Origin of the sequence: Micromonospora sp. CPCC 205561 (assembly GCF_036906775.1) — a bacterium.
Taxonomy (GTDB): Bacteria; Actinomycetota; Actinomycetes; order Mycobacteriales; family Micromonosporaceae; genus Micromonospora.
In genome coordinates this window covers 1-102,013 of the sequence record NZ_JBAKHV010000014.1, presented here as the reverse complement: position 1 = coordinate 102,013, position 102,013 = coordinate 1, and the positions used below count along the sequence as shown (strand labels likewise).

Here is a 102,013-nt window from a genome sequence, read left to right as displayed (position 1 = left end):
GGAGGCCGGCGGCCCGGCGGCGGGCGGCCAGGGCGTGCAGGGCGCCGACGGCGGCGGCGGCCCGCTCCCGGCCGGCGGCGCCCAGCAGCAGGGCGGACGGGGCGAGGACGGTGAACGCGGCGGTCGGGAGCCGGGCCACCGCGTCGAGCGTCGCGGCGAGGCCGAGTAGTCGGGCCGCGCCCTCGTCGTCGGCCAGGTCGTCCTCCGACGGGCAGAGGAAGACACCGGCGGGCGGCTCGTCGCCCGCCCGGTCGGCGGGCAGCGCGACGGCGTCGGCTCCGGCGGCGGTGAGTTCGGCGGCCAGGTCCGTCAGGGCGGGCCCGGCCGTGGCGCCGATGTGGAGCAGCCGCAGCCGGCGGGCGCGGTGCGCGGCGACGAGGTGTCGGGTCAGGGCCGCGCCGGCCGGTCCGTCGGCGCCGGTGACCAGGATCGGGCCGTCCGGGTCGGCCACGGTCACCGGCCGCGCCGGCACGGCCGCGGGGGCCGGCACGAGGACCGCGTGCCGGGCGGCTCCGTGCCGCAGCGCGACCTGCGCGGCGCCGGCATCCACCACGGCGGGCAGCAGGGCGGTCGAACGGTGTCCGGCGTCGTGGTCGACCAGCACGATCCGGTCCGGGTACGCGGCCTGCAGGCTGCGCCCGATCGCCGGGACGGCGCCGGCCGCCGGATCGGGCCCGGCCCACCCGGCGGCGGCAGCTCCCGCGCCGGGGCCCGTGGCCGCGTCGCCGGTCACGCCGGTCACGCCGGGCGCGTCGCCCGCGGCGGCGTCGCCGGCCGGGCCGGTCAGCAGCACCAGCCGGGTGCCGGCGAACCGGTCGTCGTCGAGCCAGCCGCGCAGCCGGTCGGCGAGGTCCGCCGCGGCGGCGTCGGTCGACCCGGCCAGCAGTACCGTCACGTCGGGCACGTCCGGGGCGTCGCGCAGGGCGGCCAGGTCCCGGTGGGACCGGAACCGGTCCCCCGGCGACGCCGCGCGCAGCGGCGCCACCAGCGCCTCGCTGCCGGGACCGACGAGCGCCCAGCGGCGGGCCGGGGCGACGGCGGCCTGCGCGGCCGTCGGGACGGGCGCTTCGACCGGCGGTACGGCGTTCAGGTCCAGTGGCCGCCAGGCGAGCAGGCTCAGCGCCTCGTGGTGGCTGCCGTTGACGGCCCGCAGCCGCGCCGGCCGGTCGAGCAGGAGTCGCCGGGTGACCTTTCCGGAGGCGGTACGGGGCACCTGCCCGATCTCGTACAGCTCCTCCGGAACCTTGTGGTAGGACAGCTTCTCCCGGCAGGCGACGTACCCGGCGCGGGGGTCGAAGCCCTCCGGCCCGGGCACCACGAAGGCCACCGGCACCTCGCCGAGGACGTCGTGCGGGCGGCCGGTCACCGCCACGTCGGCGACGCCGGGCACGGCGCGCAGCGCCTCCTCCACCTCGGCCGGGTGGATCTTCTCGCCACCCCGGATGATCAGTTCCTGGTGCCGGCCGGTGACGAAGATGTTGCCCTCGGCGTCGCGGCGGGCCAGGTCACCGGTGCGGTACCAGCCGTCGCGCAGGGCGGCGGCGGTGACCTCCGGCAGGCCGTGGTAGCCGAGCATGACGCTCGGCCCGCTGACCCACACCTCGCCCTCCACGCCGGTCGGCACGTCCAGGCCGGTCTGCGGGCTGACCAGTCGGACCTCGACGCCGGGCACCGCGCGCCCGCAGGAGCCCTCGACCCGGGGCTGGTCCGGCCGGGTGACGGCGATCGAGCCGCAGGTCTCCGTGCTGCCGTACGCGTCGAGCAGCGGCGCGTCGAAGACCTCGTCGAACGCCCGGCGCAGCGCGCCGGTGGTGATCGCCCCGCCGACCAGGCAGACCCGCAGGGCCGGGGCGCGGAAGCCGGCCTCCCGGGCGGCGGTCACCAGGTGGTGGTACATGGCCGGCACGCCGGCCAGCACGGTGGCCTCGTCCTCGTCGACCGCGCGCAGCACGTCGTCGGCGGAGAAGCCGTCGATGAGCCGGGCCGTGGCACCGACCGCGGTCACGCTGAGTACGCATCCGATGTGCGACAGGCTGTGGAACAGCGGCAGCGGCCAGACCACCCGGTCGGCGGCGGTGAGCCCGGGGATCGGCACGTAGCAGGCGGCGACGGACCAGAGGCAGGTGCGCTGGGTGGAGAGGACGCCCTTGGGCCGGCCGGTGGTGCCGGAGGTGTAGAGCATCCAGGCGACCTCGTCGAGGCCCAGGTCGTCACGGGCGTCCACGCCCGCCTCGGTGTCGACCAGGTCGCGCCACGCGGTCACCCCGGCGGGCACCGGGCCGTCCCCCGTGACCACGAGCCGCAGGGCCGGCCGGGCGGCACGCAGCCGCAGCAGTTGGTCGAGGTGCCGCTCGTCGGTGACCACCAGCACGGCACCGGAGTCGTCCAGCAGGTGGGCCAGTTCGGCGTCGGTGCTGTGCGGGTTCACCGGTACGCCGACCGCGGCGGCCCGCGTCACGGCGAGCCAGGCCTCGACCGTCTCCACCCGGTTTCCGAGGCAGAAGGCGACCCGGTCGCCCCGCCCGACCCCCGACGCCGCCAGGTGACCGGCCAGCCGGCGGGTCCGCGCCGCCAGGTCGGCGTACCCGACCGCCCGACGGTCGTCGCGGAACGCGACCTTGTTCCCCAACCTGGCGGCGTGCGCCTCGATCAGATCGGACAACGGCTGGATCAGGTCGCTCCGAAGCAATGTCACCACATCCGTCCGTCGGCGAGACTCCTCATCCGCGGCGTAGACCTCGCTCGCCGTAGCGGCCCAAGTCTTCCGAGCACCCTGCCGACGTCCTACCCCTGTCACCCCCTAAGTCGTCCCCAGATCGGACCGCTGATCCGTTGGTGGAACGGGCCGCAGGTCGATGATGGTGCGACCCCCGCAGACCGTCGAATCCCGTGCTCCACCCGCCCGTCAGCCGAGGTGCCGTCGTTGGAACGCTGCTGGTTGTTCGCCCGCTCGGCCATGTCGGCCGAGGGACGCCCGGACACGCGGGTGGTCGAGCTGGTCGGAACCGTCCTCATCGACCTGGTCGCCGCCACGCGCCGGGCCGATCCGGGCATGGAGTGGTTCTTCGACCCGGAAGCTTCGCCGACCGGGTCGCACGTGAGCCTCGGCTTCCACGCCACCCCGGCGGCGCTCGCCGCGGTACGGGCCCGGCTGCTCGCGTACGACCCGGGGGTGTCCTTCCCCGCCGGCCGCTGCGTGGTGCGCGACGCCGCCCGGGGCGGCCCACTCGCATCCGCGGGCAGTGACCTGGCCCTGGCCCTGCTCGGCGGCGACGCCCCCTGGCTGGCCGGCGTCGAGCTGCCGCTGGCCGTGGCGCACCTGCGGCACCTGACGGCGCTGGTGCCGGCGGCCAACCGGCTGGCTTTCCTCTTCCTGCACTGGCAGGAGCGCGGCCAGCGACTCACCGCCGCGCAGCGGCGTGACCTGGCGGCGCAGGCGGACGCCCGGGCGGAGAAGATCGTCCTGTCGGCCGGCGACCTGCCGCTGGGCGGGGCCGTCGCGGTGGCGTGGAGGCATTACCTGGACCGGGTGGCCGACGTGGTCGGCCGGGAGCACCCGGCGACGCCGTCCGGCTTCCTGCTGGCGCACCACGCGCAGCTCACCCACGACCGGTGGGGCATCGGGCCGGAGGTGGACTCGCTGGCCGCGCTGGCGCTGCGCCTGTCGATGGTCCGGGACCGCCCGGTCGTCGCCGCGCCCGTACCCGTCGCGCAGAGGAGGCAGCAGCCACATGCACGTGTCCGCACCTGACCGTCGCGGCCCCGCCGAGCCGGCCCGGATCGAGGTGGCGCTCGGGGAGCGCGCGTACCCGGTGCTGATCGGCCCCGGCGTGCGCCACCGGCTCCCGGCGGAGGTGGCGCGGATCGGCGCGCGGCGGGTCGTGGTGGTCTCGGCCCGGCCGCCGGAGTGGACGCCCGACCCGGGCGTGCCGCACCGGGTGGTGCCGGCCCGCGACGGCGAGCACGACAAGAACCTGGCCACGGTGGAGCAGCTCTGCCGGGCGTTCGCCGGGTTCGGGCTGACCCGCGCCGACGCGGTCGTCTCGTGCGGCGGCGGCACCACCACGGACGTGGTCGGGCTGGCCGCCGGCCTCTACCACCGGGGCATCGCGGTGATCCACCTGCCGACCTCGCTGCTCGCCCAGGTGGACGCCAGCGTCGGCGGGAAGACCGCGGTCAACCTGCCGGAGGGCAAGAACCTCGTCGGGGTGTACTGGCAGCCCAGGGCGGTGCTCTGCGACACCGAGCAGCTGGGCACGCTGCCGGGGCGGGAGTGGCGCAACGGGTACGGCGAGATCGCCCGGGCGCACTTCATCGGCGCGGGCGAGTTGCGCGACCGGCCGGTGGCCGAGCAGATCGCCGCCTGCGTGGCGCTCAAGGCCCGGGTGGTGGCCGCCGACGAGCGGGACTCCGGCCTACGGCACATCCTCAACTACGGCCACACCCTGGGGCACGCGTTGGAGCGGGCCACCGACTTCGGGCTGCGGCACGGCGAGGCGGTCGGCGTCGGCACGGTCTTCGCGGGCCGCCTGGCCGGCGTCCTCGGCCGTGTCCCGGCCGAGCGGGTGGCCGAGCACCACGACGTGGTGGCGGGCTACGGCCTCGACACCGCGCTGCCCGCCGACGTCGACCACGACGAGCTGATCGCGCTGATGCGCCGGGACAAGAAGGCCACCTCGGGCCTGTCCTTCGTCCTGGACGGCCCGGCCGGGCCCGAACTTGTCGCCGACGTCCCCGAGCACGCCGTCCGGGCCGCCCTCACGGACATGTGACGGTCTGGACCTCCACCGCCGTCGGGCCGCCGACCGAGCCGGGTCACCGGTCGATCGGGGCACGCAGGATCGGCTCGGCACGGGTCCACCGCACCGCGCCGACGATCTGCGGCACGAGGGCACCAGCGAGCGGGGCGGCCAGCGTCGCTCCGTTGCCGGGTGAGTGGCGGGTGTCCTGCTCGCCGTACCGGACGTCGACCGGGACAGCGATCTCCGCGAGGTCGGAGGGCCAGCGCCCCACGGCCAGGACGGTGTCCCGGGCGTAGCCCGCCGGGCCTCGGGTGAACCCCTCGGCCCTCCCCCGGACCGCGACCACGGCCCGGGGGACGACGCGTCACCTGCCCAGCGCCCGCTGGATCTGCGCGATCAGCACGCCGCAGGCGTAACGGTCCGAGGCACCGACCATGCCGACGATGGTCGCCGGCAGCGGGCCGTTGTCCGTCTCCGCCGGATCGTGGTGCATGAACACGACGAACTGCTCCCGGTCGATGAACGGCGCGAGGATCGGCTCGGCGTCGACGCCGGGGGCCAGCGAGAAGAACGTGGTCATGGCACAGGGGTGCCGGCCCAGCAGCGAGCTGCGGTGCAGCAGCGACGTGGTGGCTCCGCTGACGCGGAAGTTGGGGTCGATGACCCGCAGCTCGTCGTCGCGACCGATTCCGGCGTCGAAGGAGCAGTACCCCCGGTACCCGAGTTCACTGGCCTTTCGGACCCCTACGGTCAGCGCTTCGACCAGCTCCGCCGGCGGCTGGTCGTCGTCCATGACACAACCGACCCACGTCGAGGTGGGCTGCGGCAGGTGTACGGACGCACCGAAGTACTGCACCGCTCCGCTCTCGGTCACGCCGAACTGGAGGCCCCAGATCGTCCGGAAGGGCACCTCCTCCTCGACGATCCACCGGTCGCTCACCTGTTCGAGCTGGTTGAACAATGCCCGGTTCCGCCGATCCTGCAGGCGCCTGGTGAAGATCGCAATTCCGCTGTACACCTCGACACCGGCCGGTTTGATCACCGCCGGCCGGCGGTCCTGCCGCACCATGCGGCGTACCTCCTCGGGGGTGGCGACCTGACGCCGGGGCAGGTATTCCGGTGCCACCAGTGTTTCCAGCACGGTCTTGTTGTTGAGGCGGGCCAGCAGGTCCGGGGACACCCGGGCCCGAGCGGCCCGCAGCTGCGGATCGTGCGGGGGGAACTGGAACTCCAGCGTCTCGCCCCGCTCGGCGGCGTCCCGGGCGAACTGCACCGCCTGCGCACCGGAGCGGAACTCGCGCAGATCGCTCGGCGTCTTGAGACCACACCGGCTGATCAGCCGCAGCGACTTGTCCGCGCTGGACCCGGTGCTGCAGATGGCCGCCGACTGGTGCGGAAGGGTCAGGTGGAGGCCCGTGATCATGTCCAGCCCGTTGTGCAGGGCGGCGCCCGCACCGGCGAGATAGCGGCTGTCAGCGGTCGCCACCGGATCGGGTGGTCGGGCGAGGACCACCCCGTCGTGGGCGAACACCTGTACCTGGATAGGAACGTGCACTGGATCTCCTGACATGCCGGCCCACGGAGGGCCTCGGGGTGGCACGAAGTCGGGTTCGCCACGACGACCGGCGGAGAACGTGGCCGGAGGTGTGGGCTCCCGGTCCTGATGGGGCCGCTCGGCCACGAGAGTCGGGCGTGCCGCGTGCACCGACCGGACGGTCTCAGGCTGGACCGGCCAGGTAGCGGGCTGGCTTGTGGTCAGCGCTGCGTAGGCGAGGTGCACACCAGCAGTCGGTGCCAGATTCGCCGGCCGCCGACTGGGTCATGATCACCAAAGCATAGCCAGTCCTCATTGCCCGGGGATGGGCCGGTCAGCCGAGGACGGGCACCCTTTTCGCGACCGAAACCGCCAATTCTCCGAACCCGACCCCTCGACTCGGGTTGACCGAAAAGATGTTTTCGAAAGGACCGCGCCGGACCGTTCGCCATCGAACCGGGACAATCCTGCACCGCCCCTCTCGGAGGGTACCTACCGGCCGCTATAGAAAAGATATAGCGCCATGCGCTTTCGCAGGGAAGTTGGCGTATCCGGCCGAGATCAGGATCAGCGTTCCGGGCTGGACACCGCCCTGGGCAGCACACACGGGCGATCCGCCGCCGACGATGCGGGACGGGACCCGGGCCGGCCGATGCTCCGGGCGGGCCCTCGGCCGCCCGCGGCCCGGGATCTCCGCCTGACGCAATAGGGGTCGACGTGCGTTTCTCTAGGGGTGTACGCCACTCCGCCGGGCTTCGTAGGGTCGGGCCCCATCGGTTCGTCGTTCCCTTCAATCGCACCGGATCGGGGACGGTTGTGGGTGTGCGGCGCACGGATGGACGGGAGGTGCCGGTGATCGGGTCGGGCACCGGCCTGCTCTTTTCGATCAACGACGAGGCCGCGACCCGGGATCCGGACGGTGACCCCGTCCTGGTCGCACGGCGGTTCCCGCGCACCGGCCACACGACAGGGCCGCGCGCCCGGCGAACCGCCCCTGCGAACCGACCGGAATTCGCCCGGTGGCACCGTACCGGGTCCACGACGGGCCGGCGGGGCCGCTCGGCAACCGCCCTCCGTCGCCACCCGCACGGCCCACGAACCGCGTGCGGCACGACGGGGTGCGCCTCGCGGAGACAGCGGCCCGTGATCCACGTGGACGATGTCGGGGCTCCGCGCCCGCCACACCCCCCGTCACAGCGAGCCGTCCGGCGGACGGCACCGCGGCCGACCGGCCGTTGCGGCCGCGTGCCTTCCGGTCGCCCCCTTTCGATCGGAGGTTGAGCTGATGTCTGTCGGGTTCGATGGTGCCCGGAGCGTGGACGGTGCGGTTGACGCCGGGACCCTGGACCTGGTGGGCGACCTGCGCCGGCCGACGGTGTGGCCGGCCCGGGCCGCCTCGGTGCACCGGGTGCTGCCCTCCTGGCTGCCGGCCGGCGGTCCGGCCGGCGACGTCGTGGTGGCGGGGCTCGTGGCGGTCCTGGCCCGCTGGACGGCCCAGCAGGAGGTGGTGGTGGGCCTGCCGTCGGGTGGCGGCGGTTCGGCGCTGCGGGTGGAGGTGACGGGAGATCCGGGTTTCGCCGAGTTGGTGGCGCGGGTGGGTTCGGCGCTGAGGGCGCCGGTGGCGGTGGGCCGGGAGCCGGTGGGCCCGGTGGCGCTGGGGCTGGTGGACGCTTCGGTGGCCGACGCGGGGCCGGCGATGGTGGACGTCGACCTGGCGGTGAGTGTGGCCTCGGACGGGTCGGCGGTACGAGTGGACTACGCGGCGGAGGCGTTCTCGGCCCAGTGGGTGCGGAGCCTGCTGGCTCAGATCGTGGTGCTGGTCTCCGCCGGCCTGGCGGAGCCGGGGGTTGGCCTGTCGGGGTTGCCGTTGGTGGGGGATGCGGAGCGGGAGCGGTTGTTGGGGTGGGGTCGCGGCCCGGTGCGTGAGGTGTCGGGTCAGCCGATCCACGAGTTGGTGCTTCGGTGGGCGCGGCGCACGCCGGAGGCCGTGGCGGGTGTCGCCGACGGTGAGGTGCTGACGTACGGGGAGCTGGATCGTCGGTCGGGTGCGCTGGCGGTGTATCTGCGGTCGCTGGGTGTGCGGCCCGGTGACGTGGTGTCGCTGGCGTTGGAGCGTGGGTTGTGGTCGTTGATCGCCACGATGGGCGTGCTGCGGTCGGGCGCGGCGTATACACCGATGGACGTGTCGTGGCCGGCGGAGCGGATGCGGGTGCTGTTGGCCGACCACGGCGCGCGGGTGGTGTTGACCGTCGGTGCGGTGGCGCCCCGGATTCCGGCTGGAGACGGGGTACCGGTGGTGGCGTTGGATGACGACTGGTCGGCGGTGCGGGCGTGCGAGCCGGTGGGCCTCCCGGTGGTGCCGGCTGACGCGCCGGCGTTCGTGATCTACACGTCGGGCTCGACGGGTACGCCGAAGGGTGTCGTGCTGACGCACGAGAAATTGACGAACTTCCTGGTGTGGATGACCGACGAGTGCGCCATCGGGCCCGACAGTCGCATGCTGCACTGCTGCGCGCCGGTGTTCGATGTGGCGTTGGGTGAAATCTTCACCGCCCTCACCAGCGGCGCCCGGGTCGTGGTGTGTTCCCGCGACGACCTGCTCGACGCCCGCCGGCTCTCCGACCTGATCGCCAAGGAACAGGTGACCCACGCCTTCTGCCCACCCACCAACCTCGCCGCGGTCGACCCCGCCGACTGCCCGAGCATGTCGTGCGTGACCCTCGCCGGGGAGCCGGTCCCGCCCCACCTGGCGCACCGGTGGCTGACCGCCGGCACCCGGCTGGTCAACGCGTACGGGCCGGCGGAGGCCGCGGTGGCGTGCACCTGGTTCGACGCGTCGGTCGGCTGGAACGGCCCGTACGTGCCGATCGGGTGGCCCATGCCGAACCGGCAGATCCGCGTCGTCGACCCGGCCCTCAACCTCGTGCCCATGGGTCTGCCGGGCGAAATCCTCATCACCGGCTTCGGCGTCGCCGACGGCTACCTCAACCGCCCCGACCTGACCGCACGACGATTCGTCACCGATCCGTACGGCGGCGGGCTCGCCTACCGCACCGGCGACATCGGGCGGTGGAACGCCGCCGGAGCCCTGGAGATCCTGGGCCGCATGGACCACCAGGTCAAGGTCAACGGCATCCGCATCGAACTCGGCGAGGTCGAAAGCGTCCTCACCCGGCACCCCGACGTGAGCGCCGCGGTCGTCGTCCGCCGCGAGCACCGGGGCGCCGCCCGCCTCGTCGGCTACGTCACGGGCCGCGACGGCCGCACCCCCGCCGCCGCTGAGCTGCGGGAATACGCCGCAGCCGTGCTCCCGTCCTACATGGTGCCCGCCGTCATCATGACCCTCGACCGGTTCCCCACCGGAGGCACCGGAAAGCTCGATCGCCGAGCGCTACCCGAGCCCGGCTCACAGCGTCCCGAACTCGGCGTGGAGTTCGTCGAGCCGGCGACGAACTCCGAACGCCTGGTCGCCGGAGTGTTCGCGACCGTCCTCGGCGTCGACCGGGTCGGCACGCGCGACAGCTTCTTCGCCCTGGGTGGCACGTCGTTGCAGTCGGCGACCGTCGCCACGCGCATCGACGAGGCCACGGACGTGGTCGTGCCCGTGTCGCAGATCCACCGCACCCCCACCCCGCGCGAACTGGCCCACTGGCTCACCACCGCGCCCCGCCGCACCGGGACCGGGTCGACCGCCGGTCGGACCGGCCAGCGTCCCGGCCCAATTCCGCTCGCGCAGCAGGTGGCGAAGTGCCTGATGTCGCCGCTGGAGGTCGTCAACCCGGTCACCTGGTGGGTGGAGGGTGAGCTGGACCTGCGAGCGTTGATGGCCGCCCTGGGCGACGTGCACCGCCGACACGAGGCGCTGCACGCCCGCTACCGTCGCGTCAACCCCCCAGTCGCCATCATCCCGCCGAAGCCCGGCCTTCCCCAGCTGCGACTGCTCACCGACGCCACCAGCGAACAGCAGGCGCTGGACCAACTCGCCGAAGCCGTCCAGCAACCGCTCGACTACACCCAGGGCCACAACTGGCGCGCCGCCCTCATCCGCGAGAAGTCCAGCAACCGGATCCTGTTCGGCGTCGGCATCCACCACATCGCCTTCGACGGATGGTCACACTCGCTTCTCGTCCGCGACCTCAGCCACGCCTACACCGCCCGGCTCCGCGGCGCCGCCCCCGTCTGGGAACGGCCGGCGACGACGCTGCGGCAGTCGTACGACGAACACACCCGGCTGCGCGACGCCGCCGACCTGGCGAGCCAGCGGGCATACTGGCGCGACCAGCTACGCGGGCTGCCCCGTCAGGGTCACGGCCAGCCCACGGCGTCGCTCGAGCAGGCGCTGGCGTGGGGACCGAAGGCCGGTCACATCGTCACCGTCGGCCCCGAGACCATGCACCGCTGGGACGACGCGGCGAGGGAGCAGCGGTTCAGCCGGTCCAGTTGCTTCGTCGCCGCATTCGCCGCCGCGCTGCGCGCCGTGCACCAGCAGGACGACATCGGCCTGCTGATGGTCGTGGCGAAACGGGGCAGCCGCGTCCTCGACTGCGCCTTCACCACCCGGCTCAACCTCAACTGCGTCCGGGTCCGGTTCGACGGACCCGAGGACGGCGGGCTCGTCCTCCGGGTCAACGAGACCGTCAGCGACCTCATGCGGGCCCAGGACGTCCCCTTCGCCGAGATCGCCGACGACCCCACCGCCGGGATCCCCAGCGAGGTGGTCGCCAGCCTGCCGACCTTCGTCTACCAGGACAACGTCGTCCTTCCGCTGGAACTGCCCGGCTGCCGGACCGAGGAGGTCGTCGAGCCGTACGCCCGCGAGGTCCCCAACGGCCTCACGGTCGAGGTGCTGCCCCGCGCCGACCATGCTCTGCTGCGTGTCACCATCCGTACCGACTACCTGCCGTACAGCTTCGCGGAGGAGCTGAACGGCCACATGCTGCGGTTCCTCGAGGCCGGACCCGCGGTGGCCGCCACCGTTGGTTGAACCCTGGGTTCCCCCTGCCGTGCGCGCGGACGGTCGCGTCCACGGAGTTCCTGTTTTGCTGACCGGCCGTACCCGTACAGGTGACGCCGGCCCTGATCGGAGGTTCGCTGATGTCTTCCGGGATCGTTGATCGTGAGTCCGGGGCCGTGGGTGTCGCCGGGTCCGGCACCGACATCGAGGCCCTCGACCTGATGGCGGACCTGCGGCGACCGTTGGTGTGGCCGGCCCGGGCGGCGTCGCAGTCGCGGACGCTGGAGCTACCCGACCCGACGGGCCTGGAGCCGGCCGGTGTGGTGCTGCTGGCCGGCCTCGTCGGAGTGCTGGCCCGGTACACCGGTCAGGCCGAGGTGGCGCTGAGCCTGTCGGGGGGCGGGTCGGTGGTCCGCGTGGGTGTCCTGGACGATCCGGCGTTCGGTGAGCTGGTCAGCCGGGTGGGTGCGGCGTGGACCACGCCGGTGGTGGGAACGGGTCTGCCGGGGCCGGTCGTGGTGGGCATCGCGGACGGCCCGGTCGCCGAGGTGGGCCCGGAGTTGGTGGACGTCGACCTGGTGTTGACCGTGGCCTCGGACGGGTCCGGGCTGCGGGTGGACTACGCGGCGGAGGCCTTCTCCGCGGACTGGGTGCGCGGTCTGCTGAACCAGACCGAGCTGCTGGCGTCGGCCGGGGCGCGGGAGCCCGAGATCCCGCTGTCGGGGTTGCCGTTGCTGGGTGCGGCCGATCGCGACCGGCTGCTCGCGTGGGGACGGGGCCCGGTCCGGCCGGTGCCGGACGCGCCGATCCACGACCTGGTGCTGGCGTGGGCACGCCGGACACCGGAAGCGGTCGCGGGCGTCGCCGGCGGCGAGGTCGTCACGTACGGGCAACTGGCACGGCGGTCGGAACTGCTGGCCCGACACCTTCGCTCGGCCGGCGTCGGCATCGGGGACGTGGTGTCGCTGGCGCTGGACCGCAGCGTGTGGACCCTCGTCGCCACCCTGGCGGTGCTGCGGGCGGGGGCGGCGTACACACCGATGGACGTGTCGTGGCCGGCGGAGCGGATGCGGATGCTCCTGGCCGACCACGGCGCCCGGGTCGTGCTCACCGTCGGCGAGGTCGCCGCACGCGTCCCCCGGCCCGACGGCGTACGGGTGATCGCCCTGGACGACGAGTGGTCCACGGTGGAGGCGACCGGACCGGTCGACCTGCCGGTGGTGGACGCCTCCGGGCCGGCGTTCGTGATCTACACGTCGGGATCGACGGGCAAGCCGAAGGGCGTGGTGTTGACCCACGCGATGTTGACGAACTTCCTGAGCTGGATGCGCGAGGAGTGCGAGGTCGGTCCGGACAGCCGGATGCTGCACTGCTGCGCCCCCGTCTTCGACGTGGCCCTGGGCGAGATCTACACCGCGCTGACCTCGGGCGCCCGCGTCGTGATCTGTTCCCGCGACGACCTGCTCGACGCCCGCCGGTTGACGGAGCTGATCGCCCAGGAGCAGACCAGCCACGCGTTCTGCCCGCCCACCAACCTCGCGGCGGTCGACCCCGCCGACTGCCCGAGCATGTCGTGCGTGACCCTCGCCGGGGAACCCATCCCGCCCCGCATGGCCCAACGCTGGCTGGCCGCCGGTGCCCGGCTGATCAACGCCTACGGCCCGGCCGAGGCGTCCGTCGCCTGCACCTGGTACGACGCCAGAGCCGGCTGGGGCGGCGCGTACGTGCCGATCGGTTGGCCCATGCCCAACCGGCAGATCCTCGTCGTCGACGCGCAGTTGAATCTCGTCCCCATGGGGGTCCCCGGCGAGATCCTCATCACCGGCAAGGGCGTCGCCGACAGCTACCTGCGCCGACCCGAGCTGACCGCAGAACGGTTCGTCACCGACCCCTACGCCGGCGGGATCGCCTACCGCACCGGCGACCTGGGCCGGTGGAACGCCACCGGGGCCCTGGAGATCCTCGCCCGCATGGACCACCAGGTCAAGATCAACGGTATCCGCATCGAACTCGGCGAGATCGAAGCCGTCCTCGAACAGCACCCCGACGTCGGCACGGCCGTGGTCGTCCGCCGGGAAGACCAGGGTGTCGCCCGGTTGGCGGGCTATGTGACCGGCCGGGACGGCCGGACACCGACCGTGAGCGAACTACGGGCACACGCCGCGACCGCCCTGCCCTCGTACATGGTCCCGGCCGTGATCATGGTCCTCGACAGGTTCCCGGTCGGCGGCACCGGGAAGATCGACCGCCGGGCGTTACCGGAACCCGGTAACCGGCGCCCCGACCTCGACGTGGACCACGTCGCACCCGCAACCGACGAGGAACGACTGGTCACGGGCGTGTTCGCCACCGTGCTGGGTATCGAGGGCATCGGCACCCGCGACAGCTTCTTCGACCTCGGCGGCACCTCCCTACAGTCCGCCGCGGTCGCCGCCGCCATCGACGAAGCCGCCGACGTCGTCGTACCCGTCTCGCAGATCCACCGCACGCCCACGCCGCACGGCCTGGCCCACTGGCTCACCACCGCGCCCCGCCGCCCCACGGCCGAACCGGAACCGCCCGTCACCGGACGCCCCGGCCCGGCCAGGCCCGTCCCGCTGACCCTGTCGGTCGGCAAGTTCGTCTGGCTCCCCTTCGACCTGGTCTGCCCGACCACCTGGTGGATCGAGGGCGAACTGGACCTCCGCGCGCTGATGGCGGCGCTCGGCGACGTGCACCGGCGGCACGAGGCGTTGTACGCCCGCTACCGGCGGGTGGACCCGCCCGTGGCCATCGTCCCGCCGAACCCGGGCATGCCCACACTCCGGCTGCTCACCGATGCCACGAGCGAACAGGAGGCGCTCGACCAACTCGCCGATGCGGTGCAGCAGCCGCTGGACTACACCCAGGGCCGCAACTGGCGGGCCGCCCTGATCCGTGACAAGTCCACGAAGCGGGTCCTGTTCGGCGTCGGCATCCACCACATCGCCTTCGACGGATGGTCACACGCGCTGCTCGTGCGCGACCTCAGCCACGCCTACACCGCCCGCCTGGCCGGCCAGGCACCCGGGTGGGACCGCTCCGCACCCACGCTGCGCCAGTTCCATGACGAGCACACCCGCCTGCGGGATGCCGCCGACCTCGACGCGCAGCGGGCCTACTGGCGCGAGCAGCTACGCGGACTCGCCCGCCAGGGCGAGGGCCGGCCCCAGTCGCTCCTGGAGCAGACCCCGACCTGGGGCCCGAAGACCGGGCACGCCGTCACCGTCTCCGCCGACGTGCTGGACCGCTGGGACCGGGCCGCCCGTGAACACCGGTTCAGCCGCTCCACCTACTTCGCCGCCGCCTACGCCTCCGCGTTGCGCACCATCCACCGGCAGGACGACATCGCGATGCTGATGATCGTCGCCCAGCGTGGCAGCCGGATCCTCGACTCCACCTTCACGAGCAGGATCAGCTCCAACTGTCTGCGGGTCCGGTTCGACGGGCCGGAGAAGAACCTGATCCGAGCGGTCCAGCACACGGTGGACGGGCTGATGGCCGCCCAGGACGTCTCCTTCCTGGAGATGACCACCGACCCGGTCCTCGGCATGTCCCGCGAGGTGGCCAACAGCCTGCCCTCCTTCGCCTACCAGGACAACCTCGTCCTGCCACTCGAACTGCCCGGCTGCCGGACCGAAGAGGTCGTCGAGCCGTACGCCCGGGAGTGGTCGGGTGCCTGTCTCGCCGAGGTGCTGCCCGGTGACGGGGGCGCGCTCCTGCGCGTCACCGTCCGCACCGACCTGGTCCCGGCCCCCGTCGCCGAGATGCTGGCCACCGGCATGCTCCGCTTCCTGGAAGCCGGACCCGAGGCCGCCGACGAGGCGCGCTGAGAGGGAGCGATCGGCCTGCCGCATCCTCCGCCCGTTCCACGAGTCCGGTGGTGGCCAGGGGCAGGTCCGGCCCCTGCGAGATGATCCGTAGCGGCGGGTCCGGACGCTCGGTGCGAGACGCCCGGGTGACCGCCGCGAGGTCGAGGGCACCCAGCGCGGCGTGCTCGCTGTCGAAGACGACCGGCTCCGGGCCGTGCGTGTCCGGGCGACAGCGGGCGGGGCGGTGCGGTGCGGGTCTCGGACGGCCGGTGCGGGTCAGTGGACGAGGGCTGCGGGGCAGTGCGCGAGCAGGTCCGTCGGGGCGTGCAGGACCAGGTCGGGCCCGGCGGCGAGCAGCGCGGCGACGTCCCCGCCGTGCCAGGTGGTGGCGACGGCGGTCGCCCCGGCGTCCCGGCCGCTGAGCAGGTCGATGACCGCGTCGCCGACCATCATCGCCTGTCCCGGCGGCACGTCGAGGTGCCCGAGCGCCTGGAGCACGATGTCCGGGGCGGGCTTCGGGCGGGTCACCTCGTCGGAGCCGATCACCTGGTCGAAGAGGCCCAGCACGCCGAGCGTGTCCAGCAGGGAGCGGGCCCGGGGGCCGCTCTTGCCGGTGGCGATCGCCATCCGGATCCCCCGGGAGTGCAGCGTCTCCAGGGTCTCCCGGACGCCGGGGAAGAGCGGCACCAGGTGCGCCATCCGGTAGCTCTCCCGGACGAACGGCTCCTCCATCTCCAGCGGCAGCCCCATCAGGCGCATGATGTCCGGGAAGTACCGGCCCATGTGCCGGTTGTACTCCTCGAACGGCGCCGGCCCGTCGCCCACCACCTCGGCGTACGCGATGCTGAACGCCTCCCGCATGACGGCCGAGCTGTCGACGATGACGCCGTCGAGGTCGAACACGACCGCGCGGATCGGGCCGCGGGCCGGCGACGGCGCGGTCACGTCGACCGTGGACGATGGATGGCTCATGGCTGCTCCCGGAAGCGAGTGGGGCCGACGGTGGTTCTCACCGGTCGCGATGGCCCGCCAGCGCGTGCTGCCGCTCCGGCCGGGTGGGCCGGGCGGACTGGTAGATCCGTTCGATGATGTCGATGGTCCGGCGGGCCTCGGCGACGGCCGCGCCCCGGCCGGCCGGGTCGGCGAGCAACCCCGGCAGGGCGTCGAGCTGGCGGTCGTACTCGGCGCCGACCGGCTCCTCGGGCAGCGGGAGCCGGACGGTCTCGCCGTCGCGGGTGCGGGTCAGCACCGGCGTGGGCTCCCGGTTGGGGCTGAAGCCGAACGTGCAGCGCAGCGTCGCCGACCCGGCGGCGCCGTGCACGGTCACGGTGGTGCGGTCCAGCGACTCGTGCGAGGCCCAGCAGGCGTGCAGGGCGACCGAGGCCCCGTCGGCGGTGAGCAGGAAGCCCCGCGCGGTGTCCTCGACGTCACCGCGGTCACGGCCACCGGCACCGGCGTCGCTGCGCCAGGCGGCGTGGGCGGCGCTGTCGTTGACGAAGTCGTCGGAGACGCTGCCGATGGCGTGGGTGACCCCGGTCGGGCCGAGCATCGGCAGCACCGTGTCGAGCAGGTGCCAGCCGAGGTCCACCAGCGCTCCCCCGCCGGAGAGGTCACGGCGGGTGAACCAGCCGCCCGCGTCGGGCACCCCCCGGGCGCGGACCCAGGCCACGTCGACGTGCCGGATCGGGCCCAGCTCGCCGGCCACCGCGGCCAGCGCCCGGACGTCGGCCCGGTAGCGGGCGGCGCTGCCGGCGAGCAGCACCGCGCCACCGTCGCGTTCGGCGTCGGCCAGCAGGGTCGCCTCGGCGGAGGTCAGGCAGACCGGCTTCTCCAGGAACACCGGTACGCTCCGGCGCAGCAGCCGGACGGCGACGTCGGCGTGCAGGTGGTTCGGTACGGCGACCACCACCAGGTCGACCGCTCCGCCCGGCAGGTCGTCGACGTCGGCGTACGCGGACGCGACGTGGTGGGCCCCGCGGGCCCGGTCGCGGACGCCGGGCTCCGGGTCGACCACGGCGGTCACCTCGAAGCGCGGATGCGCGGCGAGGCGGGGCAGCCAGATCTCCCGTCCGGCCCACCCGAGGCCGGCCACCGCGACCCGCACCGGGCGGTCGGGCGCGGCGGCCGGGGGCAGGGCCGTCATCCGGCGAGGACGTCGGCGAGCACGGCGGCGATGTCGTGCATCTGCTGCTCCGTGCCGAGCAGGGTGCGGTGGTGCAGCCAGACGCAGTCGGAGTGGATCTGCTCGACGTTGGGGCAGCGGGCAGCGATCGCCTCGACCGACTCGTCGGGGGCACCGGCCTTCCAGAAGCCCTCGCACCGGTAGATCGCGCGGAACGCCACGAAGGCCGGGACGCCCCGGGCGATGAGCGCGTCCACCACTTCGCGGCGGCGCTCGATGGTGATCCCGGGAACGCGGAACATCGCCATGTAGTGCGGGTTGCGGTCGGTGCGGGGGTCGGTGGCCTGCGGAACCACGCCGGGGATCTCGGCGAGCAGGCTCGACAGCAGCGGCCAGCGCTGCTCGCGTAGCGCGATCTGGGCGTCCAGCCGGGACAGCTGGGCGCGCAGCACGGCGGCGGTGAACTCGCCCATCCGGTAGTTCGAGCCGGTGGTGCCGTGCAGGTAGTCCCGGTCGGTGCGGGGCCGCCCGCAGCTGTGCACGAGGAACGCCCGCTCGCGCAGCTCCTCGTCGGGGAAGACGACCGCCCCGCCCTCGCCGGCGGTCATCAGCTTGCCGTTCTGGAAGCTGAACGCGGCCACCGAGCCGAGCGCGCCGGCCCGCCTGCCCTGCCACTGCGCGCCGTGGGCGTGCGCCGCGTCCTGCAGCAGCGCCACGCCGGCGTCGGCGGTGAGCTTGTCCAGCGCGTCCATGTCGGCGAACTGACCGGCCATGTGCACCGGCATGACGACCTTGGTGCGGGGGGTGATCGCGGCCTCGACGGCGGCCGGGTCGATGCAGTAGGTGCCCGGGTCGACGTCGACCGGCACGGCGACCGCGCCGAGGCGCTGGGCGGCCAGCGAGGAGGAGATGAACGTGAAGGCCGGTACGATCACCTCGGTGCCCGGCCCGACGCCGAGCACCTCCAGCGCGACCTCCAGGGCGTGGGTGCCGTTGGTGACGGCGAGCGCGTGGGGCGTGCCGTGGTAGTCGCCGAACTCCCGCTCGAAGGTGTCAACCTCGCTGCCGCCCATCCGCCACCACTGGCCCTGTTCGAGCGCGCGGATCAGTCCGGTCCGCTCCTCGTCGCCGAACTGCGGCCACTCGGGGAACTCCGACACCGTCGAGGGCTGACCACTCATGACTTCCCACTTCCCAACTCGGGCAGACCAGGGGCTTCGCCGGACCATCGGCCGGGACGGCCCGGGACCGCCGGTACGCGGTCCGGGCACACCGGGGCGCCGGATGGCCGGTTCGAGGTAGGTGACACTCCCGTTGGAGCCGGCAGCGTCGTTTCAGCAGGGAGGACGGTAACCGACCCGGACGCACGGTCACCGCCCCTAACAGCCCCTAGGCACCCCTTAGTCCGCCCGTGCCGCGGCCGCCGCCGGTTCGCCCGGCGCCGCGGGCGTAGTAAGACTGCGTGGACCAGTCATCGGGCCTTGTCGGGACAGGGCCGCGCCCAGCGAGGTGAAGCGTGTCGGACGTGCTGCTGCTGAACGGCCCGAACCTGGGCATCCTCGGCCGACGGGAGCCGGAGATCTACGGCACCGACACGCTGGAGGACATCGAACGCGCGGTCGACGAGGAGATCGCGGGGCGGGGCTGGCGGGTGGTGGCCGAGCAACACGACTGCGAGGGCGCCCTGATCCGCGCGATCCAGGAGAACTACGACACGGTGGGCGCCATCGTCAACCCGGGCGCCCTGATGATCGCGGGCTGGAGCCTGCGCGACGCGCTGGCCAACTACCCGCGCCCCTTCATCGAGGTGCACCTGTCCAACGTCTGGGCCCGGGAGAGCTTCCGGCACGACTCGGTGATCGCCCCGCTGGCCAGCGGCCTCATCGTCGGGCTCGGGTCGCTGGGTTACCGGCTGGCCGCCCGCGCCCTCGTCGCGACCGTCCGGTGACGACCGGAGACCTCGCCGTCCGGCGCGCCCGGCGCCGCCGCGGCAGCGGTACGGTCGTCCGCACGTCCCGCCTCTTCCCGAAGGACCTCACGTGCACATTCCGATCCTCGTCCTGACCCTCGTCCTCGCCGCGGTCTTCCTGGGCACCGCCGTGCCGAAGCTCACCGGGCAGGCCCAGATGCGCGAGCGGATGGACCATCTCGGCGTCTCGCCCGGGCTGACGCGCCTGCTCGGCGTGCTCGAACTCGCCGCGGTCGCCGGCCTGCTGCTCGGCCTGCTCTGGCCGCCGCTGGGCATCGCGGCGGCGATCGGTGTCGCCCTGCAGATGGTGGGCGCGGTGGTCTACCACGCCCGGGCGAAGGACCCGGTCGGGGTGACCCTGACGCCGGTGATCTTCGCCGTGGCCGCCCTCGCGCTCGTGGTCCTGCACGTGCGGCAGGGCTGAGGCCGGGCGTGTCCGGTCCACAGCACGGCGACGGCGTGCTGGGTGTCGACATCGGCGGCACCAAGGTGGCGCTGCGCGCGGAGGCGCCCGGGCGACCGGCGTACGACCGGACCTTCCGCTGGCCGCGCGACGCGGACCCGGCCGCGGACCTGGCCGCGCTGGCCACCGAGGTGGACCGGCTGCGCGACGCGTGGGGGCCGGTGGGCGCGGTCGGCGTGGCGATGCCGGCGACCACGGACCCGGCGGGCACCGTCACCACCTGGCCCGGGCGGCCCGGCTGGGCGGGGCTGGACCTCGCCGGCTCGTTGCGCCGGCTCTTCCCGGACGCGGCGACCGCCGTCGCCGACGACGGTGACCTCGCCGCGCTGGCCGAGGCCCGGCGCGCCGGCGCGGCCGACGTGGTCTACCTGGGCGTCGGTACCGGGATCGGCGGCGGGGTGGTGTTGTCCGGGCGGTCGGTGCCCGGCCGGTCCTCCGCCGAGATCGGTCACATGGTCGTCGCCCTCGACGGCGAACGCTGCGACTGCGGCCGGCTCGGCTGTCTCCAGTCGATCGCTTCCGGCCCCGCCACCCTGCGCCGCGCCGCCGCCGGTCGCGACGGCGGGAAGGTAAGCTTCGACGACCTGCGGGCAGGGCTCGACGAGAGCCGGCCCTGGGCGGTGGCGGCGGTCGACGCGAGCTGCCGGGCGCTGGCGGCGGCGGTGGTGAGCCTCGGCGAACTGCTGGACCCGGCGGTGGCGATCGTGGGCGGCGGGTTCGCTGCCAACCTGCCCGGCTTCGTGCCGCTCGTCGCCGAGCGGGCCCGGTCCGCCGGCCGTCCCGGGCGGCCGGCGCCGCCGGTGCGCGCCGCCGCCCTCGGCGCGTCGTCGTCCCTGCACGGCGCGGTGGAGCTGGCCCGTGGCCTGACCGACGCGTCGCCGCCCGGTCGTTCCGTCCCACCCCTCGAAGGAGATCAACCATGGTCAGGATCGGTGTCATCGCCGGAAGCACGCGGCCCGGCCGCAAGGCCGACGCCGTGGCCCGCTGGGTGACCGACGTCGCCGCCAAGCGGGGCGACGTCTCCGCCGAACTGGTCGACATCGCCGGCTACGACCTGCCGCACTTCGACGAGGTGATGCCGCCGTCGATGGCCCCGTCGAGGCGCCCCGCCGTACGCCGGTGGGCGGCGACCGTCGCCGGATTCGACGGCTTCGTCTTCGTCACCCCGGAGTACAACCACTCGATCCCGGGCGCGCTCAAAGACGCCGTCGACTTCCTCTTCGAGGAGTGGCGCAACAAGTCCGCCGGCCTGGTCAGCTACGGCGTACACGGCGGGACGCGGGCCGCGGAGCACCTGCGGCTGGTACTCGGTCAGGTCGGCGTCGCCGACGTACGCTCGCAGGTCGCGCTCTCGCTGGTGACCGACTTCGCCAACTTCCGCGACTTCCGCCCGGCGCCCCAGCACGAGCAGGCCGTCGGGACCATGCTGGACGAGGTGGTCGCCTGGGCCGGCGCGCTGCGGGCGCTGCGCCGGGCCTGACGCCGGTCGGTCGGCGCCGAAGTCCCCTCCGTCCAGGACCATCCCCGAGAAGCCGGGGTCGTGGCCCGCGCCAGGTGCGCGGGTGGTCGTCGGGCAGTGGAGGCTGTCGCGGATGAGCCGGATGACGGTGTGCCCGAGTTGGCGTTCCTGCCTGGCACCCGCACCGCCCGGCTCACCTGCGACCCCTCACGCACCACGGCATCGTGACCGGGCGACGCCACCGTCCACAATTCACGGTCGGTGGCACGGGCGGCGGGTGCCACCGGGCGCGAGCGCGCCAGACGGCGTCGTCCCCGACAACCGTCAGCGCAGGTCGGACGGTCCGGCCTCAGCCGGCTCGCTCGGCGCGCAGCAGCAGCGCGGCGGCGACGCAGCCGCCCGCGAAGACGGCCACCGCGCCGAACGTCTGGCCGGTCTCCAGCGCGGCGCGGAACGCCGCGGAGACGGCCGCGCGCTCCGGCTCGCCGCGCGCGGCGGCCAGCGCGGCGGGGAACGACCCGGCGCCGGCCACCGCGGTGGGCAGCAGGGCGGCGAAGCGGGCGTTGAGGATCGCGCCCAGCACGGCGACGCCGAGGCTGCTGCCGACCTCCGTCATGGTGCCGTCCACGCCGGCCCCGGCCCCGGCCTTCTCCGGCGGGATCGCGCTCATCACGGCCTCGACGATGGCCGGGTTGGCCACGGCGCAGCCGGCGCCCATCACCAGCAGACCCGGCAGCAGCACCCCGTAGCTGTCCGACGGGGCGTGGGTGATCAGGGCGAGGCCGCCGGCGAGCAGCGTCATGCCGAGGGCGATCGACCAGGGCAGGCCGATCCGGCGGATCACCCGCGCGGCGACGCCGCCCACGTTGAGCAGGACGATGGAGAGCGCGAACGGCATCATCCGCAGCCCCGCCTCCCAGGCCGAGTAGCCGCGCACGAACTGCAGGTGCTGGGTCAGCAGGAAGAGCGCGCCGGTCGCGCCGAAAGTGATCAGGACGACCCCGGACACCGCGCCCACGAAGCGGGGGTTGCGGAAGAAGTGCATGTCGAGCATGGGGTCGGCGACCCGCCGCTCCCAGGCCACGAAGGCGGCGAGCAGGAGCACCCCGGCGACCGCCGCGCCGAGCACGGGGGTGGAGCCCCAGCCCCGCTCCGGCCCGGCGATGATCGCGTAGACGACCGCGGTGAGGCCACCGGTGGAGAGCAGCACCCCGCCCAGGTCGAGGCGCCCGCCGGCCGGCCGGCGCGACTCCGGCACCAGCGCCCACGCCGCCGCCAGGCAGGCCAGCACGATCGGGACGTTGACCAGGAAGATCGCCCCCCACGGAAGGTGGGCGAGGACGAGCCCGCCGAAGGGCGGCCCGGCCGCGAAGCCCAGCGCGCTCGCCGCGGCCCAGAGGCCGATCGCACGCGACCGCTCGGCGTCGTCGAAGATCTGCATCGCCACCGCGAGGGTGGCGGTGACCAGGAACGCGCCGCCGATCCCCATGCCGGCCCGTGCCGCGATCAGCTGGCCGCTGGACTGGGCGAGCCCCGCCGCCAGCGATCCGAGCCCGAACAGCACGAGTCCCGCCAGCAGCATCCGCCGGCGGCCGTACCGGTCGGCCGCGCTGCCCGCGGTGAGCAGCAGTCCGCACTGCACCAGCGCGTACGCGTTGATCATCCACTGGACGTCGGCGGTGCTGGCGGATAGCTCGGTCGTGAGCACCGGGATCGCGACCGTCAGCACCGTGTTGTCGAGCACCACGGTGACCTGGGCGAGGCAGAGCACCGCGAGGATCAGCCACCGGCCCCGTAGCCGGGCGTCGACGCCGCCGGCCGGTGCCCCGGCGGCCGGCGTGACCGTCGTGGCCGTCATCGGGCCGGGGCGAAGCGGGCGAGGGGGTTGGTCAGGGTGCCGACCAGTTGCAGCGCGGCCGACGGGTCGGCGAGGTCGACCATCTGCTGGTTGTTGCGCAGCTGGAGCCGGTTCAGGCAGGAGAGCGCGAACTCGGGGGCGAACAGGTCGTAGCGCCGCAGCCGCTCGGCCAGGTGCGGGACGCTGTCGGCGTAGTCGGCCGCGCACTCGGCGACCGTCCGCCAGAAGGCGTCCTCGTCCAGGACGTCCTCGGTGACGAGGAGGGCGCTGAGGTAGCGCAGGAAGCCGTCGAAGACGTCGGTGAAGATTGACAGCAGCTTCATGTCCTCCGGCACCTCGGCCCTGATCCGCCGGACCTGCGGCGGCAGGTCCGCGTCCGGGTCCATCACCACGATCTCCTCGGCGATGTCCTTGAAGACCGCCCGCTCCACCGTCGCGCCGTCCAGCACGAGGATGACGTTCTCGCCGTGCGGCATGAAGGCCAGGTCGTAAGCGTAGAAGCTGTGCAGCAGCGGGGTCAGGTAGGCGTCGAGGTAGCGGCGCAGCCACACCCGCGGCGCCAGCCCCGACTGCGCGATCAGCGCGGCGGCCAACGAGCGGCCCTCCCGGTCGGTGTGCAGCAGCGACGCCATGGTGGCCAGCCGCCGCCCCGGCTCCAGCGCCGGCACCGGGCTCTCCCGCCAGAGGGCGGCCAGCATCTTGCGGTACGGGGAGTACCGGTCGGTCGCCGCCTCGTACTCCAGGTGCCGGTACCCGACGGCGGCCCGCTCACGGATGATCGTGAGCCCGGTGCGCTTCAGCACGTCGTCGCCGTCGATCAGCTCGGCGAGCCACTCGTTGATGGCCGGGGTGGCCTCCATGTACGCGGCCGACAACCCCCGCATGAAGCCCATGTTCAGCACGGACAGCGCCGTCTTGACGTAGTGCCGGGACGGGTCGGTGACGTTGAAGAAGGTGCGGATCGACTGCTGGGCGAGATACTCGTCGGGGCCGGGGCCGAGGCAGACCAGCCGGCGCTGCGCCACCTCGGCGGCGAACGTGACGGAGATCCTGTTCCACCACTGCCACGGGTGCACCGGGATGAGCAGGTAGTCGGCCGGGTCGAGGCCCAGCCCGGTCAGGGTGTCCGTGAAGCCGGCGAGCGTGTCGGCGCCGAGCTCCGCGCGGATCAGGGTGTCGTAGTCGAGGTCGTCGGCGCAGGTGAAGGTCGTCCGGTCGCGGTGCCCCGCCACCCAGACCAGCCGCACCGGCTGGCCGGTCTCCGGAGCGTACGCGCGGTACTCGTCGATGCCGAAGCCGATGCGGCCGTTGTTGGCGACGAAGCCCGGGTGGCCCTCGGTCATCTGGGTCTCGATGGTCTGGAAGTCCGCCCGCGCGAGCTCGGCGGCGCTCGGCGCCGGCCGGTCCAGCTTGTACGCGGTGCTGGCCAGGGTGGAGCTGATCTCCTCCAGGTAGACGGGGAGGATCTGGTCGGTGAGCCCGAGTGCGCCCCGCAGGTCCAGGCAGAACTCCAGGGCGTCCAGCGGCAGTTCGGTGTCGCCGCGGTGGCGGGTGACGCTGTCGGCGTCGATCCGCCAGTGGTCCAGGGCCAGCAGGCTCGCGGTGAACCGGTAGACGACCTCGCCGTCGTCGCCGCGGACCTGGTACCGCCGCGGCCCCGTCGCGGGCGCCGCCGGGTCGGCGTCGAGCGGCTCGGGCGTGAGCAGGCGTTCGTGGGCGAACTCGGCCAGCGCCTTGCGGACCAGCAGCCGGTTGGCGTGGGCCCAGTTCGCGGGCGTCAGGTGGGCCACGGATGCGAGCGGGTTCACGCGGGCACGTCTCCTCGGGTTGCGGCGGCGAACTGGTCACGGGTGCAGACGCTGAGCAGCGCGTCCTTCTCGGGCTTGCGGATCGGACCGACGACGGTGAAGCCGACGGCCGCGTTCAGGGCGTGCACCGCCGTGTTGCGTACGTCGGGCTCCACCACGACCCGCCGGGTGGCCGGGTCGGCGAAGAGCCACGCCATCACGGTGGTGATCACCGCCCGGGTGAAGCCGTGCACCGGTGCGTCCGCGGGCGCGCAGAGGAAGTGCATGCCGACGTCGCCCTCGGCCGCGTCGTGGAGGCCGACGAGCTCGACGTGGGCGGGGTCGTACCGCTCGGCGAGGAACGCCGGCCGGCCGGCGTGCAGGCCCAGGAACGCGTCGTGGTGCGGGTGCGCGGCGATCCGCCGGTACTCCTCGGCGACCCGCTCCACGTCGGCGTCCTGCATGAGCCAGAACGCCGCCTTCGGGTGGGTCACCCAGCGGTGCAGCAGCGCGGCGTCGCCGTCCGGGTCGAGGGTACGCAGGGCGAACTCCCCGAGCCGGTCGTCGACCCGGCGGTGGACCACCTCGGTCACGACGCGGCCCCGGCCGGGACGCCGAACTCCTGGAAGGCGATGCGCTTCTCGATCGGGTAGTGCTCGCGGCCCAGCAGCTCGCGGATGATCCACGAGTTGCGGTACGGGCCCATGCCCAGGTCCGGCGAGGTGATGCTGTGCGTGTGGGTGCCGGCGTTCTGCAGGAAGATGCCCCGGCCGGTGTGGTCGATGCTGTAGTTGCGGGCCACGTCGAAGCGGCCGTGCTCGTCCCAGCGGATCCGGTCGCGTACCGGCTCCAGGAACTCCGGGACCTGGTAGTGGTAGCCGGTGGCCAGCACGAGCCCCTCGGTGTCCAGGGTGAAGTCGCGCTCCTGCTCGACGTTGCGCAGCCCCAGCGTGTACGTGCCGCTCGCCTCGTCGTGGGCGGCGCTGGTCAGGGCGGTGTTGGTCAGCAGGCGGGTGTCCACCGGCCCGCCGATGCTCTTGGCGTAGAGCAGGTCGTAGATGTCGTTGATCAGATCGGCGTTGATGCCCTTGAAGAGCCCTTTCTGCTCGGACTCCAGCCGGTAGCGGGTGGTCTCCGGCAGGGCGTGGAAGTAGTCCACGTAGTCCGGCGAGGTGATCTCGAGGGTGAGCTTGGTGTACTCGAGCGGGAAGAAGCGGGGCGAGCGGGTGACCCAGTTCAGCTGGTAGCCGCAGGTGTCGACGTCGCCGAGCAGGTCGTGGTAGATCTCGGCCGCGCTCTGCCCGCTGCCGACCACCGTGATGCTCCGCTTCGCGCGCAGCGCGGCCCGGTTGGCGAGGTACTGGGAGTTGTGGATGGCGTCGCCGCCGAGGCCCCGGCAGGCGGGGGGCAGGTGCGGCGGGGTGCCGGTGCCGAGCACGAGGTGCCGGGCCCGGTAGGTGACCGACTCCCCCGTGGCCGTCAGCGTCGCCCGCACCGTGTAGTGCTCGTCGGCCGGGTCGAACCCGACGGCGGTGACCCGCTGGCCGAAGCGGACACCGCGCAGCCTGCCGGCGGCCCAGCGGCAGTAGTCGTCGTACTCGCTGCGCAGCGGGAAGAAGCTCTCCCGGATGTAGAACGGGTAGAGCCGTCCGGACTCCTTCAGGTAGCTGAGGAAGGAGTACGGGGAGGTGGGGTCGGCGAGGGTGACCAGGTCGGCGATGAACGGGGTCTGCAACCGGGTCGACTCCAGCAGCATCCCGGGATGCCAGCTGAAGCTGTCCCGCGCCTCGAGGAAGAGGCCGTCGAGGTCGTCGATCGGCTCGGTCAGGCACGCGAGGCCCAGGTTGTACGGGCCCAGCCCGACGGCGATGAAGTCGTGCGTCGACATGTGGTTCTCCAGAGCGAGGGGCGGATCGTCAGCCGACGGGGCAGGACAACTCGGCGGTGGCCCTGGTCTGCGCGTACCACGCGGCGTGTTCGGCGATGAGGTCGAGCACGTGGGCGATGTCGTCCAGCGTGGTCTCGGGGTTGAGCAGGGTGAACTTGAGGTAGTGCGCGCCGTCGACCTTGGTCCCGGCGACGAGCCCGGCGCCGGACGCCGCCAGCGCCTCCCGGGCGTAAAGGTTGGCGTCGTCGACGACGCCCCGGCCGGCGCCGGGCGGCAGGTAGCGGAAGACCACGGTGCTCAGCTGCGAGCGGGTCACCACCTCGAAACGCGGGTCGTCGGTGAGCAGCTTCCAGGCTTCGGCGGCGCGGTCCACCACCTCGTCGAAGAGCGCGCCGATCGCGTCCGGCCCCATGATGCGCAGGGTCAGCCAGAGCTTCAGCGCGTCGAAGCGGCGGGTGGTCTGGATGCTCTTGTCGACCTGGTTGGGGATGCGCTGCTCGACCATCCGGGCCGGGTTGAGGTAGTCGGCGTGCCAGGTGGCGTGCCGCAGCGACCGCCGGTCGCGCACCAGCAGGGCGCTGGAGCTGACCGGCTGGAAGAAGGACTTGTGGTAGTCGACGGTGACCGAGTCGGCCCGTTCGATGCCGTGGAGCAGGTGCCGGCGGGTCGGCGACACCAGCAGCCCGCAGCCGTACGCCGCGTCCACGTGCAGCCAGACGCCGGCGGCGGTGCAGATGTCGGCGATCTGCGGCAGCGGGTCGATCGTGCCGAAGTCGGTGGTGCCGGCGGTGGCGACCACCGCCATCACCACCAGTCCCTCCGCCCGGCACCGGTCGATCTCCCGGGCCAGCTCGGTGGTCCGCATCCGCCGCTCGGCGTCGGTGGGCACGGTGACCACGGCGTCCGCGCCGAGTCCGAGCAGCTTGGCCGCCTTCTGCACGCTGAAGTGCCCGGCCGCCGAGGTGATGATGCGCAACCGGGAGAACAGCTCCGGGCGTGACGGCCGCTCGGTCGCCCGGCCGACCAGGCTCGCGCAGGTCTCCTCGCGGGCCAGCAGCATCGCCTGGAGGTTGGACTGGGTGCCGCCGCTGGTGAAGACGCCGTCGGCGGCCGGACCGAGGCCGATCCGGTCGGTGGTCCAGTCGATCAGCCGGCGCTCGATCAGCGTGCCCCCGGCGCTCTGGTCCCAGGTGTCCAGCGACGAGTTGACGGCGCTGAGCACCGCCTCGCCGAGCAACGCCGGGATCACCACCGGGCAGTTGAGGTGCGCCAGGTAGCGGGGGTGGTGGAAGTAGACGGCGTCGCGCAGGTAGACGTCGTGCAGCTCGTCGAGCGCCGCGCCGGCCTCCCCCAGCGGCCGGTCCAGGTCGATGCCCGCGATCCGCGGCGCCAGCTCGTCCGGCGTCACACCCGTGAACGGCCGGTCCGCGCTCAAGACCCGGGCGGCCACCCGGTCGATGCCGTCGGCCAGCACGCGCCGATAGTCCTCGATCGAACCGGCGTTGAACAGGTGGGCGCGGGCGCCGTCGGACCCGGGGGTCACCCCGGTCGAAGGCGCCTGGACGGTGGATCCGGGCAGGCTCATACGGGTCCTCAACGTTCGGGGATGGACGGTGGGCGGCGACGGGACGTCGGACGTCACTCTCCGCCCGCAATCCGGTTCTGTGCGCAAGTTAGGGTACCCTAACCTAAGCTTGTGTCAAAGTTGTTGCGCGTTTCGCGGGTGCCGCTCAGCCCGGCACCGGCGCCAGCGGCCGCCCCTCGGGCGCCACTTCGGACGGGCGGCGGAACCGCCGCTGGTGCCCGACGCCCAGCGCCACGCCGGCCGCCACCAGGACCACGGAGGCCACCGCGACCGCCGGGTAGCCGACCAGGTCGGCGGCGGCCAGCGCGATGGAGGCGGCGACGAAGGAGCAGACCAGGCCGAACGACGACAGCACCGTGAAGTCCGTGCCGCCGGTGCCGGGGCGCGAGTAGTCCATGTTGACCGTGTAGAGCACGACGTTGGCGACGGTGTACGCGGCCATGAAGCAGCAGAGCGCCGCGACCGTCCCGCCCAGCGGGGCCCGGCCGTTCATCAGCGGCAGCAGCATCGCCGTGGACAGCCCGAGGGCCACGCCGCCGGCGACGAGCACGCCGCCGCGCCCGAAGCGGCCGACCGCGGCGCCGCCGACCAGGCCGGCCACGATCGCCGGCAGGCTGGTCACCACGCCGGTCACCACGCCGACGCGTCCCAGCGACCAGCCCGCGTCGACCAGGGCCGGCGTCACCAGGGCGTACGTCGCCCCGGCTCCGATGTAGACCAGCGGCACCACCCCGAAGGTCCATCGGCGGCAGCCGGGCTGGCCGAGCACGGAGAGCAGCGCCCGGTACGCCTGGCCGGCGCTGACGACGCGGTCCGTGCGGGCGGGCTCCCGGAACCGCCACACGACCAGCAGGCCGACGGCGGTCAGCCCGGCGAGCAGCAGGACGGCCGGCACCCAGCCGAACCGGTCGTAGACCACGACGCAGGCGCCGCCGCCGAGCAGGTTGCCGACGTAGCTCGCGGCGACCTGGATACCGTTGCCGGTCCCCCGGGACCGCTCGGAGAGCAGCCGGACGGCGACGGCGTCGACGGCGATGTCCTGCGTCGCCGAGAGGAAGACGTACGCGACGCAGATCGCGACGACCGGGCCGAGCTGCGCGGCCGGGCGGTCGAACGGCAGCAGCGCCAGCAGGGCCAGCACCAGCCCGCCCTGGAGCACCAGCAGCCAGGACCGGTAGTGGCCCCGGCGGCGCGAGCCGTACCGGTCGAGGATCGGCGCCCAGAGGAACTTGATCGGCCAGACCAGGCCGACGAACTGCAGCAGCGCGAGCGTGTCCAGGGAGGTGCCGCCGTCGCGCAGGATGGCGGTCAGCCCGACGGTGATGAAGCCGATGCCGAGGTACTGGGTGACGTAGAGCGCGGCGAGCGTGCCCAGCCGACCCCTCACCGGGCGCTCCAGTAGGCCAGCGAGGTGAGCTGGTGCTTGCCGACGCCCAGGTTCCGCCGCACGTGCTTGGTGATGCCCCGGGTGCTGGCCGCCTCGCAGGCCACCCAGTAGTGGGCGTCCCTGGCGGCGGGCAGGGCCGCGCAGACGGTCTCGACCAGGTGCCTGCCGTCGTCGCGGCGCGGCACCCAGTTCACGTCGTGCGGCCCCTGGGTGCGCGGCGCCAGCGCCTTCTCGCCCTCGTGGGCGTACTCCAGCCAGACCGTCGCCGGGACGTCGGGAGCCGAGGCGAGCAGGCTGTTCACCGCCGGGAGCGAGGCCGCGTCGCCGACCAGGTAGAGGTGGCGCGGAGCGGGGTCGGGCAGGCTGAACGCGGTGCCCTGCACGGTGGCCTCGATGGTGTCGCCGACCTGCGCGGCGGCGGCCCAGCGGGCGGCGCACCCGTCGTGGATGGCGAACTCCAGGTCGAACCGGCCGGTCGCCGGGTCGGGGTCGACCAGGGTGTACGCGCGCTGGTGCGGCTTGCCGTCGTTGTCGAACCAGAGCCGCGCCCACATGGTCGGGTGCACGCCGCACGCCTCCAGCAGCCCGCCGCCGTCCATGCGCAGCCGGCGGTAGTGCTCGCCGACGGACTCGGTGCCGAGCACGGTGAGCCGGAACTCGCGGCCGCCCATCGCCTTCAGCACCAGCGCTTCCCAGTTTCGCTTCACGCACCCCTCCAGGTAAGGTCTGCCTCAGTTAGGGGAGGGTAGCCTAAGTTGACATTCCTGTGGCAGTGGGGCCGTCCGTCTCTGCACCGGGGCACGCGATGACCGGCGTCTATCGCGACCGGTGGGGCATTCCGCACCTGCGCGCCGACAGCGTCGACGGGCTCGCCCGGTTGCAGGGACGCGTCGCCGCCGTCGACCGGGCCTGGCAGATCGAGGTCGAGCGGTGGCGTTCGGAGGGCCGGCTGGCCGAGCACGTCGGCCCCGCCGAGCTGGGCTGGGACCGGTTCGCCCGTCGGGCCCGGCTCGACGACACCGCCCGGCGCTGCTTCGAGCGGCTCGCCCCCGCCACCCGGCGCTGGGTCGGCTCCTACGTGGACGGCGTCAACGAGGGGCTCGCCGGGGGCGCCGCCGCGGCGCCCGAGTTCGCGGCCGCCGGCTGCGCCCCGGGCCGCTGGCGGCCGTGGTCGCCCCTGGGCGTCTTCCTCGTCCAGCACGTGCTCTTCTCCACCTTTCCCAACAAGCTGTGGCACGCCCACGTCGCGGCCACCCTCGGCCCGGCGGCGACCGACCTGTTCGCCGTCGAGGGCCCGGGCGGATCGGGCAGCAACGCCTGGGCGACGCCCGGCGACCCGGCCGCCGGTCGGCCACCGGTCGTCGCCGGCGACCCGCACCGCATCCTCGAACTGCCCGGCATCTACCACCAGGTGCGCCTGGCCTGCCCGGAGTTCGACGTGCTCGGCTTCGCGTTTCCCGGGGTCCCCGGCCTCCCCCACTTCGGGCACGCGGGCGAGGTGGCCTGGGCGGTCACCAACGCGATGGCCGACTACCAGGACCTCTACCGCGAGCAGCTGCGCCGCGACGGCGACCGGGTGCTGGTCCGCGACGCGGACGGTTGGACACCGGCGCACCGGCACGTCGAGCGGATCGAGGTCCGCGGCGGCGAGCCGGAGTCCGTCGAGGTGATCGAGACGCCGCGCGGCCCCGTCGTCGACCACGACCGCGGCACCGGCGAGGCGATAGCCCTGCGCACCCCCAGCCGGGTGGAGGGGCGCCTCGGCTTCGACGCGCTGCTGCCGCTGCTGCGCGCCAGGAGCGCCGACGACGTCGCCGACGCGCTGCGGGACTGGGTCGAGCCGGTCAACAGCGTCCTCGTCGCCGACCGGCACGGCGGGGCGCACCAGCTGGTCGCCGGGCTCGTCCCGCTCCGCGACGACCGGTGCCGGCGGGAACCGGTGCCCGGCTGGGAGCCACGATACGGGTGGCACGGCTACGCCGCACCGCGCCGCACCGCCGTCGACGGGCCCGCGGTCTGCGCCAACGACCGCCGCCCCGACGTGGCGGACCTCGGCGTCGACTTCGCCCCGCCGCACCGCGCCCGCCGCATCCGTGCCCTGCTCGCCGACGGCGCCGAGGCGGAGACCGTACACATGGACACCCGGCTGGAGGCCGGCGCCCTGCGCGCGGTGCTCGACCGGCTCGACCCCGACGGCCTCAGCGCACCGGCCCGGCGCCTGCGCGACCGGCTGACCGCGTGGGACGGACGGATGGCCGCCGAGAGCGCGGACGCCGGCGCCTACGCCGCCTGGCGGGCGGCCCTCGCCCGCCGGCTGCACGAGCACCCGGCCCTGCGCCCACTGCGCGCCCCGGGCGCGTTCGACGAGCTGTTCGCGCCGTGGACCAACCCGACGGCGCGTGTCGGGCACGCCCTGGACGGGGTGGCCACCGGCCTGCACCGCCTCGGCGGGGAGATCGCCCCGGTGGCCGTCGGCGCCCTGGAGGACGTCGCGGCCGGCGACCCGCCCGGGCCGTGGGGACGGCGGCACGTGCTGCACCCGGTCCATCTTCCGGTGGCACCGGAGGTCGCCGAGGCGGTACGGGCCATGCGGTCGCGGGTCGCGCTGGCCGGTGACACCGACTGCGTGCTGGCCACGTCGAGCGTCCCGGGGGTCTCCGACGCCTGCTGGCGCGGCCCGGTGGCCCGCTACGTGTGGCACCTCGGTGACCGCGCGAGGAGCCGGTGGATCGTCCCCTTCGGCGCCTCCGGGCGCCCCGGCGACCCGCACTTCGACGACCAACTGCCACTGTGGGCCCGCGGCGAGCTGATCCCGGTGGTCACCGACTGGCGAGAACTGAACCGAGAACCAGGAGACGAGACACCGTGACATACCAGGAGAAGATTTCCGACCTCGGCGAGCTCTCGCTCGTCGTGCTCGACCCGGAGGCGCACGCGGAACTGGTGCACGGCTGGGTGACCGAGCCGCGCGCGGCGTTCTGGGGCATGGGCTCGTACTCCGTGCAGGAGGTGCGGGACATCTACCGCTTCGTCGACGGGCTGGCCACCCACCACGCCTACCTGATCCTGCTCGACGACGCGCCCATCGGGCTGTTCCAGACCTACCAGCCGGAGGCGGACCCGGTCGGCGAGTGCTACGTCGTCCAGCCCGGTGACGTCGGGATGCACCTGCTGCTCTCCCCCGGCAGGAACCCGCCCCGGAACCTGACCACCACCATCGGTCCCACCCTCGCCCGTTTCCTGTTCAGCGACCCCACCCGGCAGCGGATCGTCGTCGAACCGGACGTCCGCAACCAGCGCGCGCTGCAACGGCTGGAGCGGGAGGGCTTCACCTTCGGCGACGAGATCGACCTGCCCGACAAGCGGGCCCGGCTGGCGTTCCTGACCCGGGACCGGTTCGAGTCCGACCACCGCGTGCCGGCGTGACGACCGCGCTCGCCGGTGCGGGACCGGGCCGGCACGCGACGAGGCCCCGCCGGACGCCGGCGGGGCCTCGCGCGGTCGGTCAGGAGGTGGGGAAGTTGTCCGGGGTACGGATGCGCTCCCGCATGAAGGCGCCCGACTGGGTGAGCACGGCCGGGCCGGCGTAGGTGCTGCCGGCGCAGGTGCCCGGCCGCAGCGCGGCGCTGCCCTCGGCCTTGTCGGAGAACGTCCAGTTCGCGTAGCTGATCTTCAGGCGGTCCAGCAGGTCGAGCCAGGCGGCGCTGCTGGCGAGGTCGACCCCGCCGTCGCCGGTGTAGTCCACGGTGCCGAACTCGGTGACGAACAGCGGCAGCCGGGCGGCCGCCCGCTCCACCTCGGCCCGGTAGTTGTCCCGGTGGGACGCGGCGTAGAAGTGGAACGTGTACATGACGTTCGTCGCGTTCACCGGGTTGTTGATGATTTCGTTGGCGTTGGAGCCTTCGGAGACCCCCAGCGAGGACCAGCCGCGGGTGCCGACCACGACCACCGCGTCCGGGTCGTTGGCGCGGATGACCGGGATGACCTGCTCCGCGTAGCTCTTGATGGTCGCCCAGCCGACGCCGTTGGGCTCGTTGGCGATCTCGTAGATGACGTTCTTCTTGGCGGCGTTGCGGGCGGAGACCGCCGCGAAGAAGGTCTTGGCCCGCTCGAGGTTGTACATCGGGTCACCCGGGGTCAGGGTGTGGAAGTCGATCAGCGCGTACATGCCCCGCTGCTCGGCCTCGTCGACCAGCGCGTTGACCCGGTTGGTGAAGCCGGCCGGGTCGGTCTCGTAGCCGTCCTCCTGCACGTACATCGCGATGCGCAGCAGGTCGGCCCGCCAGTCGTCGGCGAGCGCGTCGAGGGACGCGTCGTTGTAGCACCGGGCGAACCACTGGATGCCGTGGGTGCTCATGCCGCGCAGCTGGATCGGCCGGCCGTACTGGTTGCACAGGTTGGCCCCGCACACCCGCAGCTGACCGTTGATTGCGACCGGCGTCTGGCCGCCCGGCGGCGGGGTGGTCGGCGGCGGGGTCGTGGGGGGCGGCGTGGTCGGGGGCGGGGTCGTGGGGGGCGCGGTGGTGGGGGGCGGCGCGGTGGTCGGCGTGGTCGCGCCGGTGCAGGCGGTGCCGTTGAGGGTGAACGCCGTCGGGGCCGGGTTGGCGCCGGTCCAGGTGCCGTTGAACCCGATGCTGGTCGACGCGCCGGTGGCCAGCGCGCCGTTCCAGCTCACGTTGCGGGCGGTGACGGCGGCGCCGCTCTGGCTCCAGGTCGCCGACCAGCCCTGGCCGACCCGCTGGCCGGCGTCGGGGAAGGTGAAGCCGAGCGTCCACCCGTCGACGGCGTCGCCCAGATTCTTGATCGTCACGTTGGCCGTGAAGCCACCCGACCAGGTGCTGGTGGTGTAGGTGACGGCGCAACCGGTGGCGGCCTGGGCGTCGGCGGCGGGGACCGCGGCCGACGCCGCGACGGTCAGCGCGCCGACCGCGCCGGCCATCACGAGGTTGCGCCGGGACAGGCGCGGTAGCAGTTTCATGCGGGTGCCTTCGCTTCCGATCGGTGGTGGGGGTGGTGCCGCCCGGCCGGGAGGTGGCGGGGGACGCCGGTCCCGCCGGACGGACGGTGGTGTCCGGCCGGGAGGGGCGGCGCTCACGCGCAGCCGCCGACGCCGCAGCGGGCCGGCCGGAAAGCCCTTCGCGGGAAACGCCCTGCCCAGACACCCGGGAGCGCTCCCATGACCGGCAGCTTAGGCGGATCGGAACGTCCCCGCAACATGGAGACACGTCGAAGCCTGCCGTCGCGGTCGCGCCACGACGGGCACCGGCCCCGAGGCGGTGTACGCCTCGGGGCCGGTGCGACGGACGCGGTCGGTCAGAAGGTGGGGGCGAGGTAGAGCAGGCGGTTCGGCGAGCCGGTGCCGGGGTTGGTGATCACGTTCGGCGTGGCCTGGCCGACCAGGTACGAGTGCACCTGGGCCGGCGTCCAGCCCGGGTTGACGCTGAGCACCCGGGCGGCAGCGCCCGCCACGTGCGGCGAGGCCATCGAGGTGCCGCTGATGGAGCTGGTCGCGGTGTCGCTGGTGGACCAGGCCGAGAGCACACCCACGCCGGGCGCGAAGATGTCGGTGCAGGTGCCCCAGTTGGAGAACGACGCCCTGGCGTCGTTGCTCTGCGACGCGTTGACGGTCAGCGCGGTCGGGACGGAGGCCGGCGAGAAGTTGCAGGCGTTGGCGTTCGAGTTGCCGGAGGCCACGGCGTAGCTGATGCCGTCGGCGATCGAGTTCGCCACGGCGCTGTTCAGGGCGCTGTTGGTGGAACCGCCGAGGCTCATGTTGGCCACGGCCGGCTGGCCCGCCTGGTGGTTGGAGGTCACCCAGTTGATGCCGGCGATGACCTGCGCCCAGCTGCCGCTGCCCTGGCAGTTCAGCACGCGGACGGCCACCAGCCGGACGTCCTTCGCGACACCGTAGGTGTTGCCGCCGACGGTGCCCGCGACGTGGGTGCCGTGGCCGTTGCAGTCGGCAGCCGGCAGGGCGTTGTCGATCGCGTCGTAGCCGTCGACGGCCTGGCCGGCGAAGTCCACGTGCGTGGTCCGGATGCCGGTGTCGATGATGTACGCCGTCACGCCGGCGCCGGTGCTGGTGTAGCTGTAGGTGCGGCTGAGCGGGAGGGCGCGCTGGTCGATGCGGTCGAGGCCCCACGGCGGGTTGTTCTGGGTGGCCATGGTCGACACGGTGTGGTTCTGCTCCACGTAGTCGACGTCGGGGTGGGCGGCGAGCCGCTTGGCGGCCTGCTGCGACAGCTTCACCTCGAAGCCGTTGAGCGCGTCGCCGTAGACGTGACCCACGGCCCCGCCGTAGCGCGCGGCGAGGAAGCCGGCGGCGTTCCTCACCGCGGCCTGCCGGGTGCCGGCACGGCCGCCGACGCTGCTGTCCTTGAGTACCACGATGTAGCTGTCGGCCAGGGCGGTCGCGCCACCGGCGCTGCGGATCTCGCCGGTGGCCGGGGCAGCCGCCGCCGGTGCGCCGATCATGGTGGTGACCATGGCTGCGCTGGCGAACACGCTGGCCGCGGCGGCGAGGGTACGCCGGCGAGTGCGAGGGAGCGTCATCTCCCGGTCCTCCTACTGTGGTGGCCTGCGGGCGGCTCGTGGCCCACCCCGCGGGCGGTCTGGACGATGAGGAAACCTTAGCCGTCACATTCACACTCGTAAATTTTGTTGATGTTCACGATGTGAGGAAGATGTTGGGGATCGGGGCCGTGAATGCCTTGCGTGAACGGGCATTCCATTGAGATACGCCATCGTCTCTGGTTGACTGCCGGGGGAGCACCGGGCCGTCACACCACACACCTCGACCTGTGACAGGAGTTCCTCCACCATGCTCCGAAGGCCCCTGCTGCACGCCCTGCTCGCCGCGCTGGCGGCGATTCCCGTCGCCCTCGTCGCCGGGCCCGCCGCGCCCTCCCCCGCCCTGCCGGCCCTGCCGGCCGCCGCCGTGCGGGTCATGCCGCTGGGCGACTCGATCACCGGCTCGCCCGGCTGCTGGCGGTCCGTACTGTGGAACCGCCTCCAGTCCAGCGGGCACACCGACGTCGACTTCGTCGGCACCCTCGGCCCGCAGGGTTGCGGCCAGCCGCACGACGGCGACAACGAGGGACACGGCGGCTACCTGGTGACCAACGTGGCCAACCAGAACCTGCTGCCGGGCTGGCTCGCCGCCACCCGGCCCGACATCGTCCTGATGCACTTCGGCACCAACGACGTGTGGAGCAACATCGCGCCCGCGACCATCCTCGCCGCGTACGGCCGGCTGGTGGAGCAGATGCGGGCCGCCAACCCGGCGACGAAGGTGCTCGTCGCGAAGATCATCCCGATGGCGCCGGCCACCTGCGCCGAGTGCGGCCAGCGGGTGGTCGCGCTGAACGCCGCGATCGACGGCTGGGCGGCGGCCATCGGCACCGCCGCCTCGCCCGTGGTGGTGGTCGACCAGTGGACCGGCTTCAGCACGGCCACCGACACCTATGACGGGGTGCACCCGAACGCCTCCGGCGACCGGAAGATGGCCGACCGGTGGTACCCGGCGCTGACCGCCGCGCTCGGGGGCGTCACCCCCACCCCCACCGGCGGCCCCACGCCGCCACCGACCGGCACCCCCACGCCCACCGCCAGCGCCACGCCGCCTACCGCCGGCTGCACGGCCAGCTACCGGGTGGTGGGCCGGTGGCAGGGCGGCTTTCAGGGCGAGGTGACGGTCCGCAACCCCGGCACCGCCCCGATCGCCGGGTGGACCGTCCGCTTCGCCCTCCCCGACGGCCAGCGGATCAGCCAGTCCTGGAACGCCCGGCTCACCCAGAGCGGGGCGGAGGCGGTTGCGCGCAACACGGACTGGAACGGGTCCCTGGCACCCGGCGCCCAGGCCGCCTTCGGCTTCCTGGCCAACACCGCCGGCACCCCCGCCGAGCCGCCGGCGGGCTGCACGACCGACTGACCCACGCCACCCACCCCCGGCCGCCGGAACGCCCCGCAGGGCCGCGTCCCGAAGATGCGGGGCGGCCGGAGGACGCGGACGACGACCGGCGCCGCGAAGCGGCCACCGGCGGCGCGCGGCCGGACCCTGGACGCCTCACGGCGGCGTCCGGGCCCGGCCGGCGGCGAGCATGCGAGGGCGCCGGAGCGCCCCTTCCCCCGCCGGTGTCGCCCACGTCTCCGCCGGAACATGCATGATATTCGTCACAGTCGACCGCCCGCGACGTGTCGGCGGGTTCCCGGGGGCCCGACAACGGAATTCCCTTCCGGCGGCCCGGATTACGGCCCCCCGGCCGACCCGGAGCGCGGCACGGCCGGACACGTACGGACCCGTAACCTGCACCCGTTGTCACCGAAGCGCAGGCCCGCGCGCGGCGGCGGGCCGGAGCGGGACCGCCGCTCACCATCACGGTTTGCGGCGCTCACTACCCTGTTCGATGACCCCGTGCCTGGGCACACGTCGACAGCGATAGGGCTACACATGAGCGACAGTTACCCTCCGTACGGAGGGCAGCAGCCGGACCCGAACGTCACCCCTTGGAGCGGGCCGCCGGCCCCACAGCAGGGCGGGTACCCGGGATACGGGCCGCCGCAGGCGCCGCAGTTCGGCGCCCCTCTTCCCCCGCAGAAGAAGTCGAACAAGGGCCTGATCATCGGGCTGGCCGCCGGCGCGGTCGTCCTCGTGCTCGCCATCTGCGGCGCCGGCATCGGCTTCGTGCTCGTCAACGGTGACGACGAGCCGGACCCGGTCGCGTCCTCCAGCCCCAGCACCGACCCGGGCGGCGCCACCGGCACGCCGGGCACGGACACCTCCCCCACGCCCGGGCAGCAGCAGACGCAGGAGCCGAGCAACAACGCGGTGACGGCCCGCTACTCCAGCGACCTGTCCAACGTCTGCGAGGGTGGCCAGATCCTGAACGCGGCGCCCTACAACGGCCCGTCCGGTGCCAAGGCCTACACGTTCTCGAACAACCCCGACCGGCCGACCTACTGGTCCTCGAAGTCCGTCTCCTCGGACAAGCCCTACTACGCCAAGAGCGCCGACTTCACGACGGTGTCGGTGGTCGGCTGCCTGAAGTTCGTGGAGGGCAGCGAGGGCGCCCCGAAGAAGTGCCAGTACAAGGACAGCTCGCAGAAGCAGGTCGTCATCGACTACATCTCGTCGCGCTACACCCTGACCTTCTACGCCGCGAAGACCGCGGAGAAGATCGGCGACGGCGGCACCGTGAGCGCCCCGGCGGCCCGGTGCCCGAGCTTCATCTCGTACAACAAGACCACCATGAAGTCGTACGCGGCGCCGGACTCCGGCAGCATCGAGGCGGCCCTGGACAAGTTCCTGTCCTGAGCGGCACCGTCGACGGCGGGGAGGGACGGAGCTCCGTCCCTCCCCGCCGTCGTACCCGGGCGACGAGCGGGACGGCTCAGCACTCGCCGAAGTACTCGACGTACTGCGGCTCCCGGTAGCCCGGCAGCGATCCGAGCAGCTCCCGCGCCTCGCTCTCCAGTCTCGACGCGGCGCTCCGGTCGCCCGCCGCGCGGGTGGCGTGGCCGCGGGCCTGCCGCGCGACGGCCAGCAGGTAGCGGTCGCCGATCCGGGCGGCCGCCGTCTCCGCCTCGTCGGCGTCGCGGGCGGCGGCGGCGTGGTCGCCGAGCCGGAGGTGCGTCGCCGCGCGGGAGAGCAGGGCCTCGCAGCGCGACGGCAGGTCGCCGGAGCGGTCGGTGGCGACCAGCGCCTCGTCGAGGCAGTCGCGGGCCTCGGCCCACCGGCCGGTGCGGCAGAGCAGTTGGCCGCGCATGCTGAGCGCGGCGCCCTCCAGACCGACCGCCTCGATGTCGCGCGCGATCCGCAGCGCCTCCGCCACGTCCGCGAAGGCCTCCTTGTCGGCCCCCGCCGACAGGCGCGCCTGTGCGGAGTTGCTCAGGGTGGCGCCGATCATGAGGGGTCGCCCCGACTCGCGGCGCAGCGCGAGCGCCTCGTCGAGGTAGGCGAGCGCGCGCGGCACGTCGCCCATCCGGTGGCGCAGGTTGCCCAGCGCCTCCAGGCAGGTGGAGACCCGTTCGCGGTCCCCGAGGGACTCGAGCAGTTCGAGACAGCGCAGCAGGTCCGACTCGACGACCGACGGGGGCGCGGTGCCCTTGTTGAACGCCGCCCGGTAGAACAGCGCGGCGGTGTGTTCGAGCGTGAGGCCGAGCCGCTCGGTGGTGGCGGCGGCGCCGTCGACGAGGGTGAGGGCCTCCTGCAGGTAGCCGTGCCGGCGCAACGAGGCGAGACTCCCCCAGGCCAGCTCGGCGGCGAGCTTCGCGGTGCCGGCGGACGCGGTCGACGCCTGCTGGAAGACGGCCAGGATGTTCAGGTGCTCCTCGGCCAGCCACCGGACGGCCTGCGCGGGGGTCCGCGGCGGGTCCTGCCAGACGGGCCGCTCCCGGTTGTCGACGCCGGTCGGCGACCAGCCGGCGTTGGTCATCCGTTCGAGTTCCCGGGCGCCCTGTACGTACGTCTCCAGCAGCCGGCGCAGCGCGGCCTCCCGGTCGTCCGCCGACTCGTCCTCGGACCGTTCGACGGCGTAGAGCCGGACCAGGTCGTGGATGCCGTAGACGCCCGGCTCACGGGGCTCCACCAACCGCTCGTCGGCGAGCCGTTCCAGCACGCTCTCGGCACGGGCGGGCGACTCGCCCAGCAGCGCGGCGACGGCGCGGGCGGTGACGGCGGGCAACCGGCCGCTGCCGATCAGGCGGAAGGCGCGGGCGCAGAGCCGTCCCCGGGCGTCGCCGTCGCAGAGCGCGGCGTAGGTGAGCGCGATGGAGGGCCGGACGCTGAGGTCGTCGAACTCCAGCTCGCTCAGGCGCAGCCCGGGGTCGGCCAGCCGCTCGGCCAGGCGGGCGATCGGCCACTCCGGCCGGCTGGCCAGGCGGGCACCGACGATCCGGATCGCCAACGGCAGCAGGCCGCAGAGTTCCACCAGGCGGAGCGCCGCGTCCGGCTCGGCCGCCACCCGTGCGGTGCCGCACTCGCCCGCGAGCAGTCCGACCGCCTCCGCGCGGGACAGCAGTCCCACGGCGAGGTGCCGGCCGTTGGGCAGCGTCGCGAGCATCCGCCGGCTGGTGACCACGACCCCGCACGAGGGGTCGGCCGGTAGCAGGCCGCGGACCTGGGCGGCGTCCCGGGCGTTGTCGAGGACGACGAGTACGCCGCGCCCCGCGATCTGCGAGCGGTAGGCGACGGTGGCCTCGCCCGTGTCGGACGGCACGGCGTTGCCGGGCACCCCGAGCGCGCGCAGGAAGCGGCCGAGGACGTCCAGGGGCCGCAGCGGCGGCAGGTCGGCGTCCGCGCCCTGCAGGTCCACGTAGAGGGTGCCGCCGGGGTACCGGTCGGCGAGCTGGTGGGCCAGCCGCACGGCCAGCGCCGACTTGCCGGCCCCACCCGGGCCGTGCAACGCCACGACCGGGCTCGTCGTGGACTGGTCGAGCCAGCCGCGTACGGCATCGATCTCGGCCCGGCGGCCGACGAAGGTGTCGACGGCCGGCGGCAGCCCGCGCACCACGATTCGCGCGGGTGGCGGTCGCTGCGGCTCGCCCGCGAGGTGCGGGCTGTGGTCGAGGATGTCGCGGTAGAGCGCCTCCAGCCAGGGGCTGGGATCGATGCCGAGCTGCTCGGCGAGCACCCGCCGGGCGCGCAGGTACGCCTCCACCGCGCCGGCGACGTCACCGGTGCGGTAGAGCGCGGTCATCAGCTGACCCCAGCCGCGCTGCCGCAGCGGGTGGTTCTCGACGTGCTCGCGCAGCCGCCCGACCAGGTCGGCGGAGGCACCCAGGTCGAGCCTGGCCTGGACGTGCTCCTCCTCGATCATCAGCCGCTGCTCGTGCAGGCGGGTCAGGCGCACGGCGATCGTGCGGGGCAGCGGCAGTCCGGCCAGCGGCGAGTCGCGCCAGAGGGTGAGCGCGTGGGCGAGGCTCGCCTCGGCCTGCCGCAGCTCGCCCCGGGCACGCGCGTCGCGGCCCTGCTGGGCGGCCTCCTCGAACTCGTCGAGGTCGCGCTCGCCCGGGTGCACCTCCAGCAGGTAGCCGCCGGTGCCCGTGTGCAGCCGGCTCGCGCCGCCCGACGGGTCGCGCAGGGCCTGACGCAGCCCGTGGGCGTACGTCCTGAGATTCGCCGCCGCGGACGCCGGCCGGGGCTCGTCCCAGAGCATCTCGGCGAGGTGTTCGGTGGGCAGCACCTCGTTCGGGTGCAGCAGCAGGGTGGCGCAGAGCAGTCGTTGCTTCACCGTGCCGAGCGACACGGGCCGGCCGTCGACCCACACCTCGAGCGGCCCCAGGAGCTGGAAACGCATGGCGGCCACCCGGGCTTTCTACCACAGCTGCGCGGGCGTACCCATCGTCGCGTCGCTGCTTCCCGACAGGCGACGCCGGCGCCCTCCCCTACGTCACCACGCGTGACGTCTGCGCCGCGGTGACCGCGCCCCCGCGGCCCGCCGGGAGGCCGCCCGACCGACCGCGCGACAGCCATCGACCGCTTTCAGCACAGCTCGGGCGGTGTGACCGGCTCGTGACGGGGACGGTATTGACCAGGCCCCCCGGCTCGATCACGCTCGCATCCGACAGACAACCCAGGGAGGTCACATGCGGACGGTAGTCGACGGTCGCCCCGGCACGCGGCTCCTCGTATCGGGCGCGCTGCTGCTCCTCGCGTTCGGCGCGCCGGCACTCGGCGGCTCTTCCGCCGGCGGCTCCGGCGACCGCGTCGCGGCCGGGATCTCGCCCGTCGAGGGCGGCCTCGTCCTGCCGCCCCTGTCGGGCTGCCGCCAGAGTCAGAAGCCGCAGCTGTGGGACAACATCTTCCCCGCCTGCAACGAGTGACCACGGGCGGCGGCGCCGGCTGAGCCGACTCTCGCCACCGGTGTCGTCGACGGCGTGGCGCCGCCGCCGGAGGCGCCGGACGACCGGGGCCGCCGGACGACGGTGGCGGCCCCGGTCCCGTGGACGGGGTGTCAGCGGCGGGCCGGCGTCTGCTCCGCCGCGTCGACGCCGACCTGGTCGGGGGCGGGAGCACCGTCGACGGCGTCGGCCGCCACGGCCGCCGAACCGGCCGGGTCGGGCAGGTCCAGGCTGGTGCGCAGGGCGACCGGCTTCAGCAGGACCGCGGCGATGACGCCGACCACGGCGATCGCGGCGGAGATCAGGAAGATGTGCCCGGTGGCGTCGCCGTACGCCGCACGCACGATCTGCCGCACCACGGCGGGCATGGCGTCGATGTTGAGGCTGCCGGATCCGCCGCCGGAGGCGGGGATGCCGGCGGCCGTGAGGTCCGTGGTGATCTGGTCGGTGACCCGCCGGGCGAGCACCGCGCCGAGTACCGAGACGCCGATCGTGCCGCCGAGCGAGCGGAAGAACGCGACGGTGGAGCTGGCCGCGCCGATGTCCCTGAGCGAGACGGTGTTCTGCACGGCGAGGACCAGGTTCTGCATGGTCATGCCCACTCCGACGCCGACGATGAACATCGCCACGCCCACCAGCACCAGTGAGGTCTGGTGGTCGATCGTGCCGAGCATCGCGAACCCGATCACCAGCACGACGGCGCCGAAGACGATGTACGGCTTGATCTTTCCGGTCCTGGTGATCAGCCGGCCGGCGATGATCGACGAGCCGAGGACGCCGGCCATCATCGGAATGGTGAGCAGCCCGGCCTCCGTGGGGCTGTAGCCGCGGCCGATCTGGAAGTACTGGCCGAGGAAGACCGCGCCGCCGAACATCGCCATCCCGACCGCCAGGCTGCCCAGGATGGCCAGGGCGGTGGTGCGCTGGCGGACCAGGCCGAGCGGGACGACCGGCTCCTCTGCCCGGGACTCGACCCGGACGGCCAGGGCGAGCAGCGCGACCGAGGCGCCCACCATGGCGGCGGTCTGCCAGGAGGCCCAGGCGAACGCGTCGTCGACGAAGGAGATCCAGATGAGCAGCACGCTGACCCCGGCCGCGATCAGGGCCGCGCCCAGGTAGTCGATCTTCACGTTCTCCCGACGGACGGTCGGCAGGCGCAGGGTGGCCTGGAGCAGGATCAGCGCGACCACCGCGACGGGGACGCCGACGAAGAAGCACCAGCGCCAGCCGAGCCAGGACGTGTCCACGATGAGACCGCCCAGCAGCGGGCCGCCGACCGTCGCCACGGCCATGACGCCGCCCAGGTAGCCGTTGTACCGACCACGCTCGCGGGGCGGGATCATCGCGGCGATGGCGACCTGGACGAGGGCCTGCAGGCCGCCGACGCCGATGCCCTGGAACGCGCGGGCGGCGATGAGCTGACCGGCGCTCTGGGCGAAACCGGCGACGACCGAGCCGACCAGGAAGACCACGATGGCGATCTGCACCAGCAGCTTCTTGTTGAACAGGTCGGCGAGCTTGCCCCAGATCGGGGTGGTCGCGGTCGCGGTGAGCAGGGTGGCGGTGACCACCCAGGTGTACTGGGTCTGCGACCCGTTCAGCGCCCCGATGATCTGCGGCAGCGCCGTCGAGACGACGGTGCCGCTCAGCATCGCGACGAAGAGCACCAGCAGCAGGCCGCTGAGGGCCTCCAGCGTCTGCCGGTGTGTCATCGGCGTGGCGCCGGCCGTGGTGGTGGGTGCGCTCATCGCGCGGCCTCCAGGTTGTCGTGGTGGTCTGCGAGGGCGGTCTCGACGTCGCGGGTGAACCGGTCGAGCGCGGCGGCCAGGGCGGCCACCTCCCCGGTGGTCCAGTCGGCGAGGGCGGCGTCGAGGATCCGCCCGTACCAGGCATGGGTGTCGGCCAGGGCCGCGCGCCCGGCCGGGGTGACGGTCAGCAGGCTCGCCCGCTTGTCGGCGGGGTCGGCGTGCCGCTCGACCAGGCCGTGGCCGACGAGCGAGGACACGGCGCGGCTGACGGTCGACGGGTCGAGGCCGCTGCGCGCGGCCAACTCGCGGGCGTGACAGTCCGCCGGAAGCTGCTCGATCTGCATGAGCAGGCCGGCCAGGCCGATCGGCACGGCCGGCCGGGCGTCGGCCCGGCCCCGCCTGATCAGTCGCACGCTCCTGACGAGCGCGTACAACCTCGCACCGAGCTCACGACCGGCGTTCTCCATCCCGTCCCCCTGGTCTCAGATGGTTGCCGCACACAAGCATCTTCCGATCTTGCCCAAAGAGCAAGTTTGCCCGATGAGAACTGTGTCACCGGCCCGTAGGCTGTGGGCCATGGAGGAGACCATCGGGCTGCGGGAGCGGAAGAAGGCGGCCACGCGCCTCGCCCTGCACGAGGCGGCCCTGCGCCTCGCCACGGAACACGGGCTCGACGGGGTCACGGTGGAGGCCATCGCCGACGCCGCCAACGTCTCCCGCCGGACGTTCTCCAACTACTTCTCCAGCAAGGAGGAGGCGATCTTCCACGGTGACGCCGTCCGGCTGCGCCGACTGCTGGAGTTGGTCCGCCGGCAGCCGACCGACGCGCCGCCCTGGTCCGCGCTGCGCGGGGCGGCCGAACGGCTCGCCGTCGAGGCGTACGGCAACGCCCCGCCCTCCTGGCTGGTGCACCGCCGGCAGCTACGCGGGCACACGGGTCTCGCCGCGCACCAGATCGCCGCCTACACCGCCATCGAACGCGAACTCGCCGAGGAGCTCGCCCACCGGCTGACCGGCCCGGACCGGACACTGCGCTCCCGGGTCCTGGCGGCCACCCTCCTGTCCACCCTGCGCGTCGCCGTCCAGCACTGGATCGACCACCCCGACGGACCGCTGCTCGACGTCCTGCACACCGCGCTCGCGGAGGCGGCCCGCGCGCCGGGCGTCGACGCCACCGACCTGCCGGCGGTCCGACGCTAGGCCGATAACCGCCATTTCCGAATGCGCCCACCTCCGCGCGACCCGGCGGAGGCCGCCACCTTTCCGTGCCGGACGGGCAGACACGGGATTGACGGGAGCCGACACGCGCGCGATTGCCGGCACGACCAGCCGAGGGGCGAAAACCCGGGCGCCGGCGACGGTCGTCCGTACGGGCGGAAAGAGCGGTCACCCGGCGCTTGATCAATTATCGGGGCGCCCCGCCGGGGCGGCGAAATCACTTAGGACAGCACGCGAGGAGTAGCCCGGCGCCGACCGCATCGACCATCGGGCGCAAGCGCAGGAATTTCGTCCCATCGGCCATTCCTGACAAACCATCGGTCAGCCGGGATCGTGATGGAACGCAACATGCACCAGAATTAACAAAGATCCACGTCACTGTCTAAGACTGGAGCATGTGTGTCTTCGATGAACAGAAGGAACCTGATCGCGCTCGGCGCCGGCGCGGTCGCCGCGACGGCGACGGGCACCGCGGCCCAGGCCGCTCCGTCCACTGACGGCGCCCCGGCCGCCCCGTCCGCCGCCGCCCTCGCGGCCAGCCTGCCGGGCGGATTCGCGAGCAGGTACGCGGAGGTCAACGGAGTCCGGCTGCACTACGTCGCCGGCGGTCGCGGCGAGCCGCTGTTCCTGCTGCACGGCTGGCCGGAGACCTGGTGGGAATACCACAAGGTGATGCCCGCGCTGGCCACCCGGTACCGCGTCATCGCCGTGGACCTGCGCGGCGCCGGCGGCTCCAGCAAGCCGGCCTCCGGATACGACAAGAAGACCATGGCGGGCGACATCGCGGCGCTGGCCGCCAAGCTGGGCTACGCCCAGGTGAACGTCGCCGGCCACGACATGGGGGCGATGGTCGCCTACAGCCTGGCGGCGAACCACCCCGGCGTCGTCAAGAAGATCGCGTTGCTCGACGTCGCCCACCCCAACAGCGGTTACTACGAGTTCCGGATGCTGCCGGTGCCCGGTGCCCCGTTCCACCCCTGGTGGTTCGCCTTCAACCAGGTGGCGCAGCTGCCGGAGCAGCTCGTCACGGGCCGGTCCCGGTTCCTCATCGACTGGATGTTCGACAACCTCCTGGTCAACCAGGGCGCCGTCAACGAACTCGACCGGTCGATTTACGCCCTGGCCTACTCCACGCCGGACGCCATCCGGGGCGGCAACGGCTGGTACAAGGCGCTGGGCCAGGACATCGCCGACAACGAGACGTACGCGCCGGTGACCCTCCCGGTCCTGGGCATCGCCCACGACGTCTTCTATCCCAGCTTCGCCGCCACGCTCTCCGCGCAGGCCACCAACGTGCAGCTGGTGCAGATCGCCAACACCGGGCACTACTTCGTGGAGGAGCAGCCCCAGGTCGTCATCCAGCACCTGACGTCCTTCTTCGGCTGACGGTCCCGGGACGGCCCGCCGGGCGTCGGCCGGGCGGGCACCGCGGCCGGTCCGTACCTCCCGGACGACGGGGCACCTCCCAGACGACGCCGCCGCACCGCGCGGCGAGGGGCCGTCTCGGTCTTCGAGACGGCCCCTCGCCCGTGTCCCCGCGCCGGAGCCGCGCCGCGCGGGCAGCCACCGGGCAGACCCACCGGTCGAACCCGTCCCGGCACCCGGGATGTCAGGCCGGCACCGGCTGATCGAACTGGGTGCGGTACAACTCGGCGTACCGGCCACCGCGGGCCAGCAGGTCGGGGTGCCGGCCGCGTTCCACGATCCGGCCGTCCTCCAGCACCAGGATCTGGTCGGCCGAGCGGATGGTGGACAGCCGGTGCGCGATGACCACGCTGGTCCGGCCGGTCAGCGCCTCCCCGAGCGCCGCCTGCACCGCCGCCTCCGACGTCGAGTCGAGGTGCGCGGTGGCCTCGTCGAGGATCACCACCCGGGGCCGCGAGAGCAGCAGCCGGGCGATGGTGAGCCGCTGGCGTTCGCCGCCGGAGAGGCGGTACCCCCGCTCGCCGACCACCGTCTCCAAGCCGTCGGGCAGTGCCTGCACCAGGTCGGCCAGCCGAGCCCGGCGCAGCACGTCCCACAGGTCGTCCTCGGTCGCGTCCGGGCGGGCATACAGCAGGTTGGCGCGGATCGTGTCGTGCAGCAGGTGGCCGTCCTGGGTGACCACGCCCACGGCGTCCCGGATCGAGTCGCCGGTCAGGTCGCGGACGTCGCTGTCGGAGAGCCGCACGGCCCCCTCCTCCACGTCGTAGAGCCGCGGCAGGAGCTGGGCGATGGTGGACTTGCCCGCGCCCGACGAGCCGACCAGGGCGACCATCTGCCCGGGCTCGGCGCGGAACGAGACGCCGTGCAGCACCTCCTCGCCGCCGCGGCTGTCGAGCTTCGCCACGTCCTCCAGGGAGGCCAGGGAGACCTTCTCCGCGGCGGGATAGCCGAAGCGGACGTCGTCGAACTCGACCGCCACCGGCCCGTCGGGCAGCGCCCGCGCGGTCGGGCTGTCCTCGATCATCGGCTTCAGATCCAGGATCTCGAAGACCCGCTCGAAGCTGACCAGGGCGCTCATGACCTCCACCCGGGCGCTGGCGAGCGAGGTCAACGGCGCGTAGAGGCGGGACAGCAGCAGGGCGAGCGCGACGACGGCGCCCGCGTCGAGCTGCCCGCGCACCGCGTACACGCCGCCCAGGCCGTACACCAGGGCCAGCGCCAGCGATCCGACCACGGTGAGGGCCGTGATGAAGACCATCTGCAACATGGCCGTGCGGACGCCGATGTCGCGGACGCGCCACGCGCGGGCGGCGAACTCGGCGGACTCCTCCGCCGGCCGCCCGTAGAGCTTGACCAGGGTGGCGCCGGGCGCGGAGAACTTCTCGGTCATCCGGGTGCTCATCGCGGCGTTGATCTCGGCGGCCTCCCGTTCGAGGCGGGCCAGTTTGCGGCCCATCCGCCGCGCGGGCAGCACGAAGACGGGCAGCAGCAGCAGCGCCAGCAGGGTGATCTGCCAGGAGAAGGTCAGCATCACCGCGAGCGTGAGGACCAGCGTCACCACGTTGCCGACCACGCCGGAGAGGGTGTCGCTGAACGCCTGCTGCGCCCCGATGACGTCGTTGTTGAGCCGGGAGACCAGCGCGCCGGTGCGGGTCCGGGTGAAGAACGCGACCGGCATCCGCTGCACGTGATCGAAGACGGCGGTCCGCAGGTCGACGATCAGGCCCTCGCCGATCCGGGCGGACTGGTAGCGGGTGAGCAGGCCCAGCCCGGCCTCGGCGAGCGCGATCAGGGCGATCGCCGAGGCCAGCCACACCACCGTGGAGACGTCGGCGCCGGAGACCATCGCGTCCACCACCCGCCCGGCCAGCACCGGCGCGGCCACGGTCAGCACGGCCACCACGACGCTGCCCGCCAGGAACCCCGCGAGCAGACGGCGGTGCGGGCGCGCGAAGCCGGCGATCCGCTTGAGGGTGGCCTTCGAGAACGGGCGCTCGTCGCGCTGGTTCACGGCGTGGTGCAGGGACATCCAGGCGGTGACTTCCATACTCATACCCGCGAACCTAGAACCTGGACGAAGGTTCAGGTCAAGCGAAACCGCCGGCGGGACAGCGGCGACCCGTCACCGGCCCGCCGCGCCTTTCGGTTCGGCGGGCGTCCCGCCGGCCGCCTTCCGTTCCCGCCCGGCGCGCGCGGCGTACGCCCGGCGCATCTTGACGTAGTTGCCGCAGCCGGCCATGGAGCACCAGCGGCGCGCCTGGTTGCGGGAGGCGTCGTAGTAGGCCCAGCGGCAGGTGTCCCGGGCGCACGCCTTCAACCTGGCCCAGCTCTGCTCCTCACCGCACTGCCGGACCGCGTCCAGCAGCGCCGCCAGGGCGTGGTCGAGGGCGCGGTCGCGGGCCGCGACGAGGCGGTGCCCGTCGACCGTGAAGGCCATCCGCACGGGCACCCCGGCCAGGACCCCGTCGAGCCGGCGCAGCGCCGCGGGCTCGGCCGGATGGCCGGCGTGGCCGAGCAGCACCGCGCGCAGGCCCTCGCGGACGGTCACGGCGGCGGCCAGGTCGGCCGACCGCAGCCGGGCGTCGGGCGGCAGCAGCCCCCGCTCGGCGAACCAGTCGCGCAGCCGGTCGGGCGCGGTGAGCGACTCCTCGTCGACCTGCGGCTCGTAGGTGTTGACGAAGTCCCGCAGCAGACGGGCGGCGGGCGGGATCACCTGCTCCTCGCTCATCGCACCCCCTCGGTCCACACCAGCGTAACGGCTTGACAGGTGTCACCGAGTCTTACACCATCGAAGCGGTTTCGCTGGTGTAGCAGGGACATGACGAGGACGGGGAAGGCGCGATGCCCACCACGCTCCGCGACGTGGCGCGGTTGGCCCAGGTGTCGGTGAAGACCGTCTCCAACGTGGTCAACGGGCGTCCACACGTCAGCGCCGAGGTGCGCGGCCGCGTCGAGGCCGCCGTCGACGCGCTGGGCTACCGGCCGAACCGCTTCGCGCGCACCCTGCGGACCGGGCGCAGCGGGGCGCTCGCCCTGGTCGTGTCCGAGGTCGACCTGCCCGGCCTCGGCGGGCTCACCCGGGCCCTCGCGGGCGCCGCGGCGCGGCGCGGCTACCGCCTCGTCATCGACCCGGTGGACGCCGACCGTGCCGCCGGGCACCCCCCGCCGGTCGACGGCTGCCTCCTGCTCACCGACCTCCCGGCCGGGCCGGGCGTCGACGCGCTCCCCCTCGTGCGGCTCGGCCGGGTCCCCGGCGACGGCACCGCCGACCGGGTCGGCATCGACCACCTGGGCGCCGGCCGGGACGCCACCGCGCACCTCCTGGCCACCGGCTGCCGGCGCATCGCCGCCATCGACGCGGGACCGGACGACGCGGCCCCGCCTCCGCCGGTCCTGCGGGGTTACGCCGAGGCCGTCCGCACCGCGGGCCTCCCCCGGCTACCCGGCCACGTCCAGCGGGCCGCCGCCCACCGACGCGCCGACGGCTACCGGGCCGCCCGCGCGGTGCTGGCCCGGCCCGATCACCCGGACGCCTTCGTCTGCGCCTCCGACGCCCTGGCGATCGGCGCCATGTGCGCCGCGTTCGACGCCGGCCTACGGGTCCCGGAGGACCTCGCGGTCATCGGCGTGGGAGGCAGCGAAGAGGGCCACTGGATGCGCCCGGCGCTCAGCACGGTCGCCGCCGACACCGGCTTCATCGCCCGCCAGGCCGTGGCCCGCCTGCTCGCCCGCATCGCCCGGCCGGACGCCGCCCCGGTCGACGTGGTCGCACCGCACGCCCTGCTGTCCCGCGCGAGTACGCGAGGAGCGGACCGGCCCGGGACGGTCCGCGTCGGTTGCTGAGCGGCGCGGTGCTCCGGGCCGGGCCGCGCGGGACGCCCCGACGCGCTCTCGGCCTATGCTCTGGCGCGTGGACGAGAAACGGTGGAGCAGCGTGAACCTGGGCAACATGCTGCGCGCCGTCGAGGACGCCGCCCCCGTCGACGCGGTGGAGGCCGTGACCCGGGGCATCGGCGTCGACCTCGGGGCGTTGTGGGTGTCGTTCCTCGTCGCGGACATGAGTGGCCGGGCGCTCGTCCGGTTGGCCCACGACGTCCCCTTCGGCGACCGGCCCGACCGGCGCCGGCAGGACGAGGACGTGGCCACCGTGCTGCCGTTCGATGGCGGGCCGCAGGAGCAGGCGCTACGCTCCCAGCGCGTGCAGGTCCGTTCCGACGGCGACGGACACGTCGTGATGGCGCCGGTCACGCAACGGGGCGAGGCGATCGGGCTGCTGGAGGTCTCCCTGCCGGACGAGCCGGACGAGGACGCCCTGACCGGGATCTCCCGGGCCGCGCACGCCCTGGCGTTCGTGGTGATCGCCGCCCGGCGCCACACCGACCTCTTCGAATGGGGCCAGCGGACCACTCCGTTCGCCCTCGCCGCCGAGATCCAGCGTCGGCTCCTGCCCTCCGCGTTCACCTGCGAGGCCGACTCCTTCACCCTGTCGGCGTGGCTGGAGCCGGCGGCCAGCATCGGCGGGGACACCTTCGACTACAGCCTCGCGCGCAACCTGCTGCACCTGAGCATCACCGACGCCGTGGGCCACGGCGTGCACAGCGCCCTGACCGCGACGCTCTGCGTCGGCAGCCTGCGCCACACCCGCCGCCTCGGCCAGACGCTGCTCGACCAGGCCGGGGCGGCGAACTCGGCGCTGATCGAGAACCCGCCCGGCGGGTTCACCTTCGCCACCGGGCTTCTCGGCCGGCTCGACCTGCGCACGGGGGTGCTGGCGATGGTCAACGCCGGCCACCCCGCACCGCTGCTGGTGCGCGACGGCACCGTCCGGCCCCTCGCGCTGCCGGTCGACCCGCCGTTCGGTGTGCTGCGCCACCGCACCTTCCGCACGACGGACGTCCCGCTGCGTCCGGACGACCGGCTCATCCTGCTCACCGACGGCATGCTCGAACGCGGCGCCGCCCGGCTGGACCTGCCCGCCCGGCTGCCCGGCCTCGCCGACCTGCACCCCAGGGAGGTCGTCCGGGTACTCGGCGACGCCATCCTGGACGTCGCCGGGCCGACCCTGGCCGACGACGCCTGCATGCTCGTGCTCGACTGGCACGGCCAGCACGGCGACGACCGCCTCACCACGGCCGGCGCCGATCCCCGCCGGGCGAGCGCCTTTCGTACGGACTGAGAGCGGTTCCGGGACGAGCGGGCGGGTCGGCGGGGCGTCGTCGACCGGCCGGGGGTCCGCCCCGCCGGTCGGGTGCGTCACGCGGCGGCCGGGTGGAGCCCGGTGATCAGGGCGGCCAGCAGCTCGGTGCGGGCCGCGATGCCGGCGGCCGAGACCCACTCGTGCCGGGCGTGCGCGCCGCCACCCGGTGGGGCCAGCCCGTCGACGGTGGGCCGGTCCAGCGCTCCCGTCGTGTTGGTGTCGGCGGCGCCGTCGGCCGGCCGGCCGGTGAGGCGCTGCCCCAGGCCGGCCGCGATCCGGACGACCCGGTCGAGCAGCTCCACGTCGGATCCGCCCGTACGCCAGGTGGGGCGGTGCGAGAGCAGGCGGGCGCCGACGCGGGCGCCCTCGCGGACGGGGCGCGGGGACCGCAGGGCGGCGAGCACCGCCTCCTCGTCCCGCGGATCGGTGAAGCGCAGCCCGAGGTCGGCGTGGGCGGCCGCGGCGACCACGTTGGTCCGCCCCCCGCCCGCGATGGTGCCGGTGTTGAGCAGGATCGGGCGGCCCGCGACCAGGCCACGGAGCCGGACGAGCTGGTCGACGAGCTCGTCGATGGCGTTGGTGCCGGCGTCGGGGTCGAGCGCGGCGTGTGCCTCGACACCGGTGACCTCCACACGGACGCGGGTGCTGCCGCGCCGGCCGGTCTTGAGGTCGCCGCCGGGATGCGGCGGCTCCAGGCCGAGCACCGCACGGGCGCGCACGGCCTCGGCCCGGACCAGCTCGGTGGCGGTGGGCGAGCCGATCTCCTCGTCCGCGGCGACGACGACCCGGAGCTCCGGATGCGGGGCGCCCCGCATCCGCACCCGGGCCACCGCAGCGAGCAGCGCGACGATGCCGGCCTTGGTGTCGTACACCCCGGGACCGCGGACGGTGTCCCCGTCGACCGACCACGGCATGCCGGACAGCGTGCCGACCGGCCAGACGGTGTCGTAGTGGGTGAGGAACAGGACCGGCCCACCCGGGACGTCGCGCGCCGCCAGGGTCCAGACCAGGTGGTCGCCCGTGGGATGCGACACCCGCGCGGTGTCGAAGCCGGCGCGGGCGGCGTCCGCGTCGAGCACGTCGGCCAGCGCGTCGAGCGCCCGCCGGTCGCCGGTGGGCGACTCGTGCAGCGTGTAGCGGCGCAGCGTGTCGAGCGCGGCCTCGGACGTCGGCGGCAACATATGCGGACCATATGATCGGCCCTACAGCTTGTCAACGCAGGATTCTCGCGGCAGCATGAGCGACATACGGTCGCTATCTTTCGGAGGTTCGATGACGGACGACGCCGGCGGGATCGTCGCGCGGAACCTCGCCGGCCTCGCCGAGTGGACCGCCGCCTCCGCGCTCTACCGGTCCGTCTTCGGCTACTCGGGCCCCGAACACGCCGTGAGCCCCCGCCTGCTGGCGGCGCTGGCGGCGAACTCCGGGACGGTGCTCGGCGCGTTCGACGAGGCGGGCTGCCTGGTCGGCTTCTGCTACGGCTTCACCGCCGTGCAGGACGGCGATCTCTACCACTACTCGCAGGCGGCCGTCGTCGACGCCCGGTCGCAGGGGCGCGGCGTCGGCCGGCTGCTCAAGCACGCCCAGGCCGAGGCCGCCCGTCGCACCGGCGCGGGCACGATGCGCTGGACCTTCAGCCCGTACGGGCTGCGCAACGCCCACTTCAACCTGCGCGTGCTGGGCGCCACCGGAATCGGCTTCCTGCCCGACTTCTACGACGACGGCGACAGCGACCGGATCCTGGTCAGGTGGGACCTCACCGGTCCCGGCCGCCCCGACGGGGTGCCCGGAACCGGGCTGGTGGCGGTCGGCGCGCCCGCCGACGAGGGCACCGCCGCGCGGGAACCCGCCGACCGGGCCCGGCTGCGCCAGGAGCTCTCCGACCGGTTCGCCGCTGGCGGGCGGCTCGTCGGCGTGACGCGTCCGGCCGGCGGCCGCGTCGACTACCTGTTCGAGCGGGACGACGCATGAGCACGAAGAAATCGACACCTTCGGAACGCTTCGATCGCCACGTGCAGCGCAGGTCGGCCCAGGTGCTCAAGCACCGCGTCCTGGAGCGGCAGCGCACCGAGTTCGACAGGGCCCTGGCGCGGGCCGCCGAGCAGGACGCGATCGAGCGGGCCGCGGCGCTCATCGTCTCCGCCCGGCGACGGTACCTGCTCGGCTACGGCAAGTCGCTCGGCTTCGCCGCCCTGCTCGCCGCCGACCTCAGCGCCGGGCTCTCCGGCGTCCACCTCGTCGACGGCGCGGCACTGCGACCGCTCGACGTGCTCGGCGACATCCGCCAGGGCGACCTGCTCGTCGCCGTCTCGCTGGCGCGCTACCGCCGGGAGACCGTCGAGATCGCCGCCGCCTACGTCCGGCACGGCGGTCAACTGGTCCTGGTCACCGACGCCGAGGACGCGCCGCTGGCCGGGCTCGCGACCGCCCGCATCGTCACCGGCACCGACAGCGCCTCCTACGCCAACTCCCCCACCCCGGTGGTGCTCGCGCTGCACCTGCTCGCCACCCTCACCATCGCCAGCTCGAAGAGGGCCGGGCGTCGGCTGCGCGAGCGCGACGCCCTCGCCGCCGAGCTCGACCTGTACGCGGAGGAGCCGTGAGCGTCGCGCAGCGGGGCGAAGGGGCCGACCACGGCCGGGCGCCCTCGCCGGGGTGGCTCCCGGCGCCGGCAGCCGGCGGCGTGCGGCGGATCGGGACGGTCGAGCTGCGTCGCGTCCGGCTGCCCCTGGTACGCCGCTTCCGGACGAGTTCCCACGCCAAGGCCGAGCTGGAGCACATCCTGGTCGTGCTCACCGACACCGACGGCGCCGTCGGCTGGGGCGAGATCGCGTCGCCGAGCGGGCCGTTCTACTCGGCCGAGACCGTCGAGAGCTGCTGGGCCGTCGCCCGCGACCACCTCGCGCCGCTGGCCCTGCGGACGGACTGGAAGCACCCGGCGGAGCTGGCCGCGGCGCTGGGCAAGGTGCGGGGCAACGCCTTCGCCCGCGCCGGGTTCGACATCGCCGCCTGGGCGCTCTGGTCGGCCGCGGCCGGCGTTCCCCTCGCGTACGCGCTGGGGGGCCGGCGCGACCACGTCGAAGCGGGCGTGTCGCTGGGGATCGAGCCCACCGTGGACGACCTCCTCGCGCAGGTGGGGCTGCGCGTCGAGGAGGGCTACCGCCGGGTGAAGCTGAAGATCGCGCCCGGCTGGGACGTCGAGCCGGTACGCGCCGTCCGCGCGGCGCACCCCGACGTGCCGCTGCACGTCGACGCCAACGGCGCCTACGAGGACATCCCGGCGCACCGCGCGGTGCTGGAGCAGCTCGACGAGCTGGGCCTGCTCATGATCGAGCAGCCGTTCGCGCCCCGGGCGCTGGTCGCGCACGCCGCCCTGCAGGAGCGGATCGCCACCCCCGTCTGTCTCGACGAGTCCGTCGAGGAGGTGGACGACCTGGTCACCGCGCTGCGCCTCGGCGCGGGACGGATCCTGAACATCAAGGTCTCGCGGATGGGCGGGCTGACCCACGCCGTCCGTGCCCACGACCTCGCGTACGAGCACGGCGTCCCGGTCTGGTGCGGCGGCATGCACGAGTTCGGGATCGGGCGGGCCGCGAACGTCGCGCTGAGCGCGCTCGCCGGCTTCACCCTGCCCTCGGACGTCTCCGGCTCCGACAGGTACTACGCCCGCGACGTGACCACCCGCCCGATCGCGAGCGCCGAGGGGCTGGTCGAGGTGCCCACCGCCCCCGGCCTCGGCTGGGAGGCCGACCTGCCGTACGTCGAGCAGCGGACCACCGACCGACTGGTGCTGGGCGCGGGCGACGGGGCCTGACGGCCGGCGGCAGGGCCGCGGCGGATAGCCGACAGACCCTTTTGGACGCTGAGCGGAGGCGATACTCTCGGTGACCGCATCGGTCACCACGCCTCGGAGGGACCCGTGCCCGAACGGGAGTCGTTCGGCAGGACGCTGTCCCGCCTCCGTCTGCAACGCGGCCTCTCGCTCGCGCGGCTGGCCGAGCGGGTCAACTACAGCCGCGGGCACCTGGGCAACGTGGAGAACGGCACCCGTCGTCCGAACCTGGAGCTGGCCCGCCTGTGCGACGCCGAACTGCAGGCCGACGGGGCACTCGTCCGGCTCGTGACGAGGGCGCCCGCCCGGCCCCCCGTCCCGGGCACCGCCGGGGCCGTCGGAGAGGCCGCGCCGGCCCTGCCCGCCCAGGTGCCGCACCCGGCGGGGCCGATCGACGAGCCGGTGTTGGCGGCGATGCGCGCGGTGTTCGACAACGTACGGGTGTTGGGGCAGGCGCTCGGCGCCTCGGTGGTGCTCGGCATGGTGGTCGACCACGCGAGCACGATGCGCTCGTTGGCCGACGTCGCCGGCGGCGCCGACCGGCCGCGGGCGCAACGGCTCGCGGCGCGCTTCGCCGAGTACGCCGGCTGGATGGCGCAGGAGGCGGGCGCCCCGGACCTGGCGCTGCGGTGGACCGAGACCGCCGCCCGGCTGGCGCGCGCCGGCGGAGACCCGGCCCTGGTGTCGTACACCCACGTCCGCAAGGCCCTGCTCGCGCTCTACGACGACGACGCGCTCGGCACGATCGCGCTGGCCGGACGGGCCTACGCGGCAACCGGCGTCGCGCCGCGGGTCCGCGGCCTGGCGGCGCTGCGCCTGGCCCAGGGGCACGCGCTCGCCGGGGACGAGCGGGCCTGTCTGCCGCTGCTCGACGAAGCCCGCGAGCTGCTCGCCGCCGACCCGGGCGACGCCTCCGCGGAGCTTCCCCCGCTGGGTGCCCAGCACGTGCCGGACGTCGTCGCGACGACGACGGCATGGGCCCTCTACGACCTGGGCCGGCCGGCGGCGGCGGCGGAGATCCTGGACCGGGAGGTGGCCAGGATCGCGCCCACCGCGCGCCGGTCCCAGGTCCGCTACGGCACCCGAAGGGCGATGGCGCACCTGGCCGCCGGCGAACTCGACCACGCCTGCGACCTGATCGTGCCGCTGCTCGACGAGGCGGACACCGTCCGCTCCGCGACGGTGGCCGTCGATCTCGTCAGGCTCCGCCGGGAGCTGATCCGCCGGCTGCGGCACCCGCCCGTGCGGGCGCTGTACCCCCGGTTGTTGGAGAGCATCAACCAGGTGCGGAGCGGGACCCGGCCGGTATGAGCGAGATCTTCGTCAACTACCGCAGCGGTGAGCACAAGTCGCTCGTGGAGAGCGTGCACACCCGGCTGGCCGACCACTTCGGGCCGCACCGCGTCTTCCTCGACAAGGCCTCCATCGTGGCCGGCGAGACGTACGGCAACCAGTTGCGCGCCGGGCTGGCCGACGCGAAGGTCCTGCTGGTCATGATGGACCGCAACTGGCTGCCCGCGCTGCGGCGTCGGGTGGCCGACGCGGAGGCCCGGCGCGAGCTCGACCCGCGGGCGCGGGTGCCGAAGGACTGGGTCCAGTGGGAGATCGGCGAGGCGCTGCGCCGGAAGCTGGTGGTGATCCCCGTCATCCTCGACGGCTCGACGTTCGTACGTCACGACGAACTCCCGGCGGGCATCCGCGGCCTCGCCGACCAGCAGCGCTGGTTCATCCGCTCCGGTCACTGGCGGGACGACGTCGACGCGCTCATCGCCAAGCTAGAGCGACACGTCGACGACGAGTGGACCCCGCCGGCCCCGGTGCGGCCGCCCCCGCCGCGGCCCCGCCGGCAGCGGCTGGCCGCGCTCGCCGCCGCGGGCACACTGCTCGTCGCGCCGGCGGCGGCCGCCGCGACGGGCGGTACGGCCCTGCGCGACCGCCTGCTCACCGCTGCGCTCTGGTCGATGCTGCTGATGTGTGCGCCGCCGCTGGTGCTCGCCGCGGGAATGGCGGGCCGGCACCGGGTGGCTGCCTCCGAACGGCTGCTGCACCGGGCCCCGCCCCTGGTCTACAACGCCTTCGTCGCCCTGCCGGCGCTGCTGGCCTTCCTGATGCTCGGCGGGTTCGTGGTCAGCTCCGTTCCCGGCTGGACGTACGCCACGCCGGTCGTCATGGTGGCCGTCGCGCTGCTGGTCGGTGCGTTCGGCTTCGCCGCGCTGCGCGAGCACGAACGCGAGACGTCCTGGCCGGTGACCCTGTCACTGCGCCCGGCCGTGCTGCGCAGGGCGACGGTCACGTTCGCCGAGAGGCTGGAGGCCTGGCGGCGGCAGGGGCGGCCGCTGAGCCGCGGCACCCGGGCGCGGGCGCTCTGGCACCTCGACCAGCTCGGCGAGGCGGCCCGGCTGGTACGCGTCGCCGCCGGGCGGCCGCCGCTGACCTGGGCCGCGTCCGAGCATCCGCTCGCCGCGGCCGGCCATCTCCTGTGGTCGGCCGGCACGGTGGGCGCGATGCTGGCGGTGCTGACTCCGGCCGCGCTGGACGGGCGGCTCACCGTCGGCAACCTACTCGCCGCGGTCACCACCGTGACCGTGGTGGCCGGCTCGACGCTGGCCACCACGTGGCTCGCTCACCGGCTGCACGCCTGGCGCCGCGGACGGCTCGCCGCGGAACTCGAGGCGACGGTCGCGCGGTATGTCAGAGCCCTGGCGGAGTTGCCCTGAGCGCACACCGGCGGGGCGTTCACAGCCGGGTGCCGACCTGCCGGACGGAGCGGGCGGCGGCCCGCGTCTGCCCGGCGGCGTCCCGCACGACGACCGCCGCGCCCAGGAGCAGGGCCGAGATCCGGGGCGGCTCCGCGCGGCTCGTGCCGTCGCCGGCCCGGGCGAGATCCAGTCGGGCGTCCTGCACCCGCTTGACCGCCTCGGTCATCTCACCGGCGGCCCGGTCGAGGCCGTCCGCGGCGCGTAGCAGTGCGGCACGCACCTCGCCGACGGAGACCGCCACCATCGCCGGTGCGGTCCGCGCGGTGGCGGGGGCGCGCGACGGCTGCCCCCGGTCCGGGTCGCGGCGCCGACCGCCGCGGCGCGCCGGCGCGGCCGAAGAACGACGGTGGGCGTGCCGCCGGCGACCGGCGCCGCCGGCTGCTCGTGGGACACCGGCGGCGACGCGCCGCTCGACGGCGCGCCGGCCGACCGCCGCGACCGCCACGGCCAGCAGCACCGGCGATCCCATGACCACGCTTGCCGCGAGGGCCAGGGCGAGCGTGCCCACCAGCTGCGGCGTCGACGGCTTCCCGCGGGGACGCCACCGGCCCTGCCGCCCCACCGCCGGCTGGCGGGCGGCGGCGGGACGTGCCGGGCGTCCGCCCGCCGGCACCACCGTCGCGAACAGGCCGCTGCTCCCGGTCCCTTCCCGCGCGCGCCGGCCCGGCGCGGGCCGCCGCGGGTGCCCGGGCCGGACGACGGTCCCCCAGATGCCGGCCGTCCCGAGCCCCGGCGGCGCCGCCGGATGCCCGACGCGCGGTGGCGGGTCAGCCCCCCGGACGGGGCGCGGTCCTTGCCGCATCGGCCGGCGGGGGCCGTCGTGGCCGTCCCACGGACCGTGCGGGCCGCGCCGCCTCACAGCGACGAGGCGAAGTTCTTTGCCCCCTGTACCGCGTTCGCCAGTGCGGTGTTCGCGTCCTGCAACTGCTGGTTCACCCGCAGCAGGCGGCCCTTGATCTCGGCCGGCTCGGGCCGGTCGGTGCCGTCCATCGCCAGGCCCAGCGCGGCGACGGCGGTGGTCACCTGGGCGTTGGCGGCGGCGAGCATGGCTCCCGCCGACTCGGCGGACTGGGCGCTGTTCTGCACCGCGATCTTCACGTCCCGGATGCTCATGACGATCTCCTCTCGACAGGTACGGGTCGGCCGGCGCGCAGAGGCGACCGGCCCGCGGCGGCGTTCACCCGAACGCCGCCGCGTAGCCGCCACACAGCAGCCACGGCACGAGAAGACTGACGACCAGACCCAGCACCGGTGTCCGCTCCACCGGGCCGCCCCGGCGGGGCACGAAGAGCCCGCCGCACAGCAGCCAGCCGAGGCCGGTGGCGAGGAGCGGCAGCCCGCAGCAGGGCACGGAGACAAGGGTCAGCGGGCTCCACCGGAAGTCCGTGGCGGCGGTGGCCCCGATGGTGAACACCGCGAAGACGCCCAGCAGCGCGACGGAGACGACCGTGTAGACCAGCCCGTTGCGCAGCCAGAGCGGCCAGCCGTCGAGGCGGGCCACCCCGCCGGCGTCGTCGGCGCGTTGCAGCGCCTCGTCCGCGAGACGCCCGGCCTGCTCCGCCGCCACCAGTGCCTCGGCCCAGTCGGCGACCTCCACCGGCGGGGGCTCCGGCCAGGAGGGCGTCAGCCGCAGCTCGCGGCCGACCCGGTCGAGGTCGTGTCGCTGCCCCTCCAGCCGGTGCAGCAGGTTGTTCTGCTCGCGCAGGCCGATCGCGCGCCGGGCGTCGTCGCCGGCACGCTCTCCGGCGTCCTCGACGGCGGCCGTCTCCAGCTCGCGCAGCCGCTGCGCGTACGCATCCCAGTTGGGCTCGGTCGGGCTCACGCGGTCCTCCCCGCCCCGGTGCCGGCGGGCGCGACCGGCGCCGCGGCGGCCGGCCGCACGGCCGTGAACGGCACGATGCTCCGTGGCGGGTGGCCCGCCGTGTCGACCAGCAGCGCCCGGTTCTCCCGCGGTGTCCAGGGCGGTGGGAGCCCGCCGAAGATCCGGCCGAGGCGGTCACCCGCGATGTTCGTGATCACGAAACCGCCCACCAGCTCGTGCAGAGCCGTCCCCCAGCCCATCTCGCCCTGGACGTCCTCGGCGAGCCGGTCGAGGCCGGACCACCAGCCCAGCACGTGGGTGCCCCGGAACGGGCCCTCCCGGATCACCCGGCGCAGCTCTTCGGCCGTGGTCCGGCCGGTCTCGCCCGGGTCCGCCAGCGCCGGGCCGAGGGCGTCCAACCCGCTCAGCACGAAGTATGTGCGCTGCCCGGAGTCGCGCTGCGCGCTGTCGGCCAGCGCGGACCGCAGCCCCGCCGGATCGAGTTGCCGTACGTCGTGCCCGGCGTCCCTGGCCAGGGCGACGGCTTCGGCGAGGGCCGGCGTCTCGACGAACGCCGCGACGTGGAAGGCGGCCGTGCCGGGGGCGTGTTGCAGGGCGAGCCCGGCGAAGGCGGCGGCCACGATCGCCCCGCCGTCCGGGCCGTTGCCCAGCACCGCGAGGTGCCGGCCGGCGGTGGCCCGCAGCGGGAACCCGGCCAGCGGCAGCCGGGCGTCCACCACCCGCCCGACCCAGGCCATCGGCACGTCGCCGTGCGGTCCGAGCTCCGTCGCCGTCGGCAGCGCCTGCCGGTCGGAGCCGTTGAACACGACGGGCGGTACGACGCCGCCCGCCCGCCGCCAGAGCTCGTGCCGCACCCGGGCCAGCAGTTCCTTGGCCGCGTCGGCGTTCGGGAAGCGCAGGCGCTCGTCCTGACCGGCGGCGCCGCCGTGGGAGTTGACGATGACCACGCCGCGCTCGATGGACCTGGCGCTGTCGTCGTCCTCGAGGATCCGGTGTGCGCCGGGCAACGCGATCCGCATGCCGAACTGCCCCAGCAGCGACCGTTGCCGCTCGACGAGCGCGAGGATCCCGTCGGTGCTCTGGCTGGCGAGCACCACGTGCAGTCCGTACGACCGGGCCTGCCGGGCGAGCCGGTCGAGGGTGTCCGCGGCCTGCCGGGCCACCGCGTCGTCGGCCTCGAAGAGCACCTGGAACTCGTCGACGAGCAGCAGGATCCGGGGCAGTGGCGTGCCGCCGGCGCGCAGGTCGGCGTACGTGGCTGCCTCGTGCTGCTTGAACAGCGCCGAACGGCGATCCATCTCCTCGTCCAGGTGCCGGAGCACGGCGGCGGCGAACTCCCGGTCCGACTCCACGCCGACGAGGGCGGCCTGCGGCAGGAAGCTGGGATCCTTGGCGGTCGGCCGCAGGGTGTTGAACGAGACGCCCTTCTTGAGGTCGAGCAGGTACATCTGCAGCTGCTCCCGATCGAACCGGGTCGCCAGCGCGTACAGCAGGTTGAGCAGGAAGACCGTCTTGCCCTGGCCCGTCCGGCCACCGACGAGCCAGTGCGGGGTGTGGTCGTCGAAGGCGAGGGTGCGCAGCTCCGCCCCCGCGCGGCCGACCGGCACCCGCAGCCCCGGTGCGGACGACTCGGTCCAGTACGACTCGGGGAGCAGGTCCGCCACGGTGACGCCGGTCGCCGCGACGAATCCCTCGGCGGCGGTCCGGCACGCCACGGTGATCGCTTCGACAGCCGGGGCCGGATCGACCGCCACGGGCAACGTCAGGCGTCCCCCGGCGGCCCCGGTGAGCCCGAAGTCCGGGGCGTACAGCCGGACCCGCGCACCGTTGACGAGCAGGTGCGTGGCGAGCGCGAGTGGCTCCGGAGGGCGGCGGTCGAAGCCGCGCGGCGGCGGGTGACCCGCGATGACGAGGTGCAGTCCGCCCTCGGGTCCCGCGTGCGCCAACGCCTGCAACTCGGCGAGGAGTTGCGGCACCGCGCCGTGGTCGAGCAGGAGCGGCAGGACCAGCAACGGCGGTCGGCGGCCCGGCCCGGCGGCCCGGACGGCCGCGAGGTGGCGGTGCGCTTCCTGCAACGTCTGCGTGAGCCGGTCGCGGACGGTCACCGGAGGAGACATGACCCGGACCGGCCACAGCGGGTGGAACGGCGCGAAGAGCCGGCCTCCGCCGGCCAGGTCCACCGGGAGGATCCGCAGGTCCGGCCGGGTCGCGGCGGCGGCGACGACCTGCCGCAGCACGCCGGCGACCACCGCCTCGGTCACCGGTGAGCGGGAGTCGCTCTGCAGCACCAGGTGTCCCCGACCGAGCAGCGGCACCCAGAGCGGGGCCGGCTCGCCGAGCGGGGTCGCCACGGTGCCGATCCGTACGAACGATCCGGGGTCGTCGGACGGTGCGACCGGCGGGACGATCGGGGCGGCCGGACCGCCGGCGTGATCCGCCCGACGGCCGCTGCCCGGGCCGGTGTGACGCAGGGCCTCCAGGGCGGCCCGCGCGTAGGCCTGTGCCCGCCCGTGGTGGGCGACGGCCTCGGCGAAGTGCCGTTCGAGATTCCTCATCGTCGCGACCGCCGCCTCACCACAGGTCCCACCCGTCCGCCCCGGCGGCCGGCTCCGGCGGCAGCGGCACGCCGGTCGGCGCCTGGAGCCGGGGGACGAAGCGCAGTTGCCGCCGCAGGTTCCGCGACAGCAGGCCCACGGCGATGCGGCCGTCCCGACCCCGGTCGAGCAGCAGGCCCAGGCGGCCCCGCTGGCTGCTCAGCTCGGTGACTGCGGCCCGGAAGCGCTGGATCACGACGGCGGGATCGACGGGGACGGGCTCCCCCGGCAGCAGCGGGCCGCGGGTCGCCCAGGCCGCGAGAAGGCCGTACCACCACTGCGGGGGCGTCGCGACGGGGCGACAGCCGTACACGGCGTGCAGCTCACCCACCATCCGCAGCTCGATCGCGACGTGCCCCAACGCCTTCGCCAACGCCACGCCCGGCAGCGGCGCGAGGTGCCCGACCGCGGCCGAGGCCCAGAGCACCTGGGCGGCGTTCTCGGCCGTCTCCTCCACCCGGTCGGCCAGCGGTTCCCCGAGGACCTCGAAGCGCCGGTACAGGGCGTGCTGGTCCCGGACGAGCTGCGGCGCCGAGGACCGCAGCAGCTCGAACATCCACCGGCCGCGATCGCCACCGACCGCCGTGCCCACCAGATCGCGCGCCAGGCCGGCGAGGGCGAGCGCCCGGTCGCCGGCCGGTACGCCGTCACCGACCAGGCGGGCCAGCGCCGACTGCGACGGTGGGTCGTCCCATCCGTTGGAGGTGAGCGGTCCGGTCGTCATGCCTCGTCCCCTGCGGCTCGGGATCGTGATGCCTCCCATGCTGCGCCACCGCGGGCCGCCCCGGCGCTGTCGTCAGTCGTCACCGTCGACTGACGACAGCGCGCCCACCGTCGAGACAGGACGGCGACGCAACCGTGCCGGGTCGAACCGCCCGTGGGTGGCTGGAGCGGCCCCCGAGTCGTCGGGCGGGACCGGCCACCCGGGCCTCCGGCGCCGGTCGACCGGGGCCGCGGCCGGTGGCCGGGCGTCGATGGTCGACGGACGCGGTGGACGCGCGGCGGGGCCGGGGTCGGCGGTCAGATCCGCCCGGACGGGAAGCGGATCAGCCTGACGTAGCGCTTCTGCCAGGGGGTCTCGACGGCGTGCGGGTCGTAGTGCCGGCGTACGTAGGCCACCGCCTCGTGCGCGGGCACCCCGTCGAGGACGGCGACGCAGGCCAGCGCGGTGCCGGTGCGCCCCCGGCCGCCGCCGCAGCACACCTCCACCCGTTCCGTCGCGGCGCGCTCCCACACCTCGCGCAGCGCGGCGATCGCGTCGGCCCGGTCGCCGGGCAGGCGGAAGTCGGGCCACCGCAGCCAGCGCGCCTCCCAGTCGACCGCCGGCGGCGGCTTGCCGAGCAGGTAGAGCCCGAAGGTCGGTCGCTGCCCCGACGGCAGCGGGTGGCGGAGGCCACGCCCCCGGATCAGCCGCCCGGAGGGAAGCCGCAGGACGCCGGCCGTCGTGGGCTCCCAGGGCCCGCCCGCGATCTCCGACATGAGGGCCATCCCCGCTGGCGCCGACGACATGGACAGGGCTGTCATCCTAGCCGCCCCCTGACGACGGCCGGCCCCACCGGCCGGGCCACCGATCGACAATACATCGACGTGCTTGCATGTCTCGTCCCGTCTCGTGTAAGAAGGCTGCAAGCACGCCGGGTGCTGGTTCCTGGGAGGAGCGACAATGAAACTTGCCCTACGCCGCCTACGGACGGCGGCGGTCGCACTCAGCGCCTGCGCACTCGGGCTGAGCCTGCTGCCGGCGTCCGCCGCCGCCGAGGCGCCCTCGATCCGGCCGCTCGCGCCACAGTCCGAGCGGGCACCCGAATCGGAGCAGTTCTCGGCGGAGGGCGTCACCACCGTCGGTGAGCTCCGCACCGTCGACGGCTCGCTCTCCTACGCCGGCGACGGCCGGACACAGGTCATCCGTCACCCCGGCGCGACGTACGTCAAGGTGCACTTCAGCGCGCTGCGACTGGCCGACGGCGACTACGTCACCGTGTCGAGCCCGGACGGCCGGGAGAGCTACCGCTACGACCGCCACCTGAACCGGGCCAGCGGCTCCGACTACACCACCGACGGGCGGCCGGGCTTCTGGGCGATGTCCGTGGAGGGTGACACCGCCGTGGTGACGGTGCACAGCAACCGCCCCTCGCGCGGCAGCGCCGCGACCATCGACCGGTTCTGGCGGGGCTACGACCGCGCGGAGATCGCGCAGCACAACTTCTCCACGCAGTCCGTCTGCAGCACCGACGCCCGCCGCGACGTGGTCTGCTACCAGAACAGCCACCCCAACGAGTACGCCCGCGGCCGGGCCGTCGCCCGGCTGCTGATCAGCGGCGGCGGGCTCTGCACCACCTGGCGGGTCGGCAACACCAACCGGATGCTGACCAACAAGCACTGCTTCTCGACGCAGGCCGCCGTCAGCGGCAGCGAGATGCAGTTCAACTACCAGTGCGCCACCTGCGGCGGCGGCAACCCCGGCGCCGGCACCAAGGTCAGCGGCGCCACCCTCTACAGGGTGAGCAGCGGTGGCTCCGGCGAACTGGACTACGCCCTGTTCTCGGTGAACAACTTCGCCAGCATCCAGGGATTCGGCACGCTGTACCTGGCGACGACCGCCACCACCACCGGCACCCGGATGTACGTCCCCGGCCACGGCGACGGCAGCCCGAAGCGCCTGTCGATCTACGAGGACGCCCAGAACGGCGCGACCTGCACCGTGCGGAACGCGAACTACAACACCTGGAACATCAGCTACAGCTGCGACACCTCCGGTGGCAACTCGGGCTCGCCGGTGCTGAACGGCAGCCACCGGGTCATCGCCCTGCACCACCTCGGCGGCTGCCCGTCGAACCAGGGCGCGAAGGCCCACCTGATCTACAACGAGATCGCCAGCCTGATCGACAACGGCTGACGACGACCGCCCGGCCACGGGCCGCCGGGGCGCGACACGCGCCTCGGCGGCCCGTCGGCCCGGGAGCGGCGGCCCCCACCCGTCGCCGGCCGCTCCGACCGGGGCGGTCCCTGGCGGTCAGGGAGGCCGCGCGCTCAGCGCGCGCCTCCCGGGGCGCCGGGGTGCGCGTGCCGCGCCGGGCCCGGCGGGCCGGGATCGGCGAGGTCGACGCGCCAGTCGTTGCTGCGCATCACCGAGCCGCTGCCCGGCGGGTACTCGAAGTCGCAGGCGCCGAGCAGGGTGAAGCCGAGGCGACGACACAGCGCGTTCGAGGGGGCGTTCTCGACGGCGGGGAACGCGTGCAGGAAGCGAGGGGTGCCGGGCTGACGGGCGGCCTCGCGGACGACGGCGATCAGGGCGGCGCCGGCCGCGGTGGCGATGCCGTGGCCCTGGAAGGGCGGTAGGACGTTCCAGCCGGTCTCGTAGACCTGCTCGCCCCGCCAGTCGCGCCGATGGTAGGCGATGCTGCCGACCAGCTCGTCGCCGAGCAGCACGGCGAACATGCGGCCACGCCCCGTCGCCGGCATGGCGAGGTACCGGCGGTGCCGGGCGAGCATCTGCTCCTCCGTCTCGGGACCGCCGACGTGTCGACGCATCCGCGGGGTGTTGATCCGGCGCAGCAGGTCGAGCGCGGATTCCGACCAGGGCTGAAGGCGTACGTCCATGCCGTGCAGCCTGACAGGCCACGCCGTCGTCGAGCCCTCCGCTCCGCCCGCTCCGGCTCTCGCCCGGGCCGGGCCCGCGTCCCGTCCGAGGGAGCGGCGGCAGGTCCGCCACGCCGCGCCCCGGACGAGGGCGAACCGCCGTCAGGACGTCGCGACGGCCGGAAAGCCGGCGGTCACCGCCGCCACCGCGCGGCGGATGCGGGCCTCCGCCACCGGGCCGGCCTCGCCGGAGAGTACGACGTGGTGCAGCGCCCCGACCGCCGCCAGGGCCAGGCCCTGGGCGTCGGCCCCGGCGGGCACCCGGCCGAGTTCCCGCTCGGCGTCCAGATAGCCGGCTATCGCGCGCTCGATCACCTGTAGTCCGGCGGCCCCGTCCCCCAGCACCGCCTGGACGTTCGCCGCCAGGTCCGGCCAGGAGGCCGTCAGCCGGGTCAGCGCCAGCAGCGTACGCGGCGGCGTCGCCAGCAGCGCCTCGCTCAGGTTTCCGGCGACCGTGCCCGAGCCCGCCCGGCCCGGCAGGCCGGCCACCTCGCCGGCGAGCTGGAAGGTCCGGTCGACCGCGTAGCCGGCCAGGAAGTCGTCGAAGTTCGCGAAGTGCGCGTAGAGCAGCCCGGTCGCGACGCCGGCCTCGCGGGTCACGGCCCGGCCCGTCAGCCGGGTCGGCCCCTCCCCGGCGAGGACGCGCTCGAGGGCGGCGAAGAGCTGCTGCCTGGGCTCCGGGATGGCGACTCCGCGTGGCATGCCAGAAGTCTAGAGGCCGACACTGACGGCGTTGCCAAAGAATGAGCGATCGCTCAAACTAGTATGAACAAATGCTCATTCACGGTTGCGGGAGTGTGGGTTGAAACGTGCAGTGATCGTCGGCGCGGGCATAGCCGGTCTGGCCGCCGCCCTCCGGCTCCAACGGGACGGGTGGCGCACGGTCGTGGTGGAACGCGCCCCGGCCCGGCGCAGCAGCGGCTACCTGGTGAACCTGATCGGGCCGGGCTACGACGCCGCCGAGCGCCTCGGCCTGCTCCCCGCGCTCCGCGCCCACGACCTCGGACTGTTCACCACCGTGCTGGTCCGCGCGGACGGGCGGGCCAAGTTCACCGTGCCGTCCGCCGTCGCCGAGGCGGCCCTCGGCGAGCGGACCCTGTCGGTGTTCCGGGGCGACCTGGAGTCCACGCTGTACGAGGCGCTCGCCGACCCCACCGCGATCCGCTTCGGCACCACCGTCGCCTCCGTCGAGCAGGACACCGACCGGGTACGGGTGGCGCTGAGCGACGGCCCACGGAGCACGCGGACCTGCTGGTCGCCGCCGACGGGGTGCGCTCCGCCACCCGCCGGGCGGTGTTCGGCGCCGGCCTCGAGGTCGACCTCCCGTACGTCGTGGGCGCCTTCGCCCTGCCCCACCCGGTGGCGGGCGTGCCGGAGTCGTCCGCGACCACCTTCATCGGCCCCGGACGCACGGCGGCGATCGTCAACCTGGGCCCCGGGCGCTCGTCGGCGTTCTTCACCTACCGGTGCGCGGACCCGGCGGCCGAGCTGGGACGCGGGCCGGTGAACGCGCTCGGCGCGGCGTTCGGGGACCTGGGCGGTGGCGTGCCCGACGCGATCCGCCACCTCGAGAAGGACCCGGGCGGGGCCTACCTCGACGCGGTGAGCCAGGTGGTCGCGCCGCGCTGGAGCACCGGCCGGGTGGTGCTGCTCGGAGACGCGGCCTGGTGCGTCACGCTCTTCGCCGGCCACGGCGCCGCCCTCGCGCTCGCCGGAGCCGACCAGCTCGGCGCCGCCCTGCGGCGGCACGACGACGTCGCGACGGCGCTGACCGAGTGGGAGACGGGGCTGCGTCCCGAGGCCACCAGACGCCAGGCGCTCGCCCGCCGGGGCATGCTCCAGTACGCGCCGCCCAGCCGGTTCCACGTCTGGATGAGCGACCTGACCATCCGGGCGATCACCCTGCCGGGCCTCCGCGGCCTCGTCCGGCGCGGCATCGAACGCGCGAATCGCTGATCCCTCGCCCCTGGTGACGCCGCTTTCCAGGATTCCGGAGCCGTGCCGCGCCGGATCTCACCCAGCGCATACGGCGTCGACACCGTAAGCTATCGACTGGCACGAATTCGTCGACGAGGGGATACGAAGGATGCGTAAGGGAATCGCCATGCTCGGGTTCGCCGGAGTCCTCACGGGGCTGCTGGCGGTCGCCACCCCCGCCAGCGCCGCCCCGACCGGGGTCGACGCGGAGCAGCGGAGCGGCTTCCGGGCCGCGGCCACCTGCGAGTGGGTGGTCACCTGGCCGTCGGCGGGCGTGTACGAGCAGCCGACCCGGATGGACCCGGCCCTGAAGGTCAAGAACGCCGGTGACCGGGTCGGTGGCGGTTACTGCATGGAGCACTACAACACCAGCGAGCTGGAGTGGTACGTGTCGGTGAGTTGCAGCTGCGCCAGCGACGGCATCGGCTGGATGCGGCGCAACGCCCTGCGCGCGGCGTGAGCCACGCGGCGGCCCGGCCCGTCGGCCCCTGCGGGGACCGCGGGTCGGGCCGCCGCGCACGTCGGGTCGGGGCCGTCCGGTGCCGTCCGGCGGGAGCACCAGGACGGCACCCCGGCCGGGCACGTCCCGAGCCACGCCTCCGGGCGGCGGCGAGCGGTCCTGGCGTACGTCGGGCGCGTCGACCTCGCTCCCCGGCAACGCCGCGCCCGACCCCGGGCCTCGCGGGCCGCGACGGCGGTCATCGGCTCGCCGACAGCAGCAGGGTGACGGCTCGCCGCACGGCGTCGACGTCGTCCTCGGTGGGCCCGCCGTTGTCGCGGATGGCGCGGCGGGCGACCGCGTAGGGCAGGTCGACGAGGGCCAGCACGACGTCGGCCAGGTGGTGACCGGTGGCGTGGGCCACCGCGGCGAGGGCAAGAGTCAGGGCGCGACGACGCGTGCGGGCCTCCTCGGCGATCGCGGGTGAGGTCTCACCGCGCAGCAGGTCGCGCAGAGCGTGGCGCAGCAGCAGTGCGGCGTCGTCGGGGTGGGACCGACACCACGTCAGGACCACGACCGCGGCGCGGACGCCGGCCTCCGCGTCGGCGGGTCCGAGGGCCTCCAGGTAGACGCGCAGGAAGCGGTCCTGCGCGCGCAGCCAGGCGGCGGCGACCAGGTCGTCGCGGCGGGGGAAGCGGTGGTAGACCGAGCCGCTGGAGACACCGGTGGCCAGGCAGACGGCCCGGGCGGAGGCGGCGGCGGGTCCGCCCGCGAGCACCAGCGCGCGCACGGCGTCGAGCATCACGTCCGTCGAGTGCTTGACCGGCTGCGGCATGAAGTAGAGACTACCCTCCACTTGAACTAGCGAACGTTCTCTAGGGGAGCCGTGGTCCGCAACATTCACGAACGGCAGCTCGCGGCGCCCGCCAGCGCGGTGAGCGCGTTGATCGATTCCCTGGCCACCCCCGACGACCGACTGTGGCCGCGCGACCGGTGGCCGGCGATGCGGTTCGACCGCCCACTCGGCGTCGGTGCCCGTGGCGGACACGGACCCGTCCGCTACACCGTCGTCGCGTACCGGCCCGGGACCCGCGTCCGGTTCGAGTTCTCGGCGCCGGCGGGATTCCGCGGCTACCACGAGTACGAGGCCCTGCCGCAGGCCGGGCGGCGCTGCCTGCTGCGGCACTCGCTCGTCATGACCACCCGGTGGCCGGCCCGGCTGAGCTGGCCGGTGCTCTACCGCCCGCTGCACGACGCCCTCATCGAGGACAGCCTGGACACCGCGGCCCGCCACCTGGGGCTGACGGTGGCCGCGCCGCGCCGCTGGACGCCCTGGGTGCGACTGCTCCGGTCACTCCTCCGCCGGCGGGCGCCGTCGTAGTCACCGCCACGCGGGCGACGACGTGCCGGTCGGGGACGATCCCCCGACCGGCGTGTCGGCAGGGCGACGGCGTCAGCGCAGGTGTCGGGAGAAGAACGCCAGGTCGTGGTCCAGCTCGGACGCCGGAAGTTCCCCGTGCCCGCCGGGGTTGGCGTGCAGCGTCTTCTCCGGGGAGGCGAAGGCGTCGAACAGCGCCAGGCTCTGTGCCCGCGGCACCCGCTCGTCGTCCCACTGCACCAGGAACCGCACCGGGACGGTGATCCGCGCGGCGGCCTCGGCCGACGCCAGTGCGCCGCCCAGGCCGAGCACCGCCGCGTGGACCCGGGGCTCGGCGGCGACGAACGGTACGCCGAGGCCGCACCCCAACGACACGCCCCGGTAGCCGACCGGACCGGCGCCCACCTGCCCGAGGGCCTGGAGTCCGTCCAGGACCGCCCGCCACTCGGGGACGGTCCGGCGCGCCACGAGGGCCTGGAAACCGGCGATCAGCGGAGCCAGCTCCTCTCCGGCCGCCACCCGGGCCTGGTTCTCGGTCGCGATCCGGTTCAGCTCCTCGTCCGTCGGCCGGTCGCCGTGGCCGGGAACGTCCACCGCCGCCACCGCCAGGCGGCCCCCGGTCACGAAGCGACGCGCACAGGCCACGACGTCGGGTGCCTTCTTGTGCTCGCCGCCGCCGTGGCCGATCAGGATCAGGGGACGGACACCGACGGCATCCTCCGGCGTCCACAGTACGCCGGGGATGTCGCCGAGGATGAAGAGTTGTTCACGGACGCCGTCGGACGACGTCTCGGAGGTGAGGCGCACAGCGCATCGAGCCTTTCGGAGTGCCTAACGCGGGCACTCCCCGAGCCATGCGGGGAGGGAGGCCCGACCTGTCGTGACGTTGATCGGTCTCACCTCCTCGGTTCGCAGCGGCGCACGGCGGTGCCGAGCCTACCAGCCGTCGCGCCGCCGTCAGCGGGGCGAGAAGCGCAACACGGCGCCCGAGTCGGAGATCGTCACGATCCGCACGCTGATGTCGTTGGCGTTGAGCTCCCCGGTGCCGTCCACGTGGCCCCGGAGGTTGCCGTTCACCGGGTCGCCGCCGAAGAACTGGGTCCGGTTCGGCGGGACGAAGGTGACCGTGAACTCGGTGAAGCCGAACCGCCGGTCCAACGGCACCTCGACCTTGCCACGTACGACGATCTCGCAGGTGCCGTCCCGGCACGCGCGGACGTCCGTGCCATTCTCGGCGGACAGGGTGGACGGCGAGGGCACGACACCGCTCGACGGCGATTCGGCGGGCGTGGCCGCCGGCGCGGTCGAGGCCGCCGCGGGCGCGGTGCCGGCGCTCGGCGTGCCGGCTCCGGACGTGCCGCCGGAGGATCCGCAGGCGGTCAGTACGAGCACCACGGCCGGCAGGATGGGCGCGGCCAGGGAGTTGCGTCGATCGAGTGCCACGCCTCATTGTGACGACCCGGTCAACCCGCGGTGGCCGGGCCGGGTACGAGTACCGCACCGACGCGCGGGGGCGCGCCGTGGGCTACCCGCCCTCTCCCGACCACCGGTCGGCGTCGCTCACCGGGGGCTGGACCGGCTGTCGGGCCGCAGCAGATCGTCCACCTTGTCGCGCAGCGCCCTGCGGTTCGCGTGCCCGGTCTTGAGCAGCAGGCTGGCGACGTGCTTCTCGACCGTGCGCGGCGAGAGGTGCAGCAGCGTGGCCAGGTCCTGGTTGTCGTGGCCCTTCGCCAGCAGCACGAGCACCTCGTGCTCGCGGACGGTCACCCCGACCGCACGCAGCCGGGCCGGGATGCGGTCGTGACCGGAGCGCCGTTGGGACAGCGACGCGCCGGCCTGCCTGAGCAGGCCCCGGCACGCGCCGGCGATCACCGGCGCGTCGGCGTCGTGGAAGTAGTCCTCCGCCGCCCGCAACCAGGCGACGGGCTCGCCCCACCCGTCGGCGAGCGCGGCCTCGGCGACCAGCCGCAGCCCCAGGTGATAGGCCATCCGGTACGGCGCCGCGGCGTCCAGGGCCAGCGCGACCTCTGTGGCGGCCCGCTCGCGCTGCCCCGCGCGCCCGTACACCACCGCCTTCGCCAGGTGCAGGAACTGCCGGTTCCAGCGCAGGGTCGCCGCCGGGGCCAGCGCCACCGCCTCCATGCCCGTGCGGTCCACGGAGCCGGCCAGCGCGTCGAGCAGCGGCCGCAGCCCGAAGCGACCCGTCATGTAGTAGGTGTTCGGGTGGTCGTCCTCCCACGCCCGGGCCAGGTCGAGGGCCCGGATCGCCGCCGGCCGGTCCTCCTCGATCAGCGCGCAGACGGCTTCGCAGAAGCCGTAGGCGAGGGGGACGTGCCCGGACTCCGCCCCACCGGCCGCCCGGAACTCCTCCAGCCTGCGCTCCATCAGCCGCCGTCGTCCGCGGTGGGCGGCGGAGGCGGCGGCCGTCAACAGGACGAACTGATGGTCGTCGATGTTGCGCAGCCGGGCGGTCGCCGCGGCACACCGGGCGGCGATCTCGTCGCCTGTCGGGTAGTCGCCCTGCATCACGGCACGGATCGCGTACACGCCCTCGATACTGTGCCCGAGCATGATGGCGCCGGACAGCTGCGCGGCCTGCTCCGCCTGGCGCAGCAACGTCTGCTCCCCGGTCCGCATGCTCTGGTTGACCCCGAGCCGGAACAGCGCGTTGATCCGCCACAGGGGCAGGCGGTGGTCCTCCGCTATCGTCAACATCCTGGTCAGGTAGGACTCCGCCTCGTCGAAGCTCCGGCCGCGGGCGATCATGGCCAGGAGTTGCAGCGCCTGACACGCGGTCTCCGCCATCGGCACCCGCTCGGCCACCGCCAGGGCCTGGAGCACCAGCCGCTCGGCCTGCGCGGTCCGGCCCCAGCCATGGCCGTCGCCGAAGATCAGGTGTGCCTCGACCACGTCGACCTGGGCCGCCGGCTCCGGCGCCGGGCTGTTGCCGAGGATCGCCCGGGCGATGCTCACCTGGGACGCGCCGTCGGACCACCGTCCCGTCACGACCGCGACCCAGGCGAGCCGGGTCCGGAGGCTGACGTGCTGCTCGACGCCGAGGGTCACGGCGTTCGCCCAGGTCGCGTCGTTGGCCAGGTCGAACGCCCGGTTCGCGTGACCGGCCTCGGTCAGCGCGTAGAGCAGCGACTCGAGAATGCCGGCGCGCGCGTCGGGGTCGGACATCAGCTGGTACGCGCGGTCGAGCAGGGTGACGGCCGACGTGGTCGCGCCGTCGCCGAGGGCCCGCCGGCCCGCCTCCGCGAACAACAGACCCGCGCCGTGGTCGTCGCCGGCGGTCTGCCTGAGCTCGGCCGCGAGCTGGCACCAGTGTCCGGGCAGCCCGGCGTACGCCGACTCCAGCGCGCCGGCGGCGCGCTTCGCCAGCGCGGACCGTTCGGCCGGGGGGAGCGTGGCCAGGATCGCGTCGGCGGTCAGCGCGTGCCGGAAGGAGTACCAGTCGGGTGTCGACCGGTCGGGCATGATGATCCCGACTTCCACCCCGGACCGCAGATGGCTCAGCATGGCCCGTTCCTCGAGGCCGATCGCCGCCCGGACAGCGGCCACGGGGAAGCGACGACCCAGCACCGCGGCGGTGTGCAGCAGCGTTCGGGCCTGCGGATCGAGGGCGGCCATCCGGCGGGTCACGCTGAGCGTGACGGTGTTCGGCAACGCGATGGCCGGGTCGTCGGTGAACCGCCAGCCGTCGCCGTCGCGGACCAGCGCGCGGGCGCCGATCATACTGTTGAGCAGTTCCTCCACGACGAACGGGTTGCCTTCGCTGTCGCGCACCAGCCGGTCGGCCAGCTCGGCGGGCAGAGCGTCGGTGCCCAGGCAGGCGGCGGCGAGCTCGGGCACCTCCTGGTCGGACAGGGGGCGGAGTTCGACGACGGTCGCGGACCGGCGCACCGCCGCGGCCCAGGCCAGATCCGTCGCGGGGCCGCTGCCGGGCCGCATGGTGGCCACCATCAGGATGGGCAGGTCGGCGAGGTTGTCGACCAGGTACTCCACGACGGCGTGGGTCTCGGCGTCGGCGTCGTGGATGTCCTCCAGGACGAGCACGCAGCCCCGGCTGCCGGCCACGGCGGTGACGAGCCGCAGTACGGCCTCGGCCAGTTCGACGATCGAGGCCACCCGCTCCGGCACCGCGGGGTCCCGCCACTCCGGGACGAGCCGGGCCAGGGCCGGTCGGTAGGGTGCCAGCTCGGTGTTGTCCGGCAGTCGACCCGTACGCGACAACGAGAAGATCGCCTCGGTCAGCGGGCGGAACGGGACGATGGGGCCGGTGGAGCTGCTACGGCCCCGTAGCAGCTCCATGCCGGCCCCCGCCGCCGTGCGCGCGCAGTGTTCCGCGAGCCGTGTCTTGCCGATCCCCGCCTCGCCGATCAGGAAGACCGCGCCGCCGGATGAGGCCCGCGTGGCCGTCAGCCGAGCGTTGACGACGTGGAGTTCGGCCTCACGTCCGACCACCACCGGCGAGGAGAAGCGCATGCCCGAGGCTAACGTGAGCGGCACCCGCATTGCCTCGTCCAATATGGGGTACCCGCTGTCGTTGAAGCGACACGGAGAGGCACCGCTTGCGGGTCGGGGCTACGCCGACGTGTGCCCCCCGGTGCCACCGGTGTCGATGAAGGCCGCGATGGCGGGTGCGGCGATCATCAGGCCGGTCAGGATGCCCGACCGCCTCCCGACGTGCCCCAGGAAGCTGAGCTTTATCTCGCCCGCCGGGTGCGCGTCGGCTGACTGGTGCTCCTCCACCGACCCCACCGGATGAGGAGCAGTCAGGTCGTCCCGCATATCTTCCCCCTGTCTATTTCCCGACACCACGTGCTGGTGTCGTCGGCTCGGCATGCAGCAGCAGTGCCGAGGGCACATGGTCGGCGAAGCCGATACGGAGCAGGCCGTGGCCGATCCCGGCCAGGCCGTCCAGCAGGCCGGGGACGCTCACGCCGCCGGCGGCACCGCACCTCGGGCCGGCCTGGTCCAGCGCCGCGACCAGTTGTCCGGCCTGGTCGGAGCGGACGCGGACCGCGGCCTGACGACCGCGCGCCGCGGCGACCGAGAGCATCTCCTGCCTGCCCAGCTCCCCGTGGCAGAGGCTGTGGTCGCCGACCAGACCGGTCCTCGACACGGCGGTCGCCGCGCGGTCCACGAAGGCGGCCAGCGCGGGGTCCGCCAGTGACCGGCCCTGGTCGGCGATGGCGACCGCGATTCCCGGGACGCCGTGGCACCACGAGTGCGTCGACGAGTCCGGCACCGGAACGGTGGCGGCGCGGCTCAACAGCGCGCTGCCGGCCTCGGCGTGCCGCTCGTCGCCCGCCACCCCCGCGAAGCGCAGCAGGGCCCAGCCGATGCCGGCCGTACCGGTGGCGAAGCCGGGCTGCGCGGGCAGCGAGGGGGCGGCCGCCAGCAGCCGCTTCGCGCAGTCGCGGGCCGTCTCGGCGGCGAGTGGCAGACCCGTCAGCTCGCTGACGGCGAGCATCGCGGCGAGACAGCCGGCAAGCCCGTCGAGCACGCCCGGGCTGGTGTCCGTCGTGGCGGCGATCGCCGCGAGGCGTACGGCCCTCTCGACGGAGTCGCCGAGCGCGTCGTCCTGAAGCAGGTCGGCGAGCCGGACCGTCGCGTAGGCGATCCCGCCGAGGCCGGTGAACCCGCCGCAGCCGACCGTGCTCGCCAGGTGCGGCCGGGCCTCCAGGGCGGTGAGCAACATGGGAAGCTGCCGCACCGCCCGGCCGGCGGCCTCGGCGTAGCGGTCGACGTCCGTGAGCCGGGCGAGTTCGGCCAGGAAGAGGGCGGTGCCCGGGTATCCGTTGCCCAGCCCCGCACCCAGCGGCATGATCGTGCTGTGCCCGCCGTCCACCGGTTCGAGCCCGAGCCAGTTGGCGAACACGCCGTCGTCGTAGGCGTCCGCGATGATCCTGTCGGCGATGCCGCAGGCGACCGTCAGCAACCTGCCCGGGTCCGGTGCCGTCGCCTCCCACCGGACGGAGACCGGCTCGGCGCACTCGTGGCGTGCCCCGCCGAGCCGGCCGGCGAGCGCGGCCTGGACGATCCACTCCTGGTCGCGTTGGTCCACCACGCCCATCCCGGCGATCTTCCGCAGCGCGGTCGCCAGTACCGGCTCGTCGAGCACGTCGACGTACGCGAAGCCGTCACCACCGGCCAGGTCGCGGTCGTCCGGACGGCAGGTGAACATGGGGACGTCGCCGTCCCAGAGCTGTTCGATCTCGCGGGACACCAGGCGGCCACGCACCGGGTCGTCCACCGAGGCCGCCCAGAGCAGATCGAAGATCTGGTCCCGGTCGAGCGCGTCGCGCAGCACGTCGGGATGGGTGGACTCGCTCAACAGCACGGTGTACGTCCGCGTCGACCGGACGATGACCCGCAGCTCGTCGCCGGCGAACCGCCGTAGCAGCCCGTCCGGGCCGGTGAGGTCGCCGGCTCGCCGGGCGATGGCGCGGTACGCGGCGCGGAAGCCGGCGAGCAGTTCGGCCGTGTACTCGGCGGCGTCGGCCGGGACGCCGTCCAGGGTGGGGCGGTTCTCGGCGGCCCGCACGGGCGCGGAACGACGTACCAGGTGCATCGTGTCGGTGCCGGCCGCGGCCCACTCGACGGTCTCCCGGAGCTGTTGCGTGCCGGGGTCACCGCCCAGGCCGGAGAGGTCCAGCAGGCCGCGTTCGCCGATGAGCGGCTGTGGCAGCAGGGCGGTGCGGTACACCGACGTCCGCAGCGCCCGGGCGGCGGGGTCGGGCGCCGCGGACGGCACCGGGAGGTCGGGGTGCAGCAGCGTCTCGACGTCGACCAGGACGGGCTGGTCGCCGCAGGCGATCACGTTCTCGTGGTGGATGTCCGTCATGCCCAGCGGGTACAGCAGCCCGAGCAGCACCCCCTGCCGGCGGTAGAACCCGCCCACCTGTTCCACGTCGGAGCAGGCGGCCCGGTCGACAGCCTCGATCCACCCGTAGCCGTCGCGGGCGAGCACGGTCAGCGTGCGCAGCTCCAGCTCGGGCAGCAACCCGTTCAGCCAGCCCAGGACCTCGTTGAAGTGCACGTGGACCGCGACCGAACGCGGCCGGTAGATCACCCGGGCACCGGAGGCGAAGCGCAGGATCGCCACCGCCCGCCCGCGCCCGTGCGAGTCCCCCGCCACCTCGAATCCGGCCAGGGGCCCCGGGTCCCGGCCGTCGAGCAACCGGCGGAGGATCTCCGCCCGGTCCGCGACGAACCGGTCCAGCAGCTCGGCCGTCGCCTCGACGGCGTACCGACAGGCGGTCGCCAGCAGCCGCGCCAGCACGGGGTAGTCCCGCATCACCCGGGTCAGCCGCTCACGCTGGGCGAGGTCGGCCACGAAGGCGGCGAACCGGTGCTCGGGCGTGGGGCCCGCCAGCCGGCCGGCGGCGCGGGCGGCGTTGAGTTCCAGGACGAACGTACGCGACGCCGCCGCGACCAGCCTGGCGCGCAGCGCGTCGGCGAACCCGGCGGACACCACGGCGAGGTCGACCACCGCGGCCGTCCCGGGAGCCCGCACCCGCTGCCGCAGGTCGGCGCGGGCGGCGGCGACGAACGGGGCCAGCACGTCGGCGAACGCGTCGGACCACGGGGCGTCCGCGGGCAGGTGGGTGACCGCGTCGGGGGCGAGGCCGAGCGCCCGCTCGGTGAACTCGGCCCAGACGGGCGGGGCCGACCCGCCCGACAGCGCCGCCGCCGGCCGGTCGAGAAGAGCCAGGAACTGCCGCTCGGTGATACCCAGGGCCGCCAGGCGGTTCGCGAACTGGCCCGTCGTCCCCAGCTCGTACGCGGAGCGCCACTCCTCCAGCCGCCGCGCGGCCCGCGGGGAGACGGGACCGGTGACGACCGGCCCGCCGGGGCCGGCGGCCCGGACCCGTTCGGCGAGCGTGAGGCCGGGCGCCCACCAGGCGCCGCCCGCACCGCTCACCGCCGCCGCATCCCGCGTCCCCGTTCTGTCCACGCCGGTATCGTGCCGGCGCCCCGCAGGGGTCACATGGGTAGCCGGTACCCATATTCCGGCGGTGCCGGCGTACGGGTCCTCGACCTGGCCCGGCCCGCTCTCCGGCGAGGTGGGCCGGCCCGCCGCGGCTCTCGTCGCGCGCCGCCGTGGTGCGAACCGGTTGCCGCCGGACTCACCCGGCGCACCACTCCAGCGCGGCCTGCGCGCTGAACATCTTGTGCCGGGCCTGGACGAAGGCGATGCTACGGGGACCGTCCAGTACCCCGGCGGTGACCTCCTCGCCCCGGTGCGCCGGTAGGTCGTGCATGAACACCGCCTGCGGGCTCGCCGCCAGGACCGCCCCGTCGACCTGGAACGGGGCGAAGAGGCGCCGCCAGTCCGGGTCCGGTTTGGTGGTACCGGTGGTCTGCCAGCGGGTGGTGTAGACGACGTCGACCTGCGGCAGGTCCGTCATGTGGTGCGCCTCGGCGACCGCCGAGCCGGTCCGCTCGGCGGCGACCCGGGCGGCGGCGAGGACGCCCGGGTCCAGCCCGTACCCGGGCGGCGTGCGCAGGTACAGCCGGGTTCCGGCGAACCGGCTGAGGGCGAGCGCGAGCGCGGCGGCGCTGTTGTTGCCCTCCCCCACGTAGAGCACCCGTAGCCCGTCGACCCGGCCGAAGCGCTCGGTCATGGTGCTCAGGTCGGCCAGCGCCTGCGTGGGGTGTTCCTCGGCGCTCATCGCGTTGATCACCCCCATCCGGTCCTGCGCCGCGAAGGCCCGCAGCTCGGCGAGCGGGTCGGCGGTGCGGGCGACGAGGAGGTCGACCATCTCGGAGAGCACCCGGGTGGTGTCCTCGACGGTCTCGCCGGTGTTCAGTTGCAGATCCCCCGGGCCGTAGCTGATCAGGTGCCCGCCGAGCCGCAGGGCCGCGCTGGAGAAGGCGGTGCGGGTCCGGGTCGAGGTGCGGCGGAAGTAGACCGCGGTGACCAGACCGCGCAACTGGTCGGCGGGGCGGACCCGGCCGGCGGCGAAGTCGGCGCTGCGGGCCACCAGACGCCGCAGGTCGGCGTCGCCGAGGTCCTCGATCGACAGCAGGTGACGGCGGGGGCGGCGGTCCATCGGGATCCTCCAGGAACGGTCGCGGTCGGGGCGGTGTCAGCTGGCCTGGATGGCCCGGTGCAGCACGGTGAGGCCCCGCTCCAACCGGGCGAGGTCGATGGTGAGCGGCGGCATCACCTTGATCACTTCGTCGTCGCGGCCGCAGAGTTCGACGATCAGGCCGGTCTCGAAGCAGCGCCGCTGGATCCGGTCGGCCCGCTCGGCGCCGCCGGCCGCCCGCAGGTCGATGCCGAGGACCATGCCCAGACCCCGCACGGCGAGCGCCGGATCGCCGTCGCGCAGTTCGGCGCCGAAGCGCTCCAGACGCCGGGCGCCGACCGCGGCGCTGGTCCGGAACCCCTCCTGGCCCCAGAGCTCGCAGGCGGCGGCGCCGGCGACGAAGGCGAGCTGGTTGCCCCGGAAGGTGCCCGTGTGCTCCCCCGGCGACCAGACGTCGAGCTCCGGTCGGAACAGCACCATCGACAGCGGCAGGCCGTACCCGCCGATGGCCTTGGAGACGGTGATGATGTCCGGCACCACGCCGGCGTGCTCGAAGCAGAAGAACGTGCCGGTCCGGCCGCAGCCGGACTGGATCTCGTCGAAGATGAGCAGCACGCCGTACCGGGTGGTCAACTCGCGCAGCCGTCGCAGCCAGTCCCCCGACGCCGGGTACACCCCGCCCTCCATCTGCAACGGTTCGACGATCACCGCCGCCGGGACGTCCAGCCCGGACGACGGGTCGGAGAGCATCCGCTCCAGGTAGCCGATCGAGTCGAACGGTCCCGCCGGACCGTCCTCGTACGGCACGAACGTCACGTCCGCCGTGCCGGCCTGCCCGGCGGCGCGGGCCCGGCGCCCGCCACTGACCGCCAGCGACCCGCGCGACATGCCGTGGTAGGCCCCGGTGAAGGAGACGACACCACGGCGCCCCGTGGCCCGCCGGGCCACCTTCAGCGCCGCCTCCACCGCGTCGGTGCCGGTCGGCCCGCAGAACTGCACCTTGTGGTCCAGTCCCCGCGGGGCCAGCACCCACTCCCGCAGCCGGCTCAGGAAGGTCCGCTTCGCCACGGTGTACATGTCCAGGGCGTGCATCACGCCGTCCCTGGCGAGGTACTCGGTGATCCGACGCTTCAGGTAGGGGTGGTTGTGGCCGTAGTTCAGGGTGCCGGCGCCGCAGAAGAAGTCGGTGAACATCCGACCGTCCTCGGCGTAGAGCTCGGCGCCCAGGGCCCGGTCGAACACCACCGGGAACTTGCGGCAGTAGTAACGCACCTCCGACTCCATCGCCTCGAAGAGGGAGAAGTCGTAGGCCGCCTTGTGCGGCGGTACCGTCTCGTCCACCAGCATGGTCATCGGTCCGGGGTCTCCTCTGTCGTAGTCGTCTCGTCGTCGAACGGGTCGTCGGGTGCGCGCTGCCCGACCAGCGGCCGGATCACCTCAGCCTCGGGTGCTCAGCGACACCGCACCCAGGGCGCCGAAGGAGGCCCGCACGGTGTCACCCGGCACCAGGTCCACGGCCGCCGCCCAGGAACCGGAGAGCACGAGCTGCCCGGCCTTGATCCCGGTGCCGAACCCGGCCAGGATCCGGACCAGACATGCCACGGACTCGGCCGGATGCCCCATCACGGCCGAGCCCCGCCCCTCCTGCACGACGTTCCGGCCGCGCAGCTCCATGCGCGCGCCGGCGAGGTCCGTCGTGTCGGGCGGCACGCCGGCGCCGACCACTGCCAACGCCGACGAAGCGTTGTCGGCGACGGTGTCCACGAGGCCGATGCGCCAGTCCTGGATCCGGCTGTCGAGCACTTCCAGCGCCGGCAGGACCTCCGCGGTGGCGGCGAGCACGTCGTGCGCGGTCACGGCCGGGCCGGCGACGTCCTGCGCGAACCGGAACGCGATCTCGCCCTCGACCTTGGGCGCGATGAACCGGCTGAGGTCGAGCTCGGCGCCGTCGTGCAGCACCATCCGGTCGGTCAGGTAGCCGAAGTCGGGATGGTCGATGCCGAACATCGACTGGATCGCCTCGCTCGTCGCACCGATCTTGAGTCCGGCCAGGACCGCACCGGCCGCCAGGTCCATCTCGCGTAGCTCGCTCTGGATGGCGTAGGCGTCCGCCAGGTCGAGCTCCGGGTGCCGGACCGATACCGGCGGCACGGCGCGGAGGGTCCGCGCCGCCGTCCGGAGTTCCGCCGCGAGCTCGCGGTGCAGAGACAGCGTGCCGACCACTACCGGACCGCCACGAAGAGCCGGCCCCCGGGCACGCCGAGCGGCACGCACTCGGTCTTCGAGAAGCCCGCGGCCTGGAACGTGTCCAGCCACTGCCGCTCGGCCGGCAGTCGCACCCTCATGAAGCTGGCGTGCAGGTAGGTGAAGAGCGCGCTGAACCTCCGCTCCGCGGGGTCGGGCGCGTAGGAGACCGCGTCGGCGACCGCCATGAACCCGCCGGGAGCGAGCGCGTCGCGGCAGGCGCCCAGGACGGCCTTGGCCGTTGGCTCGTCCGCCACGATGTCGTGCATGACGAAGCACGCCAGCACGGCGTCCGCGCCCTCGACCGGCCCGGGGTCGTCCGCGAGGGACTGGACCGTACGCTCGACGACCTGGAGCCGGTCGCCCACCCCCGCGGCGGCGGCGGCCTCCCGCGCCGCGGCACACGCGGCGCCGCTGCTGTCGAGCGCCACGCCGGTACGCGCCGGGTCCTGCCCGAGCAGCCGGATGAGCAGCCCGCCGGCGCCGGCGCCGAGGTCGGCCACCCGCGCGGCGCCGGCCGAGACGACCCGGTCGACGATCGGCGGATAGAACGCCCGCTCGCCGATCCACCGCGAGCTGACCGCCACCCGGCGCCCGTCGCGGCGGTGTACCCGGGCGGCCGCGTCGCGGTCGGTGAGGAACTCCCGGGCGTTGGCGAGGAACGGGCCGTTCGCGCTCATGGCCCAGGACACGTATCCGGCCGCGTACCGCCGGTCCGGGTAGTCCTCGGCCGCCCGGAACCGGCCCGGAACCTCCGTGTCGACCACCAGCCCGGCGGCGACCAGCGCGGCGAGGTAGTCGTCCACACCGGCCCGGGGCAGGTCGGCGGCCCTGGCCAGATCCGTGGCGTCGAACGTCTCGCCCGAGTCCAGCAGTCGGTCCACTCCGATCTCCGCGCCGATCTGCAGCAGCGCGGCGTCCGCGGCCAGGTCGGCCGCGTCGTCGAGCGGGGAATGGCGTTGCATTGCTCCTCCTACGTCACGTTGATGCGAATGCTGGCGACCGCTCACACCTGGCTCGACGCCTCCTGCTCGGCGGCCAGCGACATGGCGACCTCGATGATGGTGTCCTCCTGGCCGGCCACCACCCGCCGGTTGCCGAGCTCCAGCAGGATCTTGCGGGGGTCGACGCCGAAGCGGGCGCTCGCGCGCCGCACGGGCGCGGCGAACCCGGAGAAGACGCCGGCGATCCCGCTGGCGATGGTGACGCTGTCGTTGGTGGGTACGTGCTTGACGAAGTGCTCCTGTGCCACGTCGGCCGCGTCCAGCGCGCCGAAGAGCTGGACACCGGTCTCGACCCGCTCGACGTGCAGGTTCGCCGCGACCAGCTCGATCGGCGCGTTGCCCGCGCCCGCGCCGAAACCGCGTGCCGTGACGTCGACGATGGTGGCCCCGGCCGCGATCGCCGTCATGCTGTTGACGACCGACATGCCCAGGTTGTTGTGCGCGTGGAAACCGACCGCGATGTCGAGGTTCTCGACGAGCTCGCTCACCTTCTCGCGGACCTGCTCCGGGGTGTACGCGCCGGCGGAGTCCATCAGCACGACCGCCTCGGCGCCGTAGCTCTGCATGAGCCGGGCCTGTTCCACCAGCTTCGCCGCCGAGGCCATGTGGCTCATCAGCAGCATCCCCTTGACGACGACGCCCATGGCCCGCAGCATCGTGACCTGCTGCCGGGTCACGTCCGCCTCGGTGCAGTGCGCGCCCACGCGGACCTCGTCCACGCCACAGTCCAGCGCCGGCTTGAGGTCGCGCTCGACACTGGCGAAACCGGGGATGGAGAGCACGCCGAGCCGGGCGTTGCGCAGTTCGGCCTTGGCGGTGCGCAGCATCTCGGCGTCACTGAGCGCGGCCATGCCGACCTGGATGGACGAGGCGCCGAGCCCGTTGCCGTGGCCGACCTCGACGACCTCCACCCCGGCTGCCTCGGCCGCCCGCGCGTAGGCGCTGATGTCCGCGCGGCCGAGCTGGTGGCCGACGGCGTGGTTGCCGTCGCGCAGGGTCGTGTCGCAGATGCTGAGTTTCGGGGTGCCGCTCACGACCGCCCCCGCTCTGCCCGGGCCTCCGCGACCGCGAGGGCGGCGCAGGTGATGATGTCGAGGTTGCCGGCGTAGCGCGGGAACCAGTCGCCCCGGCCCTCCACCTCCACGATGATCGTGACCCGGTCCCCGGCGGCCACCGGCGGGACGACGACGCGGTAGCCGGGCACGTACGACCTGATCAGCTTCTCCATCATGGCGACGGACGCGCGCAGGGCGTCCATGTCGATCCGTTCGGCGGCCGTCACCGCGATGGAGTTGCGCATGACGATGCCGGGCTCGGCGGGGTTGATGACCAGCACGGTCTTCGTGCGCCGCACACCGCAGAACTCGATGGTCGCCTGCTCGGTGGTGTGCACGTACTCGTCGAGGTTGGCCCGGGACGCGGGGCCGACGGTGGCCGAGGCGCTGGCCGAGACGATCTCCAGGTAGCCGATCCCGTCCGAGGCCTCCGCCATGCAGTGGGCCATCGGGACAGCCGCCTGCCCCCCGCACGTGACCATGCTGAGGTACTGCTCGTCGAGGCAGTCGTCCAGGTTGAGGGCCGGCACACAGAACTTGCCGAGGTGCGCCGGCGTCAGGTCGACGAACGGCAGGCCGGTGGGTGCGACGGCCTGCCAGTGGCGGGTGGCGTCGTCGGCCGAGGTCGCGTCGAAGACCAGGTCGATGTGCTCGGCGCGGGCGGTGACCGCGTCGATCCCGTCCACGCTGGTGGGCACCCCCCGGCTCTCGGCCAGCTGGATCCCGGGGGATCCGGCACGGCGTCCGGCGAACAGGACGCACTCCAGCAGGGGAGACGCCCCGACCTTCAACAGCAGGTCCGTTCCGATGTTGCCCGTACCGACGATCGCTACCTTGAGCGGTGCCGGGCTAGTGCGGGTACTCATCCACTTCCTCCTCTCGTCCGGCCGCGCCCGGCGGGCGCGGCCGGCATCCGTGACGACGGTCAGCCCTCGGCGAGCACGTCGGTGATGACGCGGGCGAGCTCGTTGACGAGCGGCGGCTTGATGACGCTGAAGTGGTCACCCGGCACCCGGTGCACCCGCACGCCGCCGGTGCAGAGCTCCTCCCAGCGCGCCAGGTAGTCCGGGTAGCTCTGGCCGGACGTGACCTCGTGCTGACCCTGGGCGAGCTCGTCGCTGACGACGAGTTCCAGCCGTCCCGGCCAGGGACGGTGCCGGTACTCGACGTCCACCTCCATGACCTCGCGCCAGATCCGGACCACCCGTGGCCACGAGTCCCCCACGCCGCGCTCGGGCAGCGCGATGCCGGTCTCCTCGTCGACGTCGTCGACGAGGTGCTCGAGCAGGTCGAGGATCTCGCGGCGGCGCTCGGGGGTGTCGGCCTCGTCGCCGCCGGTGCTCACCTCCTCAAGCAGTAGTTCGAGGCGGCGGATCAGGGCCAGCTCGCTCCAGGCGTCGGCGCGGGTGTGGATGTCCAGGCCCGGGTCGAGCAGGATCAGCGTCACCTCGTGCCCGTCCTCGACCAGAAGGTGGGCCATCTCGCTGGCGATGCCGCTGCCGCCGCACCAGCTGAACAGCCGGTACGGTCCGTGCGGCTGAGCCCGGCGCAGTTCGTCGGCGTAGCGTCGCGCCATCTCCGCCGTCGTGGGCGTTCCCTGCGGGTGCGGGCCCGGCCACTCGAACGCCGCCACCGGCTGCTCCGGGTGCAGGTGCGGAGCCAGGCGCAGATACCAGTGGGCGCTGCCGCCACCGGGATGCACGCAGAAGAGCGGGGGGCGGCCGTCGCCGCCGCGCCGCAGCCACATCATCGCGCCGGCCGGCGCCGCCCTCGGGTCCTGGAGTGTCGCGGCCAGCCCGGCGACGGTACGGTGTTCCATGAACGAGCCGAATGTCAGCTCGTAGCCGTGCCGGCTACGCAGCGTCGCGGTCAGCCGCATCATCGCCAGCGAGTGGCCGCCGAGCTCGAAGAAGTCGTCGTGCACGCCGATCCGCTCGATGCCGAGCGCCTCGCTCCAGGCGGTGGCGATGTGCTCTTCGACGTCCGAGCGCGGCGCGACGTAATCGACGTCGGTGGCCGGCCGCGAGCCGTCGGGCGCCGGCAGGGCGCTCCGGTCGACCTTGCCGTTGCGCGTGTACGAGAAGTCGTCCACCCGGATCCAGTGGTGCGGCACGAGGTGCTGCGGCAGGCGTTCCCGCAGGTAGTCGCGCAGCTCGGCCGCGGAGGCCGCGGTCCCGTCCGTGGCGCGGGTGTAGGCCGCCAGCGAGGCGTCGGGGGTGCCCGCCCGGTGCACCGCCACCACCGCGGCGGCCACCGCCGGGTGGCCGGCGAGGGCGTGCTCGATCTCGCCGAGCTCGATCCGGAACCCGCGGACCTTGACCTGGTGGTCGCTGCGCCCGTGGAAGTGCAGGGTGCCGTCGGGGTCGCGGGAGACCACGTCGCCGGTGCGGTACATGCGCTCACCCGGCCGGGACGCGTACGGGTCCGGCACGAACCGCTCGGCCGTGAGTTCCGGCCGGTTGAGGTATCCGCGTACCACGCCCGCCCCGCCGAGCACCAGTTCCCCGCGGACACCGGGGGGCAGCAGACGCAGTGCGTCGTCGACGACGTAGGCGCGCACGTTGTCCAGCGGCAGCCCGATCGGCGGCGGCGCCGTGTCCGTGGCCCGCAGCTCCGCGATGGTGGCGACGACGGTGGTCTCGGTGGGGCCGTAGGCGTGCAGGACGCGCACCCGGTCGGCCCACCGCGCCGCCTGGTCGGCCGTGCACGCCTCGCCACCGGTGACCAGCACCCGCAGGCGCGGGAAGTCGTCCGGGTCGAGGCGGTCCAGCAGCGGCGGCGGCAGGGTCATGTGGGTGAGTTCGGCCGCGTGTCGGCGCAGGTCGCCGGGGTCGGCGTCCGGCGGGGGCAGCACCAGCGTCGCGCCGTTGGCGAGGGCCAGCAGGATCTCCCAGACCGACGCGTCGAAGCTGGGCGAGGCGAACTGCAGCACCTCGTCGCCGGCGTGCGCGCGCAGGACCCGCCGCTGGGCGTGGCAGAAGTTCAGCACGCTGCGGTGGGTGACCGCGACGCCCTTGGGCCGCCCGGTGGAGCCCGACGTGTAGATGACGTAGGCGAGGTTCTCCCCGCCCAGCGGCACCGCCGGCGGGTACGCCACCCGGGGGCGACCGTTCGCGAGGTCGGCGACCAGCACCGTCGCCGCCGTGCGCGGCAGCCTCGGAGCCAGGTCGGCGTCGGTCAGCACCACCACGGGTTCCGCGTCGCGGATCATGTCGCCGATCCGCTCGGCGGGGTAGGCGGGGTCGAGGGGCAGGTAGGCCCCGCCGGCCTTGAGCACGGCCAGCATCGCGACGACGAGGTCGGTCCCGCGGGGCAGGTGGATGCCGACGACGGTGTCCGCCCGGGTGCCCAGCTCCCCCAGGCGCGCGGCGAGCCGGTCGGACCGGTCGTCCAGCTCCCCGTAGGTGAGCGTGGCGTCGCCGTGCCGCACCGCCACCGCGGTGGGCGCGGCGGCCGCGCGCCGCACGACGAGGTCGTGGACGAACGGCGCCGCCGGGAACGGCTCGACGGGCTGGTGCGCCTCGACCGCCCAGGCCCGGTCGGCGGCGCTCAGGCCGACGTCCGTGTCGCCGTCCGGGTCGGCGGCCATCGCCTCCAGCACTTGCCGGTAGGTCCGCGCCAGCAGTTCGAGGTACGGCCGGTCGATGTCGGCGGGCCGGGCGCCCAGCCGCAGGACCCCCGGGAAGGTCCAGACGTCCAGTCCGACACTGCTCGGGCTGAAGTCGTCGACCATCTCGACCGACTCGGCCGGGCCGTCGAGCACGTGGAAGTCCAGGTACGAGAAGCCGACCCGCAGCAGGGGCGCGCCGTTGCCCCACTGCCGTTGCATGGACGGCAGCGGGTAGCGGCGGTGCGGCCACAGCCGCGCTTCGCCGGCGAAGACGCCCTGGACCAGGCCGCGCCAGGTGCGGGCGGAGGTGTCGGCGGCGAACGGCACGGTGTTGAGGAACATGCCGAACACCTCGTCGCCGCGCAGCCGCTCGGGCCGGCCGTTGCACAGCAGGCCGCTGAAGAACCGCTGCCGGCCGGTGACGATGCTCATCACCTTGAGGTGCGCGGCGTGCAGCACGCTCTTCAGGGAGGTGCCGGCGGCGGCGGAGAGCCGGCGCAGCGCGGGGCGCAGGTCGGCCCACGGAACCTCGATGACGGTCGCCGGGGCGTCCGACTCGATACCCCACTCGGGCGGCAGTTCGAGCCGGTCCGATCCCGCGACGGTCGCCGCCCAGAAGTCCCGGTCCGTCGCCGAGGCGAGGGACTCGCGCTCACGGGCGACGAAGTCGGCGAAGCGCACCGCCGGCGGCGGCGGCAGGGCGGGCCGCTCGCCCCGGCGCAGCGTCCGGTACAGCGAGAGCAGCATCGCCACGGTGGAGGTGTGGCTCCAGCCGTCGAGGATCGCGTGGCTCTCCGAGTGGGTCAGACACCACTCGGAGTCGCCGAGCTGGTGCACGTGGTAGCGCAGCAGCGGTGCCGTGGTGATGTCGAACGGCCGGACCCGCTCGGCGCGCAGGTGCGCGCGTACCGCCTCGTCCTGCTCGTCGGGCCGCAGCCCGCGCAGGTCGTCGTAGCCGAACGGCAGGTCGACCGACGCGTGCACCAGTTGCATCAGCTCGGAGAAGCTGGACAGGTCGAACGACGTGCGCAGGATCTCGTGCCGGTCGGTGAGCAGCCGGCCGGCCTCACGCAGCGCGTCCAGCGAGAAGGGCAGCCGGTCGTCGATCCGGTAGCAGGAGACGTTGCGGTAGACCGGCCGATCGCCGCCGGAGAGCATCTCGAAGAGCATGCCCGCCTGGTTCTGGGTGATCGGATAGGCGTCGACGAGACCGTCCGGCAGCCGGCACCGGTCCGCCGCGTCGACCAGCGCGAACCGGTCGACGGTCGGCTCCGCCTCCTCGGCCGGCTCGGTCGGGACGGCTACGCCCGCCAGGTCGGCCACGCTCTGGTGGGTGAACAGGTCCTGGACCGACACCGCGAGGCCCGCCGCGCGCAGCAGCCCCACCATCCGGATCGCCCGCATCGAGTCGCCGCCCAGCAGGAAGAAGCTCTCCGTCACACCGACCGTGTCGATGCCCAGCGCCACGCCGAACGCGTCGGCTATCCGCTTCTCGGTCTCGTCGCGCGGGGCGACGTGGCCGTCTCCCACCGCGCCCCGTACCGCGTCGGGTGCCGGCAACGCGCGGCGGTCCACCTTGCCGCTGGCGGTCAGCGGCAGGGCGGGCAGGATCGTCCAGCGCGCCGGGACCATCGCGTCCGGCAGGCGGTCGAGCAGGTACGCGCGTACCCGCTCGACGGTCTCCGGTCCGACCAGGTAGCCGACGAGCTGCTCGTCGTGGACGGCGACCGCCGCGGCGGTGACGCCGGGCGCCTCGTACAGCACGGCCTCGACCTCGCCCAGCTCGACGCGCTGACCACGGATCTTCACCTGGTGGTCGATCCGGCCGAGGTACTCGATGCTGCCGCAGGGACGGTAGCGGGCCAGGTCACCGGTGCGGTACAGGCGCCGCCCCGGTTCGGCGGCGAACGGGTCGGGGATGAAGCGTTCGGCGGTCAGCGCGGCCCGGCCGAGGTAGCCCCGGGCGAGCTGCACGCCACCGATCAGCAGCTCGCCGGGGACCCCGACCGGGGTGGGCTGGAGCGCGGCGTCGACGATGTGGGCGGTGGTGTTGGCGATCGGGCGGCCGATGGTGACGGGCTCGCCGGGCTCGCACCGCACGGCGGTGACGTCGACCGCGGTCTCCGTCGGGCCGTACAGGTTGTGCAGCTCGCACCCGATCCGCTCGTGCGCCCGGGCGACCAGCTCGGGCGGCAGCGCCTCGCCGCTACAGATCAGCCGCCGCAGCGACGGCAGCGACCCGACGGGCCCGGCCAGGAAGGCCCGCAGCATCGACGGTACGAAGTGGACGGTGGTGATCCCCTCCGCCCGGATCACGTCGGCCAGGTACGCCGGGTCGCGGTGCCCGCCGGGGCGGGCGAGGACCAGCGTCGCGCCGGTGACCAGCGGCCAGAAGAGCTCCCACACCGACACGTCGAACCCGACCGGCGTCTTCTGCAACACCCGGTCCGAGGCGTCGAGCCGGTAGGCGTCCTGCATCCAGAGCAGGCGGTTGACGATCGCCCGGTGCTCGATCAGGGCACCCTTGGGCCGGCCGGTCGAGCCGGAGGTGTAGATGAGATAGGCGGCGTGCCCGGGAGTGACCACCGTCGACGGTGACGGATCGCCGGCGGGAGCCGCCGGCCCGTCGGCGGAGAGGAAGTCCTCGTCGATCACCAGGGCGGCGCCCGAGTCGCGCACCATGAAGGCGCGGCGCCGCGCCGGGAGCTCCGGGTCCAACGGCAGATAGGCGGCGCCGGCCTTCAGGACCGCCACCAGGGCCCGCATCAGGTCCAGGCCGCGGGGCAGGCAGACGGCCACGACGGACTCGCCGCCGATCCCGGCCCGGCGCAGGCGCCCCGCGAGGAGGTCGGCCTCGGCGTGCAACCGGCGGTACGACAGCTCCTCGCCGTCGAAGCGCAGCGCGACCGCGTCGGGCGTGCGGGCCGCCTGCGCGTCCAGCAGCCCGGTCAGGGTCGCGGCCGGACCGGCTGCCCGCGTCGGACCGTGGTGGTCGACGCCTGTGTCGTTCCAGGCCGCGAGCTGGGCCGTCTCGGCGTCGGTGAGCATGGGCAGCCGGGTGACCGGGGTCTCCGGGTCGGCGACGACGGCGGCCAGCAACCGCCGGTAGTGCCCGGCCAGCCGCCGCGCGGTCGCGGCGTCGAACAACGCGGTCGGGAAGTCCACCCCGCCGGAGAGGGAGCCGTCCGCCTCCTCGGCCAGCCCGAGCGTCAGGTCGAACTTCGCCGTGGTCGGGCCGGTGGACAGCGCCTCCCCCACCAGGCCGCCCGCGTCGAAGCCGACCGGGCCGCCCTCCTCGAAGAGGAACATGGTCTGGAACAGCGGGTTGCGGGAGAGGTCGCGCTGCGGGGCCAACGCGTCGACGATCCGCTCGAACGGCACGTCCTGGTGGGACTGGGCGTCCAGCACCGTCTCCCGGACCCGGGCCAGCAGCTCGACGAAGGACGGCTCGCCCGCGAGGTCGGCCCGCAGCACCAACGTGTTGAGGAAGAGTCCGACCAGGCCGTGCACCTCCAGCCGGTCCCGGCCGACGGCCGGGGTGCCCACCGCGATGTCGGTCTGCCCGGTGTAGCGGGCCAGCAGCACCTGGAACACGGCCAGCAGCACCATGAACGGGGTGGCGTTCGACGCCCGGCCCAGTTCCCGCAGCCGGCCGGCGACGGTCGCCGGCACCGTGAAGGTGACCAGCCCGCCGTCCGGGTTCCACACCGGCGGCCGGGGCCGGTCGGTCGGCAGCTCCAGCGGCGTCAGCCCGGCCAGCCGGTCCCGCCAGTGGTCGACCTGCCGGTCCAGCCGGTCCCCGGCGAGCCGGGCCCGCTGCCAGACCGCGAAGTCCGCGTACTGGATCGGCAGCGGGGCGAGCGGGGAGGGCCGGTCGGCGACGAAGGCGTCGTACAGCGCGCCCAGTTCGCGCAGGATGATCCCCTCCGACCAGCCGTCGGAGGAGATGTGGTGCATGGCGAGCACCAGGGCGTGCTCGTCCCCGGCGAGCCGGACCAGCCGGGCCCGCAGCGCCGGACCGGCGGCCAGGTCGACCGGCTCCGACGCGCCGAGCAGCTCGGCGAGGCGCCGCTCGGCCGTCTCCCGGTCGCCGTGGCCGAGGTCGGTCACCGTTACCTCGACCGGGGCGGGCGGGTCGACGACCTGTGCCGGCTCACCGTCGACCACGACGTACCGGGTCCGCAGGATCTCGTGCCGGGCGACCAGTTCGGTCAACGCCCGGCGCAGCGCGTCGAGGTGCAGCGGGCCGCGCAGCCGCAGGCCGACCGACATCAGGTACCCGGTGCCGCCGGGCTGCAACTGGTCGAGGACCCAGAGCCGGTGCTGCCCGAAGGAGAGCGGCAGCGGACCGGTGCGGGGTGCCGGGGCGATGGCGTCGGCGCGGCGGGACTGACCGGCACCGCGCAGGCGCCGCTTGAGCAGTTCCTGTCGCGGGGACGCGCTCGGGGTGTGGCTAGCGGTCACAGGTTTCCCTCCATCAGCAGTTCCGCCACCTCGGCGTCGGAAAGCCGTGCGATCTCGTTCTCGATGGCCGTGTGCACCGCGTCGGCGAGGTCGGCCACGGTCGTCTGCTCGAACAGCAGGCGCAGCGGCAGGTCGATGTCGAAGCTCTGCCGCAGGTGCGCCAGCACCCGGGTGGCGAGCAGCGAGTGGCCGCCGAGGTCGAAGAAGTCGTCGTGGACGCCGACGCGCCCGACCTCCAGCACCGTGGCCCAGATGTCGGCCACGGTCTCCTCCAACGGGGTACGCGGTGCCTCGTACGCCCGGCTGAGGTCGGCGCGGACGGGCGTCGGGGCGGGCAGTGCCCGGCGGTCGACCTTCTTGCTGGTGGTCAACGGCAACGCGTCCAGCACCATCCACTGGGCCGGGACCATGTAGTCCGGCAGCCGGTCCCGCAGGTGGGCCCGGAGTTCGCCGACGGCCGGCGGGGCGCCGTCCCGGCCGACCAGGTAGGCGACCAGGCCCTTCTCCCCCGGCTGGGTCTCCCGGGCCAGCACCGCGACCGCGCGGATCGCCGGGTGCTCGGCCAGGGCCGACTCGATCTCGCCGAGTTCCATCCGGAAACCCCGGATCTTGACCTGCTGGTCGATCCGGCCGAGGAACTCGATCGTCGCGTCCGGCCGGTAGCGGACCAGGTCGCCGGTGCGGTAGAGCCGGCCGCCGGGCCCGTCGCCGAAGGGGTCGGGCACGAACCGGTCGGCGGTCAGGCCGGGCCGGTTCAGATAGCCCCGCGCCAGCCGGGCCCCGCCGAGCAGGAGTTCACCGGGCACCCCGACCGGCACCGGGTTCAGGTGTCCGTCGACCACGTAGGCGCGGGTGCCGGGGACCGGGCGGCCGATCGGCAGCGCCGCCTCGACCCGCTCGCCGGGCGGGTCGCCGGCGATCGGATGCAGCAGACAGGTGACGGTCGCCTCGGTCGGGCCGTAGTTGACCAGGAACCGGCCGGGCAGTCCGGTGGCCGCCCAGCGGCGGGCGTCGGCGACGGTGACCACGTCGCTGCCGACGTTCATCAGCTTCAGGTGCCGCAGCCGGTCGTCGCCGGCCGGCAGGGCGTCCATCACCTCCCGGTAGTAGGCGGGGGTGATCTCCATGTGGGTGACCCGGTGCCGGGCGAGGTGGTCCGGCAGCTCGGCCGGGCTCCAGAAGAGCGGGTCGCTGACCACCAGGGTCGCCCCGGCCAGCAGGGTGGCCATCATGCCGTCCATCGCCACGTCGAAGGTGAGCGCGGAGAGCAGCACCACCCGGTCGCCGGGGTCGATGTCGTACGCCCGGGCGATGACGCCGCAGTGGTGGGCGTACGCGCCGTGCGAGATCATCACTCCCTTGGGCCGGCCCGTGGAGCCCGAGGTGTAGATGACGTAGGCGAGGTCGTCCGACCCGGTCGACGGGTCCGGCGCGGTGCCGTCCCGGCCGGCGATCACCGCCCGGTCGGCGTCCACGGCGACCACGGCCACCCCTTCGGCGGCGACCCGGTCGGCGAAGCGCGCCACGGTGACCACCACCGCCGCCCCGGCGTCGGCGAGCATGAAGCGCAGCCGCTCGGTGGGATGGTCCGGGTCCACCGGCAGGTACACCCCGCCCGCCTTGAGCACCGCGAGCAGCGTGACCACCACGTCCATGCCGCGTTCCAGGCAGACCGCGACCGGCACCTCCGGGCGTACCCCGAGCCCGCGCAGGTGCCGGGCGAGCCGGTTGGCCCGGGTGTCCAGCTCGGCGAAGGTCAGCCGCCGGCCGTCGAACTCCACCGCCACGACGTCCGGGTGCTGCCGGACGCGACGGCCGAACAGCTCCACCACGCCGGTGCCGGCCGCCGCGGCGGCGCCCAGCGCTCCGGCCGTCGCGCCGGCGTCGACCGGCTCGCCGGCCCACGGCCCGACCAGGCAGGCCCGCTCCGCGTCGGTGGGCAGGGTCAGGTCGCGCAGGGTGGTTTCCGGCGCTCTCGCCAGCTGGGCGAGCAGGTGCAGGTAGTGCCCGGCCATCCGCTCGATGCTGGGGCGGTCCCAGAGCGCGGTGGCGTACTCGAACCAGCAGCGCAGCCGGCCGTCCGGGTGCTGCTCCACCGAGAGGGTGAGGTCGAACTTGGCCACCGGGTACGCGCTGTCGACGTGCTCGATGGCGCTCGGGCCGAGGGTGGCGGTCATCCGTTCCAGGTGTTGCAGCTCGAACATCACCTGGAAAAGCGGGTTGCGGGACAGGTCCCGGTCCGGGCGCAGCGTGTCGACCAGCCGCTCGAAGGCGACGTCCTGGTTGCCGAACGCCTCCGTCACGGTGCGGCGCACCTGGTCGAGCAGGACCGGGAAGGGCTGGCCGTCGACCAGTTCGGCGCGCATCACCAGGTTGTTGACGAAGAAGCCGAGCAGGTCCTCGGTCTCCTGCCGGGTCCGGCCGGCGACCGGGGTACCGACGGCGACGTCGTGCTGCCCGGCGTACCGGCCGAGCATGACCTGGAAGGCCGCCAGCAGCACCATGAACAGGGTGGCGCCCTCCCGGTGGCCCAGCTCGGCCAGCGCCCGCCCGACGTCGGTCGGCACGTCGACGATGACATTGTCACCGGCCGGGTCGCGCAGCACCGGACGGGGCCGGTCGGTGGGCAGCTCCAGCGGGGTCGACCCGGCGAGCTGCCGGGACCAGTAGGCGAGCTGGGCGTCCAGTTCGGGGCCCTCCTGGCGGGCCGCCTCCCAGGCCGCGAAGTCCGCGTACTGCACCGGCAGGTCGGGCAGCGCGGGGGCCGCGCCGCCCTCGGCGTACGCGCGGTAGAGGGTGTCGAGCTCACGCAGGAAGATGTCCATCGACCAGACGTCGAACGCGATGTGGTGCACGGTCAGCGCGACCAGGTGCTCCTCGGCGGCCACCCGGATCACCTGGGCCCGGATCAGCCGCTCGGTGGCCAGGTCGAAGGGGCGCCGGGCGGCGGCCCGCAGCAGCGCCCCGGCGCGGTCGGCGGCGTCCGGGGCGCCGCTGAGGTCGATCAGCTCGCACCCGACCGGCGCGGGCGGGTCGACCACCTGCACCGGCTCGCCGTCGACCGAGTGGTAGCGGGTACGCAGGATCTCGTGCCGGCCGACCACCTCGTCCACCGCGCGCCGGAACACCGCCACGTCGAACGGGCCGGTCAGCCGCATGGAGATCGGGATCAGGTATTCGAGGCTGCCCGGTTCGAGCTGGTCCAGGAACCACAGCCGGCGCTGGCCGAGGGAGAGCGGCAGCTTCCCGTCCCGCGCGGTCCGCCGGATCGCCGCGCCGGCCGGTTCGTCGGTGGACCCGCCGGCGCCGGGGCGGGCCCCGTCGACCAGGGCGGCCAGCTCGGCGACGGTCGGGGCGGTGAAGAGCTGCCCGACGGTCAGCTCCACGTCGAGCGCCCGGCGCACCCGCAGCACGCCCCGGATGGCGAGCATGGAGTGGCCGCCGAGGGTGAAGAAGTTGTCGTCCCGGGCGATCCGCTCGACGCCGAGCAGTTCCGCCCAGATCGCGGCGACGGTCCGCTCGGTGTCGGTGGCCGGCGGCAGGTACCCGCGTCCGGCACCGGGGCGGGGGGCGTCGGGCGCCGGCAGGGCCGCCCGGTCCAGCTTGCCGTTCGCGGTCAGCGGGAGACTGTCCAGGCTGATCACGGTGGACGGGACCATCGCGGCGGGCAGCCGGTCGGCGAGGGCGCCCCGCAGCTCGTCCGGGTCGATCCGGGCATCCGCGGCGGGGACCACGTACGCGACCAGTCCGGCGTCGCCCGACGGCTGCCGGTGCAGGGTCACCACCGCCGCGTCGACGGTGGGGTGACGCCGCAGGGCCGCCTCGACCTCGCCCGGCTCGACGCGTACCCCGTGCAGTTTGACCTGGTCGTCGAGGCGGCCCAGGTACTCCAGGCTGCCGTCGTCGCGCCACCGGGCCAGGTCGCCGGTCCGGTACAGGCGCTCCCCCGGCGTGGCGCCGTACGGGTCGGGGGTGAACTTCTCCCCGGTCAGGGCGGGTCGGTCCAGGTAGCCTCGCGCCAGGCCGACCCCGCCGAGGCAGAGCTGGCCGGCCACCCCGACCGGCACCGGGCGGTCGCCGGCGTCGAGCACCAGGACGGTGCAGCCGGGCAGCGGCCTGCCGATCGGGACGATCTCGGTCCCCTCGTCACCCCGGTAACGCCAGGCGGTCACGTCGATCGCGCACTCGGTGGGACCGTAGGTGTTCCAGATCTCCACGGCCGACAGGGCACGCAGCTGCTCGCAGAGCGCCACCGGCAACGGCTCCCCCGCGGAGCAGACCAGCCGCAGCGCGACGCACCCCGACAGGTCGGATTCCTGCAGCAGCACCCGCAGCACGGACGGCACCAGTTGCAGCACCGTGACGTCGTGTGCCCGCATCGCCCGCAGCATGGCGGCCGGGTCGCGGTGGGCGTCCGGGGCGGCCAGCACGACCGCGCCGCCGCTGACCAGGGGGGACAGGAATTCCCACATGGAGGCGTCGAAGCCGAGAGCGGTCTTCTGGAGCACCCGGTCGGCGGCGGTGAGCCGGTACTGCTCGACCGACCACAGCACCCGGTTGCGGATGCCGGCGTGGGTGACCACGACGCCCTTGGGCCGGCCCGTCGACCCGGAGGTGTACATGACGTACGCGGCGGCGTCGGGGTCGGTGGCCGGCAGCGCCGCCGCGGCGTCGTCGTCGCGCCCGGCGTCGACCCCGGTGTCGTGGCCGGCGTCGACGAGCACCACCGGGACGTCACCGGCCGACAACAGTCCCCGCAGGGCCGACTCGGTGACCAGCACCGACACCCCGGCGTCAGCCGCCATGAATTCCAGCCGGCCCACCGGCTGGTCGGGGGCGAGGGGCACGTAGACGCCACCGGCGAGCAGCACCCCGAGCAGCGCGGTCACCAGGTCCGGTCCCCGGTGCACCGCGACCCCGACCGGGGTGCCGGGGCGCACCCCGAGGGTGTGCAGGTGCGCGGCGAACCTCCGGGCGCGTCCGGCCAGCTCGGCGTAGCCGACCTCGGTGCCGTCGTCGGCGGCCAGCGCGGTCGCGTCGGGGGTCGCCGCCGCCTGGGCGAGGAAGAGCTCCGGCAGCCCCGGGCCCGCGGCCCGGTCGGCCCCGCGGCGCCACCCGCCGAGCACCTCCCGGCGTTCCCGCGGGGCCAGCAGGTCCAGCTCGTCCAGGGGGACCTGACGGGCGGCGGCGACGACGGTCAGCAGGTGCAGGTAGTTGGCGACCATCCGGCGCACCCGGGCGGCGTCGAACAGCGCGGTGGGGAAGACCACCTCCCCGTGGTACGAGCCGTCCGGCTGCCCCACCAGTTGCAGGGAGAGGTCGAACGCGGACGAGGTCCACGAGGTGGCCTGCTCGGTGACGGTCAGCCCGGGCAGGGCGAAGGGGGCCCGGTCGGCGTTGTGCAGCCCGAACCCGACCTGGAACAGCGGGTTGCGGGACAGGTCGCGCTCCGGGGCCAGCTCGGCGACGATCCGGTCGAACGGCACCTCCTGGTTGTCGTACGCGTCCAGGGTGGCCGCCCGGACCTGGTCGAGCAGGTCCGGGAAGGACGCCGCGCCGGCCAGGTCGGCCCGGAGCACGACGGTGTTGACGAAGAGACCGATCAGGTCCTCCAGCTCGATCTCGTGCCGCCCGGCCACCGACACCCCGACCGCCACGTCGGTCTGCCCGGCGTACCGGCCGAGCAGGAGCTGGAAGGCGGCGAGGAAGACCACGAACGGGGTGGCGCCCCGGTCCGCGCCGAGCCGGGTCAGGGCGGTCGCCAGCTCCGCCGGCACGGTGAAGGTGAGGCCGTCGCCGGCGGCCCGCCAGTGCGCGGGCCGGGGCCGGTCGGTCGGCAGGTCCAGCGGGTCGAGCCCGGAGAGCCGCTTTCGCCAGTAGCCGACCTGGGCGTCGACGTGCGGCCCGGCCAGCCAGTTCTCGCGCTGCCAGGCGGCGAAGTCGGCGTACTGCAGGGGCAGCGGCGGCAGCGGGCTGGGTCGGCCGGCGGCGAACGCCGCGTAGAGGGTCCGCAGCTCCCGGGCGAGGACGCCCCAGGACCAGCCGTCGAAGGCGATGTGGTGCACCACGAGGAGCAGGACGTGGTCGTCCGGCGCGCAGCGGATCAGCCGGGTCCGCAGCGGTGGGTCCTTGCGCAGGTCGAGCGGGACGTCGAGGGCCGCCTCCAGCACCTCGTCGAGGCGGCTGCCCCGCTCGCCGGCCGGCGAGTCGCTCAGGTCGACGAGGTCGATCACGACCGGTTCGGGCGGGTCGATCACCTGCACGGCCCGCCCGTCCACCGTGTCGTACCGGGTCCGCAGGATCTCGTGCCGCGCGCCGATCTCGGTCAGCGCGGCCCCCAACGCCGTGGTGTCGAGTGGGCCACGCACCCGTACCGCCTGGTGCAGGAGATATTCGCTGGCACCGGAGCGCAGCTGGTCGACGAACCAGAGCTGCTCCTGCGCCGACGACACGGCGTAGCCGTCCCCGTCATCGGGTGGCACCGCCCCGCCGGTGCCGACGTGCCGGCTGTCGCCGTCTGCCATGGGTCTTCGCCTCCGTGTCCAGGCCGGGCATCGCTGCGATGCCGTGGAGAGTTGCCGTTGCCGGGTGGGCGGCCGCCGCGCCGGGACGCGTGCGTACGCCCGCCCGTCGATCCGGTGCGCGAGGGGGGTCCGTCGGCACCGGCGACGGTCAGCCCGCCGCCGCGAGCGCCGCGCGGTACGGCTCGGCCATCGCCACGGCGATCCTCCGGTCGCCGGTGAACGGTTCCCGGGCGTGCGCGGCGAGCATGTTGTCCACCACCAGGACGTCGTCGCGTTGCCAGTCGAAGCGCCGCTGGGCCGCCCGGTAGCAGTCGCGCAGGTGGGCCACCACGTCGTCCGGGATCCGCCCGCCGTCGCCGTAGTACGTGTTCGTGGGCAGCTCGCTCTCGTCGAACAGCTCCCGCAGCCCGGCGCAGACCTCCTCGGCCAGCGTCGTCACGTGGAAGAAGGTCACGTGGTTGAACCAGAGCAGCTCGCCGGTCCCCGGATGCCGGTGCACGGCAGCGCGCCGGGCCCGGGTACGCAGCCCCGAGCCGGTCCACTGCACCTCGATGCCGCTGCGGGCGCAGTAGCGCGACACCTCGGCCCGGTCGTCGGTGTTGAACGCCTGCTCCCAGGGCACCCCGAAGCCCGCGTGGAAGTTGCGCACCACCAGCCAGCCCCGGGCGATGAACTCGTCGCGCACCGCCGGGTCGATGGACTGGCGCACCAGGCGGGTGTCGGCCAGCGGGGTGGCCCCCATGCTGGCCGGCGTCCGCAGGCAGTGGAAGTACAGCGTCATGGGCCAGTCGGCCTGGTAGGAGTTCTCGTTGTGCAGGAAGATCTCCTCGGCCGGCGGGAAGTCCGTCGAGGTGTAGACCCGCCCCTTGATCGTGCTGCGGGGCGACGACCGCTCGGAGTAGTCCAACGCCTCCCCGGAGAGTGCCCGGACCACGCCCTCGAAGCCGTCCACCCCGCCGACGTCGAACCCGCGCAGCAGGACGGCCCCGTGCTCGCGCAGCCGGGCCCGGATCGAGGTGCGGTCGGCGGCCAGCCGCCCGCCGATCGGCTCCCCCGCCGTACCGGCGGTCAGGACGAACGGAAGCGCCTTCTCGGCCGACTCGCGCGGCAGCGGCGGCACCGTCATCCGGGGCGTACTCATCGCTTCTCCTGTCGGCCGCTGGGCTGCCGGTTACGCGGCACGGCTCAGCCTCTCCGCTGAGGCACCGGTCAGAAAGAGAAACCCCGGCAAGGCTCGTACGCGTTTTTCTGCCGGTTCTTCTCTACGTCCGGCGATCGGCGTCGCGCAGGGTTTGACCGGCAGTGGCACCAGCGTCGTGTCGTTACGACACGGCTGCCCTTTCTGAAGGAGGAGCCGGCATGTCCGACGAGAACACCGATGAGCGCGCGTACCGGGTCGTGGTGAACGACGAGGAGCAGTACTCGATCTGGCTGGGCGACCGGGAGCTGCCGCTGGGATGGCACGCGGAGGGCACCGAGGGCACCCGCGAGGAGTGCCTCAAGCGGATCGACGAGGTGTGGACCGACATGCGCCCGCTCAGCCTGCGCCGGCGTATGGAGCAGGCGGCGGGCCGGTAGTCGTGACCGCCATGGCGAAGCTGACCGCGACCGACGGGCACCGGGTCCCGACGAGGTGGAACGACACCGAGGTCCGGTACCCGGGCGACCCGTGCCTGCACGAACTGGTCGAGGAGCAGGTACGGCGTACCCCGGACGCGATCGCCGTGGTGTCCGACGAGCGGACCCTGCGCTACGCCGAGCTGAACCGCGAGGCCAACCGTCTCGCGCACCGGCTGCGGGCGGCCGGGGTGCGCGCGGAGTCGGTGGTGGGAGTGTGCCTGCACCGGGGCGTCGACCTGGTGGTGGCGCTGCTGGGGGTGCTCAAGGCGGGCGGCGCCTACCTGCCGGTGGACCCGGACCAGCCGGCGGACCGGATCCGCTACCTGCTCACCGACTCGCAGGCGGCGACCGTCGTCACCGGCCCCGGGGTCGACCACGAGCCGCTGACCGCCGCCACCGGCGCCCCGGTCCGGGTCGACGAGGACCACGGGGGGCTGCCGGACGGCGACCCGGGGCCGGTCGTCGGCCCGGCCAACGCCGCCTACGTCATCTACACCTCCGGCTCGACCGGCCGCCCGAAGGGCGTGGTCGTGGAGCACCTGTCGATCGTCAACCGGGTGCGCTGGATGCCGGACGCCCTGGGCGCCGACGGCGGCGTGGTGCTGCAGAAGACGCCGTTCGGCTTCGACGTCTCCGTGTGCGAGCTCTTCTCCCCGCTGACCACCGGGGCGACCCTGGTGGTGGCCCGCCCCGGCGGGCACCGCGACCCGGCGTACCTGGCCCGGGTGGTGGCCGAACGGCGGGTCACCTCGATCCGCTTCGTGCCGTCGATGCTGCGCGCCTTCCTGGAGGCGCTGCCCGCCGGCCGGACCAGCCTGCCGTCGCTTCGGCGGCTGCTGTGCAGCGGCGAGGCGCTCCCCGCGGACCTGGTGACCGCGGCACACGAGCGGCTCGGCTGCGAGGTGTTCAACCTGTACGGCCCGACCGAGGCGGCGGTCGAGGTGACCAGCACCCGCTGCCTGCCCGGCGAGGCGGTGACCATCGGCCGCCCGGTGGCCAACACCCGCGCGTACGTCCTGGACGGCGAGCTGCGGCCGGTGCCGGTCGGCGCGCCCGGTGAGCTGGTGCTCGCCGGGATCCAGCTGGCCCGGGGCTATCTCGGCCGGCCGGGCCTGACCGCCGCCAGCTTCGTCCCCGACCCGTTCGCCGACCGGCCCGGGCAGCGCATGTACCGCACCGGCGACCAGGCCCGGTATCTGCCCGACGGCGACATCGAGTACCTGGGCCGGCTCGACCACCAGGTGAAGATCCGCGGCTTCCGGATCGAACTGGGCGAGATCGAGGCGGTACTCGGCCAGCACCCCGCCGTCCGCGCCGCCGTGGTGGACGTGCACCGCGGCGCGGCCGGCGGCCCGCAGCTCGTCGGGTACCTGCTGCCCGCCGGCCCCGAACCGGCCGACCACCGGGCGGTCCGCGCGTACCTGGCCGAGCGGGTGCCCGAGCACATGGTCCCGCAGAGCTGGGTCACCCTCGACGAGCTGCCCCTGACCGGCAGCGGAAAGGTCGACCGCCGGCGGCTGCCGGAACCCGCCCCGGCCGGGTCGGCGACCGGCGGACCGGCGACCGCGCCGCGTACCCCCACCGAACAGGCCGTCGCCGACGTGTGGGCCGAGGTCCTCGGCATCGACCGCTGCGGGGCACACGACGACTTCTTCGACCTCGGCGGTCACTCCCTGCTGGCCACCCAGGTCGTCGCGTTGCTGCACGAACGCTTCCCGGTCGACCTGCCGGTCAGCGCCGTCTTCGAGGCGCCGACCGTGGCGGAGCTGGCGACGGTGCTCCAGCGGGCCGTCGAGGAACGGGTGGCGGGGATGTCCGAGTCCGAACTGGAGACGATGTTGGCGCAGGTGGGCAAGGAGTGAAGAATCCCGAGGGCCCGTCCCGTTCCGTCCCCGCCCCGGCGCCCGCCGACGGCGCCGCGGCTGCCGCGTACGCGCCGCCGGATCCCGCCGCCGGCGGCGCGGCCCCGGCCGACGCCCGCCGTCGGGCGCTGTTGGAGGCG

General features: G+C 74.1%; 70 protein-coding genes and 3 pseudogenes. 29 read left to right on the top strand and 44 right to left on the bottom strand.

Annotated elements, in window-relative coordinates; all coding sequences use genetic code 11:
* Positions 1-2,695 (bottom strand): AMP-binding protein (locus V6V16_RS10795; RefSeq protein ID WP_334561777.1); only part of this gene is annotated, 2,695 nt, incomplete at its 3' end.
* 219 nt (positions 2,696-2,914) lie between these two features.
* Here V6V16_RS10795 and V6V16_RS10790 point away from each other — a divergent pair.
* On the top strand, positions 2,915-3,751 hold the full coding sequence (locus V6V16_RS10790) for a hypothetical protein (protein ID WP_334561775.1): 837 nt from the start codon (positions 2,915-2,917) through the stop codon (positions 3,749-3,751).
* Positions 3,732-4,772 (top strand): 3-dehydroquinate synthase family protein, encoded by a 1,041-nt coding sequence (locus V6V16_RS10785; protein ID WP_334561773.1) that lies wholly within the window; start codon positions 3,732-3,734, stop codon positions 4,770-4,772. Before V6V16_RS10790 ends, V6V16_RS10785 begins: the two co-directional genes overlap by 20 nt.
* Positions 4,773-4,815: 43 nt before the next feature.
* On the opposite strand, the gene V6V16_RS10780 is transcribed toward V6V16_RS10785, so the two are convergent.
* Together V6V16_RS10780 and V6V16_RS10775 are read right to left on the bottom strand one after the other, a co-directional pair.
* Entirely contained in the window at positions 4,816-5,013 is a 198-nt protein-coding gene (locus V6V16_RS10780) for a hypothetical protein (RefSeq protein ID WP_442934062.1), read from the bottom strand.
* Between the two features lie 93 nt (positions 5,014-5,106).
* Positions 5,107-6,297, bottom strand: a complete 1,191-nt coding sequence (locus tag V6V16_RS10775; RefSeq protein ID WP_334561771.1) for an ATP-grasp domain-containing protein — start codon at positions 6,295-6,297, stop codon at positions 5,107-5,109.
* A 1,294-nt stretch (positions 6,298-7,591) separates the two neighbouring features.
* Here V6V16_RS10775 and V6V16_RS10770 point away from each other — a divergent pair.
* Complete coding sequence (locus V6V16_RS10770) at positions 7,592-11,260, top strand: non-ribosomal peptide synthetase (protein ID WP_334561769.1); 3,669 nt, start codon at positions 7,592-7,594, stop codon at positions 11,258-11,260.
* Between the two features lie 110 nt (positions 11,261-11,370).
* Positions 11,371-15,081 (top strand): non-ribosomal peptide synthetase, encoded by a 3,711-nt coding sequence (locus tag V6V16_RS10765; RefSeq protein WP_334561767.1) that lies wholly within the window; start codon positions 11,371-11,373, stop codon positions 15,079-15,081.
* A 255-nt stretch (positions 15,082-15,336) separates the two neighbouring features.
* On the opposite strand, the gene V6V16_RS10760 is transcribed toward V6V16_RS10765, so the two are convergent.
* Genes V6V16_RS10760 through V6V16_RS10750 form a run of 3 tightly spaced genes read right to left on the bottom strand, consistent with a single transcriptional unit; the run spans position 15,337 to position 18,363 of the window.
* Positions 15,337-16,032 (bottom strand): HAD-IA family hydrolase, encoded by a 696-nt coding sequence (locus V6V16_RS10760; protein ID WP_334561766.1) that lies wholly within the window; start codon positions 16,030-16,032, stop codon positions 15,337-15,339.
* A gap of 37 nt (positions 16,033-16,069) precedes the next feature.
* Entirely contained in the window at positions 16,070-17,203 is a 1,134-nt protein-coding gene (locus V6V16_RS10755; RefSeq protein ID WP_334561765.1) for a Gfo/Idh/MocA family protein, read from the bottom strand.
* The gene (locus tag V6V16_RS10750) at positions 17,200-18,363 is read right to left on the bottom strand and encodes a DegT/DnrJ/EryC1/StrS family aminotransferase (RefSeq protein WP_334561764.1); all 1,164 of its coding nucleotides are present in this window, start codon (positions 18,361-18,363) and stop codon (positions 17,200-17,202) included. The genes V6V16_RS10755 and V6V16_RS10750 overlap by 4 nt, the downstream gene beginning before the upstream one ends.
* Before the next feature lie 335 nt (positions 18,364-18,698).
* Between V6V16_RS10750 and V6V16_RS10745 the strand changes: the two genes are divergently transcribed.
* The 4 genes and pseudogenes from V6V16_RS10745 to V6V16_RS10730 all read left to right on the top strand — a co-directional run bounded on the left by V6V16_RS10745 (position 18,699) and on the right by V6V16_RS10730 (position 21,094).
* On the top strand, positions 18,699-19,130 hold the full coding sequence (locus V6V16_RS10745) for a type II 3-dehydroquinate dehydratase (RefSeq protein ID WP_334561763.1): 432 nt from the start codon (positions 18,699-18,701) through the stop codon (positions 19,128-19,130).
* A 91-nt stretch (positions 19,131-19,221) separates the two neighbouring features.
* Entirely contained in the window at positions 19,222-19,575 is a 354-nt protein-coding gene (locus tag V6V16_RS10740; RefSeq protein WP_334561762.1) for a DoxX family protein, read from the top strand.
* 8 nt (positions 19,576-19,583) lie between these two features.
* Positions 19,584-20,492, top strand: a pseudogene (locus V6V16_RS10735) (ROK family protein); the annotation flags it as partial.
* Between the two features lie 41 nt (positions 20,493-20,533).
* Entirely contained in the window at positions 20,534-21,094 is a 561-nt protein-coding gene (locus V6V16_RS10730; protein ID WP_334561761.1) for an NADPH-dependent FMN reductase, read from the top strand.
* A 328-nt stretch (positions 21,095-21,422) separates the two neighbouring features.
* Here V6V16_RS10730 and V6V16_RS10725 read toward each other — a convergent pair whose 3' ends face one another.
* The 7 genes from V6V16_RS10725 to V6V16_RS10695 form a co-directional block, all read right to left on the bottom strand.
* On the bottom strand, positions 21,423-22,931 hold the full coding sequence (locus V6V16_RS10725) for an MFS transporter (protein WP_334561759.1): 1,509 nt from the start codon (positions 22,929-22,931) through the stop codon (positions 21,423-21,425).
* Complete coding sequence (locus tag V6V16_RS10720; protein WP_334561758.1) at positions 22,928-24,739, bottom strand: IucA/IucC family protein; 1,812 nt, start codon at positions 24,737-24,739, stop codon at positions 22,928-22,930. The genes V6V16_RS10725 and V6V16_RS10720 overlap by 4 nt, the downstream gene beginning before the upstream one ends.
* Positions 24,736-25,302 (bottom strand): GNAT family N-acetyltransferase, encoded by a 567-nt coding sequence (locus tag V6V16_RS10715; protein WP_334561783.1) that lies wholly within the window; start codon positions 25,300-25,302, stop codon positions 24,736-24,738. The genes V6V16_RS10720 and V6V16_RS10715 overlap by 4 nt, the downstream gene beginning before the upstream one ends.
* Positions 25,303-25,307: 5 nt before the next feature.
* The gene (locus tag V6V16_RS10710) at positions 25,308-26,606 is read right to left on the bottom strand and encodes a lysine N(6)-hydroxylase/L-ornithine N(5)-oxygenase family protein (protein ID WP_334561757.1); all 1,299 of its coding nucleotides are present in this window, start codon (positions 26,604-26,606) and stop codon (positions 25,308-25,310) included.
* Between the two features lie 28 nt (positions 26,607-26,634).
* The gene (locus tag V6V16_RS10705; protein ID WP_334561755.1) at positions 26,635-28,191 is read right to left on the bottom strand and encodes a pyridoxal phosphate-dependent decarboxylase family protein; all 1,557 of its coding nucleotides are present in this window, start codon (positions 28,189-28,191) and stop codon (positions 26,635-26,637) included.
* 145 nt (positions 28,192-28,336) lie between these two features.
* Positions 28,337-29,578, bottom strand: coding sequence for an MFS transporter (locus V6V16_RS10700; RefSeq protein WP_334561753.1), 1,242 nt, complete (start codon positions 29,576-29,578; stop codon positions 28,337-28,339).
* Positions 29,575-30,285, bottom strand: a complete 711-nt coding sequence (locus V6V16_RS10695) for a siderophore-interacting protein (RefSeq protein WP_334561752.1) — start codon at positions 30,283-30,285, stop codon at positions 29,575-29,577. Before V6V16_RS10695 ends, V6V16_RS10700 begins: the two co-directional genes overlap by 4 nt.
* Positions 30,286-30,383: 98 nt before the next feature.
* Between V6V16_RS10695 and V6V16_RS10690 the strand changes: the two genes are divergently transcribed.
* Together V6V16_RS10690 and V6V16_RS10685 are read left to right on the top strand one after the other, a co-directional pair.
* On the top strand, positions 30,384-32,447 hold the full coding sequence (locus V6V16_RS10690; protein ID WP_334561751.1) for a penicillin acylase family protein: 2,064 nt from the start codon (positions 30,384-30,386) through the stop codon (positions 32,445-32,447).
* Positions 32,444-33,004: a GNAT family N-acetyltransferase gene (locus V6V16_RS10685; RefSeq protein ID WP_334561749.1), complete on the top strand. Its 561-nt coding sequence runs from the start codon at positions 32,444-32,446 to the stop codon at positions 33,002-33,004. The genes V6V16_RS10690 and V6V16_RS10685 overlap by 4 nt, the downstream gene beginning before the upstream one ends.
* Positions 33,005-33,083: 79 nt before the next feature.
* Here V6V16_RS10685 and V6V16_RS10680 read toward each other — a convergent pair whose 3' ends face one another.
* Both V6V16_RS10680 and V6V16_RS10675 read right to left on the bottom strand, forming a co-directional pair.
* Complete coding sequence (locus tag V6V16_RS10680) at positions 33,084-34,556, bottom strand: cellulase family glycosylhydrolase (RefSeq protein WP_334561747.1); 1,473 nt, start codon at positions 34,554-34,556, stop codon at positions 33,084-33,086.
* A gap of 335 nt (positions 34,557-34,891) precedes the next feature.
* Positions 34,892-36,130 carry a S8 family peptidase gene (locus V6V16_RS10675; RefSeq protein ID WP_334561745.1) on the bottom strand — a complete coding sequence of 413 codons (1,239 nt, stop codon included), beginning with the start codon at positions 36,128-36,130 and terminating at the stop codon, positions 34,892-34,894.
* 268 nt (positions 36,131-36,398) lie between these two features.
* Between V6V16_RS10675 and V6V16_RS10670 the strand changes: the two genes are divergently transcribed.
* Both V6V16_RS10670 and V6V16_RS10665 read left to right on the top strand, forming a co-directional pair.
* Entirely contained in the window at positions 36,399-37,508 is a 1,110-nt protein-coding gene (locus tag V6V16_RS10670; protein ID WP_334561743.1) for a cellulose binding domain-containing protein, read from the top strand.
* Between the two features lie 519 nt (positions 37,509-38,027).
* On the top strand, positions 38,028-38,891 hold the full coding sequence (locus tag V6V16_RS10665) for a hypothetical protein (RefSeq protein ID WP_334561741.1): 864 nt from the start codon (positions 38,028-38,030) through the stop codon (positions 38,889-38,891).
* A 76-nt stretch (positions 38,892-38,967) separates the two neighbouring features.
* Here V6V16_RS10665 and V6V16_RS10660 read toward each other — a convergent pair whose 3' ends face one another.
* Complete coding sequence (locus V6V16_RS10660; protein ID WP_334561781.1) at positions 38,968-41,874, bottom strand: AfsR/SARP family transcriptional regulator; 2,907 nt, start codon at positions 41,872-41,874, stop codon at positions 38,968-38,970.
* 289 nt (positions 41,875-42,163) lie between these two features.
* Between V6V16_RS10660 and V6V16_RS10655 the strand changes: the two genes are divergently transcribed.
* Complete coding sequence (locus V6V16_RS10655; RefSeq protein ID WP_334561740.1) at positions 42,164-42,400, top strand: hypothetical protein; 237 nt, start codon at positions 42,164-42,166, stop codon at positions 42,398-42,400.
* 131 nt (positions 42,401-42,531) lie between these two features.
* Here the strand turns inward: V6V16_RS10655 and V6V16_RS10650 are convergent, their stop codons facing one another.
* Positions 42,532-44,166 (bottom strand): MDR family MFS transporter, encoded by a 1,635-nt coding sequence (locus V6V16_RS10650; RefSeq protein WP_334561738.1) that lies wholly within the window; start codon positions 44,164-44,166, stop codon positions 42,532-42,534.
* Positions 44,163-44,579 carry a MarR family winged helix-turn-helix transcriptional regulator gene (locus V6V16_RS10645; protein WP_334561736.1) on the bottom strand — a complete coding sequence of 139 codons (417 nt, stop codon included), beginning with the start codon at positions 44,577-44,579 and terminating at the stop codon, positions 44,163-44,165. The genes V6V16_RS10650 and V6V16_RS10645 overlap by 4 nt, the downstream gene beginning before the upstream one ends.
* A 163-nt stretch (positions 44,580-44,742) precedes the next feature.
* On the opposite strand from V6V16_RS10645, the gene V6V16_RS10640 reads away from it, so the two are divergent.
* Together V6V16_RS10640 and V6V16_RS10635 are read left to right on the top strand one after the other, a co-directional pair.
* Complete coding sequence (locus V6V16_RS10640) at positions 44,743-45,366, top strand: TetR/AcrR family transcriptional regulator (RefSeq protein ID WP_334561734.1); 624 nt, start codon at positions 44,743-44,745, stop codon at positions 45,364-45,366.
* Positions 45,367-45,792: 426 nt separating this feature from the next.
* A complete protein-coding gene (locus V6V16_RS10635; protein ID WP_334561732.1) occupies positions 45,793-46,770 on the top strand; it encodes an alpha/beta fold hydrolase in 978 nt (325 codons plus the stop codon).
* Between the two features lie 223 nt (positions 46,771-46,993).
* On the opposite strand, the gene V6V16_RS10630 is transcribed toward V6V16_RS10635, so the two are convergent.
* Together V6V16_RS10630 and V6V16_RS10625 are read right to left on the bottom strand one after the other, a co-directional pair.
* The gene (locus V6V16_RS10630) at positions 46,994-48,862 is read right to left on the bottom strand and encodes an ABC transporter ATP-binding protein (protein WP_334561730.1); all 1,869 of its coding nucleotides are present in this window, start codon (positions 48,860-48,862) and stop codon (positions 46,994-46,996) included.
* Between the two features lie 69 nt (positions 48,863-48,931).
* The gene (locus V6V16_RS10625; RefSeq protein ID WP_334561729.1) at positions 48,932-49,537 is read right to left on the bottom strand and encodes a CGNR zinc finger domain-containing protein; all 606 of its coding nucleotides are present in this window, start codon (positions 49,535-49,537) and stop codon (positions 48,932-48,934) included.
* Between the two features lie 113 nt (positions 49,538-49,650).
* Here V6V16_RS10625 and V6V16_RS10620 point away from each other — a divergent pair, with 113 nt between their 5' ends.
* Together V6V16_RS10620 and V6V16_RS10615 are read left to right on the top strand one after the other, a co-directional pair.
* Positions 49,651-50,652 (top strand): LacI family DNA-binding transcriptional regulator, encoded by a 1,002-nt coding sequence (locus tag V6V16_RS10620; RefSeq protein WP_334561728.1) that lies wholly within the window; start codon positions 49,651-49,653, stop codon positions 50,650-50,652.
* A gap of 67 nt (positions 50,653-50,719) precedes the next feature.
* Positions 50,720-51,985, top strand: a complete 1,266-nt coding sequence (locus V6V16_RS10615) for a PP2C family protein-serine/threonine phosphatase (protein WP_334561726.1) — start codon at positions 50,720-50,722, stop codon at positions 51,983-51,985.
* Between the two features lie 77 nt (positions 51,986-52,062).
* Here the strand turns inward: V6V16_RS10615 and V6V16_RS10610 are convergent, their stop codons facing one another.
* Positions 52,063-53,187, bottom strand: coding sequence for a M20/M25/M40 family metallo-hydrolase (locus V6V16_RS10610; protein WP_334561724.1), 1,125 nt, complete (start codon positions 53,185-53,187; stop codon positions 52,063-52,065).
* Between the two features lie 91 nt (positions 53,188-53,278).
* Between V6V16_RS10610 and V6V16_RS10605 the strand changes: the two genes are divergently transcribed.
* The 5 genes from V6V16_RS10605 to V6V16_RS10585 all read left to right on the top strand — a co-directional run bounded on the left by V6V16_RS10605 (position 53,279) and on the right by V6V16_RS10585 (position 58,555).
* Positions 53,279-53,977: a GNAT family N-acetyltransferase gene (locus V6V16_RS10605; protein ID WP_334561723.1), complete on the top strand. Its 699-nt coding sequence runs from the start codon at positions 53,279-53,281 to the stop codon at positions 53,975-53,977.
* 41 nt (positions 53,978-54,018) lie between these two features.
* On the top strand, positions 54,019-54,609 hold the full coding sequence (locus tag V6V16_RS10600; protein WP_334561722.1) for a MurR/RpiR family transcriptional regulator: 591 nt from the start codon (positions 54,019-54,021) through the stop codon (positions 54,607-54,609).
* The gene (gene menC, locus V6V16_RS10595) at positions 54,606-55,820 is read left to right on the top strand and encodes an o-succinylbenzoate synthase (protein ID WP_334561721.1); all 1,215 of its coding nucleotides are present in this window, start codon (positions 54,606-54,608) and stop codon (positions 55,818-55,820) included. The genes V6V16_RS10600 and menC overlap by 4 nt, the downstream gene beginning before the upstream one ends.
* A 105-nt stretch (positions 55,821-55,925) precedes the next feature.
* Entirely contained in the window at positions 55,926-57,149 is a 1,224-nt protein-coding gene (locus V6V16_RS10590) for a helix-turn-helix transcriptional regulator (protein WP_334561719.1), read from the top strand.
* On the top strand, positions 57,146-58,555 hold the full coding sequence (locus V6V16_RS10585; protein WP_334561718.1) for a toll/interleukin-1 receptor domain-containing protein: 1,410 nt from the start codon (positions 57,146-57,148) through the stop codon (positions 58,553-58,555). The genes V6V16_RS10590 and V6V16_RS10585 overlap by 4 nt, the downstream gene beginning before the upstream one ends.
* Before the next feature lie 19 nt (positions 58,556-58,574).
* On the opposite strand, the gene V6V16_RS10580 is transcribed toward V6V16_RS10585, so the two are convergent.
* The 6 genes from V6V16_RS10580 to V6V16_RS10555 all read right to left on the bottom strand — a co-directional run bounded on the left by V6V16_RS10580 (position 58,575) and on the right by V6V16_RS10555 (position 64,492).
* A complete protein-coding gene (locus V6V16_RS10580; RefSeq protein WP_334561717.1) occupies positions 58,575-59,105 on the bottom strand; it encodes a hypothetical protein in 531 nt (176 codons plus the stop codon).
* 347 nt (positions 59,106-59,452) lie between these two features.
* Positions 59,453-59,710: a hypothetical protein gene (locus V6V16_RS10575; RefSeq protein WP_334561716.1), complete on the bottom strand. Its 258-nt coding sequence runs from the start codon at positions 59,708-59,710 to the stop codon at positions 59,453-59,455.
* Between the two features lie 64 nt (positions 59,711-59,774).
* Positions 59,775-60,419 (bottom strand): hypothetical protein, encoded by a 645-nt coding sequence (locus tag V6V16_RS10570; RefSeq protein WP_334561715.1) that lies wholly within the window; start codon positions 60,417-60,419, stop codon positions 59,775-59,777.
* The gene (locus V6V16_RS10565) at positions 60,416-62,974 is read right to left on the bottom strand and encodes an FtsK/SpoIIIE domain-containing protein (protein ID WP_334561714.1); all 2,559 of its coding nucleotides are present in this window, start codon (positions 62,972-62,974) and stop codon (positions 60,416-60,418) included. Before V6V16_RS10565 ends, V6V16_RS10570 begins: the two co-directional genes overlap by 4 nt.
* A gap of 16 nt (positions 62,975-62,990) precedes the next feature.
* Entirely contained in the window at positions 62,991-63,737 is a 747-nt protein-coding gene (locus V6V16_RS10560) for a hypothetical protein (protein WP_334561712.1), read from the bottom strand.
* 296 nt (positions 63,738-64,033) lie between these two features.
* Positions 64,034-64,492: a phosphatase domain-containing protein gene (locus tag V6V16_RS10555; protein ID WP_334561710.1), complete on the bottom strand. Its 459-nt coding sequence runs from the start codon at positions 64,490-64,492 to the stop codon at positions 64,034-64,036.
* 184 nt (positions 64,493-64,676) lie between these two features.
* Here V6V16_RS10555 and V6V16_RS10550 point away from each other — a divergent pair, with 184 nt between their 5' ends.
* Complete coding sequence (locus tag V6V16_RS10550; protein ID WP_334561709.1) at positions 64,677-65,909, top strand: trypsin-like serine peptidase; 1,233 nt, start codon at positions 64,677-64,679, stop codon at positions 65,907-65,909.
* 134 nt (positions 65,910-66,043) lie between these two features.
* Here V6V16_RS10550 and V6V16_RS10545 read toward each other — a convergent pair whose 3' ends face one another.
* The gene (locus V6V16_RS10545) at positions 66,044-66,613 is read right to left on the bottom strand and encodes a GNAT family N-acetyltransferase (protein ID WP_334561708.1); all 570 of its coding nucleotides are present in this window, start codon (positions 66,611-66,613) and stop codon (positions 66,044-66,046) included.
* Between the two features lie 141 nt (positions 66,614-66,754).
* Positions 66,755-67,354, bottom strand: coding sequence for a TetR/AcrR family transcriptional regulator (locus tag V6V16_RS10540; protein ID WP_334561707.1), 600 nt, complete (start codon positions 67,352-67,354; stop codon positions 66,755-66,757).
* A 112-nt stretch (positions 67,355-67,466) separates the two neighbouring features.
* Between V6V16_RS10540 and V6V16_RS10535 the strand changes: the two are divergent.
* The 3 genes and pseudogenes from V6V16_RS10535 to V6V16_RS10525 form a co-directional block, all read left to right on the top strand.
* A pseudogene (locus V6V16_RS10535) lies at positions 67,467-67,823 on the top strand (FAD-dependent oxidoreductase); the annotation flags it as partial.
* Positions 67,824-67,945: 122 nt separating this feature from the next.
* Entirely contained in the window at positions 67,946-68,608 is a 663-nt protein-coding gene (locus V6V16_RS10530) for a hypothetical protein (RefSeq protein WP_334561785.1), read from the top strand.
* A gap of 130 nt (positions 68,609-68,738) precedes the next feature.
* Positions 68,739-69,089: a glycosyltransferase gene (locus tag V6V16_RS10525; protein ID WP_148710137.1), complete on the top strand. Its 351-nt coding sequence runs from the start codon at positions 68,739-68,741 to the stop codon at positions 69,087-69,089.
* 238 nt (positions 69,090-69,327) lie between these two features.
* Here V6V16_RS10525 and V6V16_RS10520 read toward each other — a convergent pair whose 3' ends face one another.
* Positions 69,328-69,924, bottom strand: a complete 597-nt coding sequence (locus V6V16_RS10520) for a TetR/AcrR family transcriptional regulator (protein WP_334561703.1) — start codon at positions 69,922-69,924, stop codon at positions 69,328-69,330.
* A 30-nt stretch (positions 69,925-69,954) separates the two neighbouring features.
* Between V6V16_RS10520 and V6V16_RS10515 the strand changes: the two genes are divergently transcribed.
* A complete protein-coding gene (locus tag V6V16_RS10515) occupies positions 69,955-70,449 on the top strand; it encodes an SRPBCC family protein (protein WP_334561702.1) in 495 nt (164 codons plus the stop codon).
* 72 nt (positions 70,450-70,521) lie between these two features.
* Here the strand turns inward: V6V16_RS10515 and V6V16_RS10510 are convergent, their stop codons facing one another.
* The 14 genes from V6V16_RS10510 to V6V16_RS10445 form a co-directional block, all read right to left on the bottom strand.
* Positions 70,522-71,253 carry an alpha/beta hydrolase family protein gene (locus V6V16_RS10510; protein WP_334561701.1) on the bottom strand — a complete coding sequence of 244 codons (732 nt, stop codon included), beginning with the start codon at positions 71,251-71,253 and terminating at the stop codon, positions 70,522-70,524.
* A gap of 150 nt (positions 71,254-71,403) precedes the next feature.
* Positions 71,404-71,889 (bottom strand): hypothetical protein, encoded by a 486-nt coding sequence (locus V6V16_RS10505; protein ID WP_334561700.1) that lies wholly within the window; start codon positions 71,887-71,889, stop codon positions 71,404-71,406.
* Between the two features lie 117 nt (positions 71,890-72,006).
* Positions 72,007-74,958: an AAA family ATPase gene (locus V6V16_RS10500; protein WP_334561699.1), complete on the bottom strand. Its 2,952-nt coding sequence runs from the start codon at positions 74,956-74,958 to the stop codon at positions 72,007-72,009.
* 75 nt (positions 74,959-75,033) lie between these two features.
* Positions 75,034-75,201: a hypothetical protein gene (locus tag V6V16_RS10495; protein ID WP_334561698.1), complete on the bottom strand. Its 168-nt coding sequence runs from the start codon at positions 75,199-75,201 to the stop codon at positions 75,034-75,036.
* 52 nt (positions 75,202-75,253) lie between these two features.
* The gene (locus V6V16_RS10490; protein WP_334561697.1) at positions 75,254-78,412 is read right to left on the bottom strand and encodes a type 2 lanthipeptide synthetase LanM family protein; all 3,159 of its coding nucleotides are present in this window, start codon (positions 78,410-78,412) and stop codon (positions 75,254-75,256) included.
* A 172-nt stretch (positions 78,413-78,584) separates the two neighbouring features.
* The gene (locus V6V16_RS10485) at positions 78,585-79,511 is read right to left on the bottom strand and encodes an ornithine carbamoyltransferase (RefSeq protein ID WP_334561696.1); all 927 of its coding nucleotides are present in this window, start codon (positions 79,509-79,511) and stop codon (positions 78,585-78,587) included.
* 36 nt (positions 79,512-79,547) lie between these two features.
* The gene (locus tag V6V16_RS10480; RefSeq protein WP_334561695.1) at positions 79,548-80,843 is read right to left on the bottom strand and encodes an aspartate aminotransferase family protein; all 1,296 of its coding nucleotides are present in this window, start codon (positions 80,841-80,843) and stop codon (positions 79,548-79,550) included.
* An 84-nt stretch (positions 80,844-80,927) separates the two neighbouring features.
* Positions 80,928-81,641 carry a 2-keto-4-pentenoate hydratase gene (locus V6V16_RS10475; RefSeq protein WP_334561694.1) on the bottom strand — a complete coding sequence of 238 codons (714 nt, stop codon included), beginning with the start codon at positions 81,639-81,641 and terminating at the stop codon, positions 80,928-80,930.
* Positions 81,642-81,712: 71 nt separating this feature from the next.
* On the bottom strand, positions 81,713-82,699 hold the full coding sequence (locus tag V6V16_RS10470; RefSeq protein WP_334561693.1) for a class I SAM-dependent methyltransferase: 987 nt from the start codon (positions 82,697-82,699) through the stop codon (positions 81,713-81,715).
* Positions 82,700-82,740: 41 nt separating this feature from the next.
* Entirely contained in the window at positions 82,741-83,772 is a 1,032-nt protein-coding gene (gene dmpG, locus V6V16_RS10465) for a 4-hydroxy-2-oxovalerate aldolase (protein ID WP_334561692.1), read from the bottom strand.
* Positions 83,769-84,659 (bottom strand): acetaldehyde dehydrogenase (acetylating), encoded by an 891-nt coding sequence (locus V6V16_RS10460; protein ID WP_334561691.1) that lies wholly within the window; start codon positions 84,657-84,659, stop codon positions 83,769-83,771. The genes dmpG and V6V16_RS10460 overlap by 4 nt, the downstream gene beginning before the upstream one ends.
* Positions 84,660-84,718: 59 nt before the next feature.
* Positions 84,719-91,867 carry an amino acid adenylation domain-containing protein gene (locus tag V6V16_RS10455; RefSeq protein WP_334561690.1) on the bottom strand — a complete coding sequence of 2,383 codons (7,149 nt, stop codon included), beginning with the start codon at positions 91,865-91,867 and terminating at the stop codon, positions 84,719-84,721.
* Positions 91,864-98,349, bottom strand: coding sequence for an amino acid adenylation domain-containing protein (locus V6V16_RS10450; protein ID WP_334561779.1), 6,486 nt, complete (start codon positions 98,347-98,349; stop codon positions 91,864-91,866). Before V6V16_RS10450 ends, V6V16_RS10455 begins: the two co-directional genes overlap by 4 nt.
* Positions 98,350-98,539: 190 nt before the next feature.
* Positions 98,540-99,532 (bottom strand): TauD/TfdA family dioxygenase, encoded by a 993-nt coding sequence (locus V6V16_RS10445; RefSeq protein WP_334561689.1) that lies wholly within the window; start codon positions 99,530-99,532, stop codon positions 98,540-98,542.
* A 218-nt stretch (positions 99,533-99,750) separates the two neighbouring features.
* On the opposite strand from V6V16_RS10445, the gene V6V16_RS10440 reads away from it, so the two are divergent.
* Positions 99,751-99,969 (top strand): MbtH family protein, encoded by a 219-nt coding sequence (locus tag V6V16_RS10440; protein ID WP_334561688.1) that lies wholly within the window; start codon positions 99,751-99,753, stop codon positions 99,967-99,969.
* Between the two features lie 20 nt (positions 99,970-99,989).
* Positions 99,990-101,789 (top strand): annotated as a pseudogene (locus V6V16_RS10435) (non-ribosomal peptide synthetase); the annotation flags it as partial.
* Between the last annotated feature and the right edge of the window lie 224 nt (positions 101,790-102,013).

Excerpts from the sequence above, each read along its gene's own strand:
- V6V16_RS10785 (WP_334561773.1), top strand. The coding sequence starts at position 3,732 with ATGCACGTGTCCGCACCTGACCGTCGCGGCCCCGCCGAGCCGGCCCGG.
- V6V16_RS10765 (WP_334561767.1), top strand. The coding sequence starts at position 11,371 with ATGTCTTCCGGGATCGTTGATCGTGAGTCCGGGGCCGTGGGTGTCGCC.
- V6V16_RS10760 (WP_334561766.1), bottom strand. The coding sequence starts at position 16,032 with ATGAGCCATCCATCGTCCACGGTCGACGTGACCGCGCCGTCGCCGGCC.
- V6V16_RS10755 (WP_334561765.1), bottom strand. The coding sequence starts at position 17,203 with ATGACGGCCCTGCCCCCGGCCGCCGCGCCCGACCGCCCGGTGCGGGTC.
- V6V16_RS10750 (WP_334561764.1), bottom strand. The coding sequence starts at position 18,363 with ATGAGTGGTCAGCCCTCGACGGTGTCGGAGTTCCCCGAGTGGCCGCAG.
- V6V16_RS10730 (WP_334561761.1), top strand. The coding sequence starts at position 20,534 with ATGGTCAGGATCGGTGTCATCGCCGGAAGCACGCGGCCCGGCCGCAAG.
- V6V16_RS10725 (WP_334561759.1), bottom strand. The coding sequence starts at position 22,931 with ATGACGGCCACGACGGTCACGCCGGCCGCCGGGGCACCGGCCGGCGGC.
- V6V16_RS10710 (WP_334561757.1), bottom strand. The coding sequence starts at position 26,606 with ATGTCGACGCACGACTTCATCGCCGTCGGGCTGGGCCCGTACAACCTG.
- V6V16_RS10705 (WP_334561755.1), bottom strand. The coding sequence starts at position 28,191 with ATGAGCCTGCCCGGATCCACCGTCCAGGCGCCTTCGACCGGGGTGACC.
- V6V16_RS10690 (WP_334561751.1), top strand. The coding sequence starts at position 30,384 with ATGACCGGCGTCTATCGCGACCGGTGGGGCATTCCGCACCTGCGCGCC.
- V6V16_RS10680 (WP_334561747.1), bottom strand. The coding sequence starts at position 34,556 with ATGAAACTGCTACCGCGCCTGTCCCGGCGCAACCTCGTGATGGCCGGC.
- V6V16_RS10675 (WP_334561745.1), bottom strand. The coding sequence starts at position 36,130 with ATGACGCTCCCTCGCACTCGCCGGCGTACCCTCGCCGCCGCGGCCAGC.
- V6V16_RS10670 (WP_334561743.1), top strand. The coding sequence starts at position 36,399 with ATGCTCCGAAGGCCCCTGCTGCACGCCCTGCTCGCCGCGCTGGCGGCG.
- V6V16_RS10665 (WP_334561741.1), top strand. The coding sequence starts at position 38,028 with ATGAGCGACAGTTACCCTCCGTACGGAGGGCAGCAGCCGGACCCGAAC.
- V6V16_RS10660 (WP_334561781.1), bottom strand. The coding sequence starts at position 41,874 with ATGCGTTTCCAGCTCCTGGGGCCGCTCGAGGTGTGGGTCGACGGCCGG.
- V6V16_RS10655 (WP_334561740.1), top strand. The coding sequence starts at position 42,164 with ATGCGGACGGTAGTCGACGGTCGCCCCGGCACGCGGCTCCTCGTATCG.
- V6V16_RS10650 (WP_334561738.1), bottom strand. The coding sequence starts at position 44,166 with ATGAGCGCACCCACCACCACGGCCGGCGCCACGCCGATGACACACCGG.
- V6V16_RS10640 (WP_334561734.1), top strand. The coding sequence starts at position 44,743 with ATGGAGGAGACCATCGGGCTGCGGGAGCGGAAGAAGGCGGCCACGCGC.
- V6V16_RS10635 (WP_334561732.1), top strand. The coding sequence starts at position 45,793 with ATGAACAGAAGGAACCTGATCGCGCTCGGCGCCGGCGCGGTCGCCGCG.
- V6V16_RS10630 (WP_334561730.1), bottom strand. The coding sequence starts at position 48,862 with ATGAGTATGGAAGTCACCGCCTGGATGTCCCTGCACCACGCCGTGAAC.
- V6V16_RS10625 (WP_334561729.1), bottom strand. The coding sequence starts at position 49,537 with ATGAGCGAGGAGCAGGTGATCCCGCCCGCCGCCCGTCTGCTGCGGGAC.
- V6V16_RS10620 (WP_334561728.1), top strand. The coding sequence starts at position 49,651 with ATGCCCACCACGCTCCGCGACGTGGCGCGGTTGGCCCAGGTGTCGGTG.
- V6V16_RS10610 (WP_334561724.1), bottom strand. The coding sequence starts at position 53,187 with ATGTTGCCGCCGACGTCCGAGGCCGCGCTCGACACGCTGCGCCGCTAC.
- V6V16_RS10605 (WP_334561723.1), top strand. The coding sequence starts at position 53,279 with ATGACGGACGACGCCGGCGGGATCGTCGCGCGGAACCTCGCCGGCCTC.
- V6V16_RS10585 (WP_334561718.1), top strand. The coding sequence starts at position 57,146 with ATGAGCGAGATCTTCGTCAACTACCGCAGCGGTGAGCACAAGTCGCTC.
- V6V16_RS10575 (WP_334561716.1), bottom strand. The coding sequence starts at position 59,710 with ATGAGCATCCGGGACGTGAAGATCGCGGTGCAGAACAGCGCCCAGTCC.
- V6V16_RS10565 (WP_334561714.1), bottom strand. The coding sequence starts at position 62,974 with ATGAGGAATCTCGAACGGCACTTCGCCGAGGCCGTCGCCCACCACGGG.
- V6V16_RS10560 (WP_334561712.1), bottom strand. The coding sequence starts at position 63,737 with ATGACGACCGGACCGCTCACCTCCAACGGATGGGACGACCCACCGTCG.
- V6V16_RS10555 (WP_334561710.1), bottom strand. The coding sequence starts at position 64,492 with ATGTCGGAGATCGCGGGCGGGCCCTGGGAGCCCACGACGGCCGGCGTC.
- V6V16_RS10550 (WP_334561709.1), top strand. The coding sequence starts at position 64,677 with ATGAAACTTGCCCTACGCCGCCTACGGACGGCGGCGGTCGCACTCAGC.
- V6V16_RS10545 (WP_334561708.1), bottom strand. The coding sequence starts at position 66,613 with ATGGACGTACGCCTTCAGCCCTGGTCGGAATCCGCGCTCGACCTGCTG.
- V6V16_RS10540 (WP_334561707.1), bottom strand. The coding sequence starts at position 67,354 with ATGCCACGCGGAGTCGCCATCCCGGAGCCCAGGCAGCAGCTCTTCGCC.
- V6V16_RS10525 (WP_148710137.1), top strand. The coding sequence starts at position 68,739 with ATGCGTAAGGGAATCGCCATGCTCGGGTTCGCCGGAGTCCTCACGGGG.
- V6V16_RS10485 (WP_334561696.1), bottom strand. The coding sequence starts at position 79,511 with ATGGACCGCCGCCCCCGCCGTCACCTGCTGTCGATCGAGGACCTCGGC.
- V6V16_RS10480 (WP_334561695.1), bottom strand. The coding sequence starts at position 80,843 with ATGACCATGCTGGTGGACGAGACGGTACCGCCGCACAAGGCGGCCTAC.
- V6V16_RS10470 (WP_334561693.1), bottom strand. The coding sequence starts at position 82,699 with ATGCAACGCCATTCCCCGCTCGACGACGCGGCCGACCTGGCCGCGGAC.
- V6V16_RS10460 (WP_334561691.1), bottom strand. The coding sequence starts at position 84,659 with ATGAGTACCCGCACTAGCCCGGCACCGCTCAAGGTAGCGATCGTCGGT.
- V6V16_RS10445 (WP_334561689.1), bottom strand. The coding sequence starts at position 99,532 with ATGAGTACGCCCCGGATGACGGTGCCGCCGCTGCCGCGCGAGTCGGCC.
- V6V16_RS10440 (WP_334561688.1), top strand. The coding sequence starts at position 99,751 with ATGTCCGACGAGAACACCGATGAGCGCGCGTACCGGGTCGTGGTGAAC.